The sequence below is a fragment of the Pseudomonas sp. DW-iso17 genome (assembly GCF_058725345.1).
In genome coordinates, this window is sequence record NZ_JBZXEA010000011.1 from 1 (window position 1) to 114,788 (window position 114,788).

At 60.3% G+C, this 114,788-nt stretch carries 103 protein-coding genes, 1 tRNA gene and 1 pseudogene; 57 read left to right on the plus strand and 48 right to left on the minus strand.

Features of this window, described 5'->3' with window-relative positions; all coding sequences use genetic code 11:
- Positions 1 to 68: 68 nt before the first annotated feature.
- Positions 69 to 1,268 (minus strand): tyrosine--tRNA ligase, encoded by a 1,200-nt coding sequence (gene tyrS / locus AC4PS6_RS07890; RefSeq protein ID WP_014720158.1) that lies wholly within the window; start codon positions 1,266 to 1,268, stop codon positions 69 to 71.
- A gap of 209 nt (positions 1,269 to 1,477) precedes the next feature.
- On the opposite strand from tyrS, the gene AC4PS6_RS07895 reads away from it, so the two are divergent.
- Together AC4PS6_RS07895 and AC4PS6_RS07900 are read left to right on the plus strand one after the other, a co-directional pair.
- Entirely contained in the window at positions 1,478 to 2,890 is a 1,413-nt protein-coding gene (locus AC4PS6_RS07895) for a peptidoglycan DD-metalloendopeptidase family protein (protein ID WP_014720159.1), read from the plus strand.
- A 3-nt stretch (positions 2,891 to 2,893) separates the two neighbouring features.
- Positions 2,894 to 3,985, plus strand: coding sequence for an anhydro-N-acetylmuramic acid kinase (locus tag AC4PS6_RS07900; RefSeq protein WP_014720160.1), 1,092 nt, complete (start codon positions 2,894 to 2,896; stop codon positions 3,983 to 3,985).
- Between the two features lie 65 nt (positions 3,986 to 4,050).
- Here the strand turns inward: AC4PS6_RS07900 and erpA are convergent, their stop codons facing one another.
- Positions 4,051 to 4,401, minus strand: coding sequence for an iron-sulfur cluster insertion protein ErpA (gene erpA, locus AC4PS6_RS07905; RefSeq protein ID WP_003176443.1), 351 nt, complete (start codon positions 4,399 to 4,401; stop codon positions 4,051 to 4,053).
- Between the two features lie 165 nt (positions 4,402 to 4,566).
- Positions 4,567 to 5,601, minus strand: coding sequence for an N-acetyl-gamma-glutamyl-phosphate reductase (argC, locus tag AC4PS6_RS07910; protein WP_014720162.1), 1,035 nt, complete (start codon positions 5,599 to 5,601; stop codon positions 4,567 to 4,569).
- Positions 5,602 to 5,735: 134 nt separating this feature from the next.
- Between argC and hemJ the strand changes: the two genes are divergently transcribed.
- From hemJ to coq7, 6 genes are all read left to right on the plus strand, one after another.
- Positions 5,736 to 6,164, plus strand: coding sequence for a protoporphyrinogen oxidase HemJ (hemJ, locus tag AC4PS6_RS07915; protein WP_003194674.1), 429 nt, complete (start codon positions 5,736 to 5,738; stop codon positions 6,162 to 6,164).
- Between the two features lie 24 nt (positions 6,165 to 6,188).
- Positions 6,189 to 7,151: an NAD(P)H-dependent flavin oxidoreductase gene (locus AC4PS6_RS07920; protein WP_014720163.1), complete on the plus strand. Its 963-nt coding sequence runs from the start codon at positions 6,189 to 6,191 to the stop codon at positions 7,149 to 7,151.
- A 68-nt stretch (positions 7,152 to 7,219) separates the two neighbouring features.
- Complete coding sequence (locus AC4PS6_RS07925; protein ID WP_032903899.1) at positions 7,220 to 8,176, plus strand: DUF805 domain-containing protein; 957 nt, start codon at positions 7,220 to 7,222, stop codon at positions 8,174 to 8,176.
- A 61-nt stretch (positions 8,177 to 8,237) separates the two neighbouring features.
- Positions 8,238 to 9,026: an SDR family NAD(P)-dependent oxidoreductase gene (locus tag AC4PS6_RS07930; protein ID WP_003194680.1), complete on the plus strand. Its 789-nt coding sequence runs from the start codon at positions 8,238 to 8,240 to the stop codon at positions 9,024 to 9,026.
- Positions 9,027 to 9,071: 45 nt separating this feature from the next.
- Positions 9,072 to 9,410: a histidine triad nucleotide-binding protein gene (locus tag AC4PS6_RS07935; protein ID WP_003194682.1), complete on the plus strand. Its 339-nt coding sequence runs from the start codon at positions 9,072 to 9,074 to the stop codon at positions 9,408 to 9,410.
- Between the two features lie 85 nt (positions 9,411 to 9,495).
- The gene (gene coq7 / locus AC4PS6_RS07940) at positions 9,496 to 10,143 is read left to right on the plus strand and encodes a 2-polyprenyl-3-methyl-6-methoxy-1,4-benzoquinone monooxygenase (protein WP_014720165.1); all 648 of its coding nucleotides are present in this window, start codon (positions 9,496 to 9,498) and stop codon (positions 10,141 to 10,143) included.
- A gap of 46 nt (positions 10,144 to 10,189) precedes the next feature.
- Here coq7 and AC4PS6_RS07945 read toward each other — a convergent pair whose 3' ends face one another.
- Positions 10,190 to 10,612, minus strand: a complete 423-nt coding sequence (locus AC4PS6_RS07945; protein ID WP_003194686.1) for an OsmC family protein — start codon at positions 10,610 to 10,612, stop codon at positions 10,190 to 10,192.
- 245 nt (positions 10,613 to 10,857) lie between these two features.
- On the opposite strand from AC4PS6_RS07945, the gene crp reads away from it, so the two are divergent.
- Complete coding sequence (crp, locus tag AC4PS6_RS07950) at positions 10,858 to 11,502, plus strand: cAMP-activated global transcriptional regulator CRP (RefSeq protein ID WP_014720166.1); 645 nt, start codon at positions 10,858 to 10,860, stop codon at positions 11,500 to 11,502.
- Here crp and AC4PS6_RS07955 read toward each other — a convergent pair.
- The 4 genes from AC4PS6_RS07955 to AC4PS6_RS07970 form a co-directional block, all read right to left on the minus strand.
- Positions 11,499 to 12,194, minus strand: a complete 696-nt coding sequence (locus AC4PS6_RS07955) for a lipoate--protein ligase family protein (RefSeq protein WP_032903900.1) — start codon at positions 12,192 to 12,194, stop codon at positions 11,499 to 11,501. The genes crp and AC4PS6_RS07955 overlap by 4 nt on opposite strands.
- A 143-nt stretch (positions 12,195 to 12,337) precedes the next feature.
- Positions 12,338 to 13,174, minus strand: coding sequence for an indole-3-glycerol phosphate synthase TrpC (trpC, locus tag AC4PS6_RS07960; protein ID WP_032903902.1), 837 nt, complete (start codon positions 13,172 to 13,174; stop codon positions 12,338 to 12,340).
- Positions 13,171 to 14,220, minus strand: coding sequence for an anthranilate phosphoribosyltransferase (trpD, locus tag AC4PS6_RS07965; RefSeq protein ID WP_003194694.1), 1,050 nt, complete (start codon positions 14,218 to 14,220; stop codon positions 13,171 to 13,173). The genes trpC and trpD overlap by 4 nt, the downstream gene beginning before the upstream one ends.
- Before the next feature lie 9 nt (positions 14,221 to 14,229).
- Positions 14,230 to 14,823 (minus strand): aminodeoxychorismate/anthranilate synthase component II, encoded by a 594-nt coding sequence (locus AC4PS6_RS07970; RefSeq protein ID WP_014720169.1) that lies wholly within the window; start codon positions 14,821 to 14,823, stop codon positions 14,230 to 14,232.
- Between the two features lie 412 nt (positions 14,824 to 15,235).
- Here AC4PS6_RS07970 and estP point away from each other — a divergent pair, with 412 nt between their 5' ends.
- Positions 15,236 to 17,158 carry an esterase EstP gene (gene estP, locus AC4PS6_RS07975; RefSeq protein ID WP_103451800.1) on the plus strand — a complete coding sequence of 641 codons (1,923 nt, stop codon included), beginning with the start codon at positions 15,236 to 15,238 and terminating at the stop codon, positions 17,156 to 17,158.
- Positions 17,159 to 17,280: 122 nt separating this feature from the next.
- On the opposite strand, the gene trpE is transcribed toward estP, so the two are convergent.
- The 4 genes from trpE to AC4PS6_RS07995 form a co-directional block, all read right to left on the minus strand.
- Positions 17,281 to 18,762 carry an anthranilate synthase component I gene (trpE, locus tag AC4PS6_RS07980; RefSeq protein WP_020302182.1) on the minus strand — a complete coding sequence of 494 codons (1,482 nt, stop codon included), beginning with the start codon at positions 18,760 to 18,762 and terminating at the stop codon, positions 17,281 to 17,283.
- Positions 18,763 to 18,828: 66 nt separating this feature from the next.
- Entirely contained in the window at positions 18,829 to 19,647 is an 819-nt protein-coding gene (locus tag AC4PS6_RS07985; RefSeq protein WP_014720172.1) for a phosphoglycolate phosphatase, read from the minus strand.
- On the minus strand, positions 19,644 to 20,318 hold the full coding sequence (gene rpe / locus AC4PS6_RS07990) for a ribulose-phosphate 3-epimerase (protein ID WP_003194703.1): 675 nt from the start codon (positions 20,316 to 20,318) through the stop codon (positions 19,644 to 19,646). Before rpe ends, AC4PS6_RS07985 begins: the two co-directional genes overlap by 4 nt.
- Before the next feature lie 84 nt (positions 20,319 to 20,402).
- Positions 20,403 to 21,551, minus strand: coding sequence for an iron-containing alcohol dehydrogenase (locus AC4PS6_RS07995; RefSeq protein WP_014720173.1), 1,149 nt, complete (start codon positions 21,549 to 21,551; stop codon positions 20,403 to 20,405).
- Between the two features lie 213 nt (positions 21,552 to 21,764).
- On the opposite strand from AC4PS6_RS07995, the gene AC4PS6_RS08000 reads away from it, so the two are divergent.
- Positions 21,765 to 22,739 carry an alpha/beta hydrolase family protein gene (locus AC4PS6_RS08000; protein ID WP_336827515.1) on the plus strand — a complete coding sequence of 325 codons (975 nt, stop codon included), beginning with the start codon at positions 21,765 to 21,767 and terminating at the stop codon, positions 22,737 to 22,739.
- A gap of 76 nt (positions 22,740 to 22,815) precedes the next feature.
- Here AC4PS6_RS08000 and AC4PS6_RS08005 read toward each other — a convergent pair whose 3' ends face one another.
- From AC4PS6_RS08005 to AC4PS6_RS08015, 3 genes are read right to left on the minus strand one after another with little or no spacing between them, the layout of a single operon-like run.
- Positions 22,816 to 23,583, minus strand: a complete 768-nt coding sequence (locus tag AC4PS6_RS08005) for a TerB family tellurite resistance protein (RefSeq protein ID WP_014720175.1) — start codon at positions 23,581 to 23,583, stop codon at positions 22,816 to 22,818.
- Position 23,584: 1 nt separating this feature from the next.
- Complete coding sequence (gene murU, locus AC4PS6_RS08010; RefSeq protein WP_014720176.1) at positions 23,585 to 24,259, minus strand: N-acetylmuramate alpha-1-phosphate uridylyltransferase MurU; 675 nt, start codon at positions 24,257 to 24,259, stop codon at positions 23,585 to 23,587.
- Positions 24,256 to 25,281 carry an aminoglycoside phosphotransferase family protein gene (locus tag AC4PS6_RS08015; RefSeq protein WP_014720177.1) on the minus strand — a complete coding sequence of 342 codons (1,026 nt, stop codon included), beginning with the start codon at positions 25,279 to 25,281 and terminating at the stop codon, positions 24,256 to 24,258. The genes murU and AC4PS6_RS08015 overlap by 4 nt, the downstream gene beginning before the upstream one ends.
- Before the next feature lie 130 nt (positions 25,282 to 25,411).
- Here AC4PS6_RS08015 and AC4PS6_RS08020 point away from each other — a divergent pair, with 130 nt between their 5' ends.
- From AC4PS6_RS08020 to AC4PS6_RS08070, 11 genes are all read left to right on the plus strand, one after another.
- Positions 25,412 to 28,252: an LPS-assembly protein LptD gene (locus AC4PS6_RS08020; protein ID WP_336827516.1), complete on the plus strand. Its 2,841-nt coding sequence runs from the start codon at positions 25,412 to 25,414 to the stop codon at positions 28,250 to 28,252.
- Positions 28,233 to 29,567: a peptidylprolyl isomerase gene (locus AC4PS6_RS08025; protein ID WP_137271085.1), complete on the plus strand. Its 1,335-nt coding sequence runs from the start codon at positions 28,233 to 28,235 to the stop codon at positions 29,565 to 29,567. The genes AC4PS6_RS08020 and AC4PS6_RS08025 overlap by 20 nt, the downstream gene beginning before the upstream one ends.
- Positions 29,564 to 30,553, plus strand: a complete 990-nt coding sequence (gene pdxA / locus AC4PS6_RS08030) for a 4-hydroxythreonine-4-phosphate dehydrogenase PdxA (protein WP_003194722.1) — start codon at positions 29,564 to 29,566, stop codon at positions 30,551 to 30,553. The genes AC4PS6_RS08025 and pdxA overlap by 4 nt, the downstream gene beginning before the upstream one ends.
- Positions 30,550 to 31,362: a 16S rRNA (adenine(1518)-N(6)/adenine(1519)-N(6))-dimethyltransferase RsmA gene (gene rsmA, locus AC4PS6_RS08035; RefSeq protein ID WP_014720181.1), complete on the plus strand. Its 813-nt coding sequence runs from the start codon at positions 30,550 to 30,552 to the stop codon at positions 31,360 to 31,362. The genes pdxA and rsmA overlap by 4 nt, the downstream gene beginning before the upstream one ends.
- A gap of 237 nt (positions 31,363 to 31,599) precedes the next feature.
- Entirely contained in the window at positions 31,600 to 31,980 is a 381-nt protein-coding gene (gene apaG, locus AC4PS6_RS08040; protein WP_003194726.1) for a Co2+/Mg2+ efflux protein ApaG, read from the plus strand.
- The gene (locus AC4PS6_RS08045; RefSeq protein ID WP_020302175.1) at positions 31,980 to 32,831 is read left to right on the plus strand and encodes a symmetrical bis(5'-nucleosyl)-tetraphosphatase; all 852 of its coding nucleotides are present in this window, start codon (positions 31,980 to 31,982) and stop codon (positions 32,829 to 32,831) included. The genes apaG and AC4PS6_RS08045 overlap by 1 nt, the downstream gene beginning before the upstream one ends.
- 9 nt (positions 32,832 to 32,840) lie before the next feature.
- A complete protein-coding gene (gene glpE / locus AC4PS6_RS08050; RefSeq protein WP_014720183.1) occupies positions 32,841 to 33,170 on the plus strand; it encodes a thiosulfate sulfurtransferase GlpE in 330 nt (109 codons plus the stop codon).
- 285 nt (positions 33,171 to 33,455) lie between these two features.
- The gene (locus tag AC4PS6_RS08055) at positions 33,456 to 35,378 is read left to right on the plus strand and encodes a PrkA family serine protein kinase (RefSeq protein WP_003194732.1); all 1,923 of its coding nucleotides are present in this window, start codon (positions 33,456 to 33,458) and stop codon (positions 35,376 to 35,378) included.
- Positions 35,379 to 35,491: 113 nt separating this feature from the next.
- A complete protein-coding gene (locus AC4PS6_RS08060) occupies positions 35,492 to 36,763 on the plus strand; it encodes a YeaH/YhbH family protein (protein ID WP_003194735.1) in 1,272 nt (423 codons plus the stop codon).
- Positions 36,760 to 38,325, plus strand: coding sequence for a SpoVR family protein (locus tag AC4PS6_RS08065; RefSeq protein ID WP_003194736.1), 1,566 nt, complete (start codon positions 36,760 to 36,762; stop codon positions 38,323 to 38,325). Before AC4PS6_RS08060 ends, AC4PS6_RS08065 begins: the two co-directional genes overlap by 4 nt.
- 63 nt (positions 38,326 to 38,388) lie before the next feature.
- On the plus strand, positions 38,389 to 39,621 hold the full coding sequence (locus AC4PS6_RS08070) for a multifunctional CCA addition/repair protein (RefSeq protein ID WP_019817356.1): 1,233 nt from the start codon (positions 38,389 to 38,391) through the stop codon (positions 39,619 to 39,621).
- 72 nt (positions 39,622 to 39,693) lie between these two features.
- On the opposite strand, the gene folK is transcribed toward AC4PS6_RS08070, so the two are convergent.
- Both folK and folB read right to left on the minus strand, forming a co-directional pair.
- A complete protein-coding gene (gene folK, locus AC4PS6_RS08075; RefSeq protein WP_014720185.1) occupies positions 39,694 to 40,212 on the minus strand; it encodes a 2-amino-4-hydroxy-6-hydroxymethyldihydropteridine diphosphokinase in 519 nt (172 codons plus the stop codon).
- Positions 40,203 to 40,556: a dihydroneopterin aldolase gene (folB, locus tag AC4PS6_RS08080; RefSeq protein WP_122301714.1), complete on the minus strand. Its 354-nt coding sequence runs from the start codon at positions 40,554 to 40,556 to the stop codon at positions 40,203 to 40,205. The genes folK and folB overlap by 10 nt, the downstream gene beginning before the upstream one ends.
- A gap of 74 nt (positions 40,557 to 40,630) precedes the next feature.
- On the opposite strand from folB, the gene plsY reads away from it, so the two are divergent.
- Entirely contained in the window at positions 40,631 to 41,200 is a 570-nt protein-coding gene (gene plsY, locus AC4PS6_RS08085) for a glycerol-3-phosphate 1-O-acyltransferase PlsY (RefSeq protein WP_014720187.1), read from the plus strand.
- Between the two features lie 31 nt (positions 41,201 to 41,231).
- Here plsY and tsaD read toward each other — a convergent pair whose 3' ends face one another.
- Positions 41,232 to 42,257: a tRNA (adenosine(37)-N6)-threonylcarbamoyltransferase complex transferase subunit TsaD gene (gene tsaD / locus AC4PS6_RS08090; RefSeq protein ID WP_058410099.1), complete on the minus strand. Its 1,026-nt coding sequence runs from the start codon at positions 42,255 to 42,257 to the stop codon at positions 41,232 to 41,234.
- 203 nt (positions 42,258 to 42,460) lie between these two features.
- On the opposite strand from tsaD, the gene rpsU reads away from it, so the two are divergent.
- The 14 genes from rpsU to pqqE all read left to right on the plus strand — a co-directional run bounded on the left by rpsU (position 42,461) and on the right by pqqE (position 59,988).
- Entirely contained in the window at positions 42,461 to 42,676 is a 216-nt protein-coding gene (rpsU, locus tag AC4PS6_RS08095; RefSeq protein WP_002551877.1) for a 30S ribosomal protein S21, read from the plus strand.
- A 442-nt stretch (positions 42,677 to 43,118) separates the two neighbouring features.
- A complete protein-coding gene (dnaG, locus tag AC4PS6_RS08100) occupies positions 43,119 to 45,089 on the plus strand; it encodes a DNA primase (RefSeq protein WP_038451740.1) in 1,971 nt (656 codons plus the stop codon).
- Positions 45,090 to 45,156: 67 nt separating this feature from the next.
- Entirely contained in the window at positions 45,157 to 47,004 is a 1,848-nt protein-coding gene (rpoD, locus tag AC4PS6_RS08105; RefSeq protein ID WP_020302171.1) for an RNA polymerase sigma factor RpoD, read from the plus strand.
- 135 nt (positions 47,005 to 47,139) lie between these two features.
- Positions 47,140 to 50,883, plus strand: coding sequence for a bifunctional diguanylate cyclase/phosphodiesterase (locus AC4PS6_RS08110; RefSeq protein ID WP_032902338.1), 3,744 nt, complete (start codon positions 47,140 to 47,142; stop codon positions 50,881 to 50,883).
- Positions 50,884 to 50,898: 15 nt separating this feature from the next.
- Positions 50,899 to 50,975, plus strand: a tRNA-Ile gene (locus tag AC4PS6_RS08115).
- A gap of 111 nt (positions 50,976 to 51,086) precedes the next feature.
- On the plus strand, positions 51,087 to 51,533 hold the full coding sequence (locus AC4PS6_RS08120) for an Lrp/AsnC family transcriptional regulator (protein ID WP_003194755.1): 447 nt from the start codon (positions 51,087 to 51,089) through the stop codon (positions 51,531 to 51,533).
- A 147-nt stretch (positions 51,534 to 51,680) separates the two neighbouring features.
- On the plus strand, positions 51,681 to 53,384 hold the full coding sequence (locus tag AC4PS6_RS08125; RefSeq protein ID WP_014720191.1) for a flavin monoamine oxidase family protein: 1,704 nt from the start codon (positions 51,681 to 51,683) through the stop codon (positions 53,382 to 53,384).
- A 10-nt stretch (positions 53,385 to 53,394) separates the two neighbouring features.
- Positions 53,395 to 54,189 (plus strand): carbon-nitrogen hydrolase family protein, encoded by a 795-nt coding sequence (locus AC4PS6_RS08130; RefSeq protein WP_020302169.1) that lies wholly within the window; start codon positions 53,395 to 53,397, stop codon positions 54,187 to 54,189.
- Between the two features lie 48 nt (positions 54,190 to 54,237).
- Positions 54,238 to 56,613, plus strand: coding sequence for a pyrroloquinoline quinone biosynthesis protein PqqF (gene pqqF / locus AC4PS6_RS08135; RefSeq protein ID WP_336826804.1), 2,376 nt, complete (start codon positions 54,238 to 54,240; stop codon positions 56,611 to 56,613).
- Positions 56,614 to 56,771: 158 nt separating this feature from the next.
- The gene (gene pqqA / locus AC4PS6_RS08140) at positions 56,772 to 56,846 is read left to right on the plus strand and encodes a pyrroloquinoline quinone precursor peptide PqqA (protein WP_003194766.1); all 75 of its coding nucleotides are present in this window, start codon (positions 56,772 to 56,774) and stop codon (positions 56,844 to 56,846) included.
- Positions 56,847 to 56,917: 71 nt separating this feature from the next.
- Positions 56,918 to 57,829, plus strand: coding sequence for a pyrroloquinoline quinone biosynthesis protein PqqB (gene pqqB / locus AC4PS6_RS08145; RefSeq protein ID WP_014720194.1), 912 nt, complete (start codon positions 56,918 to 56,920; stop codon positions 57,827 to 57,829).
- 11 nt (positions 57,830 to 57,840) lie between these two features.
- Positions 57,841 to 58,593: a pyrroloquinoline-quinone synthase PqqC gene (gene pqqC, locus AC4PS6_RS08150; RefSeq protein ID WP_492180769.1), complete on the plus strand. Its 753-nt coding sequence runs from the start codon at positions 57,841 to 57,843 to the stop codon at positions 58,591 to 58,593.
- A complete protein-coding gene (gene pqqD / locus AC4PS6_RS08155) occupies positions 58,590 to 58,865 on the plus strand; it encodes a pyrroloquinoline quinone biosynthesis peptide chaperone PqqD (protein ID WP_003194772.1) in 276 nt (91 codons plus the stop codon). Before pqqC ends, pqqD begins: the two co-directional genes overlap by 4 nt.
- The gene (gene pqqE, locus AC4PS6_RS08160; protein WP_419722422.1) at positions 58,858 to 59,988 is read left to right on the plus strand and encodes a pyrroloquinoline quinone biosynthesis protein PqqE; all 1,131 of its coding nucleotides are present in this window, start codon (positions 58,858 to 58,860) and stop codon (positions 59,986 to 59,988) included. The genes pqqD and pqqE overlap by 8 nt, the downstream gene beginning before the upstream one ends.
- 5 nt (positions 59,989 to 59,993) lie before the next feature.
- Here pqqE and AC4PS6_RS08165 read toward each other — a convergent pair whose 3' ends face one another.
- The 4 genes and pseudogenes from AC4PS6_RS08165 to AC4PS6_RS08180 all read right to left on the minus strand — a co-directional run bounded on the left by AC4PS6_RS08165 (position 59,994) and on the right by AC4PS6_RS08180 (position 62,401).
- Positions 59,994 to 60,152, minus strand: coding sequence for a YqaE/Pmp3 family membrane protein (locus AC4PS6_RS08165; protein ID WP_003194776.1), 159 nt, complete (start codon positions 60,150 to 60,152; stop codon positions 59,994 to 59,996).
- Positions 60,153 to 60,245: 93 nt separating this feature from the next.
- Positions 60,246 to 60,563 carry a helix-turn-helix domain-containing protein gene (locus AC4PS6_RS08170; protein ID WP_014720197.1) on the minus strand — a complete coding sequence of 106 codons (318 nt, stop codon included), beginning with the start codon at positions 60,561 to 60,563 and terminating at the stop codon, positions 60,246 to 60,248.
- Positions 60,547 to 60,912 (minus strand): annotated as a pseudogene (locus AC4PS6_RS08175) (type II toxin-antitoxin system RelE/ParE family toxin). Before AC4PS6_RS08175 ends, AC4PS6_RS08170 begins: the two are co-directional and overlap by 17 nt.
- A gap of 226 nt (positions 60,913 to 61,138) precedes the next feature.
- Positions 61,139 to 62,401 (minus strand): aspartate aminotransferase family protein, encoded by a 1,263-nt coding sequence (locus AC4PS6_RS08180; protein ID WP_336826806.1) that lies wholly within the window; start codon positions 62,399 to 62,401, stop codon positions 61,139 to 61,141.
- A 209-nt stretch (positions 62,402 to 62,610) separates the two neighbouring features.
- On the opposite strand from AC4PS6_RS08180, the gene AC4PS6_RS08185 reads away from it, so the two are divergent.
- The gene (locus AC4PS6_RS08185; RefSeq protein WP_019817406.1) at positions 62,611 to 63,510 is read left to right on the plus strand and encodes a LysR family transcriptional regulator; all 900 of its coding nucleotides are present in this window, start codon (positions 62,611 to 62,613) and stop codon (positions 63,508 to 63,510) included.
- A gap of 226 nt (positions 63,511 to 63,736) precedes the next feature.
- On the opposite strand, the gene AC4PS6_RS08190 is transcribed toward AC4PS6_RS08185, so the two are convergent.
- The 10 genes from AC4PS6_RS08190 to bioB all read right to left on the minus strand — a co-directional run bounded on the left by AC4PS6_RS08190 (position 63,737) and on the right by bioB (position 76,163).
- A complete protein-coding gene (locus AC4PS6_RS08190) occupies positions 63,737 to 65,515 on the minus strand; it encodes an acyl-CoA dehydrogenase C-terminal domain-containing protein (protein ID WP_019817407.1) in 1,779 nt (592 codons plus the stop codon).
- Between the two features lie 249 nt (positions 65,516 to 65,764).
- Positions 65,765 to 67,534 (minus strand): acyl-CoA dehydrogenase C-terminal domain-containing protein, encoded by a 1,770-nt coding sequence (locus AC4PS6_RS08195; RefSeq protein WP_336826807.1) that lies wholly within the window; start codon positions 67,532 to 67,534, stop codon positions 65,765 to 65,767.
- Positions 67,535 to 67,624: 90 nt separating this feature from the next.
- Positions 67,625 to 68,914, minus strand: coding sequence for a GGDEF domain-containing protein (locus AC4PS6_RS08200; RefSeq protein WP_014720203.1), 1,290 nt, complete (start codon positions 68,912 to 68,914; stop codon positions 67,625 to 67,627).
- A gap of 220 nt (positions 68,915 to 69,134) precedes the next feature.
- Complete coding sequence (locus tag AC4PS6_RS08205) at positions 69,135 to 70,940, minus strand: phenylacyl-CoA dehydrogenase (protein ID WP_014720204.1); 1,806 nt, start codon at positions 70,938 to 70,940, stop codon at positions 69,135 to 69,137.
- Positions 70,941 to 71,266: 326 nt separating this feature from the next.
- Positions 71,267 to 71,548 carry a hypothetical protein gene (locus AC4PS6_RS08210; RefSeq protein WP_020302162.1) on the minus strand — a complete coding sequence of 94 codons (282 nt, stop codon included), beginning with the start codon at positions 71,546 to 71,548 and terminating at the stop codon, positions 71,267 to 71,269.
- A gap of 106 nt (positions 71,549 to 71,654) precedes the next feature.
- Entirely contained in the window at positions 71,655 to 72,335 is a 681-nt protein-coding gene (gene bioD / locus AC4PS6_RS08215; RefSeq protein ID WP_014720205.1) for a dethiobiotin synthase, read from the minus strand.
- Positions 72,332 to 73,144, minus strand: coding sequence for a malonyl-ACP O-methyltransferase BioC (gene bioC, locus AC4PS6_RS08220; protein ID WP_198833705.1), 813 nt, complete (start codon positions 73,142 to 73,144; stop codon positions 72,332 to 72,334). Before bioC ends, bioD begins: the two co-directional genes overlap by 4 nt.
- Positions 73,137 to 73,868 carry an alpha/beta fold hydrolase gene (locus AC4PS6_RS08225; protein ID WP_014720207.1) on the minus strand — a complete coding sequence of 244 codons (732 nt, stop codon included), beginning with the start codon at positions 73,866 to 73,868 and terminating at the stop codon, positions 73,137 to 73,139. Before AC4PS6_RS08225 ends, bioC begins: the two co-directional genes overlap by 8 nt.
- Positions 73,861 to 75,042: an 8-amino-7-oxononanoate synthase gene (gene bioF / locus AC4PS6_RS08230; RefSeq protein ID WP_014720208.1), complete on the minus strand. Its 1,182-nt coding sequence runs from the start codon at positions 75,040 to 75,042 to the stop codon at positions 73,861 to 73,863. The genes AC4PS6_RS08225 and bioF overlap by 8 nt, the downstream gene beginning before the upstream one ends.
- 65 nt (positions 75,043 to 75,107) lie before the next feature.
- The gene (gene bioB, locus AC4PS6_RS08235; protein WP_014720209.1) at positions 75,108 to 76,163 is read right to left on the minus strand and encodes a biotin synthase BioB; all 1,056 of its coding nucleotides are present in this window, start codon (positions 76,161 to 76,163) and stop codon (positions 75,108 to 75,110) included.
- Between the two features lie 92 nt (positions 76,164 to 76,255).
- Here bioB and AC4PS6_RS08240 point away from each other — a divergent pair, with 92 nt between their 5' ends.
- From AC4PS6_RS08240 to rarD, 5 genes are all read left to right on the plus strand, one after another.
- On the plus strand, positions 76,256 to 76,993 hold the full coding sequence (locus tag AC4PS6_RS08240) for a ComFC family protein (protein WP_014720210.1): 738 nt from the start codon (positions 76,256 to 76,258) through the stop codon (positions 76,991 to 76,993).
- A gap of 58 nt (positions 76,994 to 77,051) precedes the next feature.
- Positions 77,052 to 77,816 carry a TOBE domain-containing protein gene (locus tag AC4PS6_RS08245; RefSeq protein WP_014720211.1) on the plus strand — a complete coding sequence of 255 codons (765 nt, stop codon included), beginning with the start codon at positions 77,052 to 77,054 and terminating at the stop codon, positions 77,814 to 77,816.
- 79 nt (positions 77,817 to 77,895) lie between these two features.
- A complete protein-coding gene (locus AC4PS6_RS08250) occupies positions 77,896 to 79,794 on the plus strand; it encodes a PhoX family protein (protein ID WP_020302158.1) in 1,899 nt (632 codons plus the stop codon).
- Positions 79,795 to 79,955: 161 nt separating this feature from the next.
- Entirely contained in the window at positions 79,956 to 80,930 is a 975-nt protein-coding gene (locus tag AC4PS6_RS08255; RefSeq protein WP_003194811.1) for a serine/threonine protein kinase, read from the plus strand.
- A gap of 207 nt (positions 80,931 to 81,137) precedes the next feature.
- Positions 81,138 to 82,022 (plus strand): EamA family transporter RarD, encoded by an 885-nt coding sequence (gene rarD / locus AC4PS6_RS08260; RefSeq protein ID WP_020302157.1) that lies wholly within the window; start codon positions 81,138 to 81,140, stop codon positions 82,020 to 82,022.
- Between the two features lie 222 nt (positions 82,023 to 82,244).
- Here rarD and AC4PS6_RS08265 read toward each other — a convergent pair whose 3' ends face one another.
- Positions 82,245 to 82,757: a glycine cleavage system transcriptional repressor gene (locus AC4PS6_RS08265; RefSeq protein ID WP_003194815.1), complete on the minus strand. Its 513-nt coding sequence runs from the start codon at positions 82,755 to 82,757 to the stop codon at positions 82,245 to 82,247.
- A gap of 320 nt (positions 82,758 to 83,077) precedes the next feature.
- Between AC4PS6_RS08265 and AC4PS6_RS08270 the strand changes: the two genes are divergently transcribed.
- Positions 83,078 to 85,255, plus strand: a complete 2,178-nt coding sequence (locus AC4PS6_RS08270; protein WP_019817415.1) for a malate synthase G — start codon at positions 83,078 to 83,080, stop codon at positions 85,253 to 85,255.
- A gap of 159 nt (positions 85,256 to 85,414) precedes the next feature.
- On the opposite strand, the gene AC4PS6_RS08275 is transcribed toward AC4PS6_RS08270, so the two are convergent.
- Complete coding sequence (locus tag AC4PS6_RS08275; RefSeq protein ID WP_019817416.1) at positions 85,415 to 85,861, minus strand: response regulator; 447 nt, start codon at positions 85,859 to 85,861, stop codon at positions 85,415 to 85,417.
- A gap of 246 nt (positions 85,862 to 86,107) precedes the next feature.
- Here AC4PS6_RS08275 and AC4PS6_RS08280 point away from each other — a divergent pair, with 246 nt between their 5' ends.
- The 8 genes from AC4PS6_RS08280 (at position 86,108) to AC4PS6_RS08315 (ending at position 95,145) form a co-directional block, all read left to right on the plus strand.
- Positions 86,108 to 88,030 (plus strand): putative nucleotidyltransferase substrate binding domain-containing protein, encoded by a 1,923-nt coding sequence (locus AC4PS6_RS08280; protein ID WP_492180823.1) that lies wholly within the window; start codon positions 86,108 to 86,110, stop codon positions 88,028 to 88,030.
- Positions 88,027 to 88,734 carry a 3'-5' exonuclease gene (locus tag AC4PS6_RS08285; protein WP_336826809.1) on the plus strand — a complete coding sequence of 236 codons (708 nt, stop codon included), beginning with the start codon at positions 88,027 to 88,029 and terminating at the stop codon, positions 88,732 to 88,734. The genes AC4PS6_RS08280 and AC4PS6_RS08285 overlap by 4 nt, the downstream gene beginning before the upstream one ends.
- 154 nt (positions 88,735 to 88,888) lie before the next feature.
- Positions 88,889 to 89,407 (plus strand): RNA polymerase sigma factor, encoded by a 519-nt coding sequence (locus tag AC4PS6_RS08290; protein ID WP_003194824.1) that lies wholly within the window; start codon positions 88,889 to 88,891, stop codon positions 89,405 to 89,407.
- On the plus strand, positions 89,404 to 90,372 hold the full coding sequence (locus tag AC4PS6_RS08295) for a FecR domain-containing protein (RefSeq protein ID WP_020302154.1): 969 nt from the start codon (positions 89,404 to 89,406) through the stop codon (positions 90,370 to 90,372). Before AC4PS6_RS08290 ends, AC4PS6_RS08295 begins: the two co-directional genes overlap by 4 nt.
- 207 nt (positions 90,373 to 90,579) lie before the next feature.
- On the plus strand, positions 90,580 to 93,009 hold the full coding sequence (locus AC4PS6_RS08300; protein WP_336826810.1) for a TonB-dependent siderophore receptor: 2,430 nt from the start codon (positions 90,580 to 90,582) through the stop codon (positions 93,007 to 93,009).
- A 62-nt stretch (positions 93,010 to 93,071) separates the two neighbouring features.
- Positions 93,072 to 94,175 carry a PepSY-associated TM helix domain-containing protein gene (locus AC4PS6_RS08305; protein WP_020302152.1) on the plus strand — a complete coding sequence of 368 codons (1,104 nt, stop codon included), beginning with the start codon at positions 93,072 to 93,074 and terminating at the stop codon, positions 94,173 to 94,175.
- The gene (locus AC4PS6_RS08310) at positions 94,172 to 94,354 is read left to right on the plus strand and encodes a hypothetical protein (RefSeq protein WP_014720221.1); all 183 of its coding nucleotides are present in this window, start codon (positions 94,172 to 94,174) and stop codon (positions 94,352 to 94,354) included. The genes AC4PS6_RS08305 and AC4PS6_RS08310 overlap by 4 nt, the downstream gene beginning before the upstream one ends.
- Positions 94,355 to 94,515: 161 nt before the next feature.
- Positions 94,516 to 95,145 carry a glutathione S-transferase gene (locus AC4PS6_RS08315; RefSeq protein ID WP_336826811.1) on the plus strand — a complete coding sequence of 210 codons (630 nt, stop codon included), beginning with the start codon at positions 94,516 to 94,518 and terminating at the stop codon, positions 95,143 to 95,145.
- A gap of 207 nt (positions 95,146 to 95,352) precedes the next feature.
- Here the strand turns inward: AC4PS6_RS08315 and creD are convergent, their stop codons facing one another.
- From creD to rloA2, 4 genes are read right to left on the minus strand one after another with little or no spacing between them, the layout of a single operon-like run.
- Positions 95,353 to 96,702 carry a cell envelope integrity protein CreD gene (gene creD, locus AC4PS6_RS08320; protein WP_336826812.1) on the minus strand — a complete coding sequence of 450 codons (1,350 nt, stop codon included), beginning with the start codon at positions 96,700 to 96,702 and terminating at the stop codon, positions 95,353 to 95,355.
- Between the two features lie 51 nt (positions 96,703 to 96,753).
- Positions 96,754 to 98,193: a two-component system sensor histidine kinase CreC gene (gene creC / locus AC4PS6_RS08325; RefSeq protein WP_336826813.1), complete on the minus strand. Its 1,440-nt coding sequence runs from the start codon at positions 98,191 to 98,193 to the stop codon at positions 96,754 to 96,756.
- A complete protein-coding gene (creB, locus tag AC4PS6_RS08330) occupies positions 98,193 to 98,861 on the minus strand; it encodes a two-component system response regulator CreB (RefSeq protein WP_019817425.1) in 669 nt (222 codons plus the stop codon). Before creB ends, creC begins: the two co-directional genes overlap by 1 nt.
- Before the next feature lie 8 nt (positions 98,862 to 98,869).
- Positions 98,870 to 99,370 carry a retropepsin-like aspartic peptidase RloA2 gene (gene rloA2, locus AC4PS6_RS08335; RefSeq protein ID WP_014720226.1) on the minus strand — a complete coding sequence of 167 codons (501 nt, stop codon included), beginning with the start codon at positions 99,368 to 99,370 and terminating at the stop codon, positions 98,870 to 98,872.
- 171 nt (positions 99,371 to 99,541) lie between these two features.
- On the opposite strand from rloA2, the gene yihG reads away from it, so the two are divergent.
- A complete protein-coding gene (yihG, locus tag AC4PS6_RS08340) occupies positions 99,542 to 100,438 on the plus strand; it encodes a 1-acylglycerol-3-phosphate O-acyltransferase, YihG family (protein ID WP_014720227.1) in 897 nt (298 codons plus the stop codon).
- Between the two features lie 33 nt (positions 100,439 to 100,471).
- On the opposite strand, the gene AC4PS6_RS08345 is transcribed toward yihG, so the two are convergent.
- Together AC4PS6_RS08345 and AC4PS6_RS08350 are read right to left on the minus strand one after the other, a co-directional pair.
- Positions 100,472 to 100,750, minus strand: a complete 279-nt coding sequence (locus tag AC4PS6_RS08345; RefSeq protein ID WP_336826814.1) for a hypothetical protein — start codon at positions 100,748 to 100,750, stop codon at positions 100,472 to 100,474.
- Between the two features lie 173 nt (positions 100,751 to 100,923).
- Entirely contained in the window at positions 100,924 to 101,496 is a 573-nt protein-coding gene (locus AC4PS6_RS08350; protein WP_020302147.1) for a DUF2780 domain-containing protein, read from the minus strand.
- Between the two features lie 136 nt (positions 101,497 to 101,632).
- Here AC4PS6_RS08350 and AC4PS6_RS08355 point away from each other — a divergent pair, with 136 nt between their 5' ends.
- Positions 101,633 to 102,091, plus strand: coding sequence for an anti-sigma factor domain-containing protein (locus AC4PS6_RS08355; RefSeq protein ID WP_019817428.1), 459 nt, complete (start codon positions 101,633 to 101,635; stop codon positions 102,089 to 102,091).
- A 195-nt stretch (positions 102,092 to 102,286) separates the two neighbouring features.
- Here AC4PS6_RS08355 and fdhA read toward each other — a convergent pair whose 3' ends face one another.
- The 8 genes from fdhA to AC4PS6_RS08395 all read right to left on the minus strand — a co-directional run bounded on the left by fdhA (position 102,287) and on the right by AC4PS6_RS08395 (position 112,245).
- Positions 102,287 to 103,486 carry a formaldehyde dehydrogenase, glutathione-independent gene (gene fdhA / locus AC4PS6_RS08360; RefSeq protein WP_014720230.1) on the minus strand — a complete coding sequence of 400 codons (1,200 nt, stop codon included), beginning with the start codon at positions 103,484 to 103,486 and terminating at the stop codon, positions 102,287 to 102,289.
- Between the two features lie 183 nt (positions 103,487 to 103,669).
- On the minus strand, positions 103,670 to 104,527 hold the full coding sequence (gene purU / locus AC4PS6_RS08365) for a formyltetrahydrofolate deformylase (protein WP_058410103.1): 858 nt from the start codon (positions 104,525 to 104,527) through the stop codon (positions 103,670 to 103,672).
- Positions 104,528 to 104,652: 125 nt separating this feature from the next.
- Positions 104,653 to 105,285 (minus strand): sarcosine oxidase subunit gamma, encoded by a 633-nt coding sequence (locus AC4PS6_RS08370; protein WP_014720232.1) that lies wholly within the window; start codon positions 105,283 to 105,285, stop codon positions 104,653 to 104,655.
- A 136-nt stretch (positions 105,286 to 105,421) separates the two neighbouring features.
- On the minus strand, positions 105,422 to 108,439 hold the full coding sequence (locus tag AC4PS6_RS08375; protein ID WP_019817431.1) for a sarcosine oxidase subunit alpha: 3,018 nt from the start codon (positions 108,437 to 108,439) through the stop codon (positions 105,422 to 105,424).
- The gene (locus tag AC4PS6_RS08380; protein WP_003194855.1) at positions 108,436 to 108,738 is read right to left on the minus strand and encodes a sarcosine oxidase subunit delta; all 303 of its coding nucleotides are present in this window, start codon (positions 108,736 to 108,738) and stop codon (positions 108,436 to 108,438) included. Before AC4PS6_RS08380 ends, AC4PS6_RS08375 begins: the two co-directional genes overlap by 4 nt.
- Positions 108,739 to 108,753: 15 nt before the next feature.
- Positions 108,754 to 110,004 (minus strand): sarcosine oxidase subunit beta, encoded by a 1,251-nt coding sequence (locus AC4PS6_RS08385; RefSeq protein WP_003176546.1) that lies wholly within the window; start codon positions 110,002 to 110,004, stop codon positions 108,754 to 108,756.
- Between the two features lie 22 nt (positions 110,005 to 110,026).
- Positions 110,027 to 111,280: a serine hydroxymethyltransferase gene (gene glyA, locus AC4PS6_RS08390; RefSeq protein WP_020302144.1), complete on the minus strand. Its 1,254-nt coding sequence runs from the start codon at positions 111,278 to 111,280 to the stop codon at positions 110,027 to 110,029.
- A gap of 236 nt (positions 111,281 to 111,516) precedes the next feature.
- The gene (locus AC4PS6_RS08395) at positions 111,517 to 112,245 is read right to left on the minus strand and encodes a TraX family protein (RefSeq protein WP_014720234.1); all 729 of its coding nucleotides are present in this window, start codon (positions 112,243 to 112,245) and stop codon (positions 111,517 to 111,519) included.
- A gap of 90 nt (positions 112,246 to 112,335) precedes the next feature.
- On the opposite strand from AC4PS6_RS08395, the gene AC4PS6_RS08400 reads away from it, so the two are divergent.
- The 3 genes from AC4PS6_RS08400 (at position 112,336) to AC4PS6_RS08410 (ending at position 114,435) form a co-directional block, all read left to right on the plus strand.
- The gene (locus AC4PS6_RS08400; protein WP_014720235.1) at positions 112,336 to 113,376 is read left to right on the plus strand and encodes a threonine aldolase family protein; all 1,041 of its coding nucleotides are present in this window, start codon (positions 112,336 to 112,338) and stop codon (positions 113,374 to 113,376) included.
- A 193-nt stretch (positions 113,377 to 113,569) separates the two neighbouring features.
- A complete protein-coding gene (locus AC4PS6_RS08405) occupies positions 113,570 to 113,770 on the plus strand; it encodes a hypothetical protein (protein WP_336826815.1) in 201 nt (66 codons plus the stop codon).
- 131 nt (positions 113,771 to 113,901) lie between these two features.
- Positions 113,902 to 114,435 (plus strand): REP-associated tyrosine transposase, encoded by a 534-nt coding sequence (locus tag AC4PS6_RS08410; protein ID WP_336826816.1) that lies wholly within the window; start codon positions 113,902 to 113,904, stop codon positions 114,433 to 114,435.
- The last annotated feature ends 353 nt before the right edge of the window (positions 114,436 to 114,788 follow it).

Below are 114,788 nucleotides of genomic sequence, written 5' to 3' on the forward strand. Positions count from 1 at the left end.
TTTCGACTGCGCCGGAAGTGGGGCGAATTATAGACAGATATAATTCGCCGTCAACACCTATTTCAGACTTATTCGGATTTGAGCGTAATTCGCGCAAATGCCTTCTTGCCCGCCTGGCAAACGTGAGTGGCGCCCAGCTCGTATATAAAGGTGCGATCAACCACCTCACCATCTATACGCACACCGCCGGACCCCAAAAGATCACGCGCGACCGCTGAATTCTTCACTAGGCCAGCTTTATTAAGCACAGCGGCAATCGGCATCGCCTCGGCAGCAGTCAGCTCAATCTCGGGCAGATCGTCAGGCAGCTCGCCATCTTTCATGCGATTACCTGCCGCACGGTGAGCGCTGGCCGCAGCCTCCTCACCATGGAAACGCGCAACGATTTCTTCAGCCAGCTTAATCTTCACATCGCGAGGATTAGCGCCCGCCTCGACATCCGCACGCAGCCCATTGATCTCGTCCATCGAGCGGAAGCTCAACAGCTCGAAGTAGCGCCACATCAGCGCATCCGGAATAGATACTAGCTTGCCGTACATCACACCCGGCGCTTCCTGGATACCGACATAGTTACCCAGGGACTTGGACATCTTCTTGACGCCATCCAAGCCCTCCAGCAATGGCATGGTCAGAATGCACTGAGCCTCCTGACCATAGGCGCGCTGCAATTCACGCCCCATCAGCAGGTTGAACTTCTGATCGGTGCCACCCAGCTCGACATCCGCACGCAGCGCCACCGAGTCGTACCCTTGAACCAGCGGGTAAAGGAACTCATGAATGGCGATTGGCTGATTGGTCGAGTAGCGCTTGTCGAAGTCATCGCGCTCGAGCATGCGCGCCACAGTGTACTGGGACGTCAGGCGAATGAAATCTGCCGGCCCCATTTTGTCCATCCAGGTGGAGTTGAACGCCACCTCGGTCTTGGCCGGGTCAAGAATCTTGAATACCTGGGTCTTATAGGTCTCGGCATTATCGAGCACCTGTTCGCGAGTCAGCGGCGGGCGCGTAGCGCTCTTGCCGCTTGGATCACCGATCATCCCGGTGAAGTCACCTATAAGGAAGATGACCTGATGGCCCAACTCCTGGAACTGACGCAGCTTATTAATAAGCACGGTATGACCCAGGTGCAGATCCGGCGCGGTCGGATCAAAGCCAGCCTTGATACGCAGGGGTTGGCCACGCTTGAGCTTTTCGATCAGCTCGGCCTCGACCAACAGTTCTTCCGCACCACGTTTTATCAGCGCTAGCTGCTCTTCAACCGACTTCATAACAGACCCGCAAGGCTCAGATTCAAAAGGGAACCAACCATACAAGATCAGGGACTAATTACAAGTTTTGCCCTGCGCACGGACACCGTTCAGCAAGCCCAGCGTTCGCGAGCTTGCGCCACAGATGATTTGGTTATATTTTATACAGTTATTTCATCTTCATCATGTCATTCATCTTTTCCATTTCATCTTCAAAGTCAAAATTACTTATGACCACTGAACCGTCTAAAGCGCCGCCGCTTTACCCGAAGACCCACCTGCTCGCCGCAAGTGGTATCGCCGCCCTTCTCAGCCTGGCACTGTTGGTATTCCCTTCCAGTGACGTTGAAGCCAAACGAACATCCCTGAGCCTCGATCTGGAAAGCCCAGTTGAACAACTGACACAAGATCAAGACGCTTCCGACGCTCAACAAGCCACAAACACTGCAACTGAGTCACCTTTCGCACAGATCGAAAGCACTCCCGAAGACACCCAGCAAGCCGCCCAGGAAGCACCTGCAGCAGCCGCAGCCAAGAATCCCCAGCATCGCGAAGTCATCGTGGGCAAAGGCGATACACTATCTACCCTGTTCGAAAAGGTTGGGTTGCCTGCCGCCGCTGTAAATGAAGTGCTCGCCAGCGATAAGCAAGCCAAGCAATTCACTCAGCTCAAACGTGGCCAGAAGCTTGAATTTGAGCTGACGCCAGACGGCCAGTTGAACAACCTGCACACCAGCATCAGTGACCTGGAAAGTATCAGCCTGAGCAAAGGCGCCAAAGGCTTCGCATTCAACCGAATCACCACCAAACCCGTCATGCGTTCCGCCTACGTACACGGCGTGATCAACAGCTCCCTGTCGCAATCGGCCGCGCGTGCGGGCCTCTCGCATAGCATGACCATGGACATGGCCAGCGTATTTGGCTACGACATCGACTTCGCTCAGGACATCCGTCAAGGCGACGAATTCGACGTGATCTACGAGCAGAAAGTAGCCAACGGAAAAGTGGTCGGCACTGGCAACATTCTGTCTGCACGCTTCACCAACCGTGGCAAAACCTACACCGCCGTGCGCTACACCAACAAACAGGGCAACAGCAGCTACTACACAGCTGATGGCAACAGCATGCGCAAGGCCTTCATCCGTACCCCCGTTGACTTTGCCCGTATTAGCTCGCGTTTCTCCATGGGCCGCAAGCATCCAATTCTGAACAAAATTCGCGCGCACAAGGGTGTCGACTATGCCGCGCCGCGTGGCACGCCAATCAAAGCGGCAGGCGACGGCAAGGTCTTGTTGGCGGGGCGTCGTGGTGGTTACGGCAATACGGTGATCATCCAGCACGGCAACACGTACCGCACGCTGTACGGCCACATGCAAGGTTTTGCCAAGGGCGTCAAGACTGGCGGCAACGTGAAACAGGGCCAAGTGATCGGTTACATCGGTACCACCGGCCTCTCCACCGGCCCGCACTTGCACTATGAGTTCCAGGTCAACGGCGTACACGTCGACCCACTGGGCCAGAAGCTCCCAATGGCTGACCCGATTGCCAAGGCCGAACGCGCGCGCTTCATGCAGCAGAGCCAGCCGCTGATGGCACGGATGGATCAAGAGCGCTCCACCTTGCTGGCTTCGGCGAAGCGTTAAGGTATGCCGCTCTATATCGGTGTGATGTCCGGGACCAGCCTCGACGGCCTGGATATCGCCCTTATCGAACAAGGCGCGGCGATCAATCTGATCGCCACTCGCTATATCCCAATGCCCGACGCCTTGCGCACAGAACTGCTGAGCCTATGCGCCAGCGGCCCGGATGAAATCGCCCGTTCGGCAATTGCCCAGCAGCAATGGGTGACGCTCGCTGCACAAGGGATCATCGCCTTGCTGGAGCAACAAAACCTCAAGCCTCAGGACATTCGGGCGATTGGTAGTCATGGCCAGACGATTCGCCATGAACCCGCCCGAGGCTTCACCGTTCAGATCGGCAACCCTGCCCTACTCACCGAACTGACAGGCATCACTGTCGTCAGCGACTTCCGCAGCCGCGATGTCGCTGCCGGCGGCCAAGGCGCTCCTTTGGTTCCAGCCTTTCATGAAGCCTTGTTCGGCGAGCAGACGGGCAATCGCGCGGTATTGAATGTCGGCGGGTTCAGCAACCTCAGCCTGATCGAGACGGGCAAGCCTGTCGCCGGTTTCGACTGCGGCCCGGGGAACGTGCTGCTCGATGCCTGGATTCACCTGCAGCGCGGCGAACACTTTGATCGGGACGGGCAATGGGCGGCCAGCGGCAAGGTCCAGCCCCAGCTGCTCAATACGCTGCTCAGCGATCCGTTCTTCATGACCAAAGGCCCGAAAAGCACGGGCCGAGAGGTGTTCAACCTGGCCTGGCTGCAGCAGCACCTTGGCCGTTTGCCCACCTTTGAACCCCAAGACGTACAGGCCACCCTGCTGGAGCTGACGGCTCTGACCATCGTCGAGTCCCTGCAAAGCGCCCAGACTGACACGACAACCTTGCTGATCTGCGGCGGCGGCGCCCATAACGGGGCACTGATGGGCAGGCTGACAACGTTGCTGCCTTCCACCCATGTCAGCACTACAGCGGCCTATGGCGTAGACCCTGACTGGGTAGAGGCAATGGCCTTCGCCTGGCTGGCCCATTGCTGCCTTGAAGGCATTGCCGCCAATCGCCCCAGCGTCACTGGCGCACGCGGGCTTCGAGTGCTTGGCGCGATCTACCCCGCCTGAATCCCAGACAGCAAAACGCCGCTTGGCCCGTAAAAGCCAAGCGGCGTTTTTGTATCTGCTACCGATCAGATCGAGAACGAAGACCCGCAACCACATGTCGTGGTGGCATTAGGGTTCTTGATCACGAAACGCGAGCCTTCCAGACCTTCCTGATAATCCACCTCGGCACCTGCCAGGTATTGGAAGCTCATCGGATCCACGACCAGGCTTACACCCTCGCGCTCAACGATAGTGTCGTCATCGGCCACATCTTCATCGAAGGTAAAACCGTACTGAAACCCTGAACAACCGCCGCCCGTAACGAATACGCGCAGCTTCAAGCGATCATTACCCTCTTCATCGACCAGGCTCTTCACCTTGTGCGCAGCACCGTGGGTGAATTGCAAAGCCGTGGGGGTGAAGGACTCAACGCTCATGCTGATAATCTCCCGGCGTAGCGCCGCCATATGCGTAATGGCGGGTATTATCCGCTTCTCCTAGAAAAGCGGTCAACTATTGTTACGGTATATCAATCCGCCCAGCGACCATTAAAAATGCAAAAGGCCCGATCAAAGGGCCTTTTGCGCAACGGTGATCCCGCGCTAAGGCAACATCCCCGCGTGGGACAGGCCCAACTTCTCGTCCAGGCCGAACAGGATATTCATGTTCTGCACCGCCTGGCCCGAAGCGCCCTTGACCAAATTGTCGATCACCGACAACACCACCACCAGGTCGCCATCCTGCGGACGATGCACCGCAATACGGCACACATTGGCACCACGCACGCTGCGCGTTTCCGGATGGCTGCCGGCCGGCATCACATCGACGAACGGCTCATTGGCATAACGTTTTTCAAACAACGCCTGCAGGTCTACCGAGCGATCAGTGACAGTCGCATACAGCGTGGAGTGAATCCCGCGGATCATCGGCGTCAGGTGCGGCACGAAGGTCAGACCCACATCCTGGCCGGCAGCGCGGCGCAGGCCCTGGCGAATTTCCGGCAAGTGACGATGACCTTTTACCGCATAGGCTTTCATGCTTTCCGACGTTTCGGAGTATAGAGAACCGACCGCTGCGCCACGGCCCGCACCACTGACGCCCGACTTACAGTCGGCGATCAGCCGCGACGCATCCGCCAGGCCAGCTTCCAGCAATGGCAGGAAGCCCAATTGCGTCGCCGTCGGATAGCAACCCGGCACCGCAATCAGGCGTGCTTGCTTGATCTGCTCGCGATTGACTTCCGGCAGGCCGTAAACCGCCTCTTCCAACAGCTGCGGCGCACCATGGGGCTGGCCGTACCACTTGGCCCACTCGTCGGCATCTTGCAGGCGGAAGTCTGCCGACAAGTCGATAACCTTGGTACCGGCCGCCAGCAACTCACCGGCCAGAGCATGGGCGACACCGTGAGGCGTGGCGAAGAACACCACGTCGCAGGCACCCAGAGTCTTGGTGTCCGGCACACTGAACGCCAGACCGTCATAGTGGCCTCGCAGGTTCGGGTACATATCGGCCACGGCCAGCCCGGCTTCGGATCGGGAAGTGATGACCACCACCTCAGCTTGCGGATGCTGAGCCAACAGACGCAGCAATTCGACACCGGTGTAACCCGTGCCGCCGACGATACCGACCTTGACCATAAACCTGCCCTCAACGAACCCACTGGAAAGCCGTCGATAATAGGGGCCGTATCGTCCTGCGACAACCGTCAACGTGACGTACGGGCGCATGAGCCACTACTATCTTCGCTACCGTGAACCTGGGAATAACTAAAATGCTCTATCTATGGGTCAAAGCCTTCCATATCGTCAGCATCGTTTGCTGGTTTGCCGGGCTGTTCTACCTGCCGCGCCTGTTCGTCTACCACGCCCAAAGCGAAGACACCGTCAGCAAGGAACGCTTCAGCATCATGGAGCGCAAGTTGTACCGGGGCATCATGGGCCCTGCGATGGTTGCCACACTGGTCTTCGGCATCTGGATGCTGGCCCTCAACCCCGGCATTTTCCAGTCGGGCGCCTGGATCCACGCCAAGTTGACCCTGGTCGTCCTGCTGATTGGCTACCATCACATGTGCGGCGCACAGGTAAAGCGCTTCGCCCGTGGCGAAAACACCCGCAGCCATGTCTTTTATCGCTGGTTCAATGAAGTCCCGGTTCTGATATTGCTGGCTATCGTAATTTTGGTCGTGGTCAAACCGTTCTAACGTCAATTACTCGGGGAACCTCCAATGTCGCTGCCCGCTCTGCTGGAACAACGTCTGCGCCTGCCCGTGGTGGCCGCGCCGATGTTTCTGATCTCTAATCCGCAACTGGTCCTGGCCTGCTGTCGCAACGGGGTAGTTGGGAGTTTCCCGGCGCTCAACCAACGCGAAAGCAGTGGCTTCAAGGCCTGGCTGGAAGAAATCGAAGCGGGCCTGGCTCAGTTGGACAACCCTGCGCCCTATGCCGTGAACCTGATCGTGCACAACAGCAACCCGCGCCTGGAGGCAGACCTGGCGATCTGCGTCGAGCACAAGGTGCCCATCGTCATCACCAGTCTCGGTGCGGTAAAGGAGTTGGTGGACGCGGTTCATAGCTACGGCGGCCTGGTATTTCATGACGTCACTACCCGGCGCCATGCCGAGAAAGCCGCTGAAGCGGGTGTTGATGGCCTCATTGCCGTCGCCGCTGGTGCGGGTGGCCACGCTGGCACCTGGAGCCCCTTTTCACTGATTGCCGAAATTCGCCAGTTCTTCGACAAAACCCTACTGCTGGCGGGCTGCCTTAACCATGGGCACGAAATCCTCGCCGCCCAGGTGCTGGGGGCAGACCTGGCATATTTCGGCACGCGCTTTATCGGCACCACCGAAAGCCAGGCACCGGATGCGTATAAGGAGATGCTGCTCACATCGCGCGCCGCCGACATCGTGCACACTCCAGCGGTCTCCGGCGTACCTGCCAGCTTCATGCGCCAGAGCCTGGAAAATGCCGGGTTTGACCTCGCTGCGCTTCAAGGCAAAGGTGAAGTCAACTTCGGTTCCAAGCTCAAGCCATTGAGCGATGAGGCCAAAGCGTGGAAAACTGTATGGTCTGCTGGCCAAGGCGTCGGTGAGATCAATGATGTACCCAGTGTGGATGACCTCGTTGCCCGCCTGGATGCCGAATACCGCAAAGCACGCGAGCACGCCGCGCAACTGCGCTGGCCACGCTGACCCACTGGCAGGCCTGCCGATTGGACAGGCCTGCATACTCTCCCTGATTAAGTGACAAGGATGCCCGCATGAGCGACAGCCGTTTCAAGATTGTGTTTGACGGAGCCTTGCGCCCAGGTGTCGAAAGCACCACCGCCAAGCTGAACCTCGCCGAGTTATTCAAAAGCGATGTTGAAGCGATCGAAAAGCTCTTCACCGGCCGCCCCGTCGCGCTCAAGCGCGACCTGTCCCACCCCGACGCGCAAACTTACCTCACGGCACTGCACAACGCCGGGGTCGACGCTCGCATCGAGGCCGAACAACCTGTGGCATTCAGCCTGGCAGAAACCCACGAAACAAGCTCGTCAACCGCTGACCGCGCCGCCGCCTCACCTTATGCTCCCCCACGCGCTGCCGTTGGCGACGACCTGCCGGAGTTCGCAACCCTCAAGGTCTTCACCATCCACGGGCGCATCGGGCGCCTGCGCTACCTGGCCTGGACGCTGGCACTGACCGTCGCGATGTTGGTGGCAGCGGGCATCATCAGTACGGTGGGCTTCGCGGTGGCGACAGCCTCGCCAACCATCGCCATCATTATTGGCTCACTGCTGGGTTTCGCGCTGTTTGTGGCACTGGTAGTGGTGAGCGTGCAAATCGGCGTGCAGCGCCTGCATGACCTGGGCTGGTCTGGCTGGCTGTACCTGCTCAACCTAGTTCCGCTGGTTAACAGTGTTTTCCCGCTGCTGTTGCTGGTATTGCCAGGCAACACGGGCGCCAACCAATACGGCGCGCCACCACCACGCAACTCCACTGCGGTGAAAATCCTGGCCTCGCTGTGGCTGGCGTTCATTCCCTTGATGCTCATCATCGTCGTCACCCTGGGCATGAACGGCTACCTGGACCAGCTTGAAGCCAACATGGACAGCAGCTACGAAAGCAGCTCCATCACCTCCGATGCAGACGCCGATCAAAGCGCTATCGTTGACGAAGCCGCAGCGCAAAGTGCTGACGATGCAGCCGAACCTGTAGACTCTCCAGAACAGTGAAGAAACGCCCGCCGCCTGTGACGCACTGTCATGGGCCGGCGGCGTTGCGATGGAGAAAGGCATGACCCGTTACGCTCTGATCACCGGCGCCTCCAGTGGCATCGGCCTGGCATTGGCCGAAGCCTTGGCACGGCGTGGCCGTAGCTTGATTCTGGTGGCCCGCCAGCGTGATCAGTTGGAAAGCATTGCATTGGAATTGACCCAACGCTTCGGCGTCGAGGTACTGTTTCGCGCCTGTGATTTGGGCGAGCCGCTGCGCTTGTCCGGCTTTTTGCTGGAGCTCGAAGAGGGTGAGCGACAGATCGACCTGTTGGTCAACTGCGCCGGCATCGGCACCAGCGGGCCGTTCCTGGCCCAGGACTGGATGACCGAGCAGGACCTCATCGAAGTCAACATCCTGGCCTTGACCCGCATGTGCCACGCACTGGGCAATGCCATGGCCCTGCATGGCGGCGGGCAAATCCTCAATGTGGCTTCGGTCGCGGCCTTCCAGCCTGGGCCGTGGATGAGCAGCTACTACGCCAGCAAAGCCTACGTGCTGCACTTCTCCGAAGGGTTGCGCGAGGAATTGAAGACCTGCGGCATCAAGGTTTCAGTGCTGTGCCCTGGCCCTACGCGCACCGCATTCTTCGGCACCGCGCAGATGGATACGGCGAAACTCGACCGCAGCCAGCAACTGATGAGCCCGGAAGAAGTCGCGCTCTACACCGTGCGGGCGCTGGAAAAGAACAAGGCCATCATCATTCCCGGGCGCCGCAATCGTTGGCTGACGTTCAGCCCACGCCTGAGCCCCCGCTGGCTGACCCGCAAAATTGCCGGTGCCATCAACAAGGCCTATTGCCCGCGCTGACGGCCTACGTACACTTACCTCACTTTTCACGATGGAGATACAGCTGTGGATACTCTGTTCACCAAGATCATCAACAGGGAAATACCGGCGAAGATCATCTATGAAGATGACCAAGTCCTGGCTTTTCACGATATCGCCCCCCAGGCACCAGTGCACTTCCTGGTTATCCCGAAAAAACCCATTCGTACCCTCAACGACCTGACCGAGGACGATAAGGCGCTGGCCGGCCATATCCTGTTCACCGCCCAACGCCTGGCCGTGGAACAAGGCTGCGAAAAAGGCTTTCGTGTGGTGATGAATTGCAATGAAGACGGCGGGCAAACCGTTTACCACATCCATATGCACGTGCTGGGTCAGCGCCAGATGAACTGGCCACCGGGCTGAGTGCACAAGGGCAAATTGACTCAGCACAAACGCTGGACGCTCTCTTGCGGTAAACTGGCCGCCGAGATTCTTCCCGGAGGTCAGCATGACTACCCAACGTCACTACTCGCCGATTGACCGTCTGTTGCTGCAAGCCGACATGGCCATGCGCACCCTGCTGCCGTTCAGTGGCCAGCCCTACCGCCCATCGCCCGCCATCGTGCAGCCGGATGTACAGTTGAGCGAGACCGACACCCGTCACGTCGCAGGCCTGATGCGCATCAACCATACCGGTGAAGTCTGTGCCCAGGCGCTGTACCAGGGCCAGGCGCTGACCGCCAAGTTGCCGCAAGTGCGCGTGGCGATGGAGCATGCGGCCGAGGAAGAGATCGACCACCTGGCCTGGTGCGAACAACGCATCCGCCAGTTGGGCAGCCATCCCAGCGTGCTCAACCCACTGTTTTATGGCTTGTCGTTTGGTATCGGCGCGGCTGCCGGGCTGATCAGTGACAAAGTCAGCCTGGGGTTTGTGGCCGCGACAGAACATCAGGTGTGCAAGCACCTGGATGAACACCTGGAGCAACTGCCGGCCGAAGACGAAAAGTCACGGGCCATTCTTGAGCAGATGCGCATTGACGAAGAGCACCATGCAGAAAGCGCGCTGGACGCGGGCGGCTTCCGCTTTCCAGCCCCGGTACGGTTCGGCATGAGCCTGTTGGCCAAGGTCATGACCAAAAGCACTTATCGAATCTGAACCGAAAAAAGGGCGCCCGAAGCGCTCTTTCTTTTGCCTGCTGCAATCAACCCAGCTCGATGATTTCGTAGTCGTGGGTAATGACCACGCCCGCAGCCCCCAGCATGATCGATGCTGAGCAGTACTTCTCTGCCGACAGCTCGATGGCACGCTTGACCTGGGCTTCTTTCAGCGCCCGGCCCTTGACCACGAAATGCATATGGATCTTGGTAAAAACCTTGGGGTCTTCAGTGGCGCGTTCAGCTTCCAGGAAGGCTTCGCAGCTTTCTACGGCCTGGCGGGACTTCTTCAAGATGCTGACCACGTCAAAATTGCTGCAACCGCCCACACCCAGCAGCAACATTTCCATGGGGCGTACACCCAGGTTACGACCGCCGGCTTCCGGCGGACCGTCCATGACCACCACATGGCCGCTGCCCGACTCACCGAGGAACATGGCTTCGCCCGCCCATTGGATGCGTGCCTTCATCGCCCAGACTCCACTGCTAAAAAAGGGTCGCCAGCTTAGCACAGGGCCTTGAAACAACAGCGCTCTGCATAAATTCGATAAATGACAGCGTTTGCCGCTAAATTGGCTAATCGCGACAGAAGGTGTCTGGTAAGCTGGCGCCAAATGAATGGCGCATTGCCATGACTTGTACAGCGTATATCAATGAGATGCCGCTGGATAAAAACAACGCCAACTACACCGCGCAGTCTTTTCGGGATACAACCATGGTTGCTCTTACTCCCACACCCAAGATCAAGAACCTCGACAAGCTGTTGCTGCATTGCCAGCGCCGACGTCATCCGGCCAAGCACAACATCATCTGCGCCGGCGAGCGCTCAGAAACCCTGTTTTTCATCATCAAGGGCTCAGTCACCATCCTGATCGAGGATGAGGATGGCCGTGAGATGATCATTGCCTATCTCAACGCCGGAGACTTCTTCGGGGAGCTGGGTTTGTTTGAACAAGCAGGCAAAGAGCAGGAACGCAGTGCTTGGGTACGAGCCAAAGTTGAGTGCGAAGTGGCCGAAATCAGCTATGCAAAATTTCGCGAATTGGCCCAGCATGATCCGGACATCTTGTACGCCCTGAGCGGTCAGATCGCCCAGCGCCTGCGCGACACCACCCGCAAAGTCGGCGACCTGGCGTTCTTTGATGTCACCGGCCGCGTCGCTCGCTGCCTGTTGGACCTATGCAAGCAACCCGATGCCATGACCCATCCCGACGGCATGCAGATCAAAGTCACGCGCCAGGAGATCGGACGTATTGTCGGGTGTTCACGAGAAATGGTCGGCCGCGTGCTTAAGGACTTGGAAGAACGCAACTTGGTGCACGTCAAAGGCAAGACGATGGTGGTGTTCGGTACCCGTTAAACCGGCAGGAAGCCAGCCAGCATCTGACGGTACAACGTGTCGAGCCGACGGATCGCATCCGGCGCCGTAAACGCTTCGTGCAGTGCGATATGGCTATCGGCGCGAACCCGCTGCTCCAAACCGCAGGCTTGATTGAAGCGGTTGACCGCCGCAATCAATTGCTCACGATCATTCTCCAGCAACATCGCCCCGTGCACCAACCCGACCGGGCGGCCACCGCTTTGTCGCCAACGCTGGGCAGTGCCCACCATTTTGCGGCCATTGAGGTTGACGTTGTAACGGCCGTCGCAAAAGGCACCGTCAATTTCGCCGACGGACGCATCGCCACCCAACTCGATCAACAGATCACAAATCGGTTGGCACAAGCGCTGATAGCCGGTTTCGATGCGCCCCTGGTCGCTTTCACTGCGCGGTGGGGCATAGACCAGGGCGATATTGACCGTGGCGCCGGACTGCGGCACCGGCTCACCACCGGTTTCACGCAGCAATACCGGCCAACCCGCATCGGCCGAAACCTGGCTCGCCATCGCGAATGCCGGCAGCCGGCTCAAACGGCGCGGCATGACCAGTGCTTGGTCACTGGGCTGCCAGAACAGCAATCCGAATGCCTGCTCACCCGCGCAAACGGCTGCCAATAGGTCTTGCTCGGCGGCAAGGCCTGCTTCGACAGTCATGATCACGGGCTGGAGCATCGAACACCTACCTACCTGAATAAACACAAAACCAATGTGGGAGCTGGCTTGCCTGCGATAGCGGTGTGTCAGCTACACAGAGGTTGGCTGACCCGCCGCTATCGCAGGCAAGCCAGCTCCTACAGTTCCGAGCGTATTTCAAATCAGTCTAGTGTCGAACCGCTGATCGTCGTACCGCGCTCCGGGAAGAACAAGCGCTGCAGCTCCGCCCCCGGGTTCTCTGCGCGCATAAACGTCTCGCCCACCAGGAACGAGTACACGCCACTGATTTCCATCAGTTCCACATCGGCGCGGTTGACGATGCCACTCTCGGTAATCACCAGACGATCGCGCGGGATACGCGGCAGCAGGTCGAGGGTGGTTTCGAGGCTGACGTCGAAGGTATGCAGGTTACGGTTGTTGACGCCCACCAGCGGAGTATCGAGGGTCTTCAATGCGCGCTCCAGCTCGTCGCCGTCGTGTACTTCGACCAGCACGTCCAGGCCGACGCTTTTGGCCACGGCCGCCAGCTCGGCCATCTTCACGTCATCCAATGCGGAGACAATCAGCAACACGCAGTCGGCACCCAAGGCTCGGGCTTCAACGATCTGGTACGGGTCCACCATGAAATCCTTGCGGATCACCGGCAACTTGCACGCGGCGCGCGCCTGTTGCAGAAACAGGTCTGAACCTTGGAAGTAGTCGATATCCGTCAGTACGGACAGGCAAGTCGCCCCACCCTTCTCATAACTGGCGGCGATCTCGGCGGGTACAAAGTTCTCGCGAATCACCCCCTTGCTCGGCGAGGCTTTCTTAACCTCGGCGATCACGGCCGGCTGCTTGAGCTTGGCCTGGGCGATCAAGGCATTGGCAAAGCCGCGTGGTGCCTCGGCGCTTTTCGCCTGGGCTTCCAACTCGGCCAGGCCCACGCGGGCGCGGCGCTCGGCCACTTCTTCAGCCTTACGGGCCAGGATCTTTTCCAGAACAGTTGGCACACTCATCCTTCATTCTCCATCTTGAATACGGCGGTGAATGCTCCCAGCTCTTCGAGCTTCTCACGAGCCAGGCCGGTGTGCAGCGCATCGTGGGCCAAGGCGACACCTTCCTTGAGACTATAGGCATGGTCGGCGGCGTAAAGGGCTGCGCCAGCATTGAGCACAATCATTTCCGCAGCTTTCTGACCGTTTTCGGTCTTGCGACGCCCCAAGGCGTCACGAATCAGCTCCAGTGAAGCGGCCGGGCTTTCCACCGCCAGGCCGTGCAAGCTCTGGCTTTTCATACCCAGGTCTTCGGGCTCGACCCAATATTCGGTGACCTCGTCGTTCTTCAGCTCCGCCACGAAGGTCGGCGCCGCCAGGCTGAATTCGTCGAGGCCATCCTTGGAGTGCACCACCAGCACATGCTTGCTGCCCAAGCGTTGTAATACTTCGGCCAGCGGCCGGCACAGCGCCTGGCTGAACACGCCCACCACCTGATGCTTCACACCGGCCGGATTCGTAAGCGGGCCGAGCATGTTGAACAGGGTACGCAGGCCAAGGTCCTTGCGCGGGCCGGCAGCGTGCTTCATCGCGCCGTGATGGGACTGGGCAAACATGAAGCCGATACCAACGCTGTCAATGCAGCGCGCTACTTGCACCGGCGTGAGGTTCAGGTAAATACCGGCCGCTTCCAGCAAGTCGGCACTGCCGCTCTTGCCAGACACCGCGCGGTTCCCGTGCTTGGCGACGGTGCAACCAGCGGCGGCCACCACGAAGGATGAGGCGGTCGACACGTTGAAAATATTCGCACCGTCACCGCCGGTGCCCACTACATCGACGACGCCGTCGAGGGTCTTGAGTTCGACCTTATCCGCCAGCTCACGCATCACCGACACCGCACCGACGATTTCGTCGATGCTTTCGCTCTTCATGCGCATCGCCATCATAAAAGCGCCGATCTGAGCATCGGTGCATTGACCGGTCATGATCTCGCGCATCACATCGCTCATTTCCGCGGTGCTCAGGTCCAGATGGCCGACGATACGGCTCAGGGCAGTCTTGATATCCATGAAAAGTCCTTAGCGCGTGCCGCCGCTCTGCTTGAGAAAGTTGGCGAACAGCTCGTAGCCCTGCTCGGTCAGGATTGATTCAGGGTGAAATTGCACCCCTTCGACGTTCAGTGTCTTGTGGCGCAGGCCCATGATCTCGTCGACCGAGCCGTCTTCCAATTGGGTCCAGGCGGTCAGTTCCAGGCATTCGGGCAAGGTTTCACGCTTGACCACCAGAGAGTGGTAACGGGTCACGGTCACCGGCAGGTTCAAGCCATGGAATACACCCAAATCCCGATGGAACACCGGGCTGGTCTTGCCGTGCATGACCTCGCGCGCGCGCACCACATCACCGCCAAACGCCTGGCCGATGGACTGATGGCCCAGGCAGACGCCCAGGATCGGCAGCTTGCCGGCGAAATACTGGATAGCTTCCAGAGAGATGCCCGCCTCGGTCGGCGTGCACGGGCCAGGCGAAACCACGATGCGCTCGGGGTTCAGCGCAGCGATTTCAGCAACGGTAAGTTCATCGTTGCGCACCACCTTGACCTCGGCACCCAGTTCGCCCAGGTACTGCACAACGTTGTAGGTAAAGGAGTCGTAGTTATCAATCATCAGCAACATGTGGGTTCAAACCTCTTGAATTCACTGATTTCAAATGACCGCCTTCCAAGCGTGTGACCCGCTGCCAGACGCACGTTCCGGTTGCCAGGGTGAGTTGGCAAGGGGCGTCAGACAACGGGTGAAGAAGGCAAATCGGTACAGGTCCGGCCAGGCCGGCAGAGAAAAATGTCAGGCGCGCCAACGCCAACGGGCGTGTGCCTTGACTACTCGCATCAAGAGTTTGCTGATGATCAACACGGGGAGGGTCTCATTCATACGTTCAGGCACAGTAACGTAGGCTCGCCAGCGGTGCAATATGGAGCCGCAAATACGGGGACGCAACGTAGGTGGATTCCGGATTTCCCTACAGAAAATGCCAGAAATTTTGCTAGTGTTTCACTTCCGACATAAAAACAACCCAATGGAATCTTGCATGCTCAGACCAGCGTTTTTCGCGCCCCTTGCCGGCTGCCTCCTGTCATTGGCCTGCGCCCAGGCGTTCGCAGCCCCGTCACCTTATTCAACCATGGTGGTTTTCGGCGACAGCCTGGCGGATGCAGGCCAGTTTCCCGACGGTTCGGCCGGCGCCACATTGCGCTTTACCAACCGAACCGGGCCGACCTTCCAGGGTGAATACGGCCTGGTCTCATCGACCCTGCTGGGCACGAAACTGGGCGTCGCTCCCAACGACCTGAATGCTTCCACCTCACCGGTTCGCGCAGCCCAGGGTTTGCCAGACGGCAACAACTGGGCAGTGGGTGGCTACCGTACCGACAATATCCTCGAGTCCATTACCTCAGTCTCCAATGCTGCGATTCCCCCAGGCAACCCCGGGGGCGGCACTGTGTTGCGCAGTCGGCAGGGCTATCTGCCGGCTAATGGTGGGAGAGCCGACCCGAACGCACTTTACTTCCTTTCCGGTGGCGGCAATGACTTCCTGCAAGGCCGGGTACTCAGCCCCGCTCAAGCGGTCGCCGCCGGCGGCAGGCTGGCGGACAGCGCCCAGGCCCTGCAACAAGCCGGCGCGCGTTACATTATGGTGTGGATGCTACCCGACCTGGGCCTGACGCCGGCCATCAACGGCACCCCACAGCAAGCAGCGACTTCGGCCCTGAGCACTATTTTCAACCAGTCCCTGGTACAGCGTCTGTCACAAGTGGATGCGCAGGTTATCCCGCTGAACATCCCGCTGCTGTTGAACGAGGCCTTCGCCGATCCAGCGCGCTTCGGCCTAGCCACCGAGCAGAACCTGACGGGCACCTGCTTCAGCGGTAACAGTTGCACCGCCAACCCAACCTATGGCATCGGCGGCACCAACCCGGACCCAACCAAGCTGATCTACAACGACTCGGTCCACCCTACTGTGGCCGGGCAACGCTTGATTGCCGACTACGCCTATTCGCTACTCGCCGCGCCGTGGGAACTGACCTTGCTGCCGGAAATGGCCCAAGGCACATTGCGCGCCCACCAGGACGAGTTGCGTAACCAATGGCAAGCAGACAACGGCAGCTGGCAAGCCGTCGGCCAATGGCGCGCCATAGTGGCCGGCGGCGGCCAACGCCTGGATTTCGATGATCAGAGCAGCTCGGCCAGTGGCGACGGCAGCGGCTATAACCTGAATATCGGTGGCAGCTATCGGCTCGATGAAAACTGGCGCGTGGGCGTTGCCGCCGGCCTGTATCGGCAGACACTCGAAGCCGGCGCCAATGATTCAGACTACAAGCTCAACAGCTATATGGGCACGGCATTCGCTCAGTATCAGCAGAACCACTGGTGGGCCGATGCCGCATTGACCGGCGGCAAGCTGGACTTCGACAGCCTCAAACGCAAGTTTGCCCTGGGTATCAGCGAAGGCTCGGAGAAAGGTGACACCGATGGCTGGCTCTGGGCCCTGAGCGGCCGCGTGGGGTATGACATCGCCGCGCCGGGCAGCGACTGGCACCTCTCGCCGTTCATCAGCGCCGATTACGCGCGGGTTGAAGTCAATGGTTACTCGGAGAAAAGCAGCCGCTCCACCGCCCTGACCTTTGACGATCAACAACGCGACTCCAAACGCCTGGGCGTCGGCCTGCAAGGCAGCTACCGCATCACGCCGCAAACCCAGGTTTTTGGCGAAGTGGCCCACGAGCATGAGTTTGAAAATGACACCCAGAAGGTGAACATTTCGCTCAACAGCGTGCAGGGGATCGACTTCAAGCTCGACGGGTATACGCCTCGCAGTAATTCTGACCGCTTGAGCCTGGGTGTCAGCCACAAGCTGACTCAGGACCTGGCGTTGCGGGCGGCGTATAACGTGAGAAAGGATGACAACTTGACCCAGCAAGGCATCAATGTCGGAGTCAGTCTGGATTTCTAAATACTGCGCAAAATAAATGTGGGAGCTGGCTTGCCTGCGATGGCGGTGGATCAGTCACTGAATATCTCAAGTGACACACCGTCGTCGCGAGCAAGCCCGCTCCCACATTTTTTATTCCAGCTTTAGTCTTGTGGAGTTTGCTCTGCCAATGCCACGGCACGGAACATCGCCCGACGCTTGTTGAGGGTTTCTTCCCATTCAAGGGCCGGCACCGAGTCTGCCACAATCCCGCCACCAGCTTGCACATGCAGCTCGCCGTTCTTGATCACCGCCGTGCGGATCGCAATGGCGGTATCCATATTGCCGTTCCAGGCAAAATACCCGACGGCGCCGCCGTAGACACCACGCTTGACCGGCTCCAGTTCGTCGATAATTTCCATCGCACGGATCTTCGGCGCCCCCGACAATGTGCCCGCCGGCAAAATCGCTCGCAGGGCGTCCATCGCCGTCAGCCCGGCCTTCAGCTCGCCGGTGACGTTGGACACGATATGCATCACATTGGAATACCGTTCGATGACCATCTTCTCGGTCAGTTTCACCGAGCCGATTTCCGAGACACGCCCGGTGTCATTGCGCCCCAGGTCGATCAGCATCAGGTGTTCGGCAATTTCCTTTTCGTCGCTGAGCAGGTCTTCTTCCAGCGCCACGTCGGCTTCTTCGGTCGCCCCTCGGGGGCGCGTGCCGGCAATCGGGCGCACGGTGATCAGGTTGTCTTCAACCCGCACCAGCACTTCCGGCGAACTGCCCACGACGTGGAAGTCGCCGAAGTTGAAGAAGTACATATACGGCGTCGGGTTGAAGCAACGCAGTGCGCGGTACAGGTCAATCGGTGCCGCCTTGAAGTCGATGGACATGCGTTGCGACGGCACCACTTGCATGCAGTCACCGGCAAGGATGTATTCCTTGATGGTATCGACGGCGCGCTCGTAGTCATCCTGGGTAAAGCTTGAGCGGAACACCGGGTCGGCCGCCGGGGGGCGGCTGAGGTCCAGGCCGCGACGCGGGGTGATCGGCTGGCGAAGTTTTTCCAGCAACGCTTCCAGGTTGGCCTGGCCTTGTTCGAAGGCATCAGCCTGGGCGGGGTCGGCGAGGACAATCGCATGCATCTTGCCGGCGAGGTTGTCGAACACCACCACCGCGTCGGACACCATCAGCAAAATGTCCGGCACCCCCAGCGGGTCCGGGTTCGGGCATTTGCCCAGGCGTTTTTCCACATAGCGCACGCAGTCATAGCCGAAGTACCCCACCAGGCCGCCATTGAAGCGCGGCAGGCCAGCAATGGTCGGCACGTTGTAGCGCGCCTTGAAGGTTTCGACAAAGGCCAGCGGGTCTTCTACGTCATGGCTTTCGATCTCCACGCCGTCATGGGTGATGCTCACATGATGGTCGTGCACCCGCAGCACCGTGCGGCATGGCAGGCCAATGATCGAGTAACGGCCCCACTTCTCGCCGCCTTGTACCGACTCAAGCAGGTAAGAGTTGGGCTCATCGGCCAGCTTCAGGTAGATCGACAGCGGCGTATCGAAGTCGGCCAGGGTTTCGCAAGCCATGGGGATACGGTTGTAGCCGGCAGCGGCCAAACGCAGGAATTCTTCGCGGGTCATGAGGTGCCTCGTGGTGTGAGGGTCAAGTCAGGTAGGCAAACGTGCCGCACACGCGGCCAGGATCAGTCAGGCGCGCCAACGCCAGCGGGCCAGGGCCTTGATGACTTTCATCCAGAGTTTGCGAGTGACCACCACGATGGAATTTCCAGAAGGGGACGAATCAATGTCGGGCAACGTTATCTCAGCGCCCGCGCCCAAGCAACCGGGGATTAGCAGTCGCAGGTCATCAATGACCAGCGCGGGGGACTCCTCCGCAATCGGCCGGCCATGGTTGTAACCATAACTCAAGGCCACGCACTGCACGCCCGCCGCTTTAGCCGCCAGCACATCACTGCGCGAATCGCCGACAAACAGCGACTGAGACGCCGGAATATTGGCCATTTTCATTACGAAAAACAGGGCCGCAGGGTCTGGTTTTTTCTGCGGTAAAGTATCGCCGCCGATAATCCAGCGGAAATAGCGCCCGATTTTCATCTGGTCCAACAACGGCGCAACGAAGCGCTCCGGCTTGTTGGTGATCAGGGCCATTTCCACGCCCTGCTTGCTCAACCACTTGAGGGTGTCACGCACGCCGGGGTAAACCACGGTCAGTTCGTGGCTGCTTTCGTAAGCGGCATTGAACAGCTCCAAGGCATGTTCTGCCTCGACCTCATCCACGCCCGTGGCATCGATGTCGTTGGCCAGGGCCCGGCGCACCAACATCGGCGCGCCATTGCCGACCCACTTGCGCACTGACTCGATGCCTGCCGGTTTGCGCCCCAGCTTGAGCAGCATCTGGTCCACCGCGGCCGCCAGGTCGGGCACCGAGTCGATCAAGGTACCGTCCAGATCGAACATCACCAGCCGTGGCAATTTGCCGGGGAACAACTGCTCAAAACCGCTCATGGACGCGCCAGCGCCAGTTCGGCACGCATCTTGTCAATGACGGCCTGGTAGTCCGGGGCATTGAAAATAGCCGAGCCGGCCACGAAGGTATCGGCACCCGCTGCGGCGATCTCACGGATATTGTTGACGTTAACGCCGCCGTCAATCTCCAGGCGAATGTCACGCCCCGACGCATCAATCAGCGCACGGGCCTCACGCAGCTTGTTCAAGGTGCCAGGGATGAACTTCTGCCCGCCGAAGCCTGGGTTGACGCTCATCAGCAAGACCATGTCGACCTTGTCCATCACGTACTCAAGCACGCTCAGCGGAGTGGCCGGGTTGAATACCAGGCCCGCCTTGCAGCCGCCTTCGCGGATCAGTTGCAAGGTGCGGTCAACGTGCAATGTAGCTTCCGGGTGGAAGGTGATGTAAGTCGCACCCGCCTCGATGAAGTCACCGACGATACGGTCTACCGGACTGACCATCAGGTGCGCATCAATCGGCGCGGTGATGCCGTACTTGCGCAACGCGGCGCACACCATCGGGCCGATGGTCAGGTTGGGTACGTAGTGGTTGTCCATGACATCGAAGTGCACGAAGTCGGCACCGGCGGCCAACACCTTGTCCACTTCCTCACCCAGGCGGGCGAAGTCGGCAGAGAGAATCGATGGAGCAATGACGAAGGGCTGCATGACGCACCTTTTTTGAGCTAAATCACGATGGCGCGCATTGTATACCTCATGCTTTGCTGCGCGCACCGTGACCTATCTCAACGGTTAGTAAGCTGCCCGGTAGATTTTTTCGATATCGGCGGCGCTGAGCTTGCGCGGGTTGTTACGCATCAAGCGTTCAATGCCTGCAGCTTCGCTGGCCATGGCCGGGATGGCGTCCTCGGGCACGCCGAAACTGCGCAGGCCGGACGGGATCTCCACTGCCGCACATAACCGCGTCATCGCCTCTACAGCCTGGTCGGCAGCGTCATTCACACTCAGCCCGGCGATATTGACGCCCATGGCCTGGGCGATGTCCTGCATACGCTCGACGCAGGCCAATTTGTTCCAGTGCATGACATACGGCAGCAACAGCGCATTACTGACGCCATGGGCAATATTGAAGCGCCCACCCAACGGGTACGCCAGCGCATGCACGGCACCGACGCCCGCGTTGCCAAAGGCCATGCCGGCCATCAGGCTGGCGGTGGCCATGTCGTCACGGGCCTGCAGGTTGGCCGGGTTGGCGTAAGCCTTGGGCAACGCGCTGGCAATCAATCTGATCGCACCGATGGCCAGGGCGTCGGTAATCGGCGAGGCATGCAGCGACAGGTAGGACTCGATGGCATGCACCAAGGCGTCCACGCCACTGGCGGCCGTGACACCTCGCGGGCAGGTCAAGGTCATTTGCGGGCTGATCAGCGCGACATCCGGCAGCAAGTAATCGCTGACGATGCCTTTTTTCAGCTGTGCAGCCTTGTCGGACAGTATCGCCACATTGGTCACCTCCGAGCCGGTACCGGCCGTGGTGGGGATGGCGATCAACGGCGGGCCTTTGCGCGGCACCTGATCGACGCCAAACAAGTCCGCCAGCGCGCCGTGATAACCGGCATAGGCCGCCACGCTCTTGGCGATGTCGATGGCACTGCCGCCGCCCACACCGATCAGGCCGTCATGCCCCCCTTCGCGGTACGCACGCATGCAGTCTTCGACGATGGCAATTTCCGGATCGGGCAGCACGCGGTCGAAGATTTCGTAGGCTCGATCACCCAGATGCTCCAAGGCCAGCGCCACGGTACCGGACTGGACCAGCGCGGCGTCAGTGACGATCAGTGGGTTATCCACATCCAGGCGCGTGAGTTCGGCAGCCAGTTGTTCGATGGCACCTGCACCGGTCAGCAGTTTGTGGGCGATCTTGAATGAGGAAGTACTCATGTGCGCGGCCTCTTATGAATGATGGGCTGGCACAAGAATAGCTGCCCCTGGCGTGTTGTCTGCCATTCATTGGTTGAATGGCCGCGCCGCGACCATCAAGACAGCTAACAAACCGCCGATAGCCTGTCGATAGCGAGAACCGCGCCTCATACCCCTGACAAATACCGACCAACCCATTAGGCTGCTGGAATCACTTCTGGCCGGGAATCAACGATGCTTTTTCTTCACCGTTCGGCACTGCCAGCATTGTGCCTGTCACTGCTGTTTACCAGCGTCTTGCCTGTTCAGGCCGAGGATGCACCCTCGCCTGCCGTCGAAAAACCGGCTGAACGCCAGGCCTTGCCCGAGCGTAGCCAGCAAGAAGCCAGTGCGCTCGAACGGCAGGTGCCGCAGCAGGAGCAACAGCAATTGCAAGCTGGTAGCGATTCGTTCCTGGCGCTATGGAAACCCGCCAACAGCGCCGAAGCCGAGGGTGTGGTGATTCTCGTACCAGGTGCCGGGGAGAACGCGGACTGGCCGCAGGCCATCGCGCCTCTGCGGCGCAAGTTACCGGACGCCGCCTGGGGCACCCTCAGCCTGTCATTGCCTGACGTCAGTGTGGACACCCTGCCGCCACGGCTCATCGAACCGCCGACAGCGGCGGTCGATACCAGCAGCAAAGAAGGCAGCACCGCTGCCAAGCCGGTCGAACAGGCCGCCAGTGCCGAGGCCGAAGGCACTGACCCGGCGGTGGTGCCGGGGGCGGATGAGCAGGACAAGACCGACGCCAAGCGCATCTTCGACCGTATCGACGCCGCTGTCGCCTTCGCCCAGACCCAAAGCGCCCGCAGTGTGGTGTTGCTCGGCCATGGCACCGGGGCCTGGTGGGCGGCACGCTACCTCAGCGAGAAACAACCCTCCCAGGTGCAGAGGTTGGTGATGGTGGCCGGCAAGACGCCTGCGGCTCGCCAACCGGACCTGCAGCAACTGGCGCCGGCCTTGAAGGTACCCACGGCGGACGTGTTCTATCAAGAGGGCGCCCAGGATCGCAAGAACGCCCTGGAGCGACTCCAGGCGGCCAAGCGCTCGAAGAATGACAGCTATAAGCAGGTGTCGCTCACGGCGTTACCCGGCAATAGCGCGGCGGAGCAAGAGCAGTTGTACCGCAGGGTTCGCGGGTGGCTGAGCCCGAAGGGCAGCGCAGACTGATCACATAGTCGACCATGTCGCACAACGATGTGGCAGGGGCAAGCCCCCTCCCACATGGCGTTGAGTGGCGATAGTCTCAACGAAAATCCCGCCGCTCGCGAATCAGCGCATAGGCGTTATGCAACTCTCGGGTTCGTTCGGTCGCCTCCCGCACTTGCGCGGGGCTGGCACCCGTGCCGGCGATCTTGTCCGGATGGTGACGGCTGAGCAGGCGGCGGTAGGCGCGCTTGATCACCGAAGGCTCAGTGGTTGCCGTCACCCCCAGGATACGCAACGCCTCCTGATAGGCACCGCCACGATTGGCCAATGGCTTGCGCTCCGGCGCGTAATCGGTCGCCAATGCCTGAAGCTGCTGTGGCGTCCAGCCCAACCACTTGCCCCACTGGTCGATCAGGTCGCGCTCGGCAGCATCCGCTCGACCGTCCGCCCACGCCATGCGCCAACAGGCGCGCAGCACGCCTTCCGCCGCATGGGGCTGCGTCTTGAGCACCCGCAGGTAACGGCGAACCCGGTCGCTGCCGGACTTGCCACGGTTGAAGGCGCTGATCGCGCGGCGCTGGGCCGGCTCACTCATGTCCAGTGCGCGCATCTCCTGGCGCGCTTGCTGGATATGCCCATCGACAACCCGGCCATTACTCTTGGCCAGGCGTCCCAGCAGCACAAACAGCAGTTCATCGTTGCGCAAAGCCGGGCGCCCACCCAGGCGTTCACGCAACTGCGCCCAACTGTGCAGTTGCAGACGGCGATCCAGCGCCTGCCCCAGCAATGCCCCCAACAGAGCCCCCGGGATACTGGCAATGGCAAAGCCAGCCCCGGCGCCGATCAGCGTCCCTGGCCACAACATCCTACTGCCCCGCTGTCAGCAAGGTTTCGACCTGCGCCAATCGCTCCAGCGTCCCTACATCCACCCAGCGTCCTGCCATGTGCTCCCCCGTTACCAAACCTTTGGCCATGGCCTCGCGCAACAGCGGGGCCAGCTTGAAGGCACCGGCGCTGCAACCCGCGAACAATTTAGGGTCGAGCACTGAAATGCCACTGAAGGTCAGGTTATCGGCACCGGGCGCGGCATCATGAAGCACACCGTGATCCAGGTAGAAATCCCCGCCCGAGGGGTGGTGTGCTGGGTTGTCGACCATCACCAAGTGCGCCAGGCCCCGGATCGGCTGCTTGAGCTGGATGAAATCGTAGTCAGTCCAGATATCGCCATTGACCACCAGAAACGGTTCGTCGCCCAGCAGCGGCAACGCCTGGAATATCCCGCCCCCCGTTTCCAGCGGTTCACCCTCCGGGGAGTAGCGGATGCGCAGACCGAACTGGGCACCGTCGCCCAGGTAGCTTTCGATCTGCTCGCCGAGCCAGGCGTGGTTGATCACGATCTCGGTAAAGCCGGCCTTCGCCAAGGCTTCAAGGTGATACTCGATCAGCCGCTTGCCGCCGGCTTGCACCAGCGGCTTGGGCGTATGCAGGGTGAGCGGACGCATGCGCTCGCCCTTGCCCGCCGCCAGGATCATCGCCTTCATACGCTGGCCTCGGCAGGTTCGCGCAGGCTGGCGAGTAACTCGCCCAGGTCACTCAACTCGGGTCGGTCGGCCAGCACCGCTTCTATATAAGCAAAGAAACGCGGCACGTCGGCCAGGTAGCGTGGTTTGCCGTCGCGGTGGCAGATACGCGAAAAGATGCCGATAACCTTGAGGTGACGCTGCACGCCCATCAGGTCGCTGGCACGCAGGAACTCCTCAAAGTCGTCCTGTACTGGAATCCCCAATTGTCCGGCACGCTGCCAATAGCCACGCTGCCATTCGCGCACGCGGGCCTGGGGCCAACTGAGGAAGGCGTCCTTGAACAGGCAGGTGATGTCATAGGTCACCGGGCCGTAGACCGCGTCCTGGAAATCCAGCACGCCAGGGCTTGGCTCACTGATCATCAGGTTGCGCGGCATGTAGTCGCGGTGCACCAGCACCTTGGGCTGGGCCAGGGCGCTGTCGATCAACTGCTGGCTGGCACGTTGCCAGAGGGCTTGTTGCTCAGGGTCGAGGTCGATGCCCAAGTGACGGCGCACATACCATTCCGGGAACAGTTCCAGCTCGCGACGCAATAAAGCCACGTCATAGCTGGGCAACGGTGCATCCATCGGCAATTGCTGGAAAGCCAGCAGCGCGTCGATGGCATCGGCAAATAATTGGTCGGCATTTTCACCGTCAATCACGTCCAGATAGGTTTTTGTGCCTAGGTCATTGAGCAAAAGAAAGCCACGGGGCAAATCTTCTGCATAAATTTTTGGCACATTTATTCCCGATTTCGCGAGCAAATGCGCAATATCGACGAAAGGTTTGCAGTTTTCCTGGGGGGGTGGCGCGTCCATGACGACGAACGTATGGGCACCGCCCTCCCATCGGAAGTAACGCCTGAAACTCGCGTCGCTGCTGGCCGCGGTCAATGTGGCCGGGGGCACGGGGCCCCAGTCCTGAGCGTTGAAAAGAATCGGCAACTGCTCATCCAGCCAGACTTCCAGCTGTTGTAAACGTAGATCGTGCTCGGGCATTACAAGGGTCTCCGACGGCGCTAGCCGTCAAGCGGGGCATGCTTTATTATCACGCATCTTTTTCAGACCATCGAGAGGCGTGCGGCCCAAACCGCGGGCAGATGGCACGCAGGAAGCCCGGACTAATAAGATGGCATTGAAATCCCCCGCGTTTCGTAGAAAATTTCCGTTGCTGGTAACCGGCAGTCTGCTGGCCTTGCAACCTTTCGCCACCTCATTCGTGGTCGCCGCGGAACAGTATGACTGCTCAGTCTCTGCTTCGGGTGCCTGGGATTGTGCGCCGAAGACGGCCGCCGCCCCATTGCCACCGCGCCCGGTGCATGACGGTGCTGCCGTCAGCTCGGCCAACAGCACGCCGCAAGGCAAAGCTGGCGGCAGCGTCGACGCCGAGCCCAAGACCATGCTGGTCACCGAAGCCAAGGGCCGTGGCCTGCGCTCGCGCAGCGCCGACTACAGCCACCTGGACTGGGTACCTCGCGACAAGCTGACCGCAGCACAGTTGGCCGAAACCGGCCCTTACTGCGGCGGCGCGTACATCGAGCCGACTCGTCCTGGCATGAACGACAAGACGAACAAGAGCGATGCGCCGACCTTCATCGGCGCCAAGGCCTCGCGTTACGAGCAGGAGCAGCAGGTCGCTACCCTGGCCGGTGACGTGGTCATGCGCCAGGGCAGCATGCAACTGGAAGCGGACGAAGCCAGCCTGTACCAGGCTGAGAACCGTGGCGAACTAAATGGCAAGGTGCGCCTGCGCGACAACGGCGCCCTGATCGTGGGTGACCACGCTCAAGTCCAGCTCGACACCGGCGCCGCCCAGATCGATAACGCCGAATACGTGATGCACAAGTCACGCATCCGCGGTAACGCGCTATACGCCAAGCGTGCAGAGAATGCGATCATCCGTCTCAAGGACGGTACGTACACCACCTGCGAGCCGGACAGCAACGCCTGGCAGCTCAAGGGCAACAACATCACGTTGAACCCGGCCACCGGTTTCGGTACGGCGACCAACGCGACGTTGCGGGTCAAGAACATCCCGATCCTGTACACCCCTTACATCTACTTCCCGATCGACGACCGTCGTCAATCCGGCTTCCTGCCGCCGAGCTTCAGCACCGGTGGGGAAACTGGCTTTACGCTGGTAACACCGTACTACTTCAACCTGGCGCCGAACTACGATGCCACGTTGTACCCGCAGTACATGACCAAGCGCGGCTTGTTGATGGAGGGCGAATTCCGCTATCTGACCAAGTCGAGTGAAGGGCAGTTTGGTGGGGCGTACCTCAACGACGACAATGACGAGCGCAAGAAGCAGACTGATTACGAAAAAACCCGCTATATGCTCAATTGGCAGCATAAGGGTGGGTTAGATTCGCGTCTGACGACCTTGGTTGATTACACCAAGATCAGTGATCCGTTCTATTTCCAGGATTTGAAGTCCTATCAGGAAGGCGTTCAGAGCCAGGACTTCCTGAACCAACAAGGTGCTTTGACCTATCGCGGGGATTCTTATCAGGCTCGCCTGAATGTCCAGGCGATGCAATTGGCCACGATTTCACAAATCACGCCGTATGATCGACTCCCGCAAATCACCTTTAATGGCTTGCTGCCGTACCATCCGGGGGGCGTCAATCTTTCCTATGAGACAGAAGCCGTAAGATTTGACCGCAACCTCAGAAGCGGCAATGTGGTTAACGAAGATGGCGGGCCCTTCAATCCCGATGGTTCCATTGGTGAGCGACGCCTGGATAACTACGTCAACGGCCTGACCCGCGCAAACGGTACGCGCTTGAACATAGCGCCTGCGATCGAGTACCCGATGACGTCAAGCTACGGCTTTATTACGCCAAGGCTCAAATACGTCTACACCAAGTATGACCTTGACCTGGACAGTAAAGGCAAGAAAGACATTGTCGACGGGCAGCTAGCTGCCACGGTGCCTGGTGCAGCTCCATACGCCGGCGGTGTATTCAAAAGCTCGCAAGATCGTGCAGTGCCAATTGCCAGCATCGACAGTGGTCTGTTCTTCGATCGCAATACCAACTGGTTCGGCAAAGACTATCGTCAGACCCTCGAACCGCGCGCGTTCTACCTTTATGTTCCCAATAAAGACCAGAGCGATATCCCGGTTTTCGACTCCGGTGAATACTCGTTCAGCTACGCATCGCTCTTCCGTGACAACCGCTTCGTTGGTAATGACCGGATAGGCGATGAAAACAAACTGTCCCTGGGCTTAACCAGCCGCTGGATTGAAGAAAACGGCTTCGAACGCCAGCGTGTTGCCATCGGCCAGGCCTTGTACTTCAAAGATCGTGAAGTTCAACTGCCGGGCGTATTGGCAGCAGACCGCGCCGACGCCCAGAGTGATGTATCCCCGGTAGCTCTTGAGTATGAGTTCCGCTTCAACCGTGACTGGCGTGCCACGGCCGACTATAACTGGGACACTGAAAGCCACACCCCTCGTTCGGGCAGCGCCATGTTCCACTACCAGCCGGAAGATAACCCGAACAAGGTGGTCAACCTCGGCTATCGCTATCGCAACGATCAGATCGTCTACAACCAGCTGACCGGCAAATGGCAATTCGGTGGTGACTTCGGCGAAGAAGGCAAGCCTGGCTTCGTGAAGGATTACTACAAAATCCAACAACACGACTTCTCGATGATGTGGCCGATCATTCCCCAGTGGAACCTGATCACGCGCTGGCAGTATGACTATGCTCGCAACCGTACCCTGGAAGCCTTTGGTGGTTTCGAGTACGACAACTGCTGCTGGAAACTGCGCGTCATCAACCGTTACTGGGTTTCCAACGACGAATACACGCAGATCGCCCCTCAGAACGAAAAGGGTGACCACGGGCTCTTCTTCCAGATCGTCCTTAAAGGACTCGGCGGCCTGACCGGCGCCAAGGTAGAGAGCTTCCTCGACAAAGGCATTGAAGGTTATCGTGAACGTGAAGACAAAGCTTTCTGAGTGTTTGCGCCCGCTAGTGCTGGGCGCGCTGTTCCTGGGTACTGTTTCGGCACACGCCGCAGTTCAACAGCTGGATAAAGTAGCGGCCATCGTCGACAACGACGTGATCATGCAGAGCCAGCTGGACCAACGGGTCAAGGAAGTTCAGCAAACCATCGCCAAGCGTGGCGGTGGTGTGCCACCGAGCAGCGTCCTGGAACCCCAGGTGCTGGAGCGTCTGATCGTCGAGAACCTGCAATTGCAGATTGGCGACCGTTCTGGCATCCGTATTTCAGACGAAGAATTGAACCAGGCCGTTGGCACCATCGCCCAGCGTAACAACATGAGCATTGATCAGTTCCGCGCCGCCCTGGCTCGCGATGGTTTGTCCTACGAGGACGCCCGTGACCAGATCAAGCGCGAAATGATCATCAGCCGTGTGCGCCAGCGCCGTGTGGCCGAGCGGGTTCAGGTGTCCGAGCAGGAAGTGAAGAACTTCCTGGCCTCGGACCTGGGCAAGATGCAGCTCTCCGAAGAGTTGCACTTGGCCAATATCCTGATCCCAACCCCGGACGGAGCCAACTCTGAGCAGCTTAATGCCGCCGCCGCTAAAACCCAGGCGATCTATGAGCGCCTGAAAGCGGGTGCAGATTTTGCCCAGATGGCCATTGCTCAGTCCGGCAGCGACAACGCCCTCGAAGGCGGTGACATGGGCTGGCGTAAAGCCGCTCAATTGCCACCTCCGTTTGATCGCGAATTGAGCGCCATGGAAGTCGGTGGTATTACCCAGCCAGCCCGCACCCCGGGTGGCTTCATCATCCTGAAGCTGCTGGAACGTCGCGGTGGCGAGACTTCGCTGAAAGACGAAGTCCATGTTCGTCACATCCTGGTCAAACCGAGCGAAATCCGCACTGAGGCACAAACCAAGGAACTGGCCCAGAAGATCTACGACCGCATTGAAAGCGGTGAAGACTTCGCCACCCTGGCTAAAAGCTTCTCGGAAGACCCAGGTTCTGCCCTTAACGGCGGCGACCTGAACTGGATCGACCCGAAAGCTCTGGTGCCTGAGTTCCAGCAGGTTATGGCCGAGACACCGCAAGGCGTATTGTCCAAGCCGTTCAAGACTCAGTACGGCTGGCATGTGCTGGAAGTGCTTGGCCGTCGCGCCACGGACAACACCACCCAGGCCCGCGAGCAGCAAGCCCTGAGCGTACTGCGTAACCGCAAATACGACGAAGAGCTGCAAACCTGGCTGCGTCAGATCCGTGACGAAGCGTATGTAGAGAACAAGCTGCCAGGCGCCGAGCAAACAGGCACCGACCAGGCACCCCAGTGAAACCCCAGCGTTTCGCGGTGACACCCGGCGAGCCAGCCGGCATTGGTCCAGACCTGTGCCTGCTGCTCGCCTCGCAACCCCAGCCACACCCCCTGATTGCCATTACCAGCCGCGACCTGCTCCTTGAGCGGGCCGCGCAACTGGGTGTGGCCGTCAACCTGCTGGACGTGGCGCCGGGCAACTGGCCCGACCTGCCGGCCCCCGCCGGCAGCCTGTATGTGTGGGACACCCCGCTGCAAGCCAAAGTGGTTGCAGGGCAGTTGAATACGGCCAACGCGGCATTTGTGCTGGAGACGTTGACCCGTGCGGGCCAAGGCTGCATCGACGGCGACTTCGCCGGCATGATTACCGCACCGGTGCACAAAGGTGTGATCAACGAATCCGGTATCGCCTTTTCCGGCCATACCGAATTCCTCGCGGAACTGACCCATACCGCTCAAGTGGTGATGATGCTCGCCACCCGCGGCCTGCGTGTGGCGCTGGTGACCACCCACTTGCCGCTGCGTGAAATCGCCGATGCCATCACTGCCGAGCGTGTGGAGCGTGTCACGCGCATCCTGCACAGCGACCTGCAACACAAATTCGGCATTGCCCAGCCGCGTATCCTGGTCTGTGGGCTTAACCCCCACGCCGGTGAAGGCGGCCACTTGGGCCATGAAGAAATCGACATCATTGAACCGACATTAGAGCGCCTGCGCCAAGAAGGCATGGACCTACGCGGCCCATTGCCTGCAGACACTCTGTTCACCCCCAAATATCTGGAGCACTGCGACGCAGTGCTGGCGATGTACCACGACCAGGGGCTGCCCGTGCTGAAATACAAAGGCTTCGGCGCCGCAGTCAACGTGACACTGGGCCTGCCGATCATCCGCACTTCCGTCGACCATGGCACCGCCCTGGACCTCGCAGGCAGCGGCAAGATCGATACCGGCAGCCTGCACGTGGCCCTGGAAACCGCCTATCAGATGGCCGAGACCCGTATATGACTGAGCATTACCAACACCGGGCGCGCAAGCGCTTCGGGCAGAACTTCCTGCATGACGCTGGCGTAATCGATCGCATCCTGCGCTCCATCCATGCCAAGCCAGAAGACCGCCTGCTGGAAATCGGCCCGGGCCAGGGCGCACTGACACAAGGCCTGCTGGCCAGCGGTGGGCAACTGGACGTGGTGGAACTGGACAAGGACTTGATCCCGATCCTCAACCAGCAGTTCGCCGGCAAGTCCAACTTCAATCTGCACCAGGGCGATGCGCTGAAGTTCGACTTCAATAGCCTCAATGCCGCGCCCAATAGCCTGCGGGTGGTGGGCAACCTGCCGTACAACATCTCCACACCGCTGATTTTTCACCTGCTGAACAACGCCGGGATCATCCGCGACATGCACTTCATGCTGCAAAAGGAAGTGGTGGAGCGCCTGGCCGCAGGCCCTGGCGGTGGTGACTGGGGCCGCTTGTCGATCATGGTCCAGTATCACTGCCGCGTAGAGCACCTGTTCAACGTCGGCCCGGGCGCGTTCAACCCGCCACCGAAGGTCGATTCAGCCATCGTGCGCCTGGTGCCGCATGCCGTACTGCCGCACCCGGCCAAGGATCACAAACTGCTGGAACGTGTGGTACGCGAAGCGTTCAACCAACGCCGCAAGACCTTGCGTAACACACTCAAAGCCCTGCTGAGCAATGCTGAAATCGAAGCCGCCGGCGTCGACGGCGGCCTGCGCCCCGAGCAACTGGACCTGGCCGCGTTCGTGCGCCTGGCTGACCAGCTTGCCATCCAGCCAGCGCCAACAGCGCAATAGGGTTCAACACCCTCCAATGTGGGAGCGGGCTTGCTCGCGAATGCGGTGGATCAGTTATAGATCAGTTGACTGACGCACCGCATTCGCGAGCAAGCCCGCTCCCACAGGTTTAACCGCGTTACGTTGATAGAGTCGTTTCATCAAGTTCAAGAGCCCAGACAGCATGTCTGGCCTAGTGCCCACCTCTTGGCCTAGACTGACCCGCATCTGCTGTCCTTCGCTTTTAAGGCCTCTTGCATGTCCGATCCTCGCTATCAGATAGACGTCAGCGTCGTCACCCGCTTCCTGGCGGACCAGTCGCAACCCGAACATAACCGCTTCGCCTTTGCCTACACCATTACAGTGAAGAACAACGGGCTGGTGCCGGCCAAGCTGCTGTCGCGCCACTGGGTCATCACCGATGGCGACGGCCAGGTCGAGGAAGTGCGCGGGGCAGGCGTTGTCGGCCAGCAACCGTTGATCGACAGCGGCGCCAGCCACACTTATAGCAGCGGCACGGTAATGACCTCCAAGGTCGGCACCATGCAAGGCTCGTATCAAATGAAGGCCACCGACGGCCAACTGTTCGATGCAATCATCAAGCCCTTCCGCCTGGCTGTGCCAGGAGCCCTGCACTGATGGCAACGTACGCGGTCGGCGACCTGCAAGGCTGCCTGGACCCTCTCAAGCGCCTGCTGGAGCGCGTAGCCTTCGACCCGGCAAATGATCGCTTGTGGTTGGTGGGAGACTTGGTTAACCGGGGCCCACAGTCCCTGGAAACCCTGCGCTACCTCTATGGCCTGCGTGATTCCTTGGTATGCGTGCTGGGCAACCATGACCTGCATCTGCTTGCGGCCGGCAACAATATCGAGCGCCTCAAAAAAGGCGACACCCTGCGGGAAATTCTCGAAGCCCCAGACCGCGCTCAACTGCTCGACTGGCTGCGCCGGCAAAAACTCATGCACTACGACGAGGATCGCAACATGGCCTTGGTGCATGCCGGTATCCCGCCGCAGTGGACGCTGAAAAAAGCCCTCAAGTGCGCCGCCGAAGTTGAAAGTGCATTGGGTGATGACAACCTGTACACCGCTTACCTCGACGGCATGTACGGCAACGACCCAGTGAAGTGGGACAACGACCTCACCGGCGTGGCCCGCCTGCGAGTCATCACCAACTACTTCACGCGGATGCGCTTCTGCACGGCCGAAGGCAAACTGGACCTCAAAAGCAAGGAAGGCGCCGACACCGCCCTGCCCGGCTACAAGCCCTGGTTCGCCTACAAGGAACGCAAGACCCGAGACACAAAGATCATCTTTGGCCACTGGGCCGCGCTGGAAGGCAAGTGCGATGAACCCGGCGTGTTCGCCCTCGACACCGGTTGCGTGTGGGGCGGTGCCATGACCCTGATGAACATCGACACGGGCAAGCGCCTCGACTGCCAGTGCGAATCGCCCCTTTCCATTACCCTGCCGGCCACCGCCAAGCAATAGGAGCCCGCCATGACCGAATTCAAACGTATCCCTCCCCAAGAAGCACAGACCCTGCGCGAGCAAGGTGCCGTAGTCGTCGACATCCGCGACCAGCCTACTTATGCCGCCGCTCACATCACCGGCGCCCAGCACTTGGACAACGTCAACATCGCCGACTTCATCCGCGCCGCCGACCTCGATGCACCGCTGATCGTCGCCTGCTACCACGGCAATTCCAGCCAGAGTGCAGCCGCGTATCTGATCAGCCAGGGTTTCTCTGACGTCTACAGCCTGGACGGCGGGTTTGAGCTGTGGCGTACGACCTATCCCGCGGAAATTTCCTCGGGCGATTCGCAATAATTTTTTTCACACCCCGCTACCCCGCGTGACGCTTGGGCTTGCGCCGTTTCTGACGAACGGCGCGGCTAAACTAATTGCGCATCGCGCCTTGACCTCCCGGATTCCGAACTATCCTTAAGCGCAGGCCATCCGAATCAGGGGAGAGCCGGTACACCGGCGTACGGGTCATCGGTAGCGTTTCAGGGTGTTCTGGGGGGAAAACAGCCATTGGCGTGCGTCAATGACTGCCAGCATCGACTGATTGATCCGGCGTCGGCTCCACGTATCGAGCGAGGTGACGACGTCATGAGTATCTTTAGCCACTTCCAACAACGCTTCGCGTCCACACAGCAGGAAGAACTCACGCTTCAGGAGTATCTCGAGCTGTGCAAACAGGACCGCAGCACCTACGCTTCTGCCGCCGAACGCTTGCTATTGGCGATTGGCGAGCCAGAACTGGTGGAAACCGCCAATAATTCGCGCCTGTCGCGGATATTTTCCAACAAGGTGATCCGCCGCTATCCGGCCTTTGAAGACTTCCATGGGATGGAAGAATGCATCGACCAGATCGTTTCCTACTTCCGCCATGCCGCCCAAGGCCTGGAAGAGAAGAAGCAGATCCTCTATTTGCTCGGCCCGGTCGGCGGCGGCAAATCGTCCCTGGCGGAAAAGCTCAAGCAATTGATCGAGAAGGTGCCCTTCTATGCGATCAAGGGCTCGCCCGTCTTCGAGTCCCCCTTGGGCCTGTTCAACGCCACGGAAGATGGCGCGATCCTCGAGGAAGACTTCGGTATCCCGCGGCGCTACCTCAACACCATCATGTCGCCCTGGGCCACCAAGCGCCTGGCCGAGTTCGGCGGTGACATCAGCCAGTTCCGGGTGGTGAAACTCTACCCGTCGATCCTCAACCAGATCGGCGTGGCCAAGACCGAACCCGGCGATGAAAACAATCAGGACATTTCGGCACTGGTGGGCAAGGTCGATATCCGAAAACTGGAAGAGTTTCCGCAGAACGATGCCGATGCCTACAGCTATTCGGGCGCATTGTGCCGGGCCAACCAGGGCCTGATGGAGTTCGTGGAGATGTTCAAGGCACCGATCAAGGTGCTGCACCCACTGCTCACCGCTACCCAGGAAGGTAACTACAACAGTACCGAAGGCCTGGGGGCGATTCCATTTACCGGGATCCTGCTGGCTCACTCCAACGAATCGGAATGGCATACCTTCCGCAATAACAAGAACAACGAAGCCTTCATCGACCGGATCTATATCGTCAAGGTGCCGTACTGCCTGCGGGTCAGTGACGAAATCAAGATTTACGACAAACTGCTGTTCAACAGCTCCCTGGCCAAGGCCCATTGCGCCCCCGACACCCTGAAAATGCTTGCCCAGTTCACCGTACTGTCGCGCCTCAAGGAGCCGGAGAACTCCAATATCTATTCGAAGATGCGCGTCTACGACGGCGAAAACCTCAAGGACACCGATCCCAAGGCTAAGTCGATCCAGGAATACCGTGATACAGCCGGTGTGGACGAGGGCATGAACGGTCTGTCGACGCGCTTTGCGTTCAAGATCTTGTCCAAGGTCTTCAACTTCGATCCCCACGAGATTGCCGCCAACCCGGTGCACTTGCTCTATGTGCTGGAACAACAGATTGAACAGGAGCAATTCCAGGCCGAAACTCGTGAGCGCTACCTGCGCTTCCTCAAGGAATACCTGGCGCCGCGCTACATCGAGTTCATCGGCAAGGAAATCCAGACCGCTTACCTGGAGTCCTACAGCGAATACGGCCAGAACATTTTCGACCGCTACGTCCTGTACGCCGATTTCTGGATCCAGGATCAGGAATACCGCGACCCGGAAACCGGCGAAATCCTCAATCGCGTGGCCCTCAACGAAGAATTGGAAAAAATCGAGAAACCCGCCGGCATCAGCAATCCGAAGGACTTCCGCAACGAAATCGTCAATTTCGTACTGCGCGCCCGTGCCAACAACAACGGCAAGAACCCCACTTGGCTCAGCTACGAGAAGCTGCGGGTGGTCATCGAGAAGAAAATGTTCTCCAACACCGAGGACCTGCTGCCCGTCATCAGCTTCAACGCCAAGGCCAGCAAGGAGGATCAGCAAAAACACAACGACTTCGTCACACGCATGGTCGAGCGAGGCTACACCGACAAACAGGTACGACTGCTCTCCGAGTGGTACCTGCGGGTTCGCAAATCGCAGTAAGGCAGCGGCAAGCGCGCACTGCCAGGCATCCGGCCTGGCAGTTGACCGCTTGTCTCTAAGCTTCCAGCCCGCGGCTTGAAGCTTGTAACGTGAAGCTGCCCGGAGGGCTCCCCATGAGCTATGTGATCGACCGACGCCTCAATGGCAAGAACAAGAGCACGGTAAACCGCCAGCGTTTCCTGCGGCGTTACCGTGACCACATCAAAAAGGCGGTAGAAGAGGCCGTCAGCCGCCGTTCCATCACCGACATGGAGCATGGCGAACAAATCAGCATTCCCGGACGGGACATCGACGAACCGGTACTTCACCATGGCCGCGGCGGCAAACAGACCGTGGTGCACCCGGGTAACAAGGAATTCACCACTGGCGAACATATCCAGCGCCCACAAGGCGGTGGCGGCGGCAAAGGCCCGGGCAAAGCCGGCAACTCTGGCGAAGGCATGGATGAATTCGTATTCCAGATCACTCAGGAAGAATTCCTCGAATTCATGTTCGAAGACCTCGAACTGCCCAACCTAGTCAAACGCAACCTGACCGGCACCGATACCTTCAAGACCGTACGTGCAGGGATCAGCAACGAGGGCAACCCGTCGCGCATCAACATCATCCGCACCCTGCGTTCAGCCCACGCACGGCGTATCGCCCTCTCCGGCAGCAGCCGCGCCAAACTCAAGCAGGCCAAGGAAGAGTTGGCACGCTTGAAGCGCGAAGAACCGGATAACTTCGGCGATATCCAGGAAATCGAGGCGGAAATCGAAAAACTCAGCGCGCGCATCCACCGCGTGCCGTTCCTCGATACCTTTGACTTGAAATACAACCTGCTGGTCAAGCAACCCAACCCCAGCTCCAAGGCGGTGATGTTCTGCCTGATGGACGTTTCCGGCTCCATGACCCAGGCCACCAAGGACATCGCCAAGCGCTTCTTCATCCTGCTGTACCTGTTCCTGAAACGGAACTACGACAAGATTGACGTAGTGTTCATCCGCCATCACACCAGCGCGCGAGAGGTGGACGAAGAGGAGTTTTTCTACTCGCGGGAAACTGGCGGCACCATTGTTTCCAGCGCACTGAAGCTGATGCAGGAGATCATGGCCGAGCGCTACCCCGCCAACGAGTGGAACATCTACGCCGCCCAAGCCTCTGACGGCGACAACTGGAACGACGACTCGCCGATCTGCCGGGACATTTTGATCAACCAGATCATGCCGTTCGTGCAGTACTACACTTACGTCGAAATTACCCCCCGTGAGCACCAGGCCCTGTGGTTCGAATACGAGCGCATCGGCGAAGCCTTTGCCGACACGTTCGCCCAGCAGCAACTGGTCTCGGCCGGCGATATCTACCCGGTCTTCCGTGAACTCTTCCAGCGCAGGTTAGTGACATGACCGCCAAAAAAGAGAACAAGCGCCAACCCATTTCCACCGGTTCCGAGTGGACCTTCGAACTGATCCAGGCCTATGACCGGGAAATCAGCCGTATCGCGGCGGGTTATGCCTTGGACACCTATCCCAATCAGATAGAAGTCATCACCGCTGAACAGATGATGGATGCCTATGCCTCGGTGGGCATGCCCCTGGGCTATCACCATTGGTCCTACGGGAAACACTTTCTCAGTACCGAGAAGTCCTACACACGCGGCCAGATGGGCCTGGCCTACGAGATCGTGATCAACTCCGACCCGTGCATCGCGTACCTGATGGAAGAAAACACCATCTGCATGCAGGCGCTGGTAGTGGCCCATGCCTGCTATGGGCATAACAGTTTCTTCAAGGGCAACTACCTGTTTCGCACCTGGACCGATGCCAGTTCGATCATTGATTACCTGGTGTTCGCCAAGCAATACATCATGCAGTGCGAGGAGCGCCACGGTATCGATGCGGTGGAAGACCTGTTGGACTCCTGCCACGCGCTGATGAATTATGGGGTCGATCGCTATAAGCGTCCCTATCCTATTTCCGCCGAAGAGGAACGCCTGCGCCAGAAGGAGCGCGAGGAGCACCTGCAGAAACAGATCAACGACCTGTGGCGCACCATCCCCAAGCGCGCCGACAAGAACAGCGACAAGGACAATGCCCGCTTCCCCGCCGAACCGCAGGAAAACATCCTGTATTTCCTCGAAAAGCACGCACCGCTGCTGGAGCCCTGGCAGCGCGAAATCGTGCGTATCGTGCGCAAGATCGCGCAATATTTTTATCCCCAGCGCCAAACCCAAGTAATGAACGAAGGCTGGGCAACCTTCTGGCATTACACCCTGATGAACGACCTGTACGACGAAGGCCTGGTCACTGACGGCTTCATGATGGAGTTCCTCACGTCCCATACGAGCGTGGTCTTCCAGCCAGGCTTCGACAGCCCGTACTACAACGGCATCAACCCCTATGCACTGGGTTTTGCCATGTACCGCGATATCCGCCGCATGTGCGAGCACCCCACGGAGGAAGACCGCCGCTGGTTCCCGGAAATCGCCGGCAGCGACTGGCTATCGACCATCAAGTTCGCCATGAGCAGCTTCAAGGATGAGAGTTTTATCCTGCAGTACCTGTCGCCTCAGGTGATCCGCGACCTCAAGTTGTTCAGCATCCTGGACGACGACCTCAAGGATGACCTGGTGGTGCCTGCCATCCACGACGAACCCGGCTACCGCATCATTCGCGAAACCCTGGCCGCGCAATACAACCTGGGTAACCGCGAGCCTAACGTTCAGATCTACAGCATTGATGTGCGTGGCGACCGTTCGCTGACCCTGCGTCACCAGCAACACGACCGCAAACCCTTGGGCGAATCCACTGAGGAAGTGCTCAAGCACCTGCATCGGCTCTGGGGTTTTGATATTCATTTGGAAACCCTGCAGGGCGACCAAGTGATGAAGACCCACCATGTACCACCGCGCAGCGATCATAACGACAACGACTATGGCCGCCTGGACATGGCCGTCGTGCATCTCTGAAACAGCAAAGCCTCCATTGGCCAGGCTCAGGCGTTATCCTGTGCCGCTAATGGAGGCTTTTTCATGAAAATCTACAAAGTCGGCGGCGCCGTGCGTGATCGCCTTCTGGGCATCGAGGTCACCGATATAGACCGCGTCGTCGTTGGCGCGACGGCTGAAGAGATGCTCGCCAAGGGTTATAAACCGGTGGGCGCCGATTTTCCGGTGTTTCTCGATCCGAAAAACGGTGACGAATACGCCCTCGCTCGCACCGAACGCAAGAATGGCCGGGGTTACGGTGGCTTTATATTCCATGCGAGCCCCGACGTTACGCTGGAAGAAGACCTGATCCGGCGTGACCTGACCATCAATGCCATGGCGGAGGATGACGAGGGTAACCTGACTGATCCTTATCAGGGACAACGCGATCTTGAAGCGCGTCTTTTACGGCATGTTTCTCCCGCGTTCGCCGAAGATCCCCTCCGCGTACTACGCGTTGCGCGTTTCGCCGCGCGCTATGCGCCTCTCGGCTTCACAGTCGCCCCTGAGACCCTCGAATTAATGCGCCAACTCAGTGAGTCCGGCGAGTTGGAGGCCCTTACCCCCGAGCGCAGTTGGAAGGAAATCTCACGGGCGCTGATGGAAGATCAACCCCAGGTATTTATCCAAGTACTGCGTGACTGCGACGCACTGAAAACCTTGATGCCGGAGGTGGATGCGCTGTTCGGCGTGCCGCAGCCCGCAGCTCACCACCCGGAAATAGACACCGGCTTGCATACCTTGAGCGTGCTGCAGCAAGCAGCCCTGCACAAGCAACCGCTGAGCGTGCGCTGGGCCTGCCTGCTGCACGACCTGGGCAAAGGCCTGACGCCTGTGGATAAGTTGCCGCAGCACATTGCCCACGAACATCGCGGCTTGAAGCTGATCAAAGCGGTGAACGAGCGTTTCAAGGTGCCGAGGGATTGCCAGGAGTTGGCCTTGCTGGTGGGGCAATATCATACTCACGGGCATCGCGCGCTTGAACTCAAGGCCTCGACATTGCTGGAGTTGCTGCAAAGCTTCGACGTGTACCGTCGGCCGCAACGCTTTGAAGAGTTCGTGGCGGCCTGCGAAATGGACGCTCGTGGCCGCGAGGGTTTTGAGCAACGCAGTTATCCACAGGCCGATTATTTGCGCGGAGCGGCAAAGGTGGCACGCGAAGTGCCGGTCGCGCCGCTGCTAGAAAAGGGTTTCAAAGGCCCCGAACTGGGCGAGGCGCTCAAGCGCGAACGGCTCAAGGCGCTTAAAGCCTACAAAGAACAGCAAAAGCCCTTGTAGGAGCGAGCTTGCTCGCGAAGAACCTCAACGATGACGCAGCGCCCTCAGGTTTTTCGCGAGCACGCTCGGCTCCTACAAAAGAGCTTGTGGCGTGAGTGGCTGACCCTGCCACTCGAACGCCACAGGCGCCAATACCTGATCAATTTGCGCGTCTCGCCACAACTCGGCCATTGTCTTGCCCGCCTCCGGGTGCAGACGCTCCGGCGCCATCATCGACAGCGGCCACAACACAAAGGCGTTTTTCAGAATTTCGGCTCGCGGCAAGATCAAGCCATCGAAATTGCCCACCCAATCGCCATACAACAACACATCGATATCCAACGGCAGGCCTTTGCGGTCGGGCGCGTAGCGGCCGTTGTCGGCCTCGATGGATTTCAACCGGCGATCGAGTTCCATCAACGGCAGGTCGGTATAAGCCGACACCACCAGATTGAAAAACGGCCCACTTTTGATCCCCACCGGCTGGCTTTCGAACACCGCCGAACAGCGCATATCCGTCAAGAAGCCCGCCAACGCATCCAAGCCGGCGCATAGACGAGCCTCGCGGTCGATATTGCTGCCAAGCCCGAGGTAAACCTGAGTCAACGACATCCGCGCTCCATCTCCACGCCCACGCCCTTGGCAGCCGGTACCGCGCCGGGCTTGGTCAACTTGAGGTGCAGCCAGGGAATCTGGAACTCACTCATCAGCACTTCGGCCAAACGCTCGGCAAAGGTTTCCACCAGTTGGTACTGGGAATGCTCGGCAAAGGCCTGGATACGCGCAGACACCCTGGCGTAATCCAGTGCCAGGGTCAGGTCGTCACCTGCCGCAGCTGGGCGATTATCCCAGGCGAAGCTCAGGTCCAGGCGCAGGCATTGCCGGATTCCGCGCTCCCAGTCGTAAGCCCCGATCACGGTGTCGACTTCCAGGCCTTCGATAAACACTCTGTCCAAGCACTTTTCTCCGCAGCACGACAAGGGCGCGATGCCCCGTTAGAATCAGGGCGTCCTCGCCCGGAATAGTTAGCATGTTTTGGTCACTGGCGATTTTCGCCTACCTGCTCGGCTCGCTGTCCTTCGCCATTTTGCTCAGCCGCTTGACGGGAAATCCCGATCCGCGAATGAGTGGCTCAGGCAATGCCGGCGCCACCAATATGTTGCGCCTGGCCGGCAAGAAACTCGCCGTCCTGACCTTGCTGGGCGACGTCTGCAAGGGCCTGCTGCCCGTGCTCATCGCCAGCCTCGTCGGCCTTAGCTTGCAACAGCAAGCCTGGGTGGGCCTGTGTGCCGTCCTGGGCCACCTGTTCCCGTTGTACTTCCGCTTTCGCGGCGGCAAGGGCGTCGCCACGGCGGCCGGCATGCTGCTGGGCATTTACCCCCCTGCGGCGTTACTGGCCATGCTCGCCTGGCTGCTGACGTTCTACCTGACCCGCACCAGCTCGCTGGCCGCGCTGATTGCCACGCCGCTGACCCTGCCGCTGCTGGCCTGGCAGGAACCAGAAGCGCTGCTACCGATGAGCGTGCTGACACTGCTGATCGTCTGGCGCCACCGCGGCAATCTACGCGACCTGTTTGCCGGGCGCGAACGGCATTTTTAAATACCCCGCCTGGACCCGGTGCCCTTGAACCTTACAACGGCGGCAATTGCTCCATCGGCCAGCGCGCCTGCACGCTGATCGCCAGACTTTCGTGCTGCCCGGCCTGCAAGCGCTGGCAACCGGCGTAGGCAATCATCGCGCCGTTGTCAGTGCAGAACTCAGGGCGTGCGTAAAACACGTTGCCATTCATGTCGCCGAGCATTTTTTCCAGGGAACTGCGCAACGCCTTGTTGGCGCTGACGCCGCCTGCGATCACCAGCCGCTTCATGTCCGCCTGTTTCAGGGCGCGCTTGCACTTGATGGTCAAAGTCTCCACCACAGCCTGCTGGAACGCCAGCGCGATGTCGCAACGGGCTTGCTGGCCGTCGTCCCCGGCGCTGACGCTCTGCTGCCAGGTGTTCAAGGCAGAGGTTTTCAAGCCGCTGAAACTGAACATCAAGCCAGGGCGATCACACATCGGCCGCGGGAAGGTGTAGCGACCGGCAACGCCGTTCTCGGCAAGACGGGCGATTTCCGGCCCCCCCGGATAATTAAGCCCCATCATCTTCGCGGTTTTGTCGAACGCTTCACCGGCGGCATCGTCCAGCGACTCGCCCAACAGTGTGTATTGACCGATCCCATCCACCTGAACCAGCTGCGTATGCCCGCCCGAAACCAACAAAGCGACGAACGGGAACTCCGGCGGTGTTTTTTCCAGCATGGGCGCCAATAAGTGGCCTTCCATATGGTGCACACCAAGAGCAGGAATACCCCAGGCAAAGGCCAGCGCCTGGGCGCAAGAGGCCCCAACCAGCAGGGCTCCGACCAATCCGGGCCCTGCCGTATAGGCGATGGCATCGATCTCGGTTGCCACACAACCGGCCTCATCCAGCACCTGGCGGATCAATGGCAGCATGCGCTTGACGTGATCGCGGCTGGCAAGCTCCGGCACCACGCCGCCATAGGCGCGATGCAGGTCGATCTGACTGAACAGTGCATCGGCCAAAAGCCCGCGTTCACTGTCGTATAGTGCGACTCCGGTTTCGTCGCAGGAGGTTTCAAGTCCCAGTACTAGCATGGGTTTGCGCCTTGTAGAGGCTGAATTCGAAGGCGCGCATAATAGTCGCCACTCCCCCTCCCGACTAGCGGTTTTCGATCAGAGGCTTTGCATTCCGGGCAATGAGGGGTTAACATCCGCAACCCTTAAAAACCGACGACCTCAGCCGCGAATTTTTTGCGACGAGAACGTTGATTCCCGGTAATGAAAGAAGGTAGCTCTGGATGCCAGCCGTCAAAGTAAAAGAGAACGAACCCTTCGACGTAGCTCTGCGTCGTTTCAAGCGCTCCTGCGAAAAAGCCGGTGTTCTGGCTGAAGTTCGTAGCCGCGAATTTTATGAGAAGCCAACTTCTGAGCGTAAGCGCAAAGCAGCAGCCGCTGTTAAGCGTCACGCTAAGAAAGTTCAGCGCGAACAGCGCCGCGCCGTTCGTCTGTACTAATACACAGACGTTCGTAGCAAGCTTCTGCCAAGCCCGGCCCTCAGCCGGGCTGTTGGCATTTGCGGATATCGCTTGATGCTTCACCGTCGACGCCGCACACGCGACCGAGACACTGCTTCACACGTCAGGGCTGGCTCTTTTGCCAGCGGTGCACGTCTCTTCTGACGAGCCTAACAAGGCTACTGACGAGCACACCTATTCTTCAAACAGACGATCAACCGTGTCGGCTGTGCCCATCGATGCGTTTCCGAGGCTGCCATTGGCCAAGACCGGACGCCCGGGCAACATTTCCATGCCGAAGACTGATCAGAAACTACCCTCAGTGAATATTCGGCAGATACACTTCCTGATGACCCATGCAGACGATGATGATCGAGCCCCCTATACGTGCGCTTGAACACCTCACGGGTCCTCATTTACACGCAGTGATGACGAGAACGCCATGGCCGGGCTGATTCCCCAGAGCTTTATTGACGACCTTCTGAACCGCACCGACATCGTCGATGTTGTCAGCTCACGCGTACAGCTGAAAAAAGCCGGCAAAAACTACACCGCCTGCTGCCCGTTCCATAAAGAAAAAACCCCATCCTTCAGCGTCAGCCCCGACAAGCAGTTCTATTACTGCTTCGGTTGCGGGGCGGGCGGGAATGCCCTGGGTTTCCTGATGGACCACGACAACCTGGACTTCCCCCAGGCTGTCGAGGACTTGGCTAAAGCCGCAGGAATGGAAGTGCCCCGCGAAGAAAGTGGCCGCCCGCACAAACCCCGGCAACCCACCGATTCGCCGCTGTACCCGCTGCTTACCGCTGCCGCCGATTTTTACCGCCAGGCACTCAAGAGCCATCCGCAGCGCAAGGCCGCTGTCGACTACCTCAAAGGCCGTGGCCTCACCGGCGAAATCGCTCGGGACTTCGGTCTCGGCTTCGCTCCGCCGGGCTGGGACAATCTGTATAAACACCTTAGCAACGACACCCTCCAGCAAAAGGCCATGATCGACGCCGGCCTGCTGGTGGAAAACGCCGAGACCGGCAAGCGCTATGACCGCTTCCGCGACCGCGTGATGTTCCCGATCCGCGACAGCCGTGGCCGCATCATCGCCTTTGGCGGCCGCGTGCTTGGTGATGACAAACCCAAGTACCTGAACTCCCCGGAGACCCCGGTGTTTCACAAAGGCCAGGAACTCTACGGCCTGTTCGAAGCGCGCAAGAACAACCGCAACCTCGACGAAATCATCGTGGTTGAGGGTTATATGGACGTGATCGCCCTGGCCCAACAAGGCCTGCGCAACGCGGTCGCGACCCTCGGCACCGCCACCAGCGAAGAACATCTGAAGCGCCTGTTCCGTGTCGTGCCCAGCGTGCTGTTTTGCTTCGACGGCGACCAGGCTGGCCGCAACGCCGCCTGGCGCGCGCTCGAAGCCACGCTGTCGAGCCTGCAGGATGGGCGTCGCGCACGCTTCCTGTTCCTGCCCGAAGGCGAAGACCCGGACACGCTGGTGCGCTCGGAAGGTACCGATGCGTTCCGTGCACGCATCAATCAACATGCACAGCCGCTGGCGGATTATTTTTTCCAGCAACTGACCGAAGAAGCCGACCCGCGCTCCCTGGAGGGCAAGGCCCATATGGCCACCCTTGCGGCGCCGCTGATCGACAAAGTCCCCGGCGCCAATTTGCGCACACTGATGCGCCAGCGCCTGCTGGAGATCACCGGTTTGAGCGGTGAAGCCGTCAGCCAGCTGGTGCACAGCGCCCCGCAAGAGGCGCCGCCAGCCTACGACCCCGGCATGGATTACGACGCCATGCCGGACTACGCTGACTTTCACCAACCTCAGGAGGCCTTCGCGCCCCAGCAGGAATGGACGCCAAAGAAGCCCGGCGCAGGTGGCAAGAAGTGGGATAAAAAGCCCTGGAGCAAAAACGGCAAGCGCGGTGATCGCGATGAAGCCTACGCGCCACGCACGCCCGTAGCGGTGGAAGCCCCCACACTGATTGCACTGCGCACACTGATTCACCACCCGCAATTGGCCGGCAAGGTTGAAAGTGCCGACCACTTTGCCAACGAGAGCAATACCTATGCTCAGGTGCTTATTGCACTGATCGAAGCCGTGCAGAAAAACCCTAAGCTAAACTCAATCCAGTTGATGGCTCGCTGGCATGGCACGGAACAGGGCCGTTTATTGCGGGCACTGGCGGAAAAGGAGTGGCTAATTGACGGCGACAACCTTGAACAACAGTTTTTAGACACCATTAATAGGTTATCCGCGGGTCAACACACTCAGACCCTCGACGAACTTATCAAGAGAGCAAGGCAGCCGGGATTATCGGCTGAAGAGCAAATTCAGATAGCAAAACAGATGCGCGACCTCTTAAAACAGAATGTTTACGCATCAAACCCGACCTCAGCTGGCGTGTGAGGTCATAGCTCGGGTATAATCCTCGGCTTGTTTTTTGCCCGCCAAGACCTTCAGTGGATAGGGTGTTATGTCCGGAAAAGCGCAACAGCAGTCTCGTATCAAAGAGTTGATACTTCTTGGTCGTGAGCAGGGTTACCTGACTTACGCGGAGGTCAACGACCACCTGCCTGAGGATATTTCAGATCCTGAGCAGGTGGAAGACATCATCCGCATGATTAACGACATGGGGATCAACGTATTCGAAACTGCGCCAGATAAGGATTCCCTTATGCTGGCCGACGCCGATACCGACGAAGCCGCCGCTGAAGAAGCTGCCGCCGCGTTGGCTGCGGTGGAGACCGATATCGGTCGCACGACAGACCCTGTGCGCATGTATATGCGCGAAATGGGTACCGTCGAGCTGCTGACACGCGAAGGCGAGATCGAAATCGCCAAGCGTATCGAAGAGGGCATCCGTGAAGTGATGGGCGCCATTGCGCACTTCCCTGGCACGGTTGACCACATTCTCTCCGAGTACACTCGCGTCACCACCGAAGGTGGCCGCCTGTCTGACGTCCTGAGCGGTTATATCGACCCGGACGACGGCATTGCGCCGCCTGCCGCCGAAGTACCGCCGCCTGTTGATGCGAAAGCCGCAAAAGCGGACGACGACTCCGACGACGACGAAGCTGAAAGCAGCGACGACGAAGAAGAAGCCGAAAGCGGTCCAGACCCGGTCATCGCTGCCCAGCGCTTCGGTGCGGTTTCCGATCAAATGGAAATCACCCGCAAGGCCCTGAAGAAGCACGGTCGTGGCAACAAGCAGGCGATTGCCGAGCTGGTGGCCCTGGCTGAGCTGTTCATGCCGATCAAGCTGGTGCCCAAGCAATTCGAAGGCCTGGTTGAGCGTGTTCGCAGCGCCCTTGAGCGTCTGCGTGCCCAAGAGCGTGCGATCATGCAGCTCTGTGTGCGTGATGCGCGCATGCCGCGTACCGATTTCCTGCGCCAGTTCCCGGGCAACGAAGTTGACGAAAGCTGGAGCGACGCACTGGCCAAGGGCAAGGCGAAATACGCCGAAGCCATCGGTCGCCTGCAGCCCGATATCATCCGTTGCCAGCAGAAGCTGACCGCGCTTGAGACCGAAACCGGCCTGACCATTGCAGAAATCAAAGACATCAACCGTCGTATGTCGATCGGTGAGGCCAAGGCCCGCCGCGCGAAGAAAGAGATGGTTGAAGCGAACTTGCGTCTGGTGATCTCCATCGCCAAGAAGTACACCAACCGTGGCCTGCAATTCCTTGATCTGATCCAGGAAGGCAACATCGGCTTGATGAAGGCGGTGGACAAGTTCGAATACCGTCGCGGCTACAAGTTCTCGACTTATGCCACCTGGTGGATCCGTCAGGCGATCACTCGCTCGATCGCCGACCAGGCCCGCACCATCCGTATTCCGGTGCACATGATCGAGACCATCAACAAGCTCAACCGCATTTCCCGGCAGATGTTGCAGGAAATGGGTCGCGAACCGACCCCGGAAGAGCTGGGCGAACGCATGGAAATGCCTGAGGATAAAATCCGCAAGGTATTGAAGATCGCTAAAGAGCCGATCTCCATGGAAACGCCGATTGGTGATGACGAAGACTCCCATCTGGGTGACTTCATCGAAGACTCGACCATGCAGTCGCCAATCGATGTCGCCACTGTTGAGAGCTTGAAAGAAGCGACTCGCGACGTACTGTCCGGCCTCACTGCCCGTGAAGCCAAGGTACTGCGCATGCGTTTCGGCATCGACATGAATACCGACCACACCCTTGAGGAAGTCGGTAAGCAGTTTGACGTGACCCGTGAGCGGATCCGTCAGATCGAAGCCAAGGCGCTGCGCAAGTTGCGCCACCCGACGCGAAGCGAGCATCTGCGCTCCTTCCTCGACGAGTGATACCAGAACCCCCGGCCCAGGCCGGGGGTTTTGCTTTCTACCGATTGCTTTGCACAGATTAACTGCCGCGCACCACCCCGCCCTCGCAATGCCCGTCTACACTCGAGACATTCCCCGTGCCATAACGAGACCGTTATGCCCAGATTGCCGACCGTGATACTGCTGTCGCTGCTGACCTGGACCGCAACGGCTGGCGCGTTGACTCTTACGGATGATGAGCGTAGCTGGTTGGCGGACCATCAGGAACTGCGCCTAGGCGTGGATGCGTCTTGGCCACCTTTTGAATATCGCGATGAAAATGGCCGATATCAGGGCTTGGCAGCCGATTACGTACGCCTGCTCCAGGACCGCCTGGGTGTGCGTATCAAACTGATCGAACCGGTTAACTGGACTGCGGTGCTTGAACAAGCCCGCAATAATCAGCTCGACCTGCTGCCTGGCATCATGTCCACCCCCGAACGCCAAAACTTCCTGGCGTTCACACGCCCCTATCTCGACTTTCCCATCGTCATCCTGGCCCATGAAGGCGGCGCGAAACCACGCAGCCTCAAGGATCTGTACGGGCTTAAAATTGCCGTGGTGGAAAACTACGCGCCCCATGAATTGCTCCGCACCCACCATCCGGACCTGAATCTGGTCGCCCTGCCCAACGTCAGTTCGACGCTGCAAGCCCTGGCCACCGATGAAGTAGATGCCGTGGTCGGCGACCTCGCCTCCAGCGTCTGGAGCCTGCGCCAACTCAAGCTCGACGGTTTATACGTCAGCGGCGAAACGCCCTACCGCTACCAACTGGCGATGGGTGTCCCGCGGAATGAAAAAATCCTGGTGGGCATCCTGGACAAAGTCCTCGCCGACCTCAGCTCAGCCGAAACGGATGCAATCCAGCAACATTGGGTCGGCAGCTTCGCCGATCACCGCACCTTCTGGGCTGACTTGCTCACGTACGGCCTGCCAGCGGTGCTGCTATTGAGTACGGTGCTGGCCATCGTTATTCGGATCAATCGCCGGCTCAGTTCGGAAATTTCTCGCCGGGTCGCCCTTGAACAAGAACTGCGAAGCAGCGAGTACCACTATCGCGGCTTGGTGGAGAGCTTGTCCGCCATCGCCTGGGAAGCAAGCATCAGCGATTTCACCTACAGCTACGTGTCGCCCCATGCCGAAGACCTGCTCGGTTATCCCCGCGCCCATTGGCTGATTCCAGGCTTCTGGCGCAACATCATCCACCCCGCCGACCTGACCCGCGCCGAGGCCTATTGCTATCGGGAAACTCGCGCTAACCGTGATCACAGCATTGATTACCGGGTCATCACCGCTGATGGCCGCTGCCTGTGGGTACGTGACATTGTCAGCCTGATCGAACACGGCCACGAGCCAGTGCTGCGCGGCCTGATGATCGACATCAGCGAAGCCAAGCGCACCGAGGAAGCCCTGCAACTGTCCGAGCAGAAATTTGCCTCGGTGTTTCAGCAGTGCCCAGACATCCTGGTGATTGCCCAGTTGTCTGATGGCTGCCTGCTGGAGGTCAACAAGGCATTCGAGGACCAGATTGGGCTACGCGCCGACGAGGTGGTAGGCAAAACCGCCTCAGATCTGAATATATGGGGCATTCAGGGCGTCGGTCCGGATTTGCTGCAGCGGGTACAGACCACCAGTATCCGTAACCTGGAAATGTCCTTTCTGCGCAGCAATGGTCAGGCATTTACCGGGCTGATCTCAGCTGAGCCGTTCCAACTCGATACCACTGAAGCCCTGGTGGTGGTGGTGCGCGATATCACCGAGCTCAAGGAAACCCAACAGCAGCTGCAAACCTCCGAAGAGAAATTCGCCAAGGCATTCCATGCTTCCCCTGACGGTTTACTACTGAGTCGCCAAAGGGATGGCCTGCTGATTGAAGTGAACGAAGGTTTCAGCCACCTGACCGGTTTCACCAGCGCCTCCTCACTTGACCAATCAACCCTGGACCTAGGCATCTGGGTCGACCTCAACGAACGCAAGCACATGCTGGAGTTGATGCAGCGCGACGGCTTTGTGCGCGATTTCATCTGTCATATCCGTCGTGCCGACGGCCAGATTCGCCTGTGCGAAGTGTCCAGCCGCCCACTGCCGATTGGCGACGAAGATTGCATGCTGACCATCGCCCGGGACATCACCGAACGCCAGTTGATGCAGGAAAAACTGCAGCAGGCCGCCACGGTGTTCGAAAGCACCGCCGAAGGCGTCTTGATCACCGACACACGGCAGAACATCAGCGCCGTCAACCGCGCCTTCACTGAGATAACCGGCTACAGCGAGGTTGAAGCCCTTGGCCATACCCCGCGCCTGCTCGCCTCCGGCCTGCATGACAGCGCGTTCTATGCGGCGATGTGGCACCAGTTGACGGCCCACGGTCATTGGCAAGGAGAGATCTCCAACCGCCGAAAGAACGGCGAGGTGTATCCGAGCTGGCTGACCATCAGCGCCGTGCGTAACCGCGAGCAATTGGTCACCCACTTCGTTGCCGTGTTCGCCGACATCTCCAGCCTCAAGCTGGCCCAGGCACGCCTGGATTATCAGGCCCACCACGACCCATTGACCGGCCTGCCCAACCGCACCCTGTTTGAAAACCGGCTGCAGGCCGCCCTCAACGGCCAGCAAGAAAGTGGTAAACAGGGCGCGGTGTTGTTTCTCGACCTTGATCGCTTCAAACACATCAACGACAGCCTCGGCCACCCGGTCGGCGACCTGCTGCTCAAAGACATCGCCGTACGCCTCAAGGAGCAGTTGCGGGACGTGGACACCGTTGCTCGCTTGGGCGGCGACGAATTCATCATCCTGTTGCCCGGCTTGCAACAGGCCAGCGACGCCCAGCACTTGGCGAACAAACTGCTCGACTGTTTTACCCCGCCATTCCAAGCCGGCGAGCATGAGTTCTTTATCAGCGCCAGTATCGGCACCAGCCTGTATCCGCAAGACGGTACCGACGTCGCCACCCTGGTCAAAAATGCCGACGCCGCAATGTATCGCTCCAAGGCCAAGGGGCGTAACCGGGTCGAGCGCTATACCCGCGACCTGACTGCCCAAGCCAATGAACGCGTAGCGCTGGAGCACGAACTGCGCCGCGCCATCGAACGTGAAGAATTGAGCCTGTATTACCAACCCAAGCGCAACCTGGTCACCCAACAACTGATCGGCGCCGAAGCCTTGATCCGCTGGCACCACCCGACTCTGGGCGACGTCCCGCCCGAACACTTTATCGCCTTGGCCGAAGAGAACGGCATGATCCTGCAAATCGGCGACTGGGTACTGGAACAGGCCTGCCGGCAACTGCACGCCTGGCAAGCGGCTTTCGAGGATTTCGGCCCCCTGTCCGTCAACCTCGCAGGCGCGCAACTGCGTCACCCCAACCTGCTATCACGCATCGAACAACTGCTGCACGATTACCGCCTCGAACCCGGCTGCCTGCAACTGGAAATCACCGAAAACTTCATCATGAGCCAAGCCGAAGAAGCGCTCGCGGTGTTGCACCAACTCAAGCGCCTGGGCGTCCAATTGGCGATCGATGATTTCGGCACCGGCTACTCGTCCCTCAGCTACCTCAAACGCCTGCCCCTGGACTTCCTCAAAATCGACCAATCCTTCGTGCGCGGCTTGCCCGACGACCCTCACGATGCAGCCATCGTGCGCGCCATCATCGCCCTCGGCCACAGCATGCAATTCACCATCATCGCCGAAGGCGTGGAGACTCCGGCGCAACAAGCATTCCTCGCAAGCGAGGGGTGTGAACAGATGCAAGGCTACATCGTCAGCCTGCCCCTCCCGCCGGAGCTTTTTGCCGCCAGCTTCCTTCGTACACGGCACAAGGATTTTTCGGATGGCACAGTGAACAAACCATCGCTATAATCCGCGACCTACTGAGGGCCTATAGCTCAGTTGGTTAGAGCAGGGGACTCATAATCCCTTGGTCGTAGGTTCGAGTCCTACTGGGCCCACCACACAAAAAAAGCCGCGCATTGCGCGGCTTTTGCGTATCTGGCATCACGGTTCTTTCAGCCAGGCCAAGCCTGTACCATGCTTGCTCATTGCCCCCGCACTGGAGCCCCCCCTTGCCCGCCCTAGACGAAATCGACCGCCAACTGATCGCCGCCCTGCAGCTCAACGCCCGTGAAAGCGTGGCCATGCTCGCCAGGCAGTTGGGCATCGCGCGCACCACCGTCACGTCGCGTCTGGCCCGCCTGGAGAAAACCCAGGTCATCACCGGTTACGGCGTGCGCCTGGGCCAGCGCGTTGCTGATGGGGGGTTGCAAGCTTATGTGGGCATTACCGTGCAACCCCGTTCGGGCAAAGAGGTGTTGCGCAGGCTGAGCGCCATGGCGCAAGTGCAGCAGTTGTGCGCGGTAAGTGGAGAGTTCGATTACGTGGCTTGGCTGCGCACCGATTCGCCAGAGCAACTGGACCAATTGCTGGACCAGATCGGCAGTGTTGACGGCGTGGAAAAAACCACCACCTCGATCATCCTCAGTAACAAATTGGATCGCGGACAACCAATCTGATCACTACCTTCGTCATATTGACTAAAACCAGTACAATCCGACGACACATTGCGTCTTATTAACGAGCGCAACGCCCCCTAAACTGGCTGCCATCTTTTCCTATACTCAACGGGCCCTCCTCCCGCCGAGCCGTCAGTAAGGTCAGCCATGAGCATTCCGTCCAGCACCCTCAGCAAGCCCAATCGCCACCCGGGCGACGGTAAGAAACCCATCACCATTTTCGGCCCGGACTTCCCGTTTGCCTTTGATGACTGGATCGAACACCCCGCCGGGCTGGGCAGTATTCCTGCGGCCAATCATGGCGCCGAAGTGGCGATCGTCGGCGCCGGGATCGCGGGCCTGGTTGCGGCCTACGAGCTGATGAAACTCGGGCTCAAGCCCGTTGTGTATGAAGCCTCGAAGATGGGTGGCCGCTTGCGCTCGCAGGCCTTTGAAGGCGCCGAAGGCATCATCGCCGAGTTGGGCGGCATGCGGTTCCCGGTATCGTCCACGGCGTTCTACCATTACGTGGACAAACTTGGACTGGAGACCAAGCCCTTTCCCAACCCGCTGACACCGGCGTCCGGCAGCACCGTGATCGATCTGGAAGGCCAGACTCACTATGCGCAAAAACTCTCCGATTTACCGGCACTGTTCCAGGAAGTCGCCGATGCCTGGGCCGACGCCTTGGAGGCCGGTTCGCAGTTCGGCGATATCCAGCAGGCAATCCGCGACCGCGACGTGCCACGGCTCAAGGAACTGTGGAACAAGCTCGTGCCGCTGTGGGATGACCGTACCTTCTACGACTTCGTCGCCACCTCCAAAGCCTTCGCCAAATTGTCCTTCCACCACCGCGAGGTGTTTGGCCAGGTCGGTTTCGGCACCGGCGGTTGGGACTCTGACTTTCCCAACTCCATGCTGGAAATCTTCCGTGTGGTAATGACCAACTGCGATGATCATCAACACCTGATCGTCGGTGGCGTGGCACAAGTGCCCATGGGCATCTGGCGCCATGTGCCAGAGCGCTGCGCCCATTGGCCGGCCGGCACCAGCCTGAGCTCGTTGCATAGAGGCGCACCACGGGCAGGCGTGAAGCGCATTGCCCACGCCGCCGATGGCCGCTTTGCTGTTACCGACAACTATGGCGACACGCGCGAATACGCGGCGGTGCTGACCACCTGCCAAAGTTGGCTGCTGACCACACAGATCGAATGCGACGAAACCCTGTTCTCACAAAAAATGTGGATGGCCCTGGATCGCACTCGCTACATGCAGTCATCGAAAACCTTCGTGATGGTTGATCGCCCATTCTGGAAAGACAAAGACCCGCAAACCGGCCGCGACCTGATGAGCATGACCCTCACCGACCGCCTGACCCGGGGCACCTACCTGTTCGATAACGGTGACGACAAGCCGGGGGTGATCTGCCTGTCCTACTCGTGGATGAGCGACGCACTGAAGATGCTGCCCCAGCCTATCGACAAGCGGGTGAAACTGGCCCTCGATGCGCTGAAGAAGATCTACCCCAACGTTGATATCAAGGCGCGCATCATCGGCGACCCGATCACCGTGTCCTGGGAGGCCGATCCGCATTTCCTCGGGGCCTTCAAAGGCGCCTTGCCCGGTCACTATCGCTATAACCAGCGGATGTATGCGCACTTCATGCAGAAGGATATGCCCGCCGAACAACGCGGGATCTTCATCGCGGGTGATGATGTATCGTGGACGCCCGCCTGGGTCGAAGGCGCGGTACAAACCTCGCTCAACGCGGTATGGGGCATCATGAATCACTTCGGTGGCAGCACCCACCCGGAGAACCCAGGCCCAGGCGACGTGTTCGATGAAATAGGGCCAATCGCCCTGGCAGAATAAGGAGTTGAGCATGCGTGTCGCCCTGTACCAATGCCCGCCGCTGCCGCTGAATGTGGCCGCTAACCTGCAGCGCCTGCATCAACTGGCCCATGAGGCACACGGCGCCGATGTGCTGGTGCTGCCAGAGATGTTTCTCAGCGGCTATAACATTGGCGCCGAAGCCGTTGGCGCACTGGCAGAGGCACAGGATGGGCCATCGGCGCAGGCGATTGCCGAACTGGCGCAAAGTGCCGGGCTGGCGATCCTGTATGGCTACCCGGAGCGGGCCGAAGACGGCCAGGTCTACAACGCCGTGCAGTTGATCGACGCCCAGGGCAAGCGCCTGTGCAACTACCGCAAGACCCACTTGTTTGGCGATCTTGACCACTCAATGTTCAGCGCCGGCCCCGATGATTTCCCGGTGGTGGAATTGAACGGGTGGAAGGTGGGCATGCTGATTTGCTACGACCTGGAGTTTCCGGAAAACACCCGGCGCCTGGCCCTCGCCGGTGCCGAACTGATTCTGGTGCCCACCGCTAATATGGTGCCGTTCGACTTCGTTGCCGACGTCACCGTGCGGGCGCGAGCCTTTGAAAACCAATGCTTCGTGGCCTATGCCAACTATTGCGGGCACGAAGGCGAGATTCACTACTGCGGGCAAAGCAGCATTGCCGCGCCGGACGGCCAGCGAATTGCCCAGGCCGGCCTGGATGAAGCCTTGATCGTCGGCACCCTGGATCGCCAATCTATTGTCGACGCCCGCGCCGCCAACCACTACCTGCAAGACCGTCGCGCCGAACTCTACGGCGCACTGCACAAGCCCTGACCCATTGGGTTTGCTAGCATAGGCACTTCCCACGCCTCGGAAGTGCCCATGCCTGCGCCGGTTCACCCTCATCCCCTTCACCTGACTCTCGCTAATGGCCTGCGGGTTTGCCTGCGCCATGCGCCACGCTTGAAGCGCTGCGCCGCCGTTTTACACGTGGCTGCCGGCAGCCATGACGTGCCATTGGCCTGGCCTGGCCTGGCGCATTTTCTTGAGCACTTGTTGTTTCTCGGTACCGAACGTTTCCCAGTCGGCGAAGGGCTGATGGCCTACGTGCAGCGCCACGGTGGGCAGGTCAACGCCAGCACCCGTGAGCGCACCACCGAGTTCTTCTTTGAACTGCCGGTGCCGGCTTTTGCAGACGGGCTGGCGCGTTTGGCGGATATGCTGGCTCACCCGCGCCTGGCCCTCGACGATCAACAACGTGAACGCGAAGTGCTGGAGGCGGAGTTCATCGCCTGGTCCCAGGATGCCAAGGCCCAACAGCAAGTGGCGCTGCTGCAAGGCTTGGCGGCGGATCATCCTCTACGAGGTTTTCATGCCGGCAACCGCGACAGCCTGCCGGTGGAAAGCGACGAGTTTCAGCACGCCTTGCGAGGGTTCCACGCACGCTTTTATCAAAGCGGGCAGATGACCCTGAGCCTCGCCGGTCCACAATCGCTGGCCGACCTGCAGGCCTTGGCCCAGCAGTTCAGTGACCAACTGACGCCCGGCCCATTGCACCCGCAGGCCGCTCCACCGGCCTTGATGCATGGCCCGGCGCGCCGTTATCAGCACGTCGCCGGCCAACACCTGCATCAGGTCATTACCTGTAACGCGCCACGGGAAGCGCTGGCGTTTCTCTGCACCTGGCTCAACGCCTCGGCCCCCGGCGGGTTGCTCGCTGAACTGCAAGCGCGACGACTGGCCACCGCGCTGCAGGCGTCCGTGCTGTACCAATTCGCGGATCAAGCCGTGCTGGATATAAACTTCACCCTCGCCAGCGAACGCGAACCGGCTACGCAGATTGAAGAGTTGCTGCACGACTGGCTGGGTTTCTTCGCACACAGCGACTGGACAGCGTTACGCGAAGAGTTCGCCTTGCTCAATGCTCGCCAGCAACAGGTCCAAGGCGCCCTGGCGTTGGCGCGCAACGATGCCCAAGACCTGTCGGAACAAGGCGTCGTAGCCCTCAAGGCCGTGCTCGATTCACTGCACCTGCCCGCCTCCCGGTACCCTTGGCAACTGCCGCCCAATAACCCCTTGCTTCGTGCGCCCGCCAAGGAAGAACGCGCTGGCCTGATTCGTGGCCAAACCAGCGCCCACCGTGGCTTGCGCACCTTTGCCCAGGATCGCTCACGGGGCCGACGGGAGCTGTCAGCGTTGACCTTCAGCCAGGCGTTGGCGGATGACACTGGCGAAGGCGCGCTGTACCTGCACTGGCGGTTTGACTCGGCGGTACCCAGCGGGCTGGAAAGTCTGTTGCGGCCATTGCGCGAGCAGGCACGCCAGGCCGGCGTCGAGTTGTCTTGCGAAACCTGCGCCACGGATTGGCAGGTGAAGATGCACGGCCTCCACGAGCCCATGCCGGCGGTGCTCGAAGCGTTGGCGCGGTGTCTGAGTGACTCAGATGAACCTTTGCCACCGACCGCTCCCGTGCCGATGATCGCCATCCGGGAACTGCTCAAGGCGTTGCCCGCTTGCTGCGCGGGTGTTCAGCCCCAGCCTCAGGAGACGACAGCATCATGGGCTACCGCGCGCTGGCAGGCGCTGGGCGCAGGCCTGCCACCCGCCTGTGAAGCCGCGATCAAAGCCGCAGCGGTCCGGCTGCCTGGGCAACCGGCAAGCGTGCCTTCTACACCTCAGTCCCTTGACGGACGAAAGCGCTGGCACGCAGTCAGCACCGAATCCAGCGAAGCAGCGCTACTGCTATTTTGCCCAACGCCGACTCAATCCCTCGCCGATGAAGCCCACTGGCGGTTGCTCGGGCACGTGCTCCAGGGGCCGTTCTACCAGCGTTTGAGAGTCGAACTGCAAATCGGCTACGCCGTGTTCAGCGGCATCCGACAGATCAACGGCCAAACCGGCCTGCTGTTTGGGGTGCAATCGCCGAGCGCCTCCCTGGACGGCATCGTCCAACAGTTGCAGGCCTTCCTGGGGCAACTGCCGTCGTTGATCGAACGCAGCCCCGACTTGGGTAACCAGGCCCTCGCACAGCAGTTCGCGGCCCAGACGCTGCCCATCAACGAAGCTGCCGACTTGCTGTGGCATGCGCACCTGGCAGGTCATTCGTCGGGGTATCTGGATCAGCTTCAACAGTTGATCCAAGCGTGCACACGCGAGGATGTGCAGCGCGCCGCGCAACAACTCAATGACGCCGCAGGCGGCTGGCAATGCGTGGCCAACGGGCCGCGTATCAGCGACGACTGGCAAGCAGCGCCGTGATCATTGCCAACCCTGCAACAGGCTTTCTCCACCGAGACAGCGCTAACTTGAATAAAATTGCGTAACATTGCGCAGCAATATCTGAACATCTCCAACAGGAGGTGGACTATATGTATTACTTGGTAGTGAACGTCCCATCCCTTGATAGGAGTAAGAATATGACCTGGTCCAAACCTGCTTACACTGATCTGCGTATTGGTTTCGAAGTCACCATGTACTTCGCCAGCCGTTGATTGGCTGAGTGATACAACGCCTCGGTTCGCCCGGGGCGTTTTTGTTTTGAGCTGTGCTTGATGGAGCGATCATGTTTGTCCAGATTCTAGGTTCCGCCGCCGGCGGTGGCTTCCCTCAGTGGAACTGCAACTGCGTGAACTGCGCAGGTTTTCGCGATGGCAGCCTGCGGGCCCACGCGCGTACCCAGTCGTCCATCGCGATCTCCGACGATGGCGTGAATTGGGTGCTCTGCAATGCCTCGCCGGATATTCGCGCGCAACTCCAGGGCTTTGCGCCCATGCAACCGGGCCGCGCCCTGCGCGATACCGGCATCAGCGCAATCATCCTGATGGACAGCCAGATCGACCACACCACTGGCCTGCTGAGCCTGCGCGAAGGCTGCCCGCACCAGGTGTGGTGCACCGACATGGTCCACGAAGACCTGAGCACCGGTTTCCCGTTGTTCACCATGCTGACCCACTGGAACGGTGGCCTGGCCTGGAACCGCATCGAGTTGGACGCCAGCTTCACCATCCCGGCCTGCCCCAACCTGCGCTTCACCCCGCTGCCGTTGCGCAGCGCCGCACCGCCCTATTCGCCGCACCGTTTCGACCCGCACCCCGGTGACAACATTGGCCTGATCGTCGAAGACCTGCGCACCGGCGGCAAATTGTTCTACGCCCCGGGCCTGGGCAAGGTCGACGCACCGCTGCTGGACATCATGGCCGGCAGTGACTGCCTGCTGGTGGACGGCACGATGTGGGACGACGATGAAATGCAGCGCCGTGGCGTCGGCACCCGCACCGGGCGTGAGATGGGCCACCTGGCACAGAACGGCCCCGGCGGCATGCTTGAAGTGCTCGAGCAACTGCCCAAACAGCGCAAAGTGCTTATCCACATCAACAACACCAACCCGATCCTCGATGAAGACTCCCCCGAGCGAGCGGAGCTGGTGCGGCGCAATGTCGAAGTGGCTTACGACGGCATGAGCATTGAATTGTAGGAGCGATCGAAATGACCGACACACCGTTGAGCAAGGCTGAGTTCGAAGCCGCCCTGCGCGCCAAGGGCGCCTTCTACCATATCCATCACCCCTACCATGTGGCGATGTACGAAGGCCGCGCCAGCCGTGAGCAGATCCAGGGCTGGGTCGCCAATCGCTTCTACTATCAAGTGAATATCCCGCTGAAAGACGCGGCGATCCTGGCCAACTGCCCAGACCGTGAAATCCGTCGCGAATGGATCCAGCGCCTGCTCGACCACGACGGCGCGCCCGGTGAAGACGGCGGTATCGAAGCCTGGCTGCGCCTGGGCCAGGCTGTGGGCCTGGACCCCGATCAACTGCGCTCCCAAGAGTTGGTGCTGCCCGGCGTACGCTTCACCGTGGACGCCTATGTCAACTTCGCCCGCCGCGCCAGCTGGCAGGAAGCCGCCAGCAGCTCGCTGACCGAGCTGTTCGCGCCGCAAATCCACCAGTCGCGCCTCGATAGTTGGCCGCAGCACTACCCGTGGATCGACCCGGCCGGTTACGAGTACTTCCGCACCCGCCTGGGCCAGGCCCGGCGTGATGTGGAACACGGCTTGGCGATCACCCTGCAGCACTACACCACCCGCGAGGGGCAGGAGCGCATGCTGGACATTCTCCAGTTCAAACTGGACATCCTCTGGAGCATGCTGGACGCCATGAGCATGGCCTACGAACTCAAACGCCCGCCGTATCACAGCGTGACCGAACAGCGGGTATGGCATAAAGGGATTACCCTATGAGCTTTGATCGCAGCAAAAAACCGACCTGGCGCCAGGGCTATCGCTACCAGTACGAGCCTGCACAGAAAGGCCACGTGTTGCTCTACCCCGAAGGCATGATCAAGCTCAACGACAGCGCCGCATTGATCGGCGGCCTGATCGACGGCGAGCGCGACGTGGCGGCCATCATTGCCGAGCTGGACAAGCAGTTCCCCGGCGTACCGGAGCTGGGTGACGACATCGAGCAATTCATGGAGGTCGCCCGTGCTGAGCACTGGATCACCCTTGCCTGAAAAACCCGCCATCGGCCTACCGCTGTGGCTGCTGGCCGAGCTGACCTATCGCTGCCCGTTGCAGTGCCCGTATTGCTCCAACCCGCTGGATTTCGCCGAGCAGGGCAAGGAGTTGAGCACCGAACAATGGATCAAGGTATTTCGCGAAGCCCGTGAAATGGGTGCTGCGCAGCTGGGGTTTTCCGGCGGTGAGCCGCTGGTGCGCCAGGACTTGGCCGAACTGATCGGCGAGGCTCGCAAGCTGGGTTTCTACACCAACCTGATCACCTCTGGCATCGGCCTCACCGAACAAAAAATCAGCGACTTCAAGAAAGCCGGCCTGGACCATATCCAGATCAGCTTCCAGGCCAGTGACGAACAGGTGAACAACCTGCTGGCCGGCTCCAAAAAAGCCTTCGCGCAAAAACTGGAAATGGCCCGAGCCGTGAAAGCCCAAGGCTACCCGATGGTGCTGAACTTCGTCACCCACCGGCACAATATCGACAAGATCGACCGCATCATCGAGCTGTGCATTGCGCTGGAAGCAGATTTCGTCGAGCTCGCCACTTGCCAGTTCTACGGCTGGGCACAGCTCAATCGCGTGGGTTTGCTGCCCACACGCGAGCAGTTGGTGCGCGCCGAACGCATCACCAATGAGTACCGCGCCAAGCTGGAAGCCGAAGGCCACCCGTGCAAGCTGATCTTCGTGACACCGGATTATTACGAGGAGCGCCCCAAAGCGTGCATGAACGGCTGGGGCAGCATCTTCCTGACAGTCACACCCGACGGCACCGCCCTGCCTTGTCACGGCGCAAGGCAAATGCCCGTGCAGTTTCCCAATGTGCGCGACCACAGCATGCAGCACATCTGGTACGACTCGTTTGGCTTCAATCGCTTTCGTGGCTACGACTGGATGCCCGAGCCGTGCCGATCATGCGACGAAAAAGAAAAGGATTTCGGCGGCTGCCGTTGCCAGGCCTTCATGCTCACCGGTGACGCCAGCAACGCCGACCCGGTATGCAGCAAATCCGAGCAGCACGGCATCATCCTTCAGGCGCGGGAAGAAGCCGAACAGGCCACCCAGACCATCGAGCAACTGGCCTTTCGCAATGAGCGCAACTCAAGGCTCATTGCAAAAGGCTGAGCGCCTCAACGCTTGGCGATGATGTACACCGCGTGGATGATGCCCGGGAAGTAACCGCACAGGGTCAGCAGGATATTCAGCCAGAAGGCACCGCCGAAACCTACTTGTAGGAACACACCCAATGGCGGCAGCAGAATGGCGATGATGATACGAATGATGTCCATGGGTCAGCTCCAGAAAATCGGCTCGTGTGAGCCGTGTAGCTAATCGACCTTGGCGGTTCGTGAGGGTTCAGTGGATTCTGGCATTGGGCCATCTCAGGCCAGAATCTGCAGGCCATGCTTTTGCACGATGCTCAATAATTTGAGCGCCATGCCGCTAGGCCGTTTCTCTCCCGACTCCCATTTTTTGACGGTGGACGCGCTGGTGTTCAGGTAGCGGGCGAACACAGGTTGGCTGACATGGCTGCTTTCACGTAGTTGCTTGATCTGTTCGGCAGGTATTTGGTCTGGCATGGATAAGCACGCCTCATCATATTCTCGCAGAGTGGTTTTGCTGATGGCGCCGACAGCATGAAGTGCCTTGGCTGACTGGTGAATGGACTCAAACGCCTCGCTTTTATACTTCTTGGTCATGATGTATCTCCACAAACTCCTTGAGATCCAGCATTTGCTGAATCTGTGCTTCGTTTAACCTTTCATAAGTTTTGGCCAGTGATCGAAACCAAACAAGTTCGCTCTACGTAATGTTGCCTTGATCCTTCTTGGCGAACAGCAACTGATAAACCCAATAGTGCCTACCCTTGGCCAATATGATTGAACGATGTCGATTTTGGTTGAGGCGTTTTTTCCAGACACCACCGCCCAGATTATCTGCCTGCCCCCTCAGCATTTCGCCAAACGCCTCCCTCAACTCCGAATCGCAGATCCAGGCTTTGTTGGCCGCCTCGGCAAATCGCCGTGTTTTAAACAACCTGAGCTTCATGGAGGTCCCTTCACAAAAACATACCACCCAGTGGTATAGATTAAAAGTCGAGCACGCTGTGCCCCATCGGCGGTCCTTGCCGACGTCCGCTAAGAAACCACTGTTCCCAGGGAGGCTCAATCAACGTTTTCACACCAGAAATTACCCAGACAAAAAAAACGCCCCCAGCCAAAAGAATCAGGCTGGAGGCGCCGCGTATGCCGCGAGACGGTTCAGGAAACTGGGGTCAAACGGCGATGCCCTTGCGGCATTGCACTTGAGCGGTGCGCACCCGAGAAAAGGCGCGGGCAAGCCGCAGCAGCATTTCGTCGATGTGGGTTTTGCTGATATTCAGCGCAGGGGTAAAGCGCAGGCAGTCAGGTTGTGAGGAGGTGAGAATCAGGCCTTCGAGCAGCGCGGCCTTGACCACTGCTGCGGCGCAATCGTCCGACAGTGTCAGGCCCCAAAGCAGCCCGTTGCCGCGCAAGGGCCCATGGTCGTAACGGTAGGCCAGCCGGGCAAGGCCTTCTGCCAGGTACAAGCCAGATTCACGTAGGTGCTCGAGAAAGCCGTTCTCCAATAGAGCGTCGAGTACGGCGATACCCGCAGATGCCATCAGTGCATTGCCGTGATGTGTACCGTCCAGCTCGCCCGGTTCGAAGCAACAGGCATTACCACGCGCCACCAGCGCCGCCAAGGGCACACCGCCGCCCAAGCCTTTGCCCAGGGCAATGATGTCGGCGCGCACGCCGTATTGCTGTTCGGCGAGCAGGCTGCCGCAGCGGCCGATACCGGTTTGCACTTCGTCGAAGATCAGCAGGATCCCGAGCTCACGACACAGGCGTTCGACGCCTTTGAGGTAATGTTCTGTCGCAGGGACGACACCGCCGCCGCTTTGTATCGGCTCCAGCATGATGGCGACGGTCTGCGCATCGACCGCTGCATGCAGGGCCGGCAGATCGTTAAACGGCACCTGGCTGAAACCTGGCAGCTGCGGTTCGAACCGGTTTTCGCAGGCCATGGCCGACGCCGACATCGCCCCAAGGCTCCGGCCGTGGCAGCCATTGCTTACCGTGAGGATGTGGTAAGCGCCGCCACGATGCAACTGGCCCCACTTGCGTGCCAACTTGATGGCCGCTTCACAGGCTTCGGCACCCGTGTTGAGCAAGTAGGCCTGATCACTGCCGGTGTGGTGGCACAGACGGTCGACGAGGTCCAGTTGCGCGCGGTTGTGCAAACCCAGGCCAGGGTTGATCACGGTATGCATCTGTTCGGCAATGGCGTCGCGCACGGCCTGAGGACTGTGGCCCAGGCTGTTGGCGCCGCCGCCTTGACTGAAATCCAGATAGGCGCGGTCGTCAGCGTCCGAAAGCCAGGAGCCCTGCCCCTGCACAAACACCTGGGGCGGGCGCGCCACAGTGGGCATCAGGCACTGGCTGGAAACCTCTGCACGCGGGGCATGCACAAGCAGGTCATCCAGACTCGGCGCGAAGCGACGGAACAAGTTCACACTTCACCTCCGTTGGCAACCTGACCTTGGTCGATGCCGCCTGCCAATAAGGCCTTCAGATTTTTTGCGTTGCCTATGTAAACGCTATCAACAAAAACGCTGTTCATTGTCCGATCCGGCCCTGTAAGCCCTGCGAATAGGCGCTAGACTAGGCGCCTCGGGGGCCAGCGGCCATTTCGATTTTCCAGCTTTTTCGATAAGCAAACCTTATGGATTTCAAGCAGCTGCGTTATTTCGTCGCGGTGTATGAGGAAGGCCATGTAGGCCGTGCCGCGGAGCGTCTGTCGATCTCCCAGCCAGCGTTGTCGCAACAGATTCGCCAACTGGAACAGAACCTTGATGTAAGTCTGTTCGAACGTAGCAGCAAGCGTCTGCTGCCAACGCTGGCGGCGCACACTTTATACAACCACGCGTTGCCGCTCATTGATGGGATGCAGCAAGCCGTGGAGGCACTGCGCAACTTCAAGGGCCAGGCCATGCGCACCCTGGCCATCGGCGTGCTGCAAACCGTGCACACCAGCCTGGTACCGCAGATGCTTGAGCGCGTGCGCAAGGCCCAGCCCCATCTGGTGGTGCAGATCTACGAGCTGACCGGGCTTGAGATTGAGCGGCGGTTGCTCAATGGCTCACTCGATATCGGCATCAGCTACCTGCCACCCCGTCAGCCGGGCCTGCACGGCGTGTTGCTGTATGAAGACGAGCTGAAGGTGGTGATACCCGAAGATCATCCGTTGCGCGAGTTCAAGAAAGTCTCGCTCAAACAAGCCGCCGAATTACCGATGTTGCTGCTGGGGGAAGAGTTTCAGGTTCGGCAGATCTGGCAAGGCCAACTGTCCAACCTCGGGCGGCGTCCGCAAGTGCAGGCGGAACTCAATACCATGGTGGGCATTCTCGACAGCCTGCCTCACACCCGTTTGGCGACCGTGCTGCCTGGGCGGTCCCAGGATGAACACAACAGCAAGGCGCTGCTGTGGAAACCCTTGAGCGAGCCCAGGGTACCGCTGAAAGTAGGATTGGTATGCCGCGATGTGCAACGCCAGCAGGCGACGGTGGCGTTGCTGCGCACCCTGCTGGAAGACGTGATGAATGCCCCATCGGCAACCGCCTGACTTTTTCGCGGGCAAAAGAAAACCCCGCCGAAGCGGGGCTTTGCAGACTGTTTCCCTGACATCCATTTCACTCCGCCGTCCTGGCAGAATCCTACGTGTCCGTGTTGTTGCTTTGCGCTTCCTGCGCGACGTCCATGTGAAGTAGATTAGCCGTGGATCCAATGTGGCGATAGAGGACGATTAGCAGCACGTCATGTAAGAGAATGCTTACACGCCCTCCTCGCCCTTAAAACAGGGCTTCATCCATCAGGAACAGTGATTCGCTGCCGGCTTTTACCGATGCACTCAACGAGTGGATACGCGGCAACAGTCGGGCAAAGTAGAAACGCGCAGTTCCCAGTTTGCTGGCGTAGAAATCCTCTTCGCCTTCTTTGCCCCACGCCGCCTTGGCCATGCGCGCCCACATATAGGCATAGGCCATGTAGCCGAACGCATGCAGGTATTCCACCGAGGCCGCACCGATTTCATTGGCATTGCTCTTGGCGCGGTCCAGCACCCAGGCCGTCAACTCATCCAGGTTATCCACTGCCGCACTTAGCGGTTTGGTGAATTCGGCCAACTCAGGGCCCGATGCGGCGATGAACTGGCGGATCTCATCAGCGAACAAGGTATAGAACGCACCGCCGCTGCCAACGATCTTGCGGCCCATCAGATCCAGGGCCTGAATGCCGTTGGTGCCTTCGTAGATCTGAGTGATGCGCACGTCACGCACCAATTGCTCCTGGCCCCACTCGCGGATGTAACCGTGGCCACCAAACACCTGCTGGCCAAGTACGGTGGTTTCCAGGCCCAGGTCGGTGAGGAACGCCTTGGCCACCGGCGTCAGCAACGCCACCAGGTTATCGGCACGCTCGCGCGCCTGGGCATCGTCGCTGAACTTGGCGATGTCCAACTGCGTCGCCACGTAGGTGGAGAACGCCCGGCCGCCTTCGTTCGCCGCCTTCATGGTCAGCAACATGCGGCGGACATCCGGATGCACGATGATCGGGTCTGCCGGCTTGTCCTTGGCCTGCGCGCCCAGCGGGGAACGGCTCTGCAGACGGTCGCGGGCATATTCAATCGCGTTCTGATAGGACCGCTCACCCGACGCCAAGCCCTGAATGCCAACACCCAGGCGCTCATAGTTCATCATGGTGAACATCGCCGCCAAACCACGGTTGGGCTCACCGACCAGGTAACCCACGGCTTCGTCGAAGTTCATCACACAGGTAGCGGAGGCCTGGATGCCCATCTTGTGTTCAATGGAGCCGCAATTTACCGGGTTACGCGCGCCCAGGCTGCCATCGGCATTTACCAGGAACTTCGGCACCAGAAACAGCGAGATGCCCTTGGGCCCGGCCGGTGCGTCCGGCAGTTTGGCCAGCACCAGGTGGATGATGTTTTCGGTGAGGTCGTGCTCGCCACCGGTAATGAAGATCTTGGTGCCGCTGACCTTGTAGGAGCCGTCCGCCTGAGGCTCGGCCTTGGTGCGGATCATCCCCAGGTCGGTACCGGCATGGGCTTCCGTCAGGCACATGGAACCGGCCCACTCACCGGAATACATCTTCGGCAGGTAGGTGGCCTTGAGTTCTTCACTGGCGTGGGTGTTGATCGATACACAGGCGCCGGAGGTCAACATCGGGTACAGGCCGAAAGCCAGGCTCGACGAGTTGATCATCTCTTCAACCTGCGCCGACACGGCCTTGGGCATGCCCATACCGCCGTAGGTCGGGTCGCCGCCCACACCGACCCAGCCGCCTTCGGCGTAGGTGCTGTAGGCCTGGGGGAAACCGTCGGGAGTCGTCACGGCGCCGTCCGCCCAGTGGCAGCCTTGCTCATCGCCGCCGCGGCTGAGCGGGGCAATGGATTTGGCGGTGACCTTGCCCGCCTCTTCCAAAATCGCCTCGACGGTTTCGGCGTCAACGCTGTCTGCCAATGCCGGTAACTGGGCCCAAGTATCAGCGACCTCAAAAACTTCGTTGAGGACGAAGCGCATATCACGCAACGGCGCTTTGTAATCAGCCATGGCAAACCTCGTGAGAACGTGAAAAGTAATTCGATAGGATCGGTTTTACAGACCCCGAGTGTACCCGAACAACTTTTCAGACACATAGGGTCCATTCGTGACCATTAAGTATTTATAAGTCACATACAAACCATTGTGGGAACGGGCTTGCTCGCGAATGCGGCGTGTCAGTCGCTACATCTTTGACTGCACTAGCGCATTCGCGAGCAAGCCCGCTCCCACATTTTGACCCCGAGCAATCAGTGACCTCTAAAGTGCAAAGGCCTGCGCCGGTAAGCTCATCAGGCATTCGCTCCCCGCCTCCACCGCAGCACGGTGCATGGACGTACGCGGCAACAAGCGCTTGAAATAAAAGTTGCAGGTCGCAAGCTTCGCCTGGGCAAACCCTTCGTCATCCTGCGCGTGCGCCGCGATCGCCATGCGCAGCCACAGGTAGGCAAGGATGATGTAACCGCTGTACATCAGGTAATCCATCGCCGCCGCGCCCACTTCGTCAGGGTTTTTCATCGCTGCCGTGCCGACCTTCAGGGTCAGTTCGCCCCATTGCTGGTTCAGTTCATTGAGTTGCGCCACATGGGCCTTGAGTTGCGCATGCTCGGCATTGACCGCGCAGAACTTATGCACAATCTTGGTAAACCCACGCAGCAACTTGCCCTGGCTGCCCAGGACCTTGCGCCCAAGCAGGTCGAGGGCCTGGATGCCGTTGGTGCCTTCATAGATCGGCGCAATCCGTGCGTCACGGGCCAGTTGCTCCATGCCCCACTCTCGAATATAGCCATGGCCACCGAATACCTGCATGCCGTGGTTGGTCACCTCCAGGCCGGTTTCGGTCATGAAGGCTTTACAGATCGGCGTGAGGAAGGCTAACAGGTCCTCGGCTTCCTGGCGTTGGCCAGCGTCGCGGCCCAGGTGCGCGGTATCGAGCAGTTGCGCGGTGAAATAGGTCAACGCGCGGTTGCCCTCGTTGAATGCTTTCATGGTCAGCAGCATGCGGCGTACATCGGCGTGCACGATGATCGGGTCGGCAGCTTTCTCCGGAGCCTTGGCGCCGGTGAGCGAACGCATTTGCAGGCGGTCGTTGGCATATTTGATCGCGCCCTGGAAGCTCGCCTCGCCGTTGCACAGGCCCTGCATGCCGGTGCCCAGGCGTGCGTGGTTCATCATGGTGAACATGCAGTTGAGGCCCTTGTTCGCCTCGCCAATCAAATAGCCTTTGGCGCCATCGAAGTTCAACACGCAGGTGGCCGAGGCCTTGATGCCCATCTTGTGTTCGATGGAGCCGCAGTGCACCGCATTGCGCTCGCCGGAGTCGGCATGGAACTTGGGCACGATAAACAACGAAATGCCCTTGGTGCCCGCCGGCGCATCCGGCAGTTTGGCCAGCACCAGGTGGATGATATTGGCGCTCATGTCGTGCTCGCCGGCCGAGATGAAGATCTTGCTGCCGGTGACCGCGTAACTGCCGTCTGCCTGCGGTACGGCGCGGGTCTTGATCAAGCCCAGGTCGGTGCCGCAGTGGGCTTCGGTCAGGCACATGGTACCGGTCCATTCGCCGGCGGTGAGTTTGCTCAGGTAAGTGGCTTTCTGTTCGTCGGTGCCGTGGGCGTGGATGGCGGACATGGCACCGTGGGTCAGGCCAGGGTACATGCCCCAGGAGGTGTTGCTGGAACCGATCATCTCGCTCAGCACCAGGCCCAGGGAATGGGGCAGGCCCTGGCCACCGTAGGCCGGGTCTGCCGCCACGCCGTGCCAGCCGCCTTCCACATACTGGGCAAAGGCTTGCTTGAAGCCTTTGGGCGTGGTCACCACGCCATTATCGAAATGGCAGCCCTCTTCATCGCCGCTGCGATTGAGCGGCGCGAGTACGTTTTCGCAGAACCTGGCGCCTTCTTCGAGGATCGCACTGACCATGTCCGGGCTGGCATCCGTGGCGCCCAGGGCCGCGTAGTGGCCGTGGAAATCGAATACGTTGTCGATCAGAAAGCGCATGTCGCGCAGGGGAGCTTTGTACTCAGGCATGGCAATGTCTCCGGCAGCAGATAGGGTTAACCTACTGCCGGCCATGGCCGTGGACAATCACTGTAGCGCTGCTGAATACAGCGCCATTACTCAACCGGCAGCGCTCTCCATGCGCACCGCGCCACGGCGGGTTTGCCCGGCTGCGACCACACAATTACGCCCCGCGCCCTTGGCGGTGTAAAGCGCCTGGTCGGCGGATTTGAGCACCTCGTCGGGGCTGCGTTGCTCGGCCTGGCGCTCGGCCACGCCAATGCTTACCGTCACCGACACACTGGACGCGCCGCTGCCGGCACGGCGCTGGCGGCCTTGATGATCGTCCTGGGGGCGGTCCGGGTTGCGCAACTTGATGTCGTAGCTGGCGATGATCTCGCGGATCTCCTCCAGGTGCGGCATGCACTCATCCAGGGTCTTGCCGGCAAACACCACGGCAAACTCTTCACCGCCGTAACGGTAGGCCCGCCCGCCTCCATTGACCTTGGACAACTTGCTCGCCACCAGGCGCAGCACCTGGTCGCCCACATCGTGGCCGTGGGTGTCATTGAAACGCTTGAAGTGATCGACGTCGCTCATCGCCAGCACATAGTTGCGACCTAGCCGCTGCATGCGCTCGTTGAGGGCACGGCGCCCCGGCAAGCCGGTGAGCTCATCACGAAACGCCATTTGATACGCCTCGTGCGCCACGCCCGCAGCGATCATCAGCATCACCTGGCTGCACATGATGTTGAGGGTGAACGGCAGGATGAAGGTTTGCGGCAACATCCAGAACATGCCCAGCAACCCCACCAGTTGTGCGGCGTGCAGCGGGCGCGGCTGGTACCAGTATTGGGCGGCCAGGGTGAGAAAGCCGATCAGGAACATCGGATAGGAAAGTTGGATCAGGCTCATCCAGGCGCCATGCAGCATCGGCCAGCGAATCTCCGCTAGCCAGCCCAGCAAGGCCTGGGGGAAGCTTTGTTCCAGGGCCAGCGCCACACTGCCCACCGCCAGCAGCACCGCGCAGCGGGCGACGAAGTCACGAAACAGATGGGTTTTTTCCTGCCACAGCGCATAAATGCTGAACAGCAAGGGCAACAGCAGGCAACACAGGTGGAACACCACCGCAGCGTCTTCACGCACGCGGCCATTGTCGCGGTAGAAGTCGGTCTGGGTGTCCAGCAGGAAATAGGCGACGTACACCGTGACCATCAGGAACAGTTCACGTTGGCGTCGATACACCGCGCAGTAAGCGCCACCGAGCAGCAGAACCAGGGTGGGCAGTACGTTGAACAGCGAGGTGAAGAAGACGCTGAGGTCCTTGACGTACGCAGCCGAGAGCCCGGCCAGCAACAGCAGCAGCGACGGTAGGAAATGGCTGAAACGTACAGCGGACACGCGTGACAAGGGTAAAACTCCGACCCGCAAACAAATAATGGCACTGTGCTTCTAGGCGGTCAGTTAAGCACAACCGACCGGGCATGTATCACATTGCCATCACTGTAACGGCAGCTCATCGAAATCCCTGAGTGCATTGCTGTGGTTTTTTAGACTCGCGCCTACACACGTACAAAAAAACCGCCGCGTCCCGAAGGAGGCGGCGGTTTTCAGAAGAACCCGGTAAGGCTTAGTAAGCCAGGCCGAAGTCTTCTTCTTTCATGTCCATCAGGTTGTTGGCGCCCGACAGCATGGTTGCCACGTGGGTGCGGGTACGCGGCAGGATGCGCTGGAAGTAGAAGCGCGCAGTCTGCAACTTGGCGGTGTAGAACGCCTCTTCGCTGGTGCCAGCGGCCAGTTTCTCGGCGGCCAGGCGTGCCATGTCGGCCCAGAAGTACGCCAGGCACGCGTAGCCGGAGTACATCAGGTAGTCCACCGAAGCAGCACCGACTTCTTCACGGTCTTTCATCGCGGCCATGCCGACCTTCATGGTCAACTCGCCCCACTCTTTATTCAGTGCCGCCAGCGGTGCAACGAATTCTTTAACCGCGTCGTTACCTTCGTTGGCCTGGCAGAACTTGTGCACGATCTTGGTGAAACCCTTGAGCGCTTCGCCTTGGGTCATCAGCACTTTACGGCCGAGCAAGTCCAGCGCCTGGATACCGGTGGTGCCCTCGTACAGCATCGAAATGCGGCTGTCGCGAACGTTCTGCTCCATGCCCCACTCAGCGATAAAGCCGTGGCCACCGTAGATCTGCACGCCATGGTTGGCCGATTCAAAACCGACTTCGGTCATGAACGCCTTGGCGATCGGAGTCATGAAGGCCAGCAGGGCATCCGCCTGTTTCTTGGCTTCGTCGTCGGTACCGTACTTGACGATGTCCACTTGCTTGGCAGTGAAGTACACCATCGCACGGTTACCTTCGGCGAAGGCCTTCATGGTCAGCAGCATGCGGCGTACGTCAGGGTGCACGATGATCGGGTCAGCGGCTTTATCTGGCGCTTTCGGGCCGGTCAGGGAGCGCATTTGCAGGCGATCACGCGCATATTTCAAGCCGCCCTGGAAGCCGATCTCGGCGTGAGCCAGGCCTTGCAGCGCGGTGCCCAGGCGAGCGGTGTTCATAAAGGTGAACATGCAGTTCAGGCCTTTGTTCGCCGGGCCGATCAGGAAACCGGTGGCCGCGTCGAAGTTCATCACGCAGGTGGCGTTGCCGTGGATGCCCATCTTGTGTTCCAGGGAACCACAGGTGACCGCGTTGCGCTCGCCCACCGAGCCATCGGCGTTGGGCAGGAACTTGGGCACGATAAACAGCGAGATGCCTTTGGTGCCAGCCGGTGCATCCGGCAGGCGGGCCAGTACGATGTGGACGATGTTGTCGGCCATGTCGTGTTCACCGGCCGAGATGAAGATCTTGGTACCGGAGACTTTGTAGGAACCGTCAGCCTGAGGCTCGGCCTTGGTGCGCAGCATGCCCAGGTCGGTGCCGCAGTGTGGCTCGGTCAGGCACATGGTGCCGGTCCATTCGCCCGACACCAGCTTGGTCAGGTAAGCGTCTTGCTGCTCGGGAGTGCCGTGCTCGGAAATGGTATTCATCGCGCCATGGGACAGGCCAGGGTACATGCCCCACGACCAGTTGGCTTCGCCGACCATTTCACTCACAGCCAGGCCCAGGGATTCCGGCAGGCCTTGGCCACCGTGCTCCACGTCGTGGGCCAGGCTTGGCCAGCCGCCTTCGACGAATTGTTTGTAGGCCTCTTTGAAACCCGCAGGGGTCTTAACGCCTGACTCACTCCAGGTACACCCTTCGATGTCGCCCACGCGGTTCAACGGTGCCAGTACTTGCTCACAGAACTTGGCGCCTTCTTCGAGGATGGCGTCGACCATGTCCGGGGTAGCGTCCTGGCAAGCCGGCAGGCTCTGATAGTGCGCTTCATAACCGAGCAGTTCGTCACGAACGAAGCGAATATCACGCAAGGGGGCCTTGTAGTCAGGCATAGCGATAAACCTCTGCTGATGTAACTGGGATGAACAACCGCGTGGATTTGTTATGGCGGTCAAACAGGTGTTTGAAACATACGTTTACCACCCAGGGTTGTCAAGCGTCGGCCAGATGCCGTTTGTCTTGACGCAGGTCAGCCAGGCACGACAAGGCCTGCGGCGGGATGCCTCATGATTTAAAGAAAGCAGAATGTCGCGGAACGACTGTGGGAGCTGGCTTGCCTGCGATGCAGACGCCAGGGTGTATCTATCAGGCAGTATGCGTTGATGCTATCGCAGGCAAGCCAGCTCCCACAGAGAGGAGCGGGCAAGCGATAGAGAAGTTAAGCGTAGGTATCGATCAAGGTACCGAGCATTTCGTCCGAAGCCTTGGCGACTTTCGCCCCCAGCTCGACTTGAAACTTGCCCTGGGCCATTTCCACCATGTTGCTCGCCGAATTGGACGCTTGGGCGCGGTCATTGGCTTGCAGACGGTCGCTTTGCGCGGCCGAAGGCTGGGTGGTCGCGGCGCTGGCAATCTTGCCGGCCGCCTGGTCGACACGGTTCTGCCCGGTCTGAATAGTGCTCAGGCCCGAATAAAACGCGCTGCTTCCAGAGATGTCCATGGCGTAAGCCTGCCTTTAGAGAATCGTGAAGCCCGATTGAACCAGACATCCTGGCAAAAGGCCCGTCAAAAACACTAATGGCATATTGCCTTAGCGATAGCCAAAATCAGTCAAGCAGGTCCAGCTCCAAGTACTCGGCCACCGCGGCAGCCCCGGCATGCTTGAGTTTAGGCACTCGCCCCAGGCAAGGCGCGGGCAGGCGCTCAGCCAGGGTGGCGAGGTTTTCTTCCAGACGAGAGGTCTTGGGGTCGATGATATTTGCCACCCAGCCCGCCAGCGGCAAGCCATCCCGTGCGATGGCTTCAGCGGTGAGCAACGCGTGGCTGATGCACCCAAGGCGCACGCCTACCACCAGGATCACCGGCAGCTTGAGCGCCATGGCCAGGTCCGACAGGTTGGCCTGGTCGGCCAAGGGCACGCGCCAACCGCCTGCCCCTTCGATCAAGGTGAAGTCCGCGCCCCGTGCCAAGATCTGCTGCATCGGTTTGAGCAGCGATTGCACCGTGAGCCCGACGCCCGCCTCGCGCGCCGCCAGATGCGGCGCGATAGCTGGCTCGAAGGCCACCGGGTTGACCTCGGCATAACTGAGCGGCACGGAACACTCGGCCAGCAACGCCAACGCATCGGCATTGCGCAGGCCCTGGGCCGTCAGTTGGCAGCCCGACGCCACCGGCTTTCCGGCGGCCGTGCTTTTGCCGCAAAGCCTGGCCGCATGCAACAGGCCGGCGGCGATGGTGGTCTTGCCAACATCGGTGTCTGTACCGGTGATGAAGTAAGCGGCGCTCATAACGGTTTCTCCAGTACGGCATACACCACCTGGTACGTGGCGGGCAGGCCCTGGGCCTGGCGGAACTGCTCGTAGGCCTCTACCAGCGCGACAATCCGCGCACGGCCCGTCAACCCTCCCGGGCGGCCTGGGTTGAGGTTATGGGCGCCCAGTGCCTTGAGTTCATGGGTCAGGCTGCGCACATCCGGGTAATGCAACACATGGGGCGTTCGCTCCAGGCTGATCACGCGCAAACCACTGGCCGCACACAGTTGCTGATAAGCCTCGAAGGTGCGGAAGCGATTGACGTGGACCAGGCCATCCGCCGCCCGCCAACTCTCGCGCAACTCATCCAGGGTGCCTACGCACAGGCTGGCAAAGGCCAGCACGCCACCTGGTCGCAGCACGCGCCGGGCTTCGCTGAGCACCGCATCAAAATGGGCACACCACTGTACCGCGAGGCTGGAGAAGAGCAGCTCAACGCTGTCAGCTGCAAGCGGCAAGCGTTCTGCATCACCGGCTATAAAGTGCGCGGCGCCGCCCAGCGGACGCGCGTGGTTGAGCATGCCCTCGGCAATATCCAACGCCACACCCTGGCTACCGGGCAAACGCTTGCCCAATACGCGGCTGAAGTAACCCGTGCCACAGCCCATGTCCAGCCAACGCTGGGGCACCAGGCCGTGCGGCAAGCGGCTGAGCAGTTCATGCCCGACCGCACGCTGCAACTCGGCCACGCTGTCGTAACTGGCCGCCGCACGGGAGAACGAGGCTGCGACCTGGCGCTTGTCCGGCAAGCCCCCAGGCAAGGGCGGGTGGGATAGGTCAGTCATCGACACACTCATGCAAAAAAGCCTGGATAGCCCCGGCTACTCCGTGAGGGTCTTCCAGAAGAAACGCGTGACCGGCCTGTTCAATCAGGCCGATTTCTACATCGGGGAGCAAGGCCAGCAGATCACTGGCGGCTTCGGCAGGCACCAACCCGTCCAGGCCGGCAAACAGGTGCAACTGCGGCCCGCGAAAAGCCTGCAAGGCCGCCCGCGTATCCAGTTGGGCCAGCAGCTCCAGGCCGGGCATCAAGACGCTGGGGGAGGTATTCGGCGCACCGCTGACCAACAACCGCGACAAGCCGCGCGGGTCTTCGGCACCCTTGGCGCACAACAGGCCAAAACGCTTGAGCGTGACCTGGGAGTCGGCGTGGCAGCCGGCCAGAAATGCATCGAAGGTTTCAGCAGGCATCCCATGGGGCCAGCCGTCATGGGCGACGAAACACGGGTTGCTCGCCAGGGTCAGCAAGCCGCAGCACCGCTCGCCACGGCGCGCCGCCAACTCGGACGCGAGCATGCCGCCCAGCGACCAGCCCCCGAGCCAGGCATTGTCCGGCAGCGTCGCATCGAGTTCATCGAGCCACTCACCGAGTTCGCTGGCTTGCAGCGCCGGCAAGGGTTCGATCTGTACCTGTAAATGCTCGTTCAGGCCGTGCAGCGCAGCGGCCAACGGTTCTAGCGGGGACACACCCAGTCCCCAGCCCGGCAGCAATATCAGTCGATTACGCATGGCCGGGCTCCGAGGCGTCTAATAAGCGAAAACACGCTTGCAACCCATCTAACAATAGCTGCACCTGCGCCTCGCTGTGGGCCGCCGTCAATGTCACCCGTAGACGGGCACTGCCGGCGGGCACGGTCGGTGGGCGAATGGCAGTCACCATCAAGCCACGCTCGCGCAGCATCTGCGACAGGCGCAGTGCCCGGGCGCTGTCGCCAATCAGGATCGGTTGGATCGGCGTAAAGCTGTCCATCAAGCCCAGGCCGATCTGCTCGGCGCCATGACGGAACTGGCGGATCAACGCGTTGAGGTGCTCGCGTCGCCAATGTTCGCTGCGCAGCAGTTCCAGGCTTTTGAGGGTGGCGCAGGCCAGTGCCGGTGGTTGGCTGGTGGTGTAGATATACGGGCGGGCGAATTGGATCAGGCTCTCGATCAAGTCCTCACTGCCGGCCACGAAGGCCCCGGCGGTGCCGAACGCTTTGCCCAAGGTGCCAACCAGCACGGGCACGTCGTCCTGGCTCAAGCCGAAATGCTCGACGATACCGCCGCCATTGGCGCCCAGCGGGCCGAAGCCATGGGCGTCATCCACCATCAGCCAGGCCCCTTTGGCCCGGGTTTCACGGGCCAGCGCGGGCAGGTCGGCAAGGTCGCCGTCCATGCTGAACACACCGTCGGTGACCACCAAGGTATTGCCGGTGGCTTTCTCCAGGCGCTTGGCCAGGCTGCCTGCGTCGTTATGCAGGTAGCGGTTGAAACGCGCACCGGACAGCAAACCAGCATCCAGCAAGGACGCGTGGTTAAGCCGGTCTTCCAATACCGTATCGCCCTGCCCCACCAGCGCCGTGACCGCGCCGAGGTTGGCCATGTAGCCGGTGGTGAACAGCAAGGCACGCGGGCGACCGGTCAAGTCAGCCAGAGCTTCTTCCAGCTCATGGTGCGGTGTGGCGTGGCCCACCACTAAATGCGAAGCGCCACCGCCCACGCCCCAGCGGGACGCACCGGCGCGCCAGGCTTCGATCACTTGCGGGTGATTGGCAAGGCCCAGGTAATCGTTATTGCAGAAGGCCAACAACGGTTGCCCGTCCACCACCACATGCGGGCCTTGGGGGCTCTGCAGCAAGGGGCGCTGGCGGTAAAGATGGTCGGCACGGCGAACAGCGAGGCGCGCGGCGAGATCGAAAGACATGCTGGCCTCGATTTAACAGGTTCAACTCAATCCACTGGAGGAGCTGGAATGCATTCCAAAGGTGGTTACACCACAGCGTTGTAGAACTGCTCGCTGCTCTTTTGCTCCACCAACGCCTGCTCGATCGCCGCCTGGTGCACTTCATCGGCATGCTCTTCACGGGCTTCGGGCAGGATGCCCAGGCGTGCGAACAGTTGCATGTCCTTGTCAGCCTGGGGGTTAGCGGTGGTCAGCAGTTTGTCGCCGTAGAAGATCGAGTTGGCGCCGGCAAAAAACGCCAGGGCCTGCATCTGCTCGTTCATGGCTTCGCGGCCGGCCGACAGGCGCACGTGGGACTGCGGCATCAGAATGCGCGCCACCGCCAGCATACGGATGAAATCGAAGGGGTCGATGTCATCGGCGTTTTCCAACGGCGTGCCCGCTACCTTCACCAGCATGTTGATCGGCACCGACTCCGGATGCTCCGGCAGGTTGGCCAGTTGGATCAGCAAGTTGGCACGGTCGTCGAGGGACTCGCCCATGCCGAGGATACCGCCCGAGCAGATCTTCATCCCCGAATCACGCACATAGGCCAGGGTTTGCAGGCGCTCGCTGTAGGTGCGGGTGGTGATGATCGAGCCGTAGAACTCCGGCGAGGTGTCGAGGTTGTGGTTGTAGTAGTCAAGGCCGGCCTGGGCCAGCGCTTCGGTCTGGTCCTGGTCGAGGCGTCCGAGGGTCATGCAGGTTTCCAGGCCCATGGCCTTCACGCCTTTGACCATTTCCAGCACGTAGGGCATGTCTTTGGCCGACGGATGTTTCCATGCCGCACCCATGCAGAAACGCGTCGAACCGATGGCCTTGGCACGAGCGGCCTCCTCGAGGACCTTCTGCACCTCCATCAACTTCTCTTTTTCCAGGCCAGTGTTGTAGTGGCCCGACTGCGGACAATATTTGCAATCTTCCGGGCAGGCGCCGGTCTTGATCGACAGCAGGGTCGAGACCTGCACGCGGTTGGCGTCGAAATGCGCGCGGTGCACGGTCTGCGCCTGGAACAACAGGTCGTTGAAGGGCTGCACGAACAGGGCTTTGACTTCAGCTAAAGACCAATCGTGACGCAGGGTGGCAGAGGTGCTGGCGCTCATGGGCGATTCCTTGATTATGCTTTGGCAAGCGCTGTGGGAAGGGCAATACCCACAGGCACGACACGGATGCTCGGCATATTTAAGGAAGATTCATGCACTGTCAACCTGAGCACAAACACCAAGTTTACATCTGGTTAAAAAGCATACAGACCTGTTTGATTTGCGATGAGTGCACCGACTCGGCCGAGGACGTGTGCAACGCCTGCGAAACAGAATTGCCATGGCTGATGGAACAATGCGAGCGCTGCGCACTGCCCTTGCCCATGGATGGGTTGATCTGCGGCCAGTGCCAAAAACAGCCTCCGGCCTTTCACCAAGTGATCGCGCCATGGACCTATAGCTTTCCAGTGGACACCCTGATCAGCCGCTTCAAGCATCAGGCGCGTTGGCCGCTGGGGCATCTGTTGGCGCGCCTGCTGGGGCAGCATTTGCAGCATCGCTTCGATAACGCCGAACTGGAGCGCCCCGACTGCCTGCTGCCCGTGCCCATGGCGCGTAAACGCCTGCGCGAACGCGGCTTCAATCAAGCGTTGATGCTGGCCCGCTGGCTCAGTCACGCCCTTGACATTCCCTTTGATGAATACGCGCTATTACGCCCCCATGAAACCGTGGCGCAGCAAGACCTCGATGCCAAGACCCGCAAACGCAACCTGCTCAACGCCTTCGCACTGGCCCCCGGCATTCAGGTTGCCGGGCAACATCTGGCGCTGGTAGACGACGTCCTCACCACCGGCGCGACGGCCCACAGCCTGGCGCGCTTGTTGATAAATGCCGGCGCACGCCAGGTGGACGTTTATTGCCTGGCCCGTACGCCCAAGCCCGGCAGCTGACTTGACTCCCCTGCGCCAGCGCGGCAACGTCGGCGCATCTCACCCAAGCGTATCCGCCATGTCTGTGCCCAGCCCTCTCAGCCAACACATCATCCGCCGCCCCCAGCGTATTGCCTTGCTGGGGCATATCGCCGAGCAGGGCTCCATCACCCGTGCGGCCAAGAGTGCCGGGTTGAGTTACAAGGCCGCCTGGGACGCCATTGATGAGCTGAACAACCTGGCGCAAAAACCGCTGGTGCAACGCAGCGTCGGTGGCAAGGGCGGTGGCGGCGCCAAACTGACGCAGGAAGGGGAACGGGTCCTGCGCCTTTATCAGCGCCTGCAACTGCTTCAGGCCGAGATCCTTGGCTCGGACGAAGCGGCCAGCGACTTCAACCTGCTGGGCCGCTTGATGCTGCGCACCAGCGCGCGCAACCAATTGCACGGCCAGGTCAGTACCATAGAGAGCCATGGCCACAACGACATGATCCGCCTGCAATTGGCCGGCGGCCTGCACCTCGACGCACAGATCACCCACGACAGCACCCTGCGCCTGGAACTGCAGACCGGCGTGGAAGTAGTGGCCCTGATCAAGGCCGGGTGGCTTGAATTACTGGTGGACGGGCAAGCTGAAACACTTGGACACAATTGCCTGCAAGGCAGGATCGAGACCATTCTCGCCGCCGAAGACGGCCCCAGCGAGGTGCGTATTGCCCTGCCCAACGGCCAAGTGTTGTGCGCGCTGGCGCCGCCCGTCGCGCTCAAGGCCATTGATGCAGCGCAAGGCCAGCCGATCCGCGTGCAGTTTGCACCCAGCCATGTATTGCTTGGCACCCCGGTGTAACGGGCGCGCGTCTTCAAGCTGCAACAATTCGGTCACAAGCGCTGCTTAAGGTGTCTGCAAAAACCTTAAGGAGCCTGTGATGAGCCTATTAGAAGAAAACCAAGCCACCGACCTTGAACAGATGGTGGGCCTGACCCGCCGTCGCTTTATCGGCGCAGGCGCCCTGTGCGGCGCCGCGATGTTCCTCGGCGGCAACCTGCTGAGCCGCAGCGCCCTGGCCGTGAATGCCGCTACCGCCAGCCCGTTGCTGGGGTTCACCAGCATCGCCGCCGCCACCAGCGACACCATCACCCTGCCACCGGGCTACAGTGCTTCGGTGTTGATCAGTTGGGGCCAGCCCCTGCACAAGAACGCCCCGGCTTTCGACCCGTCCGGCCATGGCACCGCCAAGGCTCAGGAACAACAGTTCGGCGACAACAACGACGGCATGAGCCTGTTTCCATTCCCCGGTGACGACAACCGCGCGCTGATGGCGATCAACAACGAATACACCAACTATCGCTACCTCTACGCCCACGGCGGCGCGCCACAATCGGCCGAAGACGTGCGCAAGGCCCTGGCCAGCGAAGGCGTGTCGGTGATCGAAGTACGCCGCAAGGGCGACACCTGGCAATTCGTCCAGGATTCACGCTACAACCGGCGCATCCACGGCAATTCGCCGATCCGTTTGAGTGGCCCTGCCGCCGGCCATGACTGGCTGAAAACCACCGCCGACAAGAGCGGCAAAAAAGTCCTCGGCACGTTCCAGAACTGCGCCAACGGCAAGACCCCGTGGGGCACCTACCTGACCTGCGAAGAAAACTTCACCGACTGCTTCGGCAGCAGCAACCCGCAGCAAACCTTCGACGCAGGGCAGAAGCGCTACGGCGTGGTGGCCGCCAGCAAGGACATTAACTGGCATCAGCACGACCCGCGCTTTGATATGGCCAAGAACCCCAACGAACTCAATCGCCATGGTTGGGTGGTGGAAATCGACCCGTTCGATCCGCAATCCACCCCGGTAAAACGCACGGCCTTGGGCCGCTTCAAGCACGAGAACGCGGCCCTCGCCGAAACCCGTGACGGCCGCGCCGTGGTGTACATGGGCGACGATGAACGCGGTGAATTCATCTACAAGTTCATCAGCCGCGATCAGATCAACCACAACAACCCGAAGGCCAACAAAGACCTGCTCGACCACGGCACCTTGTACGTGGCGATCTTCGACGCGGGCGACGGCAACGCCGACCACCCCAAGGGCAAAGGCCAGTGGGTCGAACTCACCCATGGCAAAAACGGCATTGACGCCAGCAGCGGTTTCGCTAACCAGGCCGAGGTGCTGATTCATGCGCGCCTGGCCGCCAGCGTGGTGAAAGCCACACGCATGGACCGCCCGGAATGGATCGTGGTCAGCCCTACCGATGGCCAGGTCTATTGCACCCTGACCAACAACGCCAAGCGCGGCGAAGAGGGCCAGCCGGCGGGCGGCCCCAACCCACGGGAGAAAAACGTCTACGGCCAGATCCTGCGCTGGAAAGCCGACGCCGATAACCACGGTGCCACGGACTTCACCTGGGACCTGTTCGTGGTGGCCGGCAACCCCGGCGTGCATGCCGGTAACCCCAAGGGCGGCTCGTCCAACATCAACCCGCAAAACATGTTCAACAGCCCCGACGGCCTGGGCTTCGACAAAGCCGGGCGCCTGTGGATCCTGACCGATGGCGACTACAGCAACGCCGGCGACTTTGCGGGCATGGGCAATAACCAGATGCTGTGCGCCGACCCGAGCACGGGTGAAATCCGTCGCTTCATGGTGGGGCCGGTGGCGTGTGAAGTGACGGGGATCAGCTTTTCGCCGGACCAGAAAACCTTGTTCGTGGGCATTCAGCACCCAGGGGAAACCGGTGGTTCGACCTGGCCGGAACACCTGCCCAATGGCAAACCCCGGTCTTCGGTGATGGCGATTCGGCGGGATGATGGCGGGATCGTAGGCGCCTGATAGACCGCTATCGCAGGCAAGCCAGCACCCACATTTCGATGTGTAAATACATGCCAGTGTGGGAGCTGGCTTGCCTGCGAAGGCGTCCGCACAACCACCGGCTATCTATGCTGTTACCATACCCGGCCGGACGCGGCGCCCTGCTGCGCGCAGGAGTTCGCATGGCCCACCCGTTTGAAACACTCACCCCAGACCTGGTGCTCGACGCCGTCGAAAGCATCGGTTTCCTCAGCGACGCGCGGGTTCTGGCGCTCAACAGCTACGAAAACCGCGTGTACCAAGTGGGCATCGAAGACGCCGAACCGCTGATCGCCAAGTTCTATCGCCCCCAGCGCTGGACCAACGAGGCGATCCTGGAAGAACACCGCTTCACCTTCGAACTGGCCGAGTGCGATGTACCGGTGGTCGCCCCCTTGGTCCACAACGGCGAGAGCCTGTTCGAACATGCAGGTTTCCGCTTCACCCTGTTCCCCCGCCGTGGCGGCCGGGCGCCGGAGCCAGGCAACCTCGATCAGCTTTACCGGCTCGGGCAACTGCTGGGGCGTTTGCACGCGGTGGGCTCCACCCGCCCGTTCGAACACCGCGAAGCCCTGGGGGTGAAGAATTTCGGTCACGACTCCCTCACCACCTTGCTTGAAGGCAACTTCATTCCCAAAAGCCTGTTGCCGGCCTACGAGTCCGTGGCCCGCGACTTGCTCAAGCGTGTGGAAGAGGTTTACAAGGCCACGCCGCACAAGAACATCCGTATGCACGGTGACTGCCACCCCGGCAACATGATGTGCCGCGACGAGATGTTCCATATCGTCGACCTGGATGACTGCCGCATGGGCCCAGCGGTGCAAGACCTGTGGATGATGCTGGCTGGTGACCGCCAGGAATGCCTCGGCCAGCTCTCGGAGCTGATGGACGGCTATCAGGAATTCCACGACTTCGACCCGCGCGAACTGGCGCTGATCGAGCCGCTGCGCGCCCTGCGCTTGATGCACTACAGTGCCTGGCTCGCACGACGCTGGGACGACCCGGCGTTTCCCCATAGCTTTCCGTGGTTTGGCAGCGAACGGTATTGGGGTGACCAGGTGCTGGCGTTGCGCGAGCAACTGTCGGCGCTCAATGAAGAACCGCTGAAGCTCTTCTGACCTGGCCCTGCCTCCTGTGGGAGCTGGCTGTCCATGCTCGCCCCCACGCTCTGCGTGGGCGCGCATCCTGTGACGCTCCGCGTCACGATTTAAGAGCAGACGCAGAGCGTCCAAGGCGGCGTTACCACGCAGAGCGTGGGAACGAGCGTTGTCTGACAAATATCCTTACAATTGCGCTTTGTTAGCTGCCTAAGCAAGGATTCTGCAATGCAAGCCGCCAACCCCCGCAAGGGGTACATCCTGGGCCTGAGCGCCTATGTCATCTGGGGTCTGTTCCCGCTCTACTTCAAAGCCATCGCCAGCGTGCCCGCCGCCGAGATCATCGTGCACCGCGTGTTGTGGTCGGCCCTGTTCGGTGGGCTGTTGCTGATGGTGTGGAAACATCCCGGCTGGTTTCGCGAACTGCGCGACAACCCCAAGCGCCTGGCGATCCTGGCCCTCAGCGGTTCGTTGATCGCCGCTAACTGGCTGACCTATGTGTGGTCGGTGAACACCGGGCGCATGCTTGAAGCGAGCCTGGGTTACTACATCAACCCACTGGTGAATGTGCTGCTGGGCATGCTGATCCTCGGCGAGCGCTTGCGCCGTTTGCAATGGGTAGCGGTGGGGTTGGCAGCGATAGGTGTGGCGCAGCAGGTGTGGCAAGTCGGTAGCCTGCCGTGGGTGTCGCTGGCGCTGGCGCTGACGTTCGGCTTCTACGGTTTGATCCGCAAGCAGGCGCCGGTCAAGGCGCTGCCAGGGCTGGTGGTGGAAACCTGGATGCTGGTACCCATTGCCGTCGCCTGGTTGTTGTTCAACCCGACCGCCCACAGCGCGCAACTGGCGTTCTGGAGCACCTCAGAGGCCTGGTGGCTGGTGGCCGCAGGCCCGGTGACGCTGATTCCCCTAGTGTGCTTCAACGCCGCTGCACGGCATTTGCCCTACACCGCCCTGGGCTTTTTGCAGTATGTGGCGCCGACGCTGGTGTTGCTCGAAGCCGTGCTGTTGTTCGGTGAACACCTGGCGCCGAGCACGCTGATCGCCTTCGCCTTTATCTGGGCCGGGTTGGTGGTGTACAGCCTGGATGCCTGGCTGACCGTGCGTAAACGCTGATCAAATAACGTACAAACCTCTACAAGCCACGGCTTTCGTGGCTTGTAGCGTTCGACCCCAAGGTTATCCACAACCTGATCCCCGCCATTTGTGCACAAGCCCTTGAAACTGCTCGTTTTTTGCTCAACTTGCGCAGAAGGCCGGCGGACGTGGCCTGGCGTCGGGTCTCTACAGGTTATCCACAGGCCCATGCAAGATTTCCCTGCATAACCTTGCGGATCGTTATTCCTCCTGACGCAACTCCACCATCAAGTCATCGGCCAAGGTTTCCAAAGCCTCTTGCAGGGTTTCCAGCGATAGCGTGGCCGGCACTTGCAACAACGCCTCGGCGTTGAACAGCGGGTCACCGCTCATGGGCGCCGGGCGCACATCGGTGCTCAGGCGTTCCAGGTTGACGCCCTGCTGGCTCAGCAGCGCGGTGATCTCACGCACGATGCCCGAGCGGTCATTGCCCACCAGGGTCATCAGGATCGGCTTGGACGCCGATGCCTGGCCGCTGCTGCCCTCACCCACCAACACGCGAATGCCATGGGTGGATAAATCCTCCAATGCCCCCACCAATGCCTGGCGCTGCTCGCTCGGCACGCTCACCCGCAGGATCCCGGCAAACTGCCCGGCCATGTGCGCCATGCGGCTTTCCAGCCAGTTACCACCATGACTGGCAATGTTCTGCGCGATGCGTTCAACCAGGCCGGGTTTGTCGGCGGCGATAATAGTGAGTACAAGATGGTCCATGGCGCAGTCCCTCGGTTGGTTGATCCTCGATTATAGACATGCCGCGTTTATCCAGAAGGGACGCGTGATCGTCAACGTCCATCGCAGGCAAGCCAGCTCCCCCAGACAAATCGTGTACCATTTTTATATTTATCTGGAACAATCCAATAGTTTTTTGAGAACATCTGGTTCTCCGCTGTGACCGTACGACCAAAGTGGGTCGCTAAACGACGTATTTAGTCTAATTTTCACAACCGCAAGTCATCATGTAGTATGCCCAACCGTGCACTACATAATGAAAATCTGATAAAGCGCATAAGCTCCGCAGAGTGAGGCAAGCAATGACTGAACACGTTCAAGTCGGTGGCCTGCAGGTCGCCAAAGTCCTGTTCGACTTCGTGAACAACGAAGCCATTCCCGGTACCGGCATCACTGCCGACCAGTTCTGGGCCGGTGCCGACAAGGTCATCCATGACCTGGCCCCGAAGAACAAAGCCCTACTCGCCAAACGCGACGACTTCCAGGCGCGGATCGATACCTGGCACCAGACCCACGCCGGCCAGGCCCATGACCCGGTGGCCTACAAAGCCTTCCTGCAAGACATCGGCTACCTGTTGCCAGAAGCCGCAGACTTTGAGGCCTCGACCCAAAACGTCGATGATGAGATCGCACGCATGGCCGGCCCACAGCTGGTCGTGCCGGTGATGAACGCCCGCTTCGCCCTCAATGCCTCGAATGCGCGCTGGGGCTCGCTGTACGACGCGCTCTATGGCACCGACGCCATCAGCGAAGCCAACGGCGCCGAGAAGGGCAAGGGCTATAACAAAGTGCGTGGCGACAAGGTCATTGCCTTCGCCCGCGCTTTCCTCGACGAGGCCGCACCGCTCAGCGCCGGCAGCCATGTCGATTCCACCGGCTACAAAATCGTCGATGGCAAGCTGATCGTCAGCCTCAAAGGCGGCAGCAACAGCGGCCTGCGTGACGATGCCCAGTTGATCGGTTTCCAGGGCCCTGCGGCCGAGCCGATTGCGATCCTGCTCAAGCACAATGGCCTGCACTTCGAAATCCAGATCGACGCCAGCACCCCAGTCGGCCAAACGGACGCCGCAGGCGTCAAAGACGTGCTGATGGAAGCCGCGCTGACCACCATCATGGACTGCGAAGACTCTGTGGCCGCCGTCGACGCCGATGACAAAGTGGTGATCTACCGCAACTGGCTCGGCCTGATGAAGGGCGACCTGGCCGAAGAAGTGGCCAAGGGCGGCCAGACCTTCACCCGCACCATGAACCCTGACCGCGTCTACACCGGCGTGGATGGCAGCGACGTGACCCTGCACGGCCGTTCGCTGTTGTTCGTGCGCAACGTTGGCCACTTGATGACCATCGACGCGATCCTCGATAAAGACGGCAACGAAGTACCCGAAGGCATCCTCGACGGCCTGATCACCAGCCTGGCGGCGATCCACAGCCTCAACGGCAACAACACCCGCAAGAACAGCCGTACCGGTTCTGTGTACATCGTGAAACCGAAGATGCACGGCCCGGAAGAAGCCGCGTTCACCAACGAACTGTTCGGTCGCATCGAAGAGGTGCTGAACCTGGCGCGCAATACCCTCAAGGTCGGGATCATGGACGAGGAGCGCCGCACCACGGTCAACCTCAAGGCCTGCATCAAGGCGGCCAGCGAGCGCGTGGTGTTTATCAACACCGGTTTCCTCGACCGCACTGGTGATGAAATCCACACCTCCATGGAAGCCGGCGCGATGGTGCGCAAGGCGGCCATGAAGGCGGAAAAATGGATCGGCGCCTATGAGAACTGGAACGTCGATATCGGCCTGAGCACCGGCCTGCAAGGTCGTGCACAGATCGGTAAAGGCATGTGGGCCATGCCCGACCTGATGGCTTTGATGCTTGAGCAGAAAATCGCCCATCCGTTGGCCGGTGCCAACACCGCCTGGGTACCGTCGCCGACCGCTGCGGCCCTGCATGCGTTGCACTACCACAAGGTTGATGTGTTTGCCCGCCAGGCCGAACTGGCCAAGCGCGAGCGCGCTTCGGTGGACGATATCCTCACCATTCCTCTGGCCAGCAACACCGATTGGTCCGAAGAAGAGATCCGCAACGAACTGGACAACAACGCCCAGGGCATCCTCGGCTATGTGGTGCGTTGGATCGACCAGGGTGTGGGCTGCTCCAAGGTGCCGGACATCAACGATGTCGGCCTGATGGAAGACCGCGCCACCCTGCGCATTTCCAGCCAGCACATCGCCAACTGGCTGCGCCACGGCATCGTCAACGAAGCTCAAGTGATGGACAGCCTCAAGCGCATGGCGCCGGTGGTGGACCGTCAAAATGCCGGGGATGCGTTGTACCGCCCACTGGCTCCGGACTTCGACAGCAACATCGCGTTCCAGGCAGCGGTGGAGTTGGTGATTGAAGGGACCAAGCAGCCCAATGGCTATACCGAGCCGGTGTTGCATCGCAGGCGTCGGGAGTTCAAGGCCAAGAACGGCCTGTAATGGAAAAAAGCCCTGATCGAAAGATCGGGGCTTTTTTATCAGGTGTGTCAGTTAGACCGCGTTGCCTGAATCGCAGGCAAGCCAGCTCCCACAGGGGGATGCATTTCAAATGTGGGAGCCGGGCTTACCCGCGAAGAGGCCAGGCCAGTCACCCCACACTCAGGGCACCATCCCCAACTCCCGCTTTACCAACTTCGCCAACTTCACGCTATCAATCGGCTTGAGCAAGAAATCCACCACGCTCAAATGCATCGCATCAATCACATCCGGCGCTTCCGCGTCTCCAGACATGATGATGATCGGCAACGCCGCACGGGTGGACTCACGCACCTGGCGGATCAATTCCAGGCCATTGCTGGGCGCCATGCGCAGGTCGGTGATCAGCAAACCGATGGAACTGCTCGTCTTCAACAAATCCCACGCAGCCTCGCCACTTTCGGCAGTCATGCAGCGAATACCATCGAGCCCAAGGATTTCCGCCAGCAATTCACGCGCGTCCTTGTCGTCGTCCACGATCAAAACGCGTTGGGGGGGTAAATCGGGCTCCAGCATCACGGCGCTCAGCGCCTCGCGCTCGGCATCACTCAAAATATCGTGGTCGGACATACGTTTCTCAGCAGTTCTCATCAATCTCCCAGCACACTCGTCAGACATCTGCGGAAGGGCGAACAATGTGCACTTCGTCGGAAAGTTTGCCTAGTGGGCTTTCTACGGGTTTTGGACGATTGTCATGTAAGGTTTTTCCCTAGTTTTGCGCGGTATTCCTCGACCTAGACTTACGTCCAATGGGCACCCACTGCGCAGGAGTCGACCATGCAGCACGATAACGACAAAAACACTGCGGTCACTGTTATGAGTAAAGCTGATGCATTCGCACAGGCGGGTAAAACCGCTGTGTTGCAGAACATCCACGGCACCCTGCAATTCCTGCAACGCTTCCCGCCGTTCAACCAGATGGAACAGGCGCACCTGGCCTTCCTGGTGGAACAGTGCCAACTGCGTTTCTACGGCCCCGGCGACAGCATCCTCAAACCGTCGGGCGGCCCGGTCGAGCACTTTTATATCGTCAAGCAGGGGCGGGTCGTGGGTGAACGGCCAGACTCGGCAGACACCACCTTTGAAATCGCCACCGGCGAATGCTTCCCCCTCGCCGCCTTGCTGGGTGAGCGCGCGACCCGTACAGAACACAAAGCCGCTGAAGACACCTTCTGCCTGCAATTGAACAAACCGGCCTTTATCAAGCTGTTCGCGCTGTCCAGCCCGTTTCGTGATTTCGCCTTGCGCGGGGTCAGCAGCCTGCTCGACCAGGTCAACCAGCAGGTACAGCAAAAAGCCGTGGAAACTCTCGGCACCCAATACTCCTTGAATACCCGCCTGGGTGAATTGGCCATGCGCCACCCGGTCACCTGCAGCCCGCACACAGCGTTGCGCGAAGCGGTGACCTTGATGCACGAACAGCAAGTCGGCAGCATTGTGATCGTCAACGAACACAAGGCGCCCCTGGGCATCTTCACGCTGCGCGATCTGCGCCAGGTGGTCGCCGATGGCGCCAGCGACTTCAGCCAGAGCATTGCCGGGCACATGACCCAGGCGCCGTTTTACTTGAGCCCGGAGCACAGCGCGTTCGACGCGGCCATCGCCATGACCGAACGGCATATCGCCCATGTGTGCCTGGTGCAAGACCAGCGCCTGTGTGGCGTGGTCTCCGAGCGTGACTTGTTTTCCTTGCAGCGTGTGGACCTGGTGCACCTGGCCCGCACCATCCGCAACGCGCCCCGGGTGGAAAACCTGGTGGCGATTCGCGGTGAAATCGGCCAGTTGGTAGAGCGCATGCTCGCCCATGGCGCCTCATCCACCCAGATCACCCACATCATTACGCTGCTCAACGACCACACCGTGTGCCGGGTGATCGAGCTGACCCTCGCGGAAAAAGGCGACTCCGGCGTGCCCTTCAGTTGGCTGTGTTTTGGCAGCGAAGGCCGCCGCGAACAAACGCTGTACACCGACCAGGACAACGGCATCCTGTTCGAGGCCAAGGACGCCGTCGAAGCCGCCGAAAGGCGTGAGCGCTTGCTACCGCTGGCGCAGCACATCAACCAAAGCCTGGCGCTGTGCGGCTTCAGCCTGTGCAAGGGCAATATCATGGCCGGCAACCCCGAGCTGTGCTTGTCCCGCGTGGAGTGGGCGCGGCGCTTCGGCGCGTTCATTCGTGAGGCGACGCCGGAAAACCTGCTGGGCTCAAGCATCTATTTTGACTTGCGCGTGGTGTGGGGCGAAGAGCGCGGTTGCGAGCAACTGCGCCAGGGCATTCTCGATCAGGTGGCGGATAACCGCTTGTTCCAACGCATGCTGGCCGAAAACGCGCTACTACGACGCCCGCCGGTAGGGCGTTTTCGCGAGTTCGTGCTGACCCGCAAAAATGGCGAAAAGGCCACCCTCGACCTCAAGGTGCAGGGCCTTACGCCTTTTGTAGATGGCGCGCGCCTGTTGGCCCTGGCCAATGGCATCCACGCCAACAACACCCTGGAACGCCTGCGCCAGTTGGTGGACAAGGCCGTGATCGAACCCCTGGATGGCGCCGCCTATGAAGAGGCCTACCACTTTATCCAGCAGACCCGCATGCAGCAGCACCAATTGCAGACCCGCGAGAACCTGCCCTATTCCAACCGCGTCGACCCCGACAGCCTCAACCACCTGGACCGGCGCATCCTGCGTGAGTCCCTGCGCCAGGCCCAACGCCTGCAAAGCAGCCTGAGCTTGCGGTATCAGCTATGAGTTTGTTTGGCTGGCTGCGCGCGAAAAAGCCCGGGCTCAACCCCGCGCAACAGCAGCGCCTGGAGCATTTACCCAAGCCCGCCGAACTGGGCAACGGCCCATTGCGCAGCCAGCGCTGGGTAGTGGTGGACCTGGAAACCAGCGGCCTGAACCTTCACCGCGACCAGGTGCTGTCCATCGGCGCCGTGGTCATCGAAGACGGTGCGGTGGATTTCTCCCAACTGTTCGAACGCACCCTGCAGCGCACCGACACCAAGCTCAGCCCCAGTGTGCTGATCCACGGGTTGGGGCCCAGTGCAATTGCCGCCGGCAGCGACCCGGCCGAGGCGTTGCTGGATTTCATGGCGTTCGTGGGCGACAGCCCTCTGCTGGCTTTTCATGCGCCGTTTGATCAACACATGCTGTGCCGGGCGCTCAAGGACAGCCTGGGGTATCGCCTGGCCCATCCATTCCTGGATGTGGCAGACCTGGCTCCGCTGTTGTGCCCTGAGGCGCATATCCGCGAGGCCGGGCTGGATGATTGGCTCAACCACTTCAGGCTACAGGCTGGCGAACGCCACCATGCCAGCGCCGATGCACTGGCGACGGCGGAGCTGATGTTGATCCTGTTCAGCCGGGCGCGGCAGCAACAGATCGATACGCCCCAGGCGCTGAATGAGCGTTTGGCCCAATGGAAACGACGCAAACAGTCCCCTTCCCTTTAACGCTTCGCGCCCGACGCGGAGCATCGCGGGATGCATTCCCACGCCGAGCGTGGGAACGATCACCCGACAGACGCCAATTGCGCCCACCCTACGCCTCTGACACAATCGCGAATAATTCTCGTTAGTTTAAACCTCTTGTTTATTCGGTGATGCCTTGTCGTCGGTCCAGACCCCACGCAGTGAGCTTGTTGGTGCGTTATATCGCGACCACCGTGGCTGGCTGTTGGCGTGGCTGCGACGCAACGTGGCGTGCCCGAGCCGCGCCGAAGACCTGAGCCAGGACACCTTCATGCGCCTGCTGGGCCGTGACGAGTTGCGCGAGCCCCGCGAACCGCGGGCGTTCCTGGTGGCCATCGCCAAGGGTTTGCTGTTCGACTATTTCCGACGTGCGGCCCTGGAACAGGCCTACCTCACCGAATTGATGCTGATCCCGGAAAGCGAACAGCCTTCGCCGGAAGCCCAGCAACTGATCCTCGAAGACCTCAAGGCCATCGACCGCCTGCTCGGCAAACTGTCGAGCAAGGCCCGCGCCGCGTTCCTCTATAACCGCCTCGACGGCCTGGGCCATGCCGAAATCGCCCAGCGCCTGGGCGTGTCGGTGCCCCGCGTGCGCCAATACCTGGCCCAGGGCATTCGCCAGTGCTACATCGCACTGTATGGCGAGCCGTCGTGACCGCGATCGGCTCCAAACCGGTGTCGTCGCGCGTGCTGGATGCCGCGATTGCCTGGCAGCTGTCCCTCGACTCGGGCGACGGCAGCGCGGTGGAACAGGAAGAGTTCAGCAAGTGGCTGGCCAGTGATGAGGAACACGCCCGCGCCTGGCGCCAGTTGGGCATGCTCGACCAGCGTTTCAGCGGGGCCTCGGGCCCGGCTCGGGCGGCGCTGCTGCAGTCGCGCCACGGCATTCGCCAGCGCGTGCGCAAACTGGGCCGGGGCCTGGCCAGTATCGTGCTGGTGTGCGGCCTAGCGCTGTTTGCCGGTGAGCGTTACGTACCTATTCACTATTGGCTGGCCGACCAGCGCACGGCCACCGGTGAACAGCGCACGCTGAAGCTGGCGGACGGCACGCGGATCAACCTCAACACCCACAGCGCCATTGATGTGCGCTTCGACGAAACACGCCGCTTGATCGTGTTGCAGGCAGGCGAGATTCTCGTCGAAACCGGCCACGACGATTCACGCCCTTTCTACGTGCAAACCCGCGACGGCAGCCTGCGGGCGCTGGGTACTCGGTTTATCGTCAAGCGCGAAGACGACGCTACGCGCCTGAGTGTGTTGCAGTCAGCCGTGGCCGCCCAGCCCGAGGCGTTGCACCACGAACAGGTGTTCAAGGCGGGCCAGCAGGTGCTGATGCGCAGCGACGGCCTTGGCCCGTTGCTGGCCGTCACCCCGGCCACCGATGCCTGGACGCGCGGCATGCTGGTAGTGGACAACGCTCGGCTGGGGGATGTGATCGAGGAATTGGCGCGCTATCGCACCGGCTACCTGGGGGTGGATAACAACGTGGCCGACCTGCGCATCACCGGCAGTTTCCCGCTGCATGACACCACGTTGGCATTGAATGCGCTGTTGCCGACTTTGCCGGTGCAGATCGAGCAGCACACGCCGTGGTGGGTGACCGTCAAGGGTAAGCCTTAGGTCCTGCAGCGCCTGGGCGATTGCTATCGCAGGCAAGCCAGCTCCCACATTTCGAATTGCGAACACCTTCAACTGTAGGAGCTGGCTTGCCTGCGATGAGGCCCTCAAGCACACCTGCGAAAAATATTTTCACTCATCCCTATCACTTTTCGATTCTCGCTCGGCACCTAGGCAATTGAGAAATATTTCCATTCAGGAGCCGCCCTTATGTCCCGCACGCTAGACACCTTGTTGCGCCCCAGCCTGTTAGCCGTGGCGATCGCCCTCAGCGCCCCGCTCGCCAGCACCCCGCTGATCGCCGCCGAACAAGCCTCCAGTGTGCGCGCCTATAACCTGCCCGCTGCGCCCCTGGCCACCACCCTGAACCAGATCGCCAGCCAGGCCGGCCTGGCGCTGACCCTCAACCCCGCACTCGCCGCCGGCAAGACCTCGGCACCGGTCAAAGGCCAGTTCGATGCGCAGGGCGCGTTGCGGGAAGCCTTGCGGGGGACGGGGTTGCAGTTGGAGCAGAGCAGTGCGGGCACTTACACCCTGATGCCGGTCCCGGAGGGCGTCGTTGCCTTGCCGACCACCAACATCACCGGCCAAGGCAGCTATGAAAGCGCTTGGGGGCCGGTGGAAGGATATGTAGCAAAGCGCACCGCCGCCGGCACCAAAACCGATACTGCGCTGGTCGAGGCACCACGCTCGATCTCGGTAGCCACCCGCGAGCAAATGCAGGACCGTAACGTGCAGAACCTCGACGATGCGGTCAAATACATGCCCGGTATTGTGTCTGCCAGCTACGGCAGCGACACCCGTTACGACTGGATGCGCGTACGCGGCTTCGAGCCGACGCAATTCCTCGATGGCCTGCCACTGCCCCGTGGCGTGTACGCCAACCCGAAAGCCGAAACCTGGAACCTCGACCGCCTCGCCCTGCTGCGCGGTCCGGCCTCGTCAGTCTATGGCCAGACCCCTCCGGGCGGCCTGCTGGATATGGTCAGCCGCCGCCCCAGCGCTGAATCGAGCCACGCCATCCAGATGCAATACGGCAGTGACAACTATCGCCAGATCAATTTCGAAAGCACTGGCAAGATCGATGATGAGGGCCAGTTTCTCTACAGCGTTGGCGGCGTGGTACGCGATGCCGGTACCCAGGTCGATCACATCGACAACAAGCGGTACAACATCGCACCGAGCTTGACCTGGAATATCGACACCGATACCAAGCTGACCTTGCTGTCACAGTTCACCCGTGACGATACCGGGGCGACCAGCCAGTTCCTGCCGATCCAGGGCACCAAAATCAAATCACCGCTAGGCGAGGTTTCCCACCACAAGAACCTCGGCGACCCGGACTACGACTTCTACGACCGCACCTACTACGCCTTGGGCTACGCGTTCGAGCACCGCTTCAACGATACCTGGCAATTCAAGCAGAACCTGCGCTACACCAAATCCGAATTGGCGTTCCAGCAACTGACGGTAGGCTCGTTTGCCTTCTCCCCCGCCGACGCCAATGGCGACATCAGCCGCTCTTCGACCAATGTGGACGAGGACATCAGCCAGTTCGCGGTGGACAACAACTTCCAGGCTGACTTCGCCACTGGCGACATCTCCCACACCGTGCTGCTGGGCCTGGATCATCAACGCACCGACACCTCGTACCTGGCGATTTTCGGCGACGGTGGCACCACGAACATCTTTAACCCGGTCTATGGCCAGCCGATCGTGCGCCCGGCGCGCTCTACCGCGTTCTACGATTACAACCAGAAAACCGTGCAGACCGGCCTTTACGTGCAGGACCAGATGGCCCTGGACAACTGGCGCCTGACTCTTGGTGGTCGTGAAGACTGGGTGCACCAGGGCACCACCTACTTCAACAAGAACGACGCGACCAATACCGACCGCAGCAAGAATTTCAGTGGCAACGCGGCGCTGAGCTATGTGTTCGACTCGGGCTTTGTCCCCTACCTCTCGTACGCCGAGTCGTTCCAGCCTGCGAGCAACGCCAGCGTCGACCCCCTCCAGTCGTTCAAGCCGACGGAAGGCAAGCAGTGGGAGTTGGGGATCAAATACCAGCCACCCGGCTCCAACACCCTGCTGAGTGCGGCGGTCTACGACCTGACCCAGAAGAACGTGCAAGTCACCAGCTTCCAGTCCGGTGGCGCCTCCGTGACCGACCAGACCGGAGAAGTAAAGGTCAAGGGACTGGAGCTGGAAGCCGTGTCTGATGTGACCGAAAACCTCAAGGTCATCGCGGCCTACACCCTGGCCAAGTCCGAAGTGCAAAAAGGTCAGTACAAAGGCAATCGCTTGCAATTGATGCCTAATCAGCAAGCATCCTTGTGGACCGACTACACCTGGCACACCGGCGCCCTCGACGGTTTCGGTATCGGCTTCGGCGCCCGCTACACCGGCAACACCTACGGCGACCAGGCCAATACCTGGGCCGGCAAGGCCAACGCCTACACCGTGTTCGACGGCGCGGTGCATTACGACCTCGGTCGCCTGGACAACAGCCTCAAGGGCGCGTCGGTGAAAGTGAACGCGACCAACCTGTTTAACAAAGACTACATTTCCACCTGCGATGGCTCCTATTGCTACTTCGGCGACCAACGCAGCGTCGTCGCCAGCGCCACCTACCAGTGGTAATCAGCTGAGCTAACCACCAGGCCGCCCAACAGGGCGGCTTTGGTGCATCTGAAGGCTAGACAATGAAAAGCAAAACCATCCGCCGCTGGTCCTTCATCCACACCTGGACCAGCCTGATCTGCACCGTATTCCTGCTGCTGCTCGCCCTCACCGGCCTGCCGTTGGTGTTTCACCACGAGATCGACCACCTGCTGGGCAATGAACCCGAACTGGCGCAGATGCCCGCCGATACGCCCCGGCTCAACCTTGAGCAGCTTGTGGCTAAAGCCCAGGCCCATCGCCCCGGCGAGGCCATGCAGTACCTTGCCTGGGACGAAGACGACAAGAACGGTGTGATCGCGATCATGGCGGCCACAGCCGGCACTGAGCCGAACTCGTCGCACACCTTCATGCTCGACGCCCGCACTGGCCAAGCAGTGGAAACCCCCGCAGCCAATGGCGGGCTGACCCTGTTCCTGCTGCGCCTGCATGTGGATATGTTTGCCGGGTTGCCGGGCAAGTTGTTGCTGGCGTTCATGGGCCTTCTGTTTGTGCTGGCGATTATCTCGGGCACGGTGTTGTACCTGCCGTTCATGCGCCGCTTGAAGTTCGCCACCGTGCGCCAGGACAAGTCCACTCGCCTGCGCTGGCTCGACCTGCACAACCTGATCGGCGTGGTCACTTTGACCTGGGCGTTGGTGGTGGGGGTAACCGGCGTGATCAGCGCCTGCGCCGACCTGATCATCGCCGCCTGGCGCCAGGACAGCCTCAGCGCCATGATCGAACCTTACAAGAACGCCCCGCCGCTGACCCAACGCGCGCCCGCCACCGAGTTGTTGAGCATTGCCGCCAAGGCCGCTCCGGGTATGGAGCCAGACTTTATCGCCTTCCCCGGCACGCGTTTTTCCAGCGAACATCACTACGCCGTGTTCATGAAGGGCAGCACCCACCTGACCTCCCATTTGCTGACCCCGGTGCTGATCGACGCCAGCACCCTGGCCGTCACCGCCATCGCCGAACGGCCTTGGTACATGGACGCCATGGGCATGTCCCAACCCCTGCATTTCGGTGATTACGGCGGCATGCCAATGAAGGTCCTGTGGGCGGTGCTGGATGTGTTGACCATCATCGTGCTGGTGAGCGGCATTTACTTATGGATCGTACGGCGCAAGGCGGCCAAGGTATGAAGCCGCGGCAGTCGAATGTCTGGAAGGTCTTTGCCATCCCGCTGGGGATCGGCCTGCTCAGTGCCGCCGGGTTGTTTGCGGCGTTGCTGGGCGATGGGTGGTGGGATTCGTTGAGTTGGATCGGGCTCGGGATACCGGCAATGATGGGGGTATGGGGGTTGGTTAAGCGGCGCGCCTGAGGTCGCTATCGCAGGCAGGCCAGCTCCCACATTTTGACCTGTGAACACAGTCCATTGTGGGAGCTGGCTTGCCTGCGATGAGGCCCGCAAAAACAACGCGGCCCCTCGCCAGGCACCGCACAACCCTCTAGGCTAGCCACACTTCACCTCGAGGAATGCCCATGTCCGCCCCCAGCATGACCTTGTTCCACAACCCCGCTTCGCCCTTCGTGCGTAAAGTGCGCGTGCTGCTGATCGAGACCGGCCAGCAGGATCGTGTGGCCCTGCACGCGTGCCTGCCCACGCCGGTCAACCCGGATGCCGAAGTGCTGCAAGGCAACCCCGTGGGCAAGATCCCGGCCCTGCGCCTGGCCGACGGCTCGGTATTGCACGACAGCCGGGTGATTCTCGATTACCTCGACCACCAGCATGTCGGCAACCCGCTGATCCCCCGCGACGGCTCGGCCCGCTGGCGGCGCCTGACCCTGGCCTCGATGGCTGACGGCATCATGGATGCCGCCGTGCTGGTACGTTACGAGACCGCCATGCGCCCGCCAGAAAAACACTGGGCTCCCTGGCTGGATGAACAGCGCAACAAGATCCGCCGCGCCCTCGCCGAGCTGGAGCGGGACGCCATTGCCGAACTGGCCAGCCACTTCGACGTCGCCGCCATCAGCGTGGCCTGTGCCCTGGGCTATATCGACTTTCGCCATCCGGATATGCAGTGGCGCTCGGACACTCCCAAGCTCGCCGCCTGGTACGCCGAAGTCAACCAGCGGGCTTCGATGCAGCAGACCCAACCCCCGGTTTGACCAGCCCCCTGTAGGAGCGAGCTTGTTGTGGCGAGGGAGCTTGCTCCCGCTCGACAGCGCAGCTGGAGCCGGCTTTATCAGGGGCGCTTCGCACCCCAGCGCAAGCAAGCTTGCTCGCCACCACAAGCTCGCTCCTACAGTGAGAGGCGGTGTGATTGAGGAAGTTGACCATCCTCGCTTTCATCCGCTGATCTTCGCGCAGCCCGATCATTGCACTTCCCCCACCTTACGCTTGCCCACCCCATACCAATCCAGTTTGCGCGTCAGCACCATCACCGTACCCAGCAGGCCAAACAGCAGCAGCGAGCCCATCAACAGTGCGTAATCCTCGGCACTGAGCAAGCCGTACAGCAAGCCATACAACGCCGCCAACCCTGCCGAAAACCCCAGGCCGTGGGCGACGCTGCGCAGCACATGGCACACGTAGAAGCCGATCAACACCACACAGGCGCTGGCCGATATCAGATAGGCCATGGCAAAGCCCAGATGCTCGGACAACGACAACAGCAACAGATAGAAGAACGCCAGCGCCACGCCCACCAAGGCGTACTGAATCGGGTGCACCGCCAGACTCTTGAGCACTTCGAACAGAAAGAAACCAGCGAAGGTCAGCGCGATAAACAACAACGCATATTTGATCGCCCGGTCGCTCTTGAGGTACTGGTCTACCGGGTCGATGAAGTTCACACCAAAGCTGCGGTTGCTGAAATCTTCACAGCCTTGCCCGTCCAGGCAGTTCTGCAGGGCTTGTTCCAGGTTGGTGGAGAAGAAGGACGTCTGCCAGTTGGCGCTGAAGCCTTGGTCGGTAACTTCACGCTGAGCCGGCAGGAAGTTGCCGATAAAACTCGGGTGCGGCCAGTTGGACGCCAGTGATACCTGGCTGGTCTTGCCCACGGGCACCACTTGCAGTTGTTCGGTGCCTTGCAGGCGCAGGTCGAAGGCGAAGTCCAGCACGGCCGCTTTCTTGCCGTCTTGCGCAGGCAACGTCACATGCACGCCCTCACCCAGCCAGTCCACTTGCGAACCCGGCGAGAACTCCAGGCGCTGATCGCCCAGTTCCAGCTTCAACGCGTTTTCAATACCACGAATATCGCTGATCCCCACCGCCAGAAACGCTGGTTCAAAGCGGTAGTCAGCAAAGTCTTCGGTGATCCCCAACTGCGCCGGCAACTCGAAACGCCCGCTGATACGGTTGTCGGCATGGAACAGCCGCGCCTGGTAAATGCCCCGCGCACGCAGTTCGGTTTGCACTTTGCCGTCGAGCTCAAAACGGTCCGGCAGGAAATACAGACGGCCGCGTTCTTCACGGGTTTCTTCGTAGCGCTTGTTGAGCTTCTCATTGAGCTTCCACTCGCGCACCGTCTTGCGAAACGGCACCACCATCACCGGCCCGGTGAGGCGCTGGGCAAAGCTTGAGCTGCGGGCAATGTCCATCAGTACGCCGTCGCGCAGTTGCTGACGGTCGCTGATGATGCCGTTGATCATCAACAATGGAATCAGCAACAGCAGGATCAGCAGCGCAATCGCGCCCAATTTGAAAAGCAGGTTGCGGTTCATGGGTCTCTCCCTGTTTTGATGGGGAGAGTCTGCCCAGTCGGTATGGGGGATTTATGTGGGCAATGTGGAGACTGTGTGGAGATGCAGCACCGCTTGCACGCCGCCCGGTACGTTGCCGATCTGCAACGAGCCGCCGTGCAGCTTCATCACCTCCTCGACAAAGTTGAGCCCCAGGCCCGTACTTTTGCGCCCGCTGGCCGGGCGCGGCAGCGAGTAGAAACGCTCGCTCAGGCGCGGCAAGGCGTAGTCGGGAATCGCCTGCGCCTGGTTGAACAGGCTGACCTGCACCTCGTGATGCCGCACCTGCGCGCTGAACCTCAGCGTGCCGCCGGGTGGGGTGAAATCCAGAGCGTTGTCGAGCAGGTTGCCCAGGGCCTGGCGCAGCAGGAAAGGTTCGCCAAATACCCGCACATCGGGAGCGATGGCCTGCTCGACGTGCAAGCCGGCGCCTTCGACCCGCGCACATTGAGCCTTCAACACATCCTCAACCAGGGCTGCCAAAGAAATGCTCGACTGCTCTTCCAGACCTTGGCGCTGTTCCACCTGGGCCAGGTTCAACAGGCGCTCGATCAGCTGTTGCAGGCGCGCACTTTCGCTGTCGATATTGCCGACAAACCGCTGCTGCTGCTCACGGCTCATGTCGCCCTGCAACAGCTCCGCCGCACCCCGAATCGCCGCCAGCGGGCTCTTCAATTCATGGGTCAGCGTATGCACGTAGCGCTCTACGTAAGCCTTGCCTTCCAGCTGCGTGCGCATGTGCTCCACGGCGGTGGATAACTGCTTGAGCTCGCCGCCGCGATAATGCGGCAACTCGGCGCGGCGGCCCTCGCTCACGGCTTCGGCATAGGCGGTAAGGCGTCTGAGGGCCGCCGTCAGCCACCACGACAATAGCGCGCCCAGCAGCAGCCCGAGGGTGACCAGCCCGGCGCCGTACCACAGCAGGCGCCGCTCGGTGCGATCCACGTAGGGTTGCAACGAGCTGTTGGGCTTGGCTACGGTGACCACGCCGATGATCTGCCCGTTGTCACGAATCGGCGCCCCCACGTGCATCACCGATGAGGTGGGGTCGTCTGCGTCGCTGCGGGTGGAGCGCGCACCGTATTCGCCGCGCAGGGTCAGGTACACGTCGTTCCATTTCGAATAGTCCTGGCCGACTGCTTCACCGCTGGAGTCGAGCAATACCCTGCCTGTGGCGTCGGTCACGTAGATGCGATGGTTGACCTGGTTTTTCGGCAGCCCCCAGATCACCGCACCCGGCTGACGGTTGCCATAGGCCTTGAGCAGCTCGGGCCAATGGCTCTGGCCGAGGGTGCCGTTTTTAACGTCTGCACGCAGGATTTCAGCCAGCAGGTTGGCGGTGTCCACTAATGTTTCTTCGGTGGACTGGCGCACGCCGGGGCGGATTTCCTTCATCACGGTGTTGAGCACGAAGTAGCCGGTCAGGCCGATAAACAGCGCATACACCAGGAAAATCCGCAGCCCAAGGCGCATCAGCTGTGGCTCGGGCTGTAGCTGTAGCCGAGGCCGCGATGGGTCTGGATCGGCTCGGCATCCGCCGCCACACTCCTGAGCTTGCTGCGCAGGCTCTTGATATGGCTATCGATATTGCGCTCATAACCGGCATCAAAGGGTACGCCCACCGCATCCAGCAGTTGTTCGCGGCTGAACACGCGCTCGGGTTGGTCCAGCAGACTTTGCAGCAGGCGGAACTCATGACGCGTGAGGCTCAAGGGTTGGCCACGATAGAGAATCTGCATGCGTTCCAGATCCACTTGGAACAGGGTTGGCGCCACACCCGGGCCGACCCGCTTGAGTATCGCCCTGACCCGCGCCGCCACTTCCCGCGGGCTGAAAGGCTTGACCACATAATCGTCGGCACCGATCTCCAACCCCACCACCCGGTCGATCTCCGCATCCCGCGCACTGAGGAACATCACCGGCACTTCACTGAAGCGGCGCAATTGCTTGCAGGTTTCAAAGCCGGTGATGTCCGGCAGGCCGATGTCGAGAATGATCAGGTCAGCCGGGGTCTGGCGCTGATGCTCCAGCGCCGCCTGGCCGAGCGTCAGCCAGGTGGTGGTGAAGCCCTCGCCTTGCAGGGCAAAGATCAGCGTGTCGGCTATCGCCGCTTCGTCTTCGACAATCAGGATGTGCGGCATGGGTTCGATCAGCAGTCCGGTTTGTCGGCAGTGTAGCGACGTGCCGGGTTTACCGCAGCGCCAAATTCACGCAGGGCCTTGGCGCCGATCAGCAGCGGGTAGTTGAAGCTGCTGCGGTCGGTGAGGTTGACCTCGACGGTGCGCTTGACGTCGCCCAGGCACATCTCCAGATCGATCACCGGGCGCTTGGCCACGCTGGCTTCGTCCTTGTCATCGTCTTCGTCGGCGCGGCTCTTGATCTTGCTGATGCGCGACACCTTGTGCTCATAGACCTTGTTACCCGCGTCTTCACCGCCGAGGCGGAAGCGCACCCAGTCATCGCCGTCGCGCTGAAAGGTTTCGATGTCGCGCGCCGACAGCGAGGCGGTCAGCGCGCCGGTGTCCATCTTGGCCTTGAACGTCTGGCCGATCTCCGGCAACTGGATGTATTCGTAGCGACCGTAGAGGGTCGGTTCGGCGGCCATGACAGGCACAGCAACCAGGGCGAACGCGGCAAGGAGTAATTTCACGGCAGGATTTCCTCGAAAGAAGTGGGCGGAGTCTAGACCGCAAACACGGCACTTAGTTGGCTGAGCGAGCATATCGCGCACAGTGTGAAACATTCGTGCGGCATTTTGCGATTTGGCCTCTAGACTCACCTTGCTTATCATGGCCCGCCCACAGAATTCCAAGAGTTGCTTATGCGCCGCCTGCTCACCGGCTGTCTGGTTACACTGCTGCTGTTAGTCAACACGCTGATCCTGATCGGCCCCTTGATGGTCTTCGCCCTGCTCAAGCTGGTGGCGCCAGGGCGCTCGCGTGACTATGCCTCATGGGCGGTGATGTGGATCGCCGAAACCTGGGCCGAGATCGACAAGCTGATCTTCGCCGCGTGCATCCCCACCCAATGGGATATTCGCGGTGGCGAAGACCTGCGCGGCGATACCTCTTACCTGGTGATCAGCAACCACCAATCCTGGGTCGATATTCCCGCGCTGATCCAGGCATTGAACCGGCGCACGCCGTTCTTCAAGTTCTTCCTGAAAAAAGAACTGATCTGGGTGCCCTTCCTCGGCCTGGCCTGGTGGGCGCTGGATTACCCCTTCATGAAGCGCTACACCAAGGCATTCCTGGCCAAGCACCCGGAGCTGGCGGGGCAGGATCTGAAAATCACCAAAGAGGCCTGCGAGCTGTTCAAGCGTCAGCCGGTGACGGTGGTCAATTACCTGGAAGGCACGCGGTTCAGCGAGGCCAAGCGTGCGCAGCAAAGTTCACCCTTTACTCGACTACTCAAGCCCAAGGCAGGCGGCGTGGCGTTTGTGCTGGCAGCAATGGGTGAACAGCTGGACGCGGTACTCGACGTGACCGTGGCCTACCCACAACAAAAGATTCCAGGGTTCTGGGACCTGATCAGCGGCGCGGTGCCGAAGGTGATCGTGGATATCCGCACCCGCGAGCTGGACCCGGCGTTGTGGCAAGGGGATTACGAGAACGATCCGGCGTTTCGCCAGACCCTCCAGAACTGGGTCAACCAGCTCTGGAGGGAAAAGGACCGTCGAATTCACGAACTGCTGGAGAACAGTGGGGAGCAACGATGACCGCCTGGCCCCGCAAGATGCTACGAAACCTGACTATAGACAGCGGAAAGGGTGCTTTCGGGCAAGGCCGTTGAACAGAGCTGTCGCTGACCAAGCATTATCAATTCCACCCAGCACAATAGAACGAAGCCCAGGCGACAGATCTTCGACATTTTTTTTGAAGCGACTCGCCGATGCTGTGTAGCTGTCAGAGTGAATCCCCATCTCTTCCAGGCGCGAGCGCAACGCTTGATCATCAGCGCCACTGCGTGAAAGAGGAGGCGGACTGAAATAGTTTTTGATGTCTGGAGTTTGTGTCCCGTTGATATTCAAAACGCCACCACTCATAGGTCATTAATGAAACCTTCCAAGGTCGTCGTAAACGAGACCTTGGAAGGTACCTTTATTGTGGTGTCTTGCTTCTTACGGTTCCCTACAACCTTGTGATATTTACCGGTATGACATTTCAGTCTTGCTCGTTATAAAAACGACCTTTGCGCAGGTAACTAGCTACCGGTTCCCCAGGCTTGAGCCAATTTGCCCAATACGGAGCTGCTGGCGCCCTCGCCGCCGAGGTATTTCAGGATTACCGGGGCAAACTGGCCGATCATGCCGCTGTCCATGCCCAAGGCGCTGAAGGCGGTGTTCAAGTCATTGGTGCTTTTCACATTGCCCAATAGGCCGTCCAGGCCGCTGGTCTTGCTGCCGCCGGTTTGGCCGAGCATCCCGCTCAGGGCACCGAGGCTGCCCAATGCGTTATTACCTGACAACTTGTCGAGACCCGGCACAGTGCTGCTCAACTGCGAGAAGTCGTTGCCGCTGAGTTTGTTCTTGGCCAGGCCCAGCATGGCGCCCGTGCCGCCCACCGCTTGCTCGGGGGTGATGTTCAGTTGCGAGGTCAAGGCCGTCAGCAGGTCGGCCGTCTCCGACGTAGGCGCGGCGGCAGCGGCCTTGTTGTTGCCACCCTGCATGCCGGAAATGGCGTTGGCTGCATCGCCAAGGCTGAAACCTGCTGCGAACACCGGGCCAGCGGCCACGGTCAACAGGCAGGACAGGGCAAAACCGCGTGAAATCTTCATCGAAACAACCTCTGGGTATAGGGGTAAAAGCAGGCGTTGGACTGGGTAACCCGTCGGTTGTTCCGGAGCCCCTCAGGAACCCATCGAGGATAAGCGGGTCCATGAACTGACTATAGAATTTGTCGAGAAGAGACTTATGACTGCGATCCAACCCCCAGTGATTGAGCACAAGCCTGCGTTCTGGAGCCGCCCTCGCCTGTTCATCGGCGCCTGCGTGGTGGTGGTTGCCGGTATCGGCGGCGCGCTCTACACCCAGGACAGCGTCAAATCCGCGGCGACATTGGTGACCACGACCCAACAGCCGGCCGCACAGATCATGGCCCACAAGGACTACCTGGAAGTAGAACCGATTGCCTCCACGGCACCAGCACCGGACCAGAGCCTTGAACTCTGGGCGATTCCCAAAGACGGCACACCGGTGTCCCTTGGACTGTTGCCGGAGGATGGCAAAGGCATCATCGGCCTGAACCCACGCCAACAGGAAACCATCAGCAAGCCGGTGGAATTGATGGTGAGCTCGGAAACCAAGGGTGGTTCGGTGAGCAAGCAGCCAACAGGCCCGACCGTCTACCAGGGTGCATTGGCCACTCGCTGATCGGGCCGCACACTCGTTTCAAACTGTGGGAGCGGGCTTGCCCGCGATTGCGGTGGGTCAGCGACATAGATGTCGACTGATTAGCCGCTATCGCGGGCAAGTCCGCTCCCACATTGGCTCATCAGTGCGTTGAAAATTGGCTCCAGGCAACGAATAAGGGCGACCCATGGGTCGCCCTTTTCATTTGGCCAATGCTTATGCAGCGCTGAACAACTTGTGCGGATCAATCACAAACTTCTTCGGCACACCCGCATCGAACTCGCCATACCCGCGTGGCGCATCATCCAGGCTGATCACCTGCACACCGACGATTTCGGCGATGTTGATACGGTCCCACATGATCGCCTGCATCAGTTGACGGTTGTACTTCATCACGGGCGTCTGCCCGGTATGGAAGCTGTGGGATTTGGCCCAGCCCAGACCAAAGCGGATGCTCAGGCTGCCCATTTTCGCGGCGGCATCGACCGCACCTGGATCTTCAGTCACGTACAGACCTGGGATACCGATCTTGCCCGCCACGCGCACCACGCCCATCAGCGAGTTGAGCACCGTGGCAGGGGCTTCGGCCTTGACGCCGTCGTGGCCGTGGCCGCGTGCTTCAAAGCCCACGCAGTCCACGGCGCAGTCCACCTCCGGCTCGCCGAGCAACGCGGCGATCTGTTCGTGCAGCGGGGTGTCAGTGGACAGGTCGACCACTTCAAAACCCTGGGCCTTGGCGTGGGCCAGACGGATCGAGTTGACGTCGCCGATGATCACCACCGCTGCACCCAGCAAGCGAGCGGAGGCGGCAGCCGCCAGACCCACCGGGCCGGCACCGGCGATATAGACAGTGCTGCCTGGGCCGACGCCGGCAGTAACAGCGCCGTGGTAGCCGGTGGGCAGGATGTCGGAGAGGCAGGTCAGGTCACGGATTTTCTCCATGGCCTTGTCGCGATCCGGCAGTTTCAGCAGGTTGAAGTCGGCGTACGGCACCAGCACGTACTCGGCCTGGCCACCGGTCCAGTCGCCCATGTCGACGTAGCCATAGGCACCACCGGCACGGGCCGGGTTGACGGTCAGGCACACGCCGGTGTGTTGTTCCTTGCACGAGCGGCAGCGCCCGCAAGCAACGTTGAACGGCACGGAGACCAGGTCACCGATTTTCAGGTTCTCTACGTCGCTGCCCTTCTCGATCACTTCACCGGTGATTTCATGCCCCAGCACCAGGCCGGTCTGGGCCGTGGTGCGGCCGCGCACCATGTGTTGGTCGGAGCCGCAGATGTTGGTGGAGACCACGCGCAGGATGACGCCGTGCTCAATCTTCCTGCCGCGCGGGTCCTGCATTTTGGGATAGTCGATTTTCTGTACTTCGACCTTGCCGTTGCCGAGATACACGACACCACGATTACCAGACATGCTTTCACCTCGCTGTTGTTTTTATGGAACTGCGTTGCCCTTGGGGCAGCGCGTTAAGTGCTCGGGTACAGATGCTGTTTCTTGTGTTGCTTGTAAGGGCCTCATCGCAGGCAAGCCAGCTCCCACCGTGGATCGGGTTCACACATCCAGGAATGTGGGAGCTGGCTTGCCTGCGACAGCGATCTAGAGAACGACGGTGCGATTGGCATTCAGGAACACCCGCCGCTCGATGTGATACCCCACCGCTCGCGCCAATGTGAGCCCTTCGATATCCCGCCCCTTGGCAATCAAATCTTCGGGATAGTGGCTGTGATCTACCACCTCCACGCCTTGGGCGATGATCGGCCCTTCATCCAGATCGTTGTTGATGTAATGCGCCGTTGCGCCCACCAATTTCACGCCCTTGTTGTACGCCTGGTGATAGGGCTTGGCGCCCTTGAAGCCCGGCAGCAACGAGTGGTGAATGTTGATGGCCTTGCCGTCCAGCTTGCGGCACAGCTCTGGTGACAGCACTTGCATGTAGCGCGCAAGGATGACCAATTCGGCGCCGGTGTCTTCAATCACCTGCCACACCTGACGTTCCTGGGACGGTTTATCGTTGGGGTCCAGTGGGAAATGGTAGTAGGGAATCTGGTGCCAGTCGGCCAACGGTTTGAGATCAGGGTGGTTGGACACCACCGCGACCACGTCCATCGACAATTGGCCGATCCTCTGGCGATACAGCAGGTCGTTCAGGCAGTGATCGGCCTTGGAGACCATGATCACCACTTTGGGCCGGTAGTTCGGCGCCGTCAGTTCGAAGATCATGCCAAACGCTTCACCACGGGCCGCCAGACCTGCGCGAAAGGCTTGCTCGTCGAAACCGTCGGGCTGGCGGAACTCCACACGAATGAAAAACCGGCCAGAAAGGCGGTCATCGAACGAATGGTGCTCGGTGACGTAACAGCCCTGCTCGAACAGGTAGCGGGTGACCGCGTCCACCGTGCCGAGCACGCTGGGGCAGTCGGCGGTCAAAATCCATGTATCGGGTGCGCGGCTCATGGGTCACTCCTCAGGCTGATCGTTCCCACGCTTTGCGTGGGAATGCCGCCATGGACGCTCTGCGTCCGCTTTTGGGACGCGGGGCGTCCCGGTATGCATTCCCACGCGGAGCGTGGGAATGATCATCATGCGACAACGCTCAGGCCGAACTCAGCCGAGGCATCCTGCAACCACAACCACCAGTAATCCGAGAAGCTGCGGCGGATCAGCAGTTCCCAGGTGTCTTCAGCCGTATGACGGATCACCAGTTGCGACTTGGCGAACACCGTACCCACGGCTTTGCCAACCGGGAAGTTGTTGGGGTGTACGTCGTAGCTGGTGGACTTCATCAGCACATCGCGCACGTTAGGGCCGCTCAGTTCAAGAATCTGCTGGCCGCCGCTGACGTTGACGATCTGGATATGCAGGTCGCCCAGGGCGGCACGCAGGTTCTGTTCGGCGGCGAATTCTTCACCGCTCGGCACGATCAACAGCCACTCGTCCGGGCCGAGCCACTGAAGGCTGGTTTCACCTTTGAAGACCACACTCAGCGGGCCGGGCAGTTCAATGCCGACGGCCTTGTGTACGCCAGCGGCGAAGGCGGCGTCGTGGCCATCGCCACGGATAGTCAGGTGGCCGAGGAGTTTCTTTTCACGCACGGTCACGCCGGCATTCTTGCGGCCCTTGCCGACCAGGCTGGCGAGGTCGGCATGGTGCAGCGACGACTCGGCCTTGGCGCCGGTGGTGGGGCGTTGTTGGTAAACATTGGCTGCTGTCATAAAGCACCTGTTCTGAATTCTGTTGATCGTTCCCACGCTCTGCGTGGGAATGCCGCCATGGACGCTCTGCGTCCGCCCTTGGGGCGCAGAGCGCCCCGGAATGCATTCCCACGCAGAGCGTGGGAACGATCAGGTGTCAGACGTTCTGCCGATCACCTTTGGGGTCAAAGAACACCGAAGACACAATCTCGGCCTCGATCACGCTGCCATCCGCTTGCGGCGAGAACACTCGCTCACCGATGCGCTTCAAGCCGCCCTTCACCACACCCATGGCAAACGAATAGCCCAGGGAGTTATGCGCATAACTTGAGGTAACGTGACCCACCATCTTCATCGGAATCGTCTGCTTCGGATCGAACACCAACTGCGCGCCTTCCGGCAGCCACACGTTCGGGTCGATCGGCTTGAGCCCCACCAACTGCTTGCGCTCTTCACGCACGCAGTCTTCACGGTTCATCCCGCGCCAGCCGATCCACGAGAACGGCTTGGTCCGGCCAACGCACCAGCCCATGTTCAGGTCGTCCGGGGTCATCGAGCCGTCGGTGTCTTGCCCGACGATGATGAAGCCCTTCTCGGCGCGCAGTACGTGCATGGTCTCGGTGCCGTACGGGGTCAGGTTGTACTGTTTGCCGGCCTCGACGATTTTTTCCAGCACGCCCATGGCGTAGTCGGCCTGCACGTTGACCTCATACGACAACTCACCGGTAAACGAGATACGGAACACCCGTGCCGGCACGCCACCCACAAGGCCTTCCTTCCAGGTCATGAACGGGAAGCCGTCCTTGTCCAGGTCGATGTCGGTGACTTCACTGAGCAGCTTGCGGCTGTTGGGGCCCGACAGGGTCATGGTTGCCCAATGGTCGGTGACCGAGGTGAAGTACACCTTGAGGTCCGGCCATTCGGTCTGCTGGTAGATTTCCAGCCACTGCAGCACGCGGGCGGCGCCGCCGGTGGTGGTGGTCATCAGGAAGTGGTTGTCGGCCAGACAGGCAGTGACGCCGTCGTCGAAGACCATGCCGTCTTCCTTGCACATCAGGCCGTAGCGCGCCTTGCCCACGTCGAGCTTGGTCCAGGCGTTGGTGTAGATACGGTTGAGGAACTCGCGGGCATCCGGGCCCTGAATGTCAATCTTGCCGAGGGTGGACGCGTCCAGCAGGCCGACGCTGTCACGCACCGCCAGGCATTCGCGCTTCACCGCGGCGTGCAGGTCTTCACCGTTGCGTGGGAAATACCATGGGCGTTTCCACTGGCCGACGTCCTCAAACTCGGCGCCGTTCTTCACGTGCCAGGCCTGCAGGGCGGTGTAGCGTACCGGCTCGAAGATATGCCCACAGTGACGGCCCGCTACGGCGCCGAACGTCACCGGCGTGTAGTTGGGACGGAACATGGTGGTGCCCATCTGCGGGATAGTCACGTTCAACGAACGGGCCGCGATGGCCAGGCCGTTGACGTTACCCAGCTTGCCCTGGTCGGTGCCGAAGCCCAGCGCGGTGTAGCGTTTGACGTGTTCCACCGACTCGAAACCTTCGCGGGTCGCGAGTTCGATGGCGGCCGCGGTGACGTCATTCTGAAGGTCGACAAATTGCTTCGGCGCCCGTGCAGTGGCTTTTTCGTGGGGCACCTGGAACAGCGCCAGGGTCGGTTCTTCCAGACGGCTCAAGGCTTTTGGCAGCGTGCCTTCAACCGGGGCAAAACCGGCTTCGCTGGCTGCACGCACGCCGCCTTCAAAGCCATCGGCGAGGGAATCGCCAAGGCCGTAGACACCGTTGATGCCGCCCACGCACACGCGTTTTTGCGGTGCTTCGCCGGGTACAAACCCGAGGATATCTTCACGCCAGGTCGGTTTGCCGCCCAGGTGCGAGGCCAGGTGCACCACCGGGCTGTAACCGCCGGAGCTGGCGACCAGGTCGCAGTCCAGCCACTCGCCGGGGCTGGTGACTTTATGCGCCTTGACGTCGATGGCTGCCACGCGGGCACCGGTCACGTGCTTACTGCCACGGGCCTCGATCACGGCGCTGCCGGTGAGGATGCGAATGCCTTTGGCGCGAGCTTCTTCAACCAGTGCCCCGCGTGGGTTGTGGCGCGCATCGGCCACCGCGACAACGGTGAGGCCCGCATCGAACCAATCCAGCGCAACGCGGTAGGCATGATCGTTGTTGGTCGACAGCAGCAGCTTTTTACCCGGTGCCACGCCGTAGCGACGCACGTAGGTAGACACCGCACCCGCGAGCATATTGCCCGGCACATCGTTGTTGCCGTACACCAGCGGACGCTCGCACGCACCGGTGGCCAGCACCACACGCTTGGCGCGTACGCGGTGAATACGCTGACGCACCACGCCAATCGGCGCACGGTCACCGAGATGGTCGGTGAGACGCTCGTGAATGGTCAGGAAGTTATGGTCGTGGTAACCGTTGACGGTGGCGCGGGGCAGCAGCACCACGTCCGGCAGGGCTTTCAATTCGGCAATGACGCCGGCAACCCATTCAGTGGCGGGCTTGCCGTCGAGGCTTTCGCGGGAATCGAGCAGCGAACCACCGAACTCTTCCTGCTCGTCGGCGATGATCACCCGAGCACCGCTGCGCGCAGCGGCCAGCGCAGCCGCAAGGCCCGCAGGGCCTGCGCCCACGACCAGCACGTCGCAATGACGGTTGAAGTTGTCGTAGGTGTCCGGGTCGTTCTCGGTGGGCGAGCGACCAAGGCCCGCCGCCTTGCGGATGTACTTCTCGTAGGTCATCCAGAACGATTGCGGGTACATGAAGGTTTTGTAGTAGAAACCCGGCGGCATCAGCTTGCCGCCGACCTTGCCGAGAATCCCCATCATGTCGTTGTTCACGCTCGGCCAGCCGTTGGTGCTGGTAGCAACCAAGCCCTGGTACAGCGCCTGTTGGGTGGCGCGCACGTTGGGGATCTGCGTGGCTTCGGTGGCGCCGATCTGCAGCACCGCGTTCGGCTCTTCGGCGCCCGCGGCAAAGATGCCCCGTGGGCGCGAATATTTGAAGCTGCGGCCAATGATGTCGACACCGTTGGCCAGCAGGGCTGCGGCCAGGGTGTCGCCTTCAAAGCCCTTGTAGCTCTGACCGTTGAACGTAAACGTCAGGACTTTATTACGGTCGATGCGGCCACCGTTGGACAGGCGATTGATCTGGCTCATACCTTCTCTCCAGAGGCCTTGGCGGTGAACTGAGGCTTCTCACCGATCTTGTAGGTTTCAAGAATTTCGTAGGTCACAGTGTCGCGGGTGGCGTTGAAATACTGGCGGCAACCGGCGGCATGGATCCACAGTTCGTGGTGCAGCCCACGCGGGTTATCGCGAAAGAACATGTAGTCGCCCCACTGCTCGTCGGTGCAGGCATTCGGGTCTAGCGGGCGCGGGATGTGCGCTTGGCCGGACGCGTGGAATTCCTCTTCGGAGCGCAGTTCGCCACAGTGAGGACAGAAGATATGCAACATAGGGAATTTCTCCTGTTAGTGGGCGACGGCCGCAGCGCCGTGTTCGTCGATCAACGCACCGTTGTGGAAACGGTCGATGGAAAAAGGTGCGGCCAGTGGGTGCATTTCACCCTTGGCCAGGCTGGCGGCAAACACGTTGCCTGAGCCTGGGGTGGCCTTGAAGCCGCCCGTACCCCAACCGCAGTTGAAGAACATGTTCGGTACCGGGGTCTTGGAGATGATCGGGCAGGCATCCGGCGTGGTGTCGACGATGCCGCCCCACTGGCGGTTCATGCGCACCCGTGACAGCACCGGGAACATCTCGACGATGGCCTGGATGGTGTGCTCGATCACCGGGTACGAACCGCGCTGGCCGTAACCGTTGTAGCCGTCGATACCGGCGCCGATCACCAGGTCGCCCTTGTCGGATTGGCTGATGTAACCGTGCACGGCGTTGGACATGATCACGCTGTCGATAATCGGCTTGATCGGCTCCGACACCAGGGCTTGCAGCGGGTGGGATTCGATCGGCAGGCGGAAGCCCGCCAGCGAAGCCATGTGCCCGGAATTACCGGCAGTCACCACACCGACACGCTTGGCGCCGATAAAGCCCTTGTTGGTTTCCACGCCGATGCACACGCCGTTTTCCTTGCGGAACCCGATCACTTCGGTCTGCTGGATCAGGTCCACGCCCAAGGCATCGGCAGCACGGGCAAAGCCCCAGGCCACGGCATCGTGACGGGCCACGCCGCCGCGACGTTGCACGGTGGCGCCGAGCACCGGGTAGCGGGTGTTCTTCGAGCAATCCAGGTACGGAATCTCGTCGGCCACTTGCTGGGCATTCAGCAGCTCGCCGTCCACACCGTTGAGGCGGTTGGCACTCACGCGGCGCTCGGAATCACGGATGTCCTGCAGGGTGTGGCACAGGTTGTACACGCCACGCTGGGAGAACATCACGTTGTAGTTCAGGTCCTGGGACAAACCTTCCCAGAGTTTCATTGCATGTTCGTACAAGTGAGCCGACTCGTCCCACAGGTAGTTGGAACGCACGATGGTGGTGTTGCGCGCGGTGTTACCGCCGCCCAGCCAGCCTTTCTCGACCACCGCCACGTTGGTGATGCCGTGTTCCTTGGCCAGGTAGTAGGCGGTCGCCAGACCATGCCCGCCGCCGCCGACGATCACTACGTCGTAGACCTTTTTCGGGGTCGGCGTGCGCCACATCTTCTGCCAGTTTTCGTGATGGCTGAGGGAGTGCTTGAAGAGGCCGAAGCCTGAGTAGCGTTGCATAGTCATTACTCCAAAACCGCGCTCAGCGATAAACCGGGAAATCAGCGCACAGGGCAGACACGTGCTTGGCCACGTTGGCCTCGACGTCGGCGTCGCCGAGGTTGTCGAGGATGTCGCAGATCCAGCCGGCCAGTTCGACGCACTGCGACACCTTGAAACCACGGGTGGTCACCGCCGGGGTACCGATGCGCAGGCCCGAGGTCACGAACGGCGACTGCGGGTCATTGGGCACCGCATTTTTGTTGACGGTGATGTGGGCGCGACCCAGAGCGGCATCCGCCTCTTTGCCGGTGAGGCCTTGGCGGATCAGGCTGACCAGGAACAGGTGGTTGTCGGTGCCGCCGGAGACCACATCGTAGCCACGCTTGATGAACACTTCGGCCATGGCCTGAGCGTTATCGATCACTTGCTGCTGGTACGCCTTGAAGCCGGGCTCGAGCGCTTCCTTGAAGCACACGGCCTTGCCGGCGATCACGTGCATCAGCGGGCCGCCCTGGGCGCCGGGGAATACCGCAGCGTTGAGTTTCTTTTCGATTTCTTCGTTGGCCTTGGCCAGGATCAGGCCGCCCCGTGGACCGCGCAGGGTTTTGTGGGTGGTGGTGGTGACCACGTCGGCGTAAGGCAGCGGGTTCGGGTACAGGCCAGCGGCAACCAGGCCGGCAACGTGGGCCATGTCGACGAACAGCAGCGCGCCTACCTTGTCGGCGATCTGACGGAAGCGTGGGAAATCCAGGGTCTTGGAGTAGGCCGAGAACCCTGCCACGACCATCTTCGGCTTGTGCTCGACCGCCAGGCGCTCGACTTCGTCGTAGTCGATCAGGCCGGTGTCGGTGTTGATGCCGTACTGCACCGCGTTGTACAGCTTGCCCGAGGACGACACTTTGGCGCCGTGGGTCAGGTGACCGCCGTGGGCCAGGCTCATGCCCAGGATGGTGTCGCCGGCATTGATCAGCGCCAGGTACACGGCGCTGTTGGCGGAGGAACCGGAGTGCGGCTGCACGTTGGCGTAATCGGCGCCGAACAGCTGCTTGGCGCGTTCGATGGCCAGGGCTTCGACCTTGTCCACATGTTCGCAGCCGCCGTAGTAGCGCTTGCCCGGGTAGCCTTCGGCGTATTTGTTGGTAAGGCCACTGCCTTGAGCTTCCATCACGCGCTTGCTGGTGTAGTTCTCCGACGCGATCAGCTCGATATGATCTTCCTGGCGCTGCTCCTCGGCATTCATCGCCGCCAGCAGTGCGTCGTCATATCCCTGGATCTGGTCTTGTTTGCTGAACATCGCGTCTCTCCCAGCCTTTCGTATTGTTGAGGCCCTCGCAGGGCCCTTTGATGCGATGGTAGGGCTGGCGCGTGCGGGCCAAATGCCTGCGCACGCCACGCAAAGGTGCGTTTACGACATAGACTCAAGAATGTGCAAACGCTTGTGTGGGAGCTGGCTTGCCTGCGATGGCATCGCTGCGGTGCAACTGGCAGACCAAGGTGTGTGCATCGCAGGCAAGCCAGCTCCCACAGGGGTTAGGCGATGATCTGGCGGATGAGTAGCAGCAGCAAGAAATGCAGTGGATATAAAGCATAGGCCCAACGCCGCATCGCTGGTGGCGAGACATTTTTGGCATGTCGCAACAAGACCAAACCCACCCATGGCGCAATCAGGCATGTTGCCAACCCCAACAGCGCCACCGGTGTGCCGCTATTCAGCAAAATCTGCCATTGGTTGGCGGCAACACAAACCAAGCCTGGAAGCACACTGAAATACCAAGGGCGACTGAACACCAGCAACATCGCCACAGGCAGCAACACACCGAAAAAACCGAACATCAAATGTGTCGCAAACGCCCCCGCGATACTGAGCGCTAACAGCGCTAATCCTCGATCAAAAAGCGCCTTTTGCTGCCAACCTCGGGCAACCAGCAAACCTAACACCAAAGTCGGCAGCACATTCAACGTATCGGCGTCCTCGATAAATAGCCGATACGGCACTTCGCTGATCACGCTGAACAACAGCAACCAACCCAGGTAGCGCCAATGGCCGGTCACTGGGACGTAACGGACACGATGCACATTGGCCGCAATCGCCAGGCAAAACCATGGAAACGCCAGACGCCCCGGCACGTATAGCCCATCCAGGCTCAGCCCCACATAGCGCAGATGATCGAGCACCATACTCAACAGCGCCAGCCACTTGAGCAGATCCAAAGCGCCATCTCGGACAGGTCCGACAGGCAAGGTGTGAGTACCGTGCATAATTCCCCAACGACTTTGCATTTACAGTGCGTGCGTGCCCCCGGCAATCTTGGGTAAAGTGCGCACCAACATCGACCACAGGAACGGGCCATGACCGACAAGAGCCAACAATTTGCCAGCGACAACTATTCCGGCATCTGCCCGGAAGCCTGGGCCGCCATGGAACAAGCCAACCAGGGCCATCAACGCGCCTACGGCGATGATGAATGGACCCACCGCGCCGCCGACGGTTTCCGCAATCTGTTCGAGACCGACTGCGAGGTGTTCTTCGCCTTCAACGGTACGGCTGCCAACTCCCTGGCGCTGTCCTCGTTGTGCCAGAGCTACCATAGCGTGATTTGCTCGGAAACCGCCCACGTCGAAACCGACGAATGCGGCGCGCCGGAGTTTTTCTCCAACGGCTCCAAACTGCTGGTTGCCCGTACCGAAAACGGCAAGCTGACCCCGGAGTCGATCCGCGAAATCGCCCTCAAGCGCCAGGATATCCATTATCCCAAGCCGCGCGTCGTGACCCTGACCCAGGCCACCGAAGTCGGCAGCGTGTACACCCCGGAAGAAATCCGCGCCATCAGCGCCACCTGCAAGGAACTGGGACTGAACCTGCACATGGACGGCGCACGCTTCGCCAATGCCTGTGCATTCCTGGGCTGCTCACCGGCCGACCTGACCTGGAAAGCCGGCGTCGACGTGCTGTGCTTTGGTGGTACCAAAAACGGCATGGCGGTAGGTGAAGCCATCCTGTTCTTCAATCACAAACTGGCTGAAGACTTTGACTACCGCTGCAAACAGGCCGGTCAGTTGGCGTCGAAAATGCGCTTCCTTTCTGCGCCATGGGTGGGCCTGCTGGAAAATGACGCGTGGCTCAAGCATGCACGCCACGCCAACCATTGCGCGCAATTGCTCAGCAGCCTGGTGTCGGATATTCCCGGCGTGGAATTGATGTTCCCGGTACAGGCCAACGGCGTGTTCCTGCAACTCTCGGAACCCGCGATTGCAGCGCTGACCGCCAAGGGCTGGCGCTTCTACACCTTCATCGGCAAAGGCGGTGCGCGCTTCATGTGTGCGTGGGATACCGAGGAAGAGCGTGTGAGGGAATTGGCTGCCGATATTCGGGAAGTAATGAACGCTTAACGTACGAATTCGGCCAGTTGGTACTGGCCGATTGCCGAGACTGTTTTTTGATATTTCCGACCGCTACGTAGCTCGCTTTCATTGTCTAGCCTCTTGTTACCCGCAAGGAAAACGCAGCGATAACTGCCGCCTTTCGGGTTTCATCGCCAGCCGAATAATCGGCCGCAAAGGCACATCAATGGAGAGTTTTATCATGGAATATCAAAGTAATAGCAACACACTGCAAAGCGGCGGCGGCACTAGCACCACGGTCATAGACTGGGACGAGTTCAGGAAACACGCCAAGATCGGGGACACCATTCAGGAGCCCTCAAGGACGTTGACCATCTACGACAAAGCCTACGAATTGACAAACTCAGGCCAGCACTTCGTTGTTCATATCTATGCCCAATAACTGTTAACGCCTAAGCGCCGCGTCGCAGATTCATGGCCTGCGACGCGACGCTGAATCATGATCGTTCCCGCGCTCCGCGTGGGAATGCCTCCTCGGACGCTCCGCGTCCACCCGAAATCAAGGATGAACACGTGGGCAGAAGCCGCTATGTCATCACCGAACCCGAAAAACCCCACTTCCTCACCTGCACTGTCATGGAATGGCTCCCCCTCTTCACCTGCAACTACCTGGTGGACCATCTTCTGGATTGCTGGCGATATCAACAAAGCAACCACGCTTTAAACTTGTTTGGTTACGTCATCCTGGAAAATCACTTGCACTTTATTGCTCAAGCGCCAGATCTGGGAAAGTGCGTCAGCCAATTCAAATCCTTCACCGCCCGAACCATCATTGGCGACCTGCAAAGCAAAGGCGCGGAGCGGGTATTGCAGCGCCTGCGTTTCTGCAAGCGTGCACACAAGACAGATCGTGTTTATCAACTGTGGCAGGAAGGTTCACATGCGGAGTTGGTTTACAGCGAGGCAGTCATGCGCCAGAAGCTTGATTACATCCATCACAACCCCATAAAGCGGGGCTATGTGGACCTGGCTGAACACTGGCGTTACTCCAGCGCGCGCAACTATGCAGGTATGCCAGGCCTGATCGACATCCAACCTTGGCTCTGAAGATCCGCGTGCCCCTTCCCTTACGACGGGACGCGGAGCGTCCCAGGTGGCGTTACCACGCAGAGCGTGGGAACGAGCATGTGCCTGCTGCCGGGAAGATCGCTCCCGCGCTCCGCGTGGGAATGCAGCCCGTGACGCTCCGCGTCACACCCTCAATGCGGCCGGACGCGGAGCGTCCCAGGTGGCGTTACCACGCAGAGCGTGGGAACGAGCATGTGCCTGCTGCCGGGAAGATCGCTCCCGCGCTCCGCGTGGGAATGCAGCCCGTGACGCTCCGCGTCACACCCTCAATGCGGCCGGACGCGGAGCGTCCCAGGTGGCGTTACCACGCAGAGCGTGGGAACGAGCATGTG

Coding starts and splice junctions, on each gene's coding strand:
- tyrS (WP_014720158.1), bottom strand. CDS start 1,268: ATGAAGTCGGTTGAAGAGCAGCTAGCGCTGATAAAACGTGGTGCGGAA.
- AC4PS6_RS07895 (WP_014720159.1), top strand. CDS start 1,478: ATGACCACTGAACCGTCTAAAGCGCCGCCGCTTTACCCGAAGACCCAC.
- AC4PS6_RS07900 (WP_014720160.1), top strand. CDS start 2,894: ATGCCGCTCTATATCGGTGTGATGTCCGGGACCAGCCTCGACGGCCTG.
- erpA (WP_003176443.1), bottom strand. CDS start 4,401: ATGAGCGTTGAGTCCTTCACCCCCACGGCTTTGCAATTCACCCACGGT.
- argC (WP_014720162.1), bottom strand. CDS start 5,601: ATGGTCAAGGTCGGTATCGTCGGCGGCACGGGTTACACCGGTGTCGAA.
- hemJ (WP_003194674.1), top strand. CDS start 5,736: ATGCTCTATCTATGGGTCAAAGCCTTCCATATCGTCAGCATCGTTTGC.
- AC4PS6_RS07920 (WP_014720163.1), top strand. CDS start 6,189: ATGTCGCTGCCCGCTCTGCTGGAACAACGTCTGCGCCTGCCCGTGGTG.
- AC4PS6_RS07925 (WP_032903899.1), top strand. CDS start 7,220: ATGAGCGACAGCCGTTTCAAGATTGTGTTTGACGGAGCCTTGCGCCCA.
- AC4PS6_RS07930 (WP_003194680.1), top strand. CDS start 8,238: ATGACCCGTTACGCTCTGATCACCGGCGCCTCCAGTGGCATCGGCCTG.
- coq7 (WP_014720165.1), top strand. CDS start 9,496: ATGACTACCCAACGTCACTACTCGCCGATTGACCGTCTGTTGCTGCAA.
- AC4PS6_RS07945 (WP_003194686.1), bottom strand. CDS start 10,612: ATGAAGGCACGCATCCAATGGGCGGGCGAAGCCATGTTCCTCGGTGAG.
- crp (WP_014720166.1), top strand. CDS start 10,858: ATGGTTGCTCTTACTCCCACACCCAAGATCAAGAACCTCGACAAGCTG.
- AC4PS6_RS07955 (WP_032903900.1), bottom strand. CDS start 12,194: ATGCTCCAGCCCGTGATCATGACTGTCGAAGCAGGCCTTGCCGCCGAG.
- trpC (WP_032903902.1), bottom strand. CDS start 13,174: ATGAGTGTGCCAACTGTTCTGGAAAAGATCCTGGCCCGTAAGGCTGAA.
- trpD (WP_003194694.1), bottom strand. CDS start 14,220: ATGGATATCAAGACTGCCCTGAGCCGTATCGTCGGCCATCTGGACCTG.
- AC4PS6_RS07970 (WP_014720169.1), bottom strand. CDS start 14,823: ATGTTGCTGATGATTGATAACTACGACTCCTTTACCTACAACGTTGTG.
- estP (WP_103451800.1), top strand. CDS start 15,236: ATGCTCAGACCAGCGTTTTTCGCGCCCCTTGCCGGCTGCCTCCTGTCA.
- trpE (WP_020302182.1), bottom strand. CDS start 18,762: ATGACCCGCGAAGAATTCCTGCGTTTGGCCGCTGCCGGCTACAACCGT.
- AC4PS6_RS07985 (WP_014720172.1), bottom strand. CDS start 19,647: ATGAGCGGTTTTGAGCAGTTGTTCCCCGGCAAATTGCCACGGCTGGTG.
- rpe (WP_003194703.1), bottom strand. CDS start 20,318: ATGCAGCCCTTCGTCATTGCTCCATCGATTCTCTCTGCCGACTTCGCC.
- AC4PS6_RS07995 (WP_014720173.1), bottom strand. CDS start 21,551: ATGAGTACTTCCTCATTCAAGATCGCCCACAAACTGCTGACCGGTGCA.
- AC4PS6_RS08000 (WP_336827515.1), top strand. CDS start 21,765: ATGCTTTTTCTTCACCGTTCGGCACTGCCAGCATTGTGCCTGTCACTG.
- AC4PS6_RS08005 (WP_014720175.1), bottom strand. CDS start 23,583: ATGTTGTGGCCAGGGACGCTGATCGGCGCCGGGGCTGGCTTTGCCATT.
- murU (WP_014720176.1), bottom strand. CDS start 24,259: ATGAAGGCGATGATCCTGGCGGCGGGCAAGGGCGAGCGCATGCGTCCG.
- AC4PS6_RS08015 (WP_014720177.1), bottom strand. CDS start 25,281: ATGCCCGAGCACGATCTACGTTTACAACAGCTGGAAGTCTGGCTGGAT.
- AC4PS6_RS08020 (WP_336827516.1), top strand. CDS start 25,412: ATGGCATTGAAATCCCCCGCGTTTCGTAGAAAATTTCCGTTGCTGGTA.
- rsmA (WP_014720181.1), top strand. CDS start 30,550: ATGACTGAGCATTACCAACACCGGGCGCGCAAGCGCTTCGGGCAGAAC.
- apaG (WP_003194726.1), top strand. CDS start 31,600: ATGTCCGATCCTCGCTATCAGATAGACGTCAGCGTCGTCACCCGCTTC.
- AC4PS6_RS08045 (WP_020302175.1), top strand. CDS start 31,980: ATGGCAACGTACGCGGTCGGCGACCTGCAAGGCTGCCTGGACCCTCTC.
- glpE (WP_014720183.1), top strand. CDS start 32,841: ATGACCGAATTCAAACGTATCCCTCCCCAAGAAGCACAGACCCTGCGC.
- AC4PS6_RS08055 (WP_003194732.1), top strand. CDS start 33,456: ATGAGTATCTTTAGCCACTTCCAACAACGCTTCGCGTCCACACAGCAG.
- AC4PS6_RS08060 (WP_003194735.1), top strand. CDS start 35,492: ATGAGCTATGTGATCGACCGACGCCTCAATGGCAAGAACAAGAGCACG.
- AC4PS6_RS08065 (WP_003194736.1), top strand. CDS start 36,760: ATGACCGCCAAAAAAGAGAACAAGCGCCAACCCATTTCCACCGGTTCC.
- AC4PS6_RS08070 (WP_019817356.1), top strand. CDS start 38,389: ATGAAAATCTACAAAGTCGGCGGCGCCGTGCGTGATCGCCTTCTGGGC.
- folK (WP_014720185.1), bottom strand. CDS start 40,212: ATGTCGTTGACTCAGGTTTACCTCGGGCTTGGCAGCAATATCGACCGC.
- plsY (WP_014720187.1), top strand. CDS start 40,631: ATGTTTTGGTCACTGGCGATTTTCGCCTACCTGCTCGGCTCGCTGTCC.
- tsaD (WP_058410099.1), bottom strand. CDS start 42,257: ATGCTAGTACTGGGACTTGAAACCTCCTGCGACGAAACCGGAGTCGCA.
- rpsU (WP_002551877.1), top strand. CDS start 42,461: ATGCCAGCCGTCAAAGTAAAAGAGAACGAACCCTTCGACGTAGCTCTG.
- dnaG (WP_038451740.1), top strand. CDS start 43,119: ATGGCCGGGCTGATTCCCCAGAGCTTTATTGACGACCTTCTGAACCGC.
- rpoD (WP_020302171.1), top strand. CDS start 45,157: ATGTCCGGAAAAGCGCAACAGCAGTCTCGTATCAAAGAGTTGATACTT.
- AC4PS6_RS08110 (WP_032902338.1), top strand. CDS start 47,140: ATGCCCAGATTGCCGACCGTGATACTGCTGTCGCTGCTGACCTGGACC.
- AC4PS6_RS08125 (WP_014720191.1), top strand. CDS start 51,681: ATGAGCATTCCGTCCAGCACCCTCAGCAAGCCCAATCGCCACCCGGGC.
- AC4PS6_RS08130 (WP_020302169.1), top strand. CDS start 53,395: ATGCGTGTCGCCCTGTACCAATGCCCGCCGCTGCCGCTGAATGTGGCC.
- pqqF (WP_336826804.1), top strand. CDS start 54,238: ATGCCTGCGCCGGTTCACCCTCATCCCCTTCACCTGACTCTCGCTAAT.
- pqqB (WP_014720194.1), top strand. CDS start 56,918: ATGTTTGTCCAGATTCTAGGTTCCGCCGCCGGCGGTGGCTTCCCTCAG.
- pqqC (WP_492180769.1), top strand. CDS start 57,841: ATGACCGACACACCGTTGAGCAAGGCTGAGTTCGAAGCCGCCCTGCGC.
- pqqD (WP_003194772.1), top strand. CDS start 58,590: ATGAGCTTTGATCGCAGCAAAAAACCGACCTGGCGCCAGGGCTATCGC.
- AC4PS6_RS08165 (WP_003194776.1), bottom strand. CDS start 60,152: ATGGACATCATTCGTATCATCATCGCCATTCTGCTGCCGCCATTGGGT.
- AC4PS6_RS08170 (WP_014720197.1), bottom strand. CDS start 60,563: ATGACCAAGAAGTATAAAAGCGAGGCGTTTGAGTCCATTCACCAGTCA.
- AC4PS6_RS08185 (WP_019817406.1), top strand. CDS start 62,611: ATGGATTTCAAGCAGCTGCGTTATTTCGTCGCGGTGTATGAGGAAGGC.
- AC4PS6_RS08190 (WP_019817407.1), bottom strand. CDS start 65,515: ATGGCTGATTACAAAGCGCCGTTGCGTGATATGCGCTTCGTCCTCAAC.
- AC4PS6_RS08195 (WP_336826807.1), bottom strand. CDS start 67,534: ATGCCTGAGTACAAAGCTCCCCTGCGCGACATGCGCTTTCTGATCGAC.
- AC4PS6_RS08205 (WP_014720204.1), bottom strand. CDS start 70,940: ATGCCTGACTACAAGGCCCCCTTGCGTGATATTCGCTTCGTTCGTGAC.
- AC4PS6_RS08210 (WP_020302162.1), bottom strand. CDS start 71,548: ATGGACATCTCTGGAAGCAGCGCGTTTTATTCGGGCCTGAGCACTATT.
- bioD (WP_014720205.1), bottom strand. CDS start 72,335: ATGAGCGCCGCTTACTTCATCACCGGTACAGACACCGATGTTGGCAAG.
- bioC (WP_198833705.1), bottom strand. CDS start 73,144: ATGACTGACCTATCCCACCCGCCCTTGCCTGGGGGCTTGCCGGACAAG.
- AC4PS6_RS08225 (WP_014720207.1), bottom strand. CDS start 73,868: ATGCGTAATCGACTGATATTGCTGCCGGGCTGGGGACTGGGTGTGTCC.
- bioF (WP_014720208.1), bottom strand. CDS start 75,042: ATGTCTTTCGATCTCGCCGCGCGCCTCGCTGTTCGCCGTGCCGACCAT.
- bioB (WP_014720209.1), bottom strand. CDS start 76,163: ATGAGCGCCAGCACCTCTGCCACCCTGCGTCACGATTGGTCTTTAGCT.
- AC4PS6_RS08240 (WP_014720210.1), top strand. CDS start 76,256: ATGCACTGTCAACCTGAGCACAAACACCAAGTTTACATCTGGTTAAAA.
- AC4PS6_RS08245 (WP_014720211.1), top strand. CDS start 77,052: ATGTCTGTGCCCAGCCCTCTCAGCCAACACATCATCCGCCGCCCCCAG.
- AC4PS6_RS08250 (WP_020302158.1), top strand. CDS start 77,896: ATGAGCCTATTAGAAGAAAACCAAGCCACCGACCTTGAACAGATGGTG.
- AC4PS6_RS08255 (WP_003194811.1), top strand. CDS start 79,956: ATGGCCCACCCGTTTGAAACACTCACCCCAGACCTGGTGCTCGACGCC.
- rarD (WP_020302157.1), top strand. CDS start 81,138: ATGCAAGCCGCCAACCCCCGCAAGGGGTACATCCTGGGCCTGAGCGCC.
- AC4PS6_RS08265 (WP_003194815.1), bottom strand. CDS start 82,757: ATGGACCATCTTGTACTCACTATTATCGCCGCCGACAAACCCGGCCTG.
- AC4PS6_RS08270 (WP_019817415.1), top strand. CDS start 83,078: ATGACTGAACACGTTCAAGTCGGTGGCCTGCAGGTCGCCAAAGTCCTG.
- AC4PS6_RS08275 (WP_019817416.1), bottom strand. CDS start 85,861: ATGTCCGACCACGATATTTTGAGTGATGCCGAGCGCGAGGCGCTGAGC.
- AC4PS6_RS08280 (WP_492180823.1), top strand. CDS start 86,108: ATGAGTAAAGCTGATGCATTCGCACAGGCGGGTAAAACCGCTGTGTTG.
- AC4PS6_RS08285 (WP_336826809.1), top strand. CDS start 88,027: ATGAGTTTGTTTGGCTGGCTGCGCGCGAAAAAGCCCGGGCTCAACCCC.
- AC4PS6_RS08300 (WP_336826810.1), top strand. CDS start 90,580: ATGTCCCGCACGCTAGACACCTTGTTGCGCCCCAGCCTGTTAGCCGTG.
- AC4PS6_RS08305 (WP_020302152.1), top strand. CDS start 93,072: ATGAAAAGCAAAACCATCCGCCGCTGGTCCTTCATCCACACCTGGACC.
- AC4PS6_RS08310 (WP_014720221.1), top strand. CDS start 94,172: ATGAAGCCGCGGCAGTCGAATGTCTGGAAGGTCTTTGCCATCCCGCTG.
- AC4PS6_RS08315 (WP_336826811.1), top strand. CDS start 94,516: ATGTCCGCCCCCAGCATGACCTTGTTCCACAACCCCGCTTCGCCCTTC.
- creD (WP_336826812.1), bottom strand. CDS start 96,702: ATGAACCGCAACCTGCTTTTCAAATTGGGCGCGATTGCGCTGCTGATC.
- creC (WP_336826813.1), bottom strand. CDS start 98,193: ATGCGCCTTGGGCTGCGGATTTTCCTGGTGTATGCGCTGTTTATCGGC.
- creB (WP_019817425.1), bottom strand. CDS start 98,861: ATGCCGCACATCCTGATTGTCGAAGACGAAGCGGCGATAGCCGACACG.
- yihG (WP_014720227.1), top strand. CDS start 99,542: ATGCGCCGCCTGCTCACCGGCTGTCTGGTTACACTGCTGCTGTTAGTC.
- AC4PS6_RS08350 (WP_020302147.1), bottom strand. CDS start 101,496: ATGAAGATTTCACGCGGTTTTGCCCTGTCCTGCCTGTTGACCGTGGCC.
- AC4PS6_RS08355 (WP_019817428.1), top strand. CDS start 101,633: ATGACTGCGATCCAACCCCCAGTGATTGAGCACAAGCCTGCGTTCTGG.
- fdhA (WP_014720230.1), bottom strand. CDS start 103,486: ATGTCTGGTAATCGTGGTGTCGTGTATCTCGGCAACGGCAAGGTCGAA.
- purU (WP_058410103.1), bottom strand. CDS start 104,527: ATGAGCCGCGCACCCGATACATGGATTTTGACCGCCGACTGCCCCAGC.
- AC4PS6_RS08370 (WP_014720232.1), bottom strand. CDS start 105,285: ATGACAGCAGCCAATGTTTACCAACAACGCCCCACCACCGGCGCCAAG.
- AC4PS6_RS08375 (WP_019817431.1), bottom strand. CDS start 108,439: ATGAGCCAGATCAATCGCCTGTCCAACGGTGGCCGCATCGACCGTAAT.
- AC4PS6_RS08380 (WP_003194855.1), bottom strand. CDS start 108,738: ATGTTGCATATCTTCTGTCCTCACTGTGGCGAACTGCGCTCCGAAGAG.
- AC4PS6_RS08385 (WP_003176546.1), bottom strand. CDS start 110,004: ATGCAACGCTACTCAGGCTTCGGCCTCTTCAAGCACTCCCTCAGCCAT.
- glyA (WP_020302144.1), bottom strand. CDS start 111,280: ATGTTCAGCAAACAAGACCAGATCCAGGGATATGACGACGCACTGCTG.
- AC4PS6_RS08395 (WP_014720234.1), bottom strand. CDS start 112,245: ATGCACGGTACTCACACCTTGCCTGTCGGACCTGTCCGAGATGGCGCT.
- AC4PS6_RS08400 (WP_014720235.1), top strand. CDS start 112,336: ATGACCGACAAGAGCCAACAATTTGCCAGCGACAACTATTCCGGCATC.
- AC4PS6_RS08405 (WP_336826815.1), top strand. CDS start 113,570: ATGGAATATCAAAGTAATAGCAACACACTGCAAAGCGGCGGCGGCACT.